Raw genomic sequence first — 109,981 nt, 5'->3', positions numbered from 1 at the left:
GCCGCAGCGCCTTGACCTCTTCGTAGGACAGGCCCAGCCGCTTCAGGCCCTCATAGCGGATCGAGGTGGCGAACACGTCGCAGCTCTTGATCAGCGCCTCCAGGCTGCGGCGTGACTTCGGGTCGGCCAGGTTGAACACCACCGAGCGCTTGTTGCGGTTGATGGTCAGGAAGATGGGCCCCAGGTCCCGCGGCCAGCCCTCCGGCGTATGACCCGGCCAGCGCATGATGTCCCCGCCGGCGCCGCGGCCCGAGCCCGGGTCCTCCAGCTTGATCACCTCGGCGCCCTGGTCGCCCAGCATCTGGGTCGCATAGGCGCCGAACACTACGCTGGTCAGGTCGAGAATCCGGATCCCCTTCAGCGGGCCGGTGGCTTCGCTGGCCAGCTGCTTCTTGTCCGACACCCTGGGCTCCCTTGTTCTGTCGCGATTGCAGCGAGCTAAGCGGCGCGCGTCAACGCTGGCAATGGCGCCCCCGCGTCAGCTACATTTTCACATATGCGGAAAACTGGAAGGCGGCTCGACAGGTGACCTCCCCTGCAGTGAAATCGGCTCAACGCGTCTTCGAAATCCTCGAATACTTCGACCGGGCCCGCCGGCCCCTTTCGCTGAAGGACATTTGCCACCAGCTATCCTATCCGACCTCCAGCGGCGCCATGGTGCTGAAGAGCTTGGTCGTGCTCGGCTACCTTCAGTACGACCGCGCCAGCCGCACCTACCTGCCGACCATGCGCATCGCCGTGCTGGGGGACTGGGTTCCCAACACCCTGTTCGGCGGGATGAACATCCTGCCGCTCATGAAGGCGATGCGGGACGAGACCGGCGAGACCGTCGTGCTGGGGGCCCAGAGCGACCTCTATGCGCACTACGTCCACGTCGAGCACTCGCATGAGCCGCTGCACTATGCGCCCTCGCCGGGGACCATCCGGCCGCTGGCGCGCAGCGGGATCGGCCAGTTGCTGCTCAGCGGCCTGCCGCGGCGCGACGTCGAGCTGCTGGTCCGCCGGATCAACATCGCCGATCCCGACCATCGGATCGACGTGGACGCTCTGGCCGAAGACCTGACGACCATCCGCCGTCAGGGCTTCGTCTTCTCGCGCAGCCTGTTCGCGCAGGGGGTCGGGATGGTGGCGGTGCTGTTGCCCCAGGCGCCGTTCGGTCGCCGGTTCGCGCTCGGCCTCGCCGGGCCGGTCGAGCAGCTGGACCGCGACCTGGACGACCATCTTCGGCGCTTGCGCGCCGCCACGGAAACCATGGCCTGAAGAACAGGCCCGAGGGGGAAACGAACCATGGACTTCGCGCTCTCCGACGAACACAGGATGCTCAAGGAACTGGTCGCGCGGTTCGTCCAGGACGAGCTGATGCCGCTGGAAGCCGGCGTCCTGGCCCGTGAGGCCGACGGCCAGGGCCTGGGCATCGGCGCGGCCGAGAACGCCCGGCTCGACGACGTCTCCAGGTCGCTCGGCCTCTGGGGCCTGGACGCCCCAGAGGACGTCGGCGGCGTCGACCTGCCGGCCGTGGCGATGGTCGGGGTCAACGAGGAGCTGGGCAAGACCATCACGCCCTACACCCTGCCGCCCGACAGCCCGAACCTGCGCATGCTGGCCGCCACCGTGAACGAGCGCCAGCGCCAGGCCTATCTCGCCCCCTACGTCGCCGGCCAGACGATCAGCGCCATCGGCATCTCCGAGCCCGGCGCCGGGGCCGACCCGGCGGGCATGATCACGCGGGCGGTGCGCGACGGCGAGGACTGGGTGATCAACGGCCGGAAAATTTGGATCAGCCGCGCCGAGGAAGCCGATTTCACCATCCTGATGGCGGTGACCGACAAGGAGAAGGGCGCGCGCGGCGGCATGTCGGCCTTTCTGGTCGACAAGGGGACGCCCGGCTTCAACGTGCTGCGCAAGATCCCGATGATCGGCGGCCAGGCGACCTACGAGGTGGCGCTGGAAGATTGCCGGGTCGAGGGCTGGAAGCTGCTCGGCGAGGAGGGGCACGGCTTCGCCCCCATGCAGCTGCGGCTGGGCACCCGCCGCATCGAGATGGCCTCCTGGTCGATCGGCATGGCCCAGCGGGCGCTGGACATGATCTGCGAGTACGCGCCGCAGCGGAAGACCTTCGGCCTGCCGCTGTCGGAACGCCAGGCGATCCAGTGGTGGGTGGCCGACGCCGCCACCCGCATCCACGCCGCCCGGCTGATGACCTACGACTGCGCCTGGAAGCTGGACCAGGGCCGCGACGTGCGGGTGGAAATCTCGATGATCAAGGCCTACGCCACCGAGATGGCCTGGGAGATCGTCGACCGCGCGATGCAGACCTTCGGCGCCATGGGCATGACCAAGGAGCTGCCGCTGCAGCTGATGGCCAGCCGCCTGCGCACCATGCGAATCTACGACGGCCCCACCGAAGTCCACAAATGGGTGGTGGCCCGCAACCTGATGGGATCGAGACGATGAAGACCGCTTACGGCGACCACCTGACCCTCACCACCGACGGCCACGTGGCGACAATCGTCATCGACCGGCCGGCCAACAACCACGTCTCGGTCGACCTGATGCGCGATCTCGCCGACGCGCTGGAGGCGATGGACCGCGACAACAACATCCGCGCCGTGGTGCTGGCCGCCGCCGGCCGGGCGTTCTGCGCCGGCGCCGACCTGGTCTCGCCGACCGGCATCGGCGGCACCGGGATGAGCGGCATCGACAGCCTCTACGAGCAGGCGGTGCGGCTGTTTGCGGTCGAAACCCCGATTGTCGCCGCCGTCCAGGGCGCGGCGGTCGGCGCGGGCCTTGGCCTGGCGCTGGTCGCCGACTTCCGGGTGGTCGCGCCCGAGGCGCGGTTCTCGGCCAACTTCGTCAAGCTCGGCTTCCATCCGGGCTTCGGCCTGACCCACACCCTGCCCCGCCTGATCGGCGTGCAGCGCGCCAACCTGATGTTCCTGACCGGCCGCCGCATCAAGGGCGAGGAAGCCGTGGCCTGGGGCCTGGCCGACGAGATGGTCCCGCTGCACGAGCTGCTGCCCGCCGCCCAGGCCCTGGCCGCCGAGATCGCCGAGAACGCGCCGCTCGCCGTGATCGCCACCCGCAAGACCCTGCGCGGCGACCTCGCCGCCCAGGTCCGCGCCCAGACCACCCACGAGCACGCCGAGCAGACCATCCTGCGCGCCACCGACGACTTCGCCGAAGGCGTCCGCGCGGTCCAGGAGCGCCGGCCGGGGGTGTTCAAGGGGCGCTAGGGGAACCCTGAGCGTCGTCCCGGTTTCGGCGCAGCCGAAGACCGGGACCCATTCGCGCGGCGTTGGCGGGATGGGGCGGGGCGCGTGCGTTGCGGCGCAGCGCCTACGACTTCCCCAGCGCCGAGGCCGCGCGGGCCAGTTCGGTGATCCTGCCCCAGTCGCCGGCGCGGACGGCGTCCGCCGGCGCCACCCAGCTGCCGCCGACGCAGATCACATTGGGCAGGGCCAGATAGTCGGGGGCGTTCTTGGCGTCGATCCCGCCGGTCGGGCAGAAGCTCGCCTGCGGGAAGGGACTGGCGAAGGCTTTCAGCGCAGCGGTCCCGCCGACCACATTGGCCGGGAACAGCTTGAAGTGGGTGAAGCCGGCGCGCAGACCGCGCATCAGCTCGCTGGCGGTGGCGATCCCGGGCAGCAGCGGCAAGGCCCCGTCGACGCCCTCGCCGTCGATCAGGCCGGGGCTGACGCCGAACCGTGCTCCGGCGTCGGCCGCCGACTGCCGCGCCTGGGCGGTGGTGATGGTGCCCGCCCCCACCACCGCGCCCTCGACCTCGCCGGCGATGCGGCGGATGCAGTCCAGCGCCACCGGCGTGCGCAGGGTGACCTCCAGCGCGTAGAGCCCGCCCGCCACCAGCGCCTTGGCCAGCGGCACGGCCTGGGCCGCGTCCTCGATGATCAGGACCGGCACCACCGGGGCGAGCTTGAGGGTCTCGGCGAGGGTCACAGCGGGTTTCCTTCCAGTTGCTCGAGCACGCGGGCGGCGCCGACCAGCGCCGCGTAGGGGTGGACGATCAGATAGGTGGGGATGTCGCGGGTGTAGTCGGACAGCCGGCCCTTGTCCTCGAACCGCCGGCGGAAGCCGCCGCTCGCCAGCCGGTCGGCCAGCCGCGGGGCGATGCCGCCCGAGACATAGACCCCGCCGCGCGCGCCGCAGGTCAGGGCGATGTCGCCGGCCACCGAACCCAGGATCTCGCAGAAGCGGTCGAGGGTCTCCTCGGCCAGCAGGTCGCCGCCCTTCTGGCCGGCGGCCAGCACTTCCTTCTCGTCCCGCAGCTCCGCGGGCACGCCGCGCACGTCGGCCAAGCCGCGGTAGAGCGCGTAGAGCCCCGGCCCCGAGAGAATCCGTTCGATCGAGACCCGGCCGTAGGTCCGGCGCAGCGAAGCCCAAATCGCCGCCTCGACCCCGTCATAGGGCGCAAAGCCCGCATGGCCGCCTTCGCAAGGCACGGCGATGTCGCCGCGGTCGGTGCGCACCACCATCGAGACGCCGAAGCCGGTGCCGGCCCCCAGCACCAGGATCGGCGCGCCCTCGGCCCCGCGTATCGCCGGGCCGATGGTCTTCAGGTCGTCGGGGTCGAGCACCGGCGCGGCCAGGGCCTGGGCCGCGAAATCGTTGATCAGCCGGGCCGAGTGGAATTCGAAGGTGCCGATCAGCTCGCCCTCCGACACCCGCCAGTCGAGATTGGTGAACTCGATCTCGCCGTCGACCACCGGGCCGGCCACGGCGATCGCCGCGGTGTGCACCTTCTGCCGGCCGACCGTGGTCTCCAGATACTCGCTGATCACCTCGGTCAGCGACCCGTATTCGGCTGCCGGATAGGTCTTCGGGTTGCGGATCCGGCCGGTTGTATCGACCACGGCCAGCCGCGCGTTGGTGCCGCCGATGTCCCCGACCAGGCCGGTATAGATGGTCTTCACGCAACGTCTCCGAATAGCGCGCCGCCGCCCTGTTCGGCTGGCGCGGCCGCCCGGCGCATCCAGCCGAACAGCTCACGGCCATAGCCGAAACCGGGCTGGGCGACGCTGACCTTCTCCCGCGCGGCGAACTGCGCGGAATCGAGCTTGATCTCCAATGTTCCGGCGTGCGCGTCCAGTCGGATCACGTCGCCGTCGCGCACCTGCGACAGCGGACCGCCATGAGCGGCCTCTGGGCTCACGTGTATCGCGGCCGGCACCTTGCCCGAGGCGCCGCTCATCCGCCCATCGGTGACCAGCGCCACCTTGAAGCCCTTGTCCTGCAGCACGCCGAGCACCGGCGTCAGGCTATGCAGCTCGGGCATGCCGTTGGCGGTCGGCCCCTGGAAGCGGACCACGGCGATGAAATCGCGGTTCAGCTCGCCGCGCTTGTGCGCCTCCAGCAGGTCGTCCTGGTCCTCGAAGACGATGGCCGGGGCCTCGACCACCAGGTTCTCGTCCTTGACCGCCGAGGTCTTGATCACCGCCCGGCCGAGCGGGCCGGTCAGCAACCGGATGCCGCCCTCGGGCTGGAACGGATCGGAGGCCGGCCGCAGGATGTCGCGGTTCAGGCTTTCCTTGGCTCCCTCGCGCCAGACCAGCTTGCCGTCCTCCAGGAACGGCTCGGTCTGATAGTGGCGCAAGCCCTGGCCGGCGACGGTGACGACGTCCTCATGCGCCAGGCCCGCGTCGAGCAGTTCGCGCACCACGAAGGCCATGCCGCCGGCCGCGTGGAACGCGTTCACGTCCTCGCTGCCGTTCGGATAGACCCGCGCCAGCAGCGGCGTGACCTTGGAAAGTTCATCGAAGTCCGACCAGTCGATCAGCACGCCCGCCGCCCGCGCCATGGCGATCAGGTGCAGGGTGTGGTTGGTCGAGCCGCCGGTCGCCAGCAGCCCGGCCAGCGCGTTGACGATGGCCTTTTCGTCCACCACCGCCGACATCGGGGTGTAGGCGTTGGTCCCCTGGGCGATCTCGATGGCCCGTTTGGGCGCGGCGGCGACCAGGGCGTCGCGCAGCGGGGTGTTCGGGTGCACGAAGGCCGAGCCCGGCAGATGCAGCCCCATCATCTCCATCATCATCTGGTTGGAGTTGGCGGTGCCGTAGAAGGTGCAGGTGCCCGGACCGTGATAGGACTTCATCTCGCTGTCGAGCAGCTCGTCGCGGGTCGCCTTGCCCTCGGCGAACAGGCCGCGCACGCGGGCCTTCTCGGCGTTGGACAGGCCCGAACTCATCGGCCCGCCGGGCACGAAGATCACCGGCAGGTGGCCGAAGGCCAGCGCCCCGATCGTCAGGCCTGGGACGATCTTGTCGCAGATTCCCAGCATCAGGGCGCCGTCGAAGGCGTCGTGAGTCAGGGCGACCGCCGTCGACATGGCGATGACGTCGCGCGAGAAAAGCGACAGCTCCATGCCCGGGCGACCCTGGGTGACGCCGTCGCACATGGCTGGCACGCCGCCGGCGTACTGGGCCGCAGCCCCGACCTCCTGCGCGGCGGCCTTGATGATCGCCGGAAAGCGCTCCAGCGGCTGGTGGGCGCTGAGCATGTCGTTGTAGGCCGAGACGATGGCGATGTTCGGCGCGGTCGGGTTGCGCATCTTCTGCTTCACGCCGTCCGACTCGGCGGCGAAGGCGTGGGCCCAGTTGGCGCAGGACAGCTTGGCCCGCCCCGGACCGTCGTGCTGCGCCGCCTCCATCCGTTTCAGGTAGTCCGCGCGGGACTGACGACTGCGCTCGACGATGCGGGCGGTGACGGCGGCGGTGACGGGATGCAACGCGACAGGCATGACTGGCTCCGACTCTTTCAGGGGGTCCAGAGAACGCGCACAGGCGCTTTAGCCTGTTCGAGCAGCGCGTGCACGGGCAGACCGTTCCCCTTCTCCACGATGTCACGCTTCTTGGCCCCGGAGATGAGCACCAGGATCAGCCGAGCCTGCAGGAGAGCCGGCATGGTCATGGTGACCCGCGCCAGCGGCGGCGAACCGACCCCGGCGGGTATTCCCAGGCAGAAGCGTGTTCCGCGTGGATCCATGCCCAGATCCAGCGCAGGCGAACCGGGTATGAGCGAAGCGACGTGGCCGTCCTCCCCCATGCCCAGCAGCATGACGTCATAGGGCGCCATGGCGCGCACGTCAGCCTCCACCTTGTCGGCGGCGGCCTCGACGCTGTCGGCGGCGACGCTGATCGGCACGAACCGCGCCGCGGCGGCCGGCCCGGTCAGCAGCCGCTCGCGCACCAGCCGCTCGTTGGAGTCCGGCGAGGCGATCGGCACGAAGCGGTCGTCGGACAGCGTGACCGCGATGCGGCTCCAGTCCAGCTCGGCCTGGGCGAGCAGGTCGTAGACCGGCGCGGGCGAGCGCCCGCCGGTGCCGACCAGGCTGGCGGCCCCGCGCTGCGCCAAGGCTCCGGCCAGCGCCTGCGTCGTGGCGGCGGCGGCGGCGGCGGCCAGCTCGGCCGCAGTTGCATAGCTCTCGATCATGGTTCGCCCATAACGCAGCACGGCGACGAACGCGCCACCGATTCACGCCGCGAGGGCGGAAAAGCGCCGGCTGATTCGGAACCAGACCGGGCGGTCACGAACTACCCCTGCGGTCGCTTGGCGCGTCCAGACGCCCGCCGCCCGTCCACAGCCAGGAGCCCGCGTGATGAGGATCGCTCAAGTTCCACCGCTTTATGAGGCCGTGCCGCCCCGCTTCTACGGTGGAACCGAACGGGTGGTCGCCCATCTCACCGACGCCCTCGTTCACCTCGGCCATCAGGTGACGCTGTTCGCCAGCGCCGAGGCGCAGACGACCGCCCAGCTGGTCAAGGTCCGCGACCAGGCGATCCGCCTCGATCCGGCGCAGCTGAAGTCCGACCTGGCCGCGCACATGTCGATGCTCTGGGACGTGCGCCGCCGCGCCGACGAGTTCGACATCATCCACCTGCACACCGACATGATCCACTTCCCGTTCTTCGAGGACGTGGCCGGCAAGACCCTGACCACCCTGCACGGACGTCTCGACCTGAAGGACCTGCCGGGGGTCTACTGGCGCTGGCAGCAGTTCCCGTTGGTCTCGATCTCGGACGCCCAGCGCCAGCCGCTGGCCTTCGCCAACTGGGCCGGCACAGTGCACCACGGCATGCAGGCCGACCTCTACGCGCCCCGATACGGCCCGGGCGACTACCTCGCCTTCCTCGGTCGGATCTCGCCGGAAAAGCGCCCGGACCGGGCGATCGCCCTGGCCAAGCGCGCCGGCCTGCCGCTGAAGATCGCCGCCAAGGTCGACGCCGCCGACCTGCGCTACTTCCAGGAGAAGATCGAGCCGCTGCTGATCGGCCAGAAGCTGGTCGAGTTCGTCGGCGAGATCGGCGACGACGAGAAATCGGACTTCCTCGGCGGCGCCCGGGCGCTGCTGTTCCCGATCGACTGGCCCGAGCCGTTCGGCTTGGTGATGATCGAGGCCATGGCCTGCGGCACCCCGGTGATCGCCTATGGCTGCGGTTCGGTGCCCGAGGTGATCGACGACGGGGTGACCGGCTTCATCGTCGCCAACGACGACGAGGCGATCGACGCCATCAGCAGGATCCCGAGCTTGAACCGCCGCGGGGTGCGGCGCAGATTCGACGAGCGCTTCTCGAGCGTGGCCATGGCCCGGCGCTATCTCGACCTCTACGCCCGGCTGGTCGGCGCTCGCCCCGAACGCGGCGTCGCCCTGGCGGCGAGCGCCTGAGGTAGGGCCGATGGACGATCTCGCGCCGGCGCCGGACGCGCCGGTCGAAACGGGTGAGACGGGCGAACCTCGGGTTCCGCACCGGCTGTTCGCCCTCAAGGACAAGGACACCTTCGTGGTGGCCGACGCCTTCGGCGACATCATCGGCGCGGGCGACGGGCTGTTCCACAACGACACCCGCATCCTGTCGACCTTCCGGCTGCTGCTGGGCGGCCGCCCCGCCTCGCTGCTGTCGGCGGCCATCGCCCAGGACAACGTCTTCTTTACCTCGCACGGCGCCAACCAGGCCCTGCCCTATCCCGGCGGACCGGTGGGGCCGCCCGGCGTGCTGCACGTCGAGCGCAAGCGCTTCCTGTGGGAGGAGCGGCTCTACGAGCGGATCTGCTGCGTCAACTACAGCCGCGACGTGGTGCTGATCCCGCTGTCGGTGGAGTTCGGCGCCGACTTCCGCGACATGTTCGAGGTCCGCGGGCTGCACCGCGACAAGCGCGGCCGCCTGCACCCGCCGACGGTCGACGGCCGCAGCGTGCGGTTCCGCTACGACGGCCTGGACGGGGTCGAGCGCACCAGCCTGATCACCTTCTCCGACCCGCCGGCGCGGATCAGCGGCCAACGCGCCGACTACATGTATTCGCTGCAGCCCGAGGGTCGGCTGGAGCTCTACCTCGAGATCGGCGCCAGCAGCGCCCCGACCCCGGGCCGCGAGCGCTTCCGCTACGCCGCCGCCCGCGCCCGCTGGGACATGCGCGCGCGCCGCCGCCACGGGGCCCGCATCAAGAGCTCCGGACGGCTGTTCAACGAGTGGCTGGAGAAATCGCGCGCCGACCTGGCGCTGTTGACCACGCGGATGGAGACCGGCCCCTATCCGTATGCCGGCATTCCCTGGTTCTCGACCGCCTTCGGCCGCGACGCGATCATCACCGCCTGGCAGATCCTGTGGTTCGAACCGTCGCTGGCGCGCGGGGTGCTGACCTACCTGGCCGCACACCAGGCCGAGGAGGTGTCGGCCTTCCGTGACTCAGCCCCCGGCAAGATCATGCACGAGACCCGCAAGGGCGAGATGCCGGCCATGGGCGAGGTGCCGTTCGCCCGCTACTACGGCGGGGTCGACACCACGCCGCTGTTCGTGGCCCTGGCCGGGGCCTATGCCGAGCGCACCCGCGACCTGGTGCTGATCGACGACCTCTGGCCGGCGCTGACCGCGGCGATCCGCTGGATCGAGCAGTTCGGCGATTCCGACGGCGATGGCCTGATCGACTACAAGCGCGGCAAGGAATCCGGTCTCGCCAACCAGGGCTGGAAGGACTCCGAGGACAGCGTCTTCCACGCCGACGGACGGTTCCCGGACGGTCCGATCGCCCTGGTCGAGGTGCAGGGCTACGCCTTCGCCGCCTACCGCGCCATGGCCCGGCTGGCGCACCACCGGGGCGACCAGGACAACGCCGCCCGCTGGGCCGCGCGCGCCGAACAGATCCGCGACGCGGTCGAGCGCCGTTTCTGGATGGAGGAGCACCAGTTCTACGGCATCGCCATCGACGGCAAGGGCGAGCTCTGCCGCGTGCTGAGCAGCAATCCCGGCCACCTGCTGTTCTCGGGCCTGCCCAGCCCCGAGCGCGGCCGCAAGGTGGTCGAGCGGCTGATGTCGGCCGACTTCGACTCCGGCTGGGGCGTGCGGACCCTGGCCAACGGCGAGCCGCGCTACAATCCGATGAGCTATCACAACGGGTCGGTCTGGCCGCACGACACCGCCGTCTGCGCCATGGGCCTGGCCAACTACGGCGAGCGCGAAGGGGTGGTGAACCTGACCTCGGGCCTGTTCGAGACCGCCAACACCTTCGAGATGCGGCTGCCCGAGCTGTTCTGCGGTTTCCCGCGCATGGCCGGCGAGCCGCCGGTCGCCTATCCGGTCGCCTGCCTGCCCCAGGCCTGGGCCGCCGGCTCGATCTTCATGATGTTGCAGGCGGTGCTCGGCCTCTCGGTCGACGGCTGGAACCGCGAGATCCGGGTCAGCGAACCGCGCCTGCCGATCGGCATCGACCGGCTGGAGGTCGACGGCCTGCGGATCGGCGAGGAACGGGTCGACCTGCTGTTCGAACGCACCGGCCGGCGCATCGACGTCCAGGGCCGCAGCCGCACCGGCGTCCAGGTCCGGGTGCGTTAGGCCGCTGGAACGGCGATGGCGCCTCCATTGGCGAGGCCCGCATCGACGGCGTCCGTCGGGCCCCTGCGGTGAAGCGCGGCTTGCGTTCGCCGTCGCAATCTAGGATCAGAACCGCCCGAGCTTAGTTCGATCGAGCAAACCGCCTTGCGCACCGCCATTGTCCACCCTGGGGCCGACAACCTCCGCTACGAAATCCGCCAGATCGTGGAGGTCGCCAAGGCCATCGCCGCCGCAGGCCAGCCGATCCGCTGGGAGAACATCGGCGACCCGGTGGCCAAGGGCGAGAACCCGCCGGCCTGGATCAAGGAGATTGTCGGCGAGGTGGCCGCCGACGACCTGAGCTTCGCCTATTCGCCGACCCGCGGCCTGGACGACACCCGCGCCTACATCGCCAATGAGCGGAACCTGGAGGGCGGCATCCAGATCACCGCCGAGGACATCCTGTTCTTCAATGGCCTGGGCGACGCGATCTCGACCATCTACGGCGCGCTGCACCCGGCCGCGCGGGTGATCGGACCGAACCCGGCCTATCCGACCCATTCCTCGGCCGAGGCCGCCCACGCCGGCGCCCCGCACATCACCTATCGCCTGGATCCGCAGAACGGCTGGAAGCCGGACCTGGCCGACCTGGAATCCAAGGTCGCGGCCAATCCGCAGATCGCCGCCATCCTGATCATCAATCCCGACAACCCGACCGGCTTCGTCTATCCGCAGGAAACCCTGGCGGCGATCGTCGACATCGCCCGCCGCTATGGCCTGTTCCTGATCTCCGACGAGATCTATTCGAACCTCGCCTATCCCGGCTCGGACATGCGCAAGCTGGCCTCGGTGATCGGCGAGGTGCCGGCCATCGCCATGCGCGGGATCTCCAAGGAGTTCCCCTGGCCAGGCGCCCGCTGCGGCTGGATCGAGGTCTACAACCGTGACCGCGACGCCGATTTCGACCGCTTCGCCCGCTCGCTGCTCGAGACCAAGATGCTCGAGGTCTGCGCCACCACCCTGCCCCAGCGGGTGCTGCCGCGGGTGATGGGCGACGCGCGGTACTATCCGTACCTGGAGCAGCGCGTCTCGGCCTACGACCGCCGCGCCAAGCGCGCCGTCGAGGTGCTGTCGGCGATCCCGGAACTGACCATCCACCCGGCCCGCGGCGCCTTCTACATGACCGCTGTGTTCCGGCACGGGGCCCTGGACCTGGCGCAGTCGCTGCCGGCCTCCGAGGTCGCCTCGACGATCATCGCCCCGCACCTGAGCGCGGCGCTGGACCAGCGTTTCGTGCTGCACCTGCTGGCCAGCACCGGCATCTGCGTGGTGCCGCTCTCCACCGGCTTCAACTCCGACCTGCAGGGCTTCCGCTTCACCCTGCTGGAGGCCGACGAGGGCAAATTCGAGACCTTGCTCTTCGACTTGGCCGCCGCCCTGCGCGCCTATCTCGCCAGCGCCAAGGCCCAGGCCAAGAGCGCTATCCCGGCCAGCGTCTCGGCGGCGTAGGGCCTAACCCGGGCCTTACGAGAGCGCTCCCTGTTCGAGCAGGTCGGCCGCGTAGTTGGCGGTGCGGGCCGAGAGCGCCATGTAGGTGAGCGAGGGGTTCATCGACGCGCTGGAGGTCATCACCGCGCCGTCGGAGCAGAATAGGTTCGGCGCCTCATGCGCCTGGCCCCAGCCGTTGAACACCGACGTCGCGGGATCGCGGCCCATGCGGGCCGTGCCCATCTCGTGGATGCGGTCGCCTGGCGGCGTGAGCTGGGCGCCTGCCTCCTCCCAGGGGGTGATGTCAGTGCAGCCGGCGGCGGCCAGCATGGCGGCGGCGTCGCGGGCCGCCTCGCGCATCATCGCCTGCTCGTTGGCCCCGTGCGCGGCCTCGATGCGCGGCAGCGGGATCCCCCAGCTGTCGACCCGCGAGGCCGACAGCGTCACCCGGTTCTCCGGATCGGGCAGCACCTCGCCGAACGGCCCCAGCGACAGCACCCAGACGCGCCCCTCGCCGTCGCGGCGGCGGATCTTGCGCGCCCCGCCCTGCATGCCGAAGCCGCGCAGGTAGGGCTTGTCGGTCTCAGTGATCCCCGAATAGCGCGGGATGTAGATGCCGGTCGGCCGGTCGGCCTGCCAGGGCTGGTCCTCGAAACCGGCCGGATAGGTCCCGACGATCTGGCCGCAGCCGACATGGTCCATCAGGTTGCGCCCGACCTGGTCGCTGCCGTTGGCCAGCCCGCGCGGGAACGCCTCCGAGCGCGAGTTCAGCAGCAGCGCCGCCGAGTTGATCGCCGAGGCGTTGAGGAACACCATCCTGGCCTCGTAGGTCGTGGCGACCTTGCTCAGCCGGTCGATCGCCCGCACGCCCGTGACCCGTCCGGCCGCGGCGTCATAGACCACGCTCTCGACGATGGCGTCGGTGATCACGGTCAGGTTGCCGGTCGCCCGCGCCGCCGGCAGCGTCGCGGCCTGGGTCGAGAACGCCGCCCCCAGCGGACAGCCGTGGTGGCAGCGCACATAGCCCTCGCAGCGCTTGCGCCCCAGGTCCATCTGCGGCTTGGCCACCCGGCTCAGGTTCGCGCAGCGACCCATCAGGAAGCGCCGCGTCGGGAACGCCGCTTCGATGCGGCCCTGGGCGTCCTCCTCGACGCAGTTGAACGGGAACGGCGGCAGGAAATCACCGTCCGGCAGCTGCGGGACCTCGTCGTAATTGCCGCTGACCCCGACGAACGCCTCGACGTGATCGTACCAGGGCTCAAGATCTTCGTAGCGGATGGGCCAGTCGACGCCGTGCCCGTCCCGCAGGTTGGATTCGAAATCGTCCGGCGCCCAGCGATAGGACTGCCGCGCCCAGGTCAGCGAGCGCCCGCCCAGGTGATAGCCGCGGATCCAGCGGTACGGCTTTCCCTCGGCCTGCTCGTACGGATAGTCGTGGTCGCTGGCCCAGAACTTCTTGTTCGAGTTGAACATCGCATAGCTGACGCCGACATAGTACGGGTAGTGCAGCGCCTTCTCATCGTCGGGAATCTGGTCATCGCGCCATCGCAGCCGCCCGGCTTCCTCGTGGCTGTAATCCGTCCCGTGCTCGATATGCGGCCCGCGCTCCAGCATCAGCACCTTGAGGCCGCGTTCGCACAGCTCCTTGGCGACCCAGCCGCCGCTGATGCCTGAGCCCACCACGATCGCGTCGAACTGCATCGTCAAACCTTACGCCTCGCGTCCGGGCGCATCGAACAGCGCCACGGCCTCTTTGAGCGCGGCGATCGGCTCGCCGCGCGGAATGAACTCATGGCCGACCCACTGGTCATAGCCGAGATGGCGGAGCAGGCCGGCGACGCCGCGCCAGTTGATCTCCTGCCTGTCGTCCAGGTCCCGTCGCCCGGGCGCGCCGGCCGTGTGCACATGTCCGATCAGATCGAAGTTCGCCTTGATGGTGCGGCTGAGGTCGCCCTCCATCAACTGCATATGATAGCCGTCATAGAGCAGCTTCAGGGCCGGCGAGCCGACCCCGCGCACGACCTGCGCCCCGAACGCGGTCCGATCGCACTGCTGCCCTGGATGATCGACCTTGCTGTTGAGCAGCTCGATCAGCAGCCGCACCCCCGCGCCGTGCGCATGCGCCGCTAAGGGCGCGAGGCCCTCCACGCAGGCGGCGATGGCGCGATCGTCGTCGCCATCGCCGAACCGATTTCCCGCGAACACGATCACCGCCAGGGCCCCGCCCTCCGCCGCCGTGTCGATCATCCGCCGCACGTCGCCCTGCAGCCCCGCATGGCGGGCCGGGTCGTTGAAGCCTTCCTCCAGCTTGTGGCCGGTGACCGTCACCAGTTCGAGCCCGAGGTCGCGCGCGATCGGCCAATGGGCCTGCGGCAGCATCTCGACGCCTTGCACGCCCGCCCGCGCCGCTTCGCGCAGAAAGGCTTCCGGCTCGACGTCTCGGCCCATGGTGAACGACCACCAGGTAAAGCTCTGCCGCATCACGATGCGCCCTCGTCCTCCGCTCTGTGGCCGCCAGTCCGCCCGGCGCAGCCATCGCTCGTTGGACCTCAGTGTCCAGACAATCGATTACACTACAAGCCTCGTTCGGCGCGTCGCCGCTGGCCAGCCGCTCCTGGGACGAACGAGCGACGCCCCTAGCCCGCCCTCCGCACGCTGCTGGGCCGCAGGCCGCCGTCGCGCTGCATGATCCTCCGCAGGGCCGATGGATCGGCGTAGCCGACCCGGCGGGCGATCTCTTCGACCGGCAGCCTGGTGGTCTCGATCAGGTCGGTGGCGGCCTCGATCCGCAGCCGCTGGAGGAAGCGGATCGGCGACATGCCGCAAGCCTTCTCCACCCGCCGCGCAAAGGTGCGCGGGGCCAGCCCGGCCGCTGCGGCAAGGTCGGCGATCTTCAGATCCTGGTCCAGCCGTACGCGGGCCCAGGCCTCGGCCCGCGCCACCCCCTCGTCGGCCGCCGCCAGGAAGCTCAGCGCCATGTAGCGCGATTGCGAGCGGCGCTCCTCAAGCAGCAGGTAGCGGGCGCAGCGATCCGCAAGCGACGGCCCGGCGAACCGGGCCGTCAGGCTCAGCATCAGGTCCATCTGGGCCAGCGAGGCGCCCGCCGTGGTCACCGCGCCGTCACGCACGATCAGCTGGTCCGCGGTGATGTCGACTTCAGGGTGCAGCCGCGCCAGCAGCGGCGCCAGCCACCAGGAGGTGGTCGCCCGCCGCCCCGCCAGCAGGCCGGCCCGGGCGACCAGGAAGGCGCCCGAGCAGGAGGTCGCGACCTCCGCCCCTTCCGCGGCGGCGCGGACCAGTCGGGCCTGGGCTTCTCGCATGTCCGCGTCCCCCAGCCGCCGCTCGACCGCCTCGGCGTCGGTCAGCCCCAGGCCCGGCACGATCAGCAGCTGCGGACGCCATCCGGCCCGCGGAGCGGGCAGACCCAGCACCTGCGACCAGGCGGCCGCCCCCGAGCCGCTGGCCGCGACCTCGAACGGTGCGCCGCGCCGCGCCCCCAGCAGGTTGGCGGTCGCCAAGACGTCAAAGGTCAGGGCGACGCTTGAGGGCATCGCGCCTGCCAGGATCAGCACCTCGACGTGCGTCATGTCCAAAATTGCCCGAAAAATGTCGTTTACGACACTAGCGGCGACTCCGCTCCCCGGCCAGCCTACGGCCGATCAAAAGGGAGAGCGCGGCATGAGCTTCATCGGTGGATGCTATTGCGGCAAGGTCCGCTATGCAGCGCAAGGCGCGCCGTTCCTCAAGGCCCAGTGCCACTGTCGCGCCTGCCAGCACATCAGCGGCGGCGCGCCGCACCTGTTCATGCTGATGCCGACCGCAGGCTTTAGCTGGACGCAGGGCGCTCCGGCCAGCTTCACTCGCCCCGACCTGAAAGACGCCGTCACCCGCGAGTTCTGCGCCGACTGCGGCACGCCGCTGGTCACCCGCCGGCCCGGCCTGGAAGCGGTGATCGTGCGGGTCGGGACCCTGGACGACCCCGCCCAGTTCGGCGGGCCGCGCATGGCCATCTTCACGGCCCAGAAGCAGCCCTTCCACGTCATCCCGGACGACCTGCCCGCCTTCGCGGAAACGCCACCGGGCGGCTAGCCGCGTGTCTTGCGCCCGGTTCCGACTGAAGGGACTTGGCGAACGGCCCGCGGTCGCCGATGGAAGGGACATGGTCGAGGAAGCAGTCCCGTTCGAAGGCGCATACGACTACATCGTGGTCGGCGCGGGCTCGGCCGGCTGCGTGCTGGCCAATCGGCTGTCGCAGGATCCGCGCAACCGCGTGCTGCTGCTTGAGGCCGGCGGTCGCGACGACTGGATGTGGTTCCACATCCCGGTCGGCTACCTGTTCGCCATCGGCAATCCCCGCTCGGACTGGATGTTCGAGACCGAGGCCGAACCGGGCCTCAACGGACGGTCGCTCAAGTATCCGCGCGGCAAGGTGATCGGCGGCAGCTCGGCGATCAACGCCATGATCTCCATGCGCGGCCAGACCGCCGACTACGATCACTGGCGGCAGCTCGGCCTGACGGGCTGGGGCTGGGACGACGTGCAGCCGATCTTCCGCCGCCTGGACGACCACTTCCTGGGCGAGGGCGAACATCACGGCGTCGGCGGCGAATGGCGGGTCGAGGCGCCGCGGGTGCGCTGGGACGTGCTGGACGCCATCGCGCAGGCCGCGACGCAGATGGGAGTCCCAGCAACGCCCGACTTCAACACCGGCGACAACACCGGCGTCGGCCTGTTCCACGTCAACCAGAAGCGGGGCCTGCGCTGGTCGGCGGCGCGGGGCTTCCTGAAGCCGGCGCTGGCGCGTCCGAACCTGCGCCTGGAGACCGGCGTCCTGGTCGAGCGGGTGCTGTTCGAGGATCGCCGTGCGGTCGGCGTCCGCTTCCGGCGTGGCGGCCGAACGTTCGAGGCCCGCGCGCAGGGCGAAGTGATCCTGGCCGCCGGCGCGATCGGCTCGCCGCAGATCCTGCAGCTCTCGGGGGTCGGCCCCGCCGACTGGCTGGGCGAACTGGGCGTGCCGGTGGTCGCCGACCGCCCGGGGGTCGGCCGCAACCTGCAGGACCATCTGCAGCAGCGGGCCATCTATCGGGTCCATGGCGTAAAGACCCTGAACGAAACCTACCACTCGCTGCTGGGCCGCGGGCTGATGGGGGCCGAGTACGCGCTGTTCCGGCGCGGGCCGCTGACCATGGCCCCGTCGCAGCTCGGCATCTTCACGACCTCGTCGCCCGAGCACGAGCGCGCGAACATCCAGTTCCACGTCCAGCCGCTGTCCCTGGACCGGTTCGGCGAGCCGCTGCACCGGTTCCCGGCGGTGACGGTCTCGGCCTGCAACCTGCGCCCCACCTCGCGCGGGACGGTGCGCCTGCGCTCGCTCGATCCGTCGGCTGCGCCGCGCATCGCGCCGAACTATCTGGCGACGCCCGAGGACCAGCGCGTGGCCGCCGATGCGATCCGCGTGACCCGCCGGCTGATGGCCCAGTCCGCGCTGGCGCGCTTCACGCCGCAGGAGCACCTGCCGGGCCCGTCCGTGGGCGACGACGAGGCCTCCCTGGCCCGGGCGGCCGGCGACATCGGCACGACGATCTTCCACCCGGTCGGGACCGCCAGGATGGGCCTGCCGTCCGATCCGGCGGCGGTGGTCGACGAGCGCCTAAGGGCGATCGGCCTGGAGCGCCTGCGGGTGATCGACGCCTCGGTGATGCCGACCATCACATCCGGCAACACCAACACCCCGACCATCATGATCGCCGAGCGCGGCGCGCGCCTGGCGCTCGAGGACGCGCGTTAGGCCCGCTCAGCGCCGCGGCGCGTGGGCGATGCGCAGGATGTTGGCCGCCCCGGGCGAGCCCATCGGCAGGCCGGCCAGGATGATCACCCGCTGGTTGGGCTGGGCCAGGTCCGCGGCCATCGCCTGGTCGACCGCCAGCTTGGCCAGTTCCTCGGCGTCGCCGACCTGCGGCACCACCCGCGGCTCCACCCCCCAGACCAGGGCCAGCTTGCGCGCGGCGTGCAGGTTCGGGGTCAGGGCCAGGGTCGGCTGCAGCGGCCGCTCGCGCGCCAGCCGCAAGGCCGTGCGCCCGGTGGTCGTGAACGCCGCGATGCAGGCGGTCGAGGCGGTCTCGGCCGCGCGGCTGGCGGCGGCCACCAGGGCGTCGGCGTCGGCGTCCTCGACCGGGTACTCGGCGCGCATCAGCTCGGGCCAGCGCGGGTCCTGCTCCACCCTCGTCAGAATGCGGTTCATGATCGTCACCGCCTCGACCGGAAATTCGCCGGCCGCGGTCTCTGCTGACAGCATCACCGCGTCGGCGCCCTCATAGACCGCGCCGGCCACGTCGGAGGCCTCGGCCCGCGTCGGGGTCGGGGCGTGGATCATCGACTCGAGCATCTGGGTGGCGATGATCACCGGGATGCCGCGCGTGCGCGCGGCGCGGACCAGCGACTTCTGCACTACCGGAACGTCCTCGGGGTTCAATTCCACCCCCAGGTCGCCGCGGGCCACCATCACCCCGTCGCAGAGGTCGAGGATCTCGTCGAGCGCCTCGATCGCCGCCGGCTTCTCGATCTTGGCGAGCACCGCGGCGCGGCCCTGCACGATCTGGCGCAGCTCGGCCATGTCCGAGGCGCGCTGCACGAAGCTGAGCGCCACCCAGTCGACGTTCTGCTGAAGCGCGAAGGCCAGGTCCTCACGGTCCTTGGCGGTCAGGGCCGGCACCGGAATGGCGTGGCCCGGCAGGTTCAGGCCCTTGTGGTTCGACAGGGTCTCGCCGGACAGCACCTCGGTCTCGGCGAAGCCGGGGCCGTTGCGGCGCACCCGCAGCCGCACCTTGCCGTCGTCGAGCAGAATGTCCGAGCCCGGCCGCAGCACGCTGAACACCTCGGCCAGCGGCACCCCGACGCGGCTGGCGTCGCCCGGCTCCTCCGAGACGTCGAGCCGGAAGTCCTGGCCGACCTTCAACCGCACGCTGCGGTCGGCGAACTCGCCCAGCCGGATCTTCGGGCCCTGCAGGTCGGCCAGCACCGCCAGCGGCCGGCCGACGGCCGCCTCGGCGGCGCGCACATTGGCGATGGTCCGCGCATGCTCCTCGTGGACGCCGTGGCTGAAGTTCACGCGGAACACGTCGGCGCCGGCCATGGCGAGTTGCACGACCTTGCCGGCCTCGCGGCTGGCCGGGCCAAGGGTCGCGACAATGCGGGCGCGGCGGGCGCGGATCATCTGGCCTCCATCTGCCGGTTCGGGGTCGGTCGCACTATGGCCCAACCCGCGGGGGAAGGGAGTCTTTCCCCGATCGGGGTCGATTCGAGAACGGCCGGACGGCACAATCGGCAAGAACCTGGAGGCGCTTCGCGAATTCCTGACGAATGACCCAGACTCTCGACCTCTTCCCGATCGGCAACTGCGCGGCCAGCGGCCTCATCGACCGCGCCGGACGACTGGCCTGGGCCTGCGCGCCCCGCGTCGACGGCGACCCCATGTTCTGCGCCCTGCTCGGCGACGACCCCGACGCAAACCCCGACGCTCATGGGTTCTGGGACGTCCAGGTCGAGAACCAGGCGCACGTCGCCCAGAGCTATCTGCGCAACACCCCGGTGCTCTGCACCGAGATCACCGACGCCGACGGGGCGGTGGTCCAGATCATCGACTTCTGCCCCCGCTATCGGCAGTTCGGCAGGATTTATCGCCCCCTCGCCATTATCCGCCTGGTGCGCCCGCTGGTCGGCACGCCCAAGATCCGCATCCGCGCGCGGCCGATGGTCAACTGGGGCGAACGCCCGGCCGAGCGCACCACCGGCTCCAACCACATCCGCTTCGTCGGCGGCGAGACCACCCTGCGGCTGACCACCGACGCGCCGGTTTCGCACATCACCGCCGAGCGCCTGTTCCGACTGGAGCAGCCGGTGGCGATGTTTCTCGGCCCCGACGAGGGCTTCGACGCCGACCTCGCCGCCACCTGCGAGCGGATGCTGGGCGAGACCACCGCCTACTGGCGCGGCTGGGTGCGGAACCTGGCCGTGCCGCTGGAGTGGCAGGAGGCGGTGATCCGCGCGGCCATCACCCTCAAGCTCTGCGCCCACGAGGAGACCGGGGCCATCGTCGCGGCCCTCACCACCTCGATCCCCGAGCACGCCGAGAGCGGCCGCAACTGGGACTACCGCTATTGCTGGCTGCGCGACGCCTATTACGTGGTCCAGGCCCTGAACCGGCTGGGCGCGGCCGACATGCTGGAGAACTATCTCGGCTATCTGCGCAACCTGATCGACCGCACCCGCGGCGGCCACGTTCAGCCGCTCTACGGCGTCGGCATGGAGCCGGCCCTGACCGAACACTTCGCCGAGCACCTGCCCGGCTATCGCGGCATGGGGCCGGTGCGGATCGGCAACCAGGCCCACGAGCACCTGCAACACGACGTGTACGGACAAATCATCCTGTCGACCGTGCAGGCCTTCTTCGACGAGCGCCTGCTGCGCCCCGCGACCGTCGAGGACTTCCGGGCCCTGGAACGGGTCGGCGAGCGCGCCTTCGAGATGCACGACAAGCCGGACGCCAGCCTCTGGGAGTTCCGGGGCCGCGAGAGCATCCATACCTATTCGGCGGTGATGTGCTGGGCCGCCTGCGACCGGCTCGGCAACGCCGCCGCCAAGCTCGGCCTGACCGACCGCGCCGACTACTGGAACGCCCGCGCCGCCCAGGTCCGAACCGCGATCGAGACCCGCGCCTGGAACCCCAAGCTCGGCCGCTTCGCCGCCACCTTCGAGGGCGAGGAGCTCGACGCCAGCCTGCTGCAGCTGGTCGACGTGCGCTTCGTCAGCCCCGACGACCCACGCATGGCCGCGACCATCGCGGCGGTCGAAAAGGGCCTGCGCCGCGGCCCCTACATGCTGCGCTACGCCATCCCCGACGATTTCGGCGAGCCCAAGACCGCGTTCAATTTCTGCACGTTCTGGCTCATCGAGGCGCTGCACCTGTCGGGCCGCTCCGACGAGGCCCGACAGCTGTTCGAGGAGATGCTGGAACGCCGCACCGCCGCCGGCCTGCTGTCGGAGGATATCGCCTTCGACGGCGCCGAGCTTTGGGGCAACTACCCGCAGACCTACTCGCTCGTCGGGCTGATCAACTGTGCGACGATGTTGTCGCGGCCGTGGTCGTCGGTGCGCTAGCCGAATCGGCGGATGCTCGTGGGGTCACGCTGAAAGGCCGGCCCCATGTTCCACTCGACAGAGACCCTGCACCGCTTCGAGGCGCGCGCCGCCAGCGGCGCCACCCGCGAGATTCTTGGCGCGAGCTTCGAGGATGCGGCGCTGGAGTTCGTCGACCTCGTTCATGAGGGCGAGGTCGAGCTGACCGACTGCGAGAGCGGCGAACGCCGCCGCTTCCACATCGACCTCGACTAATCGTACCAGGCCCGGCCCGAGCGCTCGATCAGGGCGAAGGCGCCGGCCGGTCCCCAGCTGCCCGCGGCGTAGGGCTTGGGCGCCATCGAGGACTCGCGCCAGGCGTCGGCCACGCCGTCGATCCATTCCCAGGCGCGCTCGACCTCGTCGCGGCGGACGAACAGCGTGCTGTTGTTCTGGATGACGTCGAGGATCAGCCGCTCATAGGCGATGCGGCGGCGCGAATTGGGGCCCGAATAGGCCTTGGCCAGCGACAGCGACAGCGGCAGCGACTGCAGGCGCATGCCGCGCTCCGACAGCCCCGGGGCCTTGTTCATCAGCAGCAGCTCGATGTCCTCGTCGGGCTGCAGGTCGATGACCAGGCGGTTGGCGGCCAGGTCGGCCTTGGCCGCGCCTTCGAAGATCGAGTGCGGCACCGGCTTGAACTGGATGGCGATCTGGGTGCGCCGCTCGGGCAGCCGCTTGCCGGTGCGCAGGAAGAACGGCACGCCGGCCCAACGCCAATTGTCGATGTCGGCGCGCAAGGCGACGAAGGTCTCGGTCCCGGTCGGCTGGCCGCGCTCGGCCTCGTAGCCGGAGACCGCCGCGCCGGAGGTGACTCCCGGCGTGTACTGGCCGCGCACGCTGACGGTCTGGACGTCGGCGCGGGTCACCGGGCGCAGCGAACGCAGCACCTTGACCTTCTCGTTGCGGACGCTGTCCGGCTCCATGTCCGAGGGCGGCTCCATCGCCACCAGGCAGAGCAGCTGCAGCATATGGTTCTGCACCATGTCGCGCAGCGCGCCGTACTCGTCGTAATAGGGCCAGCGGTCGCCGACCCCCTCGGTCTCGGCCACGGTGATCTGCACGTGGTCGATGGTCAGGTTGTTCCACAGCGGCTCGAACAGGGTGTTGGCGAAGCGCAGCGCCAGCAGGTTCTGCACCGTCTCCTTGCCGAGGTAGTGGTCGATCCGGAAGATGCTCTCTTCGGGGAAGACCGCGGCCACCGCGCCGTTGATCACCTTCGAGCTCTCGAGGTCGCGGCCGATCGGCTTTTCCAGCACGATGCGGGTGCCGGGCCCGGCCATGCCGGCGTCGGCCAGGGCCGCGCAGACGCGGCCGTAGATGCTGGGCGACAGGGCCAGGTAGTAGATCGGGGTCTTGGCCCCGCCGAGCGCGGCCTTCAGTTCGGCCGCCCCGGCCGGGGTGGTGGCGTCGGCGCCGACATACTGCAGGCGCTCTTCGAACCGCGCCCAGATCTTCGGATCCAGCCCGCCGCCGCCGACCCGGGCCGACACCGCGTCCTTGATCTGGGCGACGAACGCCTCGCGGGTCATCTCCGCGCGGGCGGTGGCGATGATGCCGAAGCCCTCGGCCAGGAAACCGTCCGCATCCAGATTATAGAGCGACGGGAAGAGCATTTTCTGGGCGAGATCGCCTGTACCGCCGAAGAGCACGATCACGTCGGCGAGGGGCTGCTCGGCCATCTGATGTCACCTTTTCGCGAGAAAACGTCTTCGTGTGCGCATAGCGGCGTTCGCACGTGCGACGTCAAGCCCTTCTGACCAACCCATTTCCCACCAGCGGTGGATTTAGGCCCCGACCCCCACCGGATCGATCCGGCCGGTCGGACGTTTGTCGTTCGGCTGCGGGGCAAAGGTGCATATGAGTATCGACGAACTGAGCATCGGCCTGGAACGACCCCCGTCCCGGCTCGCCCTGGAGGGCGCGGCCCTGTTTCTGGACCTCGACGGAACGCTGGCCCCGATCGCCGAGCGGCCCGAGGACGTCGGGCCCGATCGGCGCCGCAACGACCTGCTGAGCCGGCTGGCGATCCGGCTGAACGGCCGGCTGGCCGTGGTCAGCGGCCGCTCGCTGGACGACATCGACCGTATCCTGGAGGGCCGCGTCGCCTGCGCCGCGGCGATCCACGGGCTGGTGCGCCGAGACGCGCGCGGAGTGGTCGGCGAAGCGCCGCCGCACCCGGGCCTGGCCTCCGCCCGCGCCACCCTCAAGGACTTCGCCGCCGGCGATCCGCGGCTGCTGGTCGAGGACAAGTCGCTGAGCCTGACCCTGCATTATCGGCTGGCGCCCGATCGCGCCCAGGACGCGCTCGACCTGGCCGAGCGGCTGGCGACGGTCACCGGCCTGACCCTGCAGCCGGGCGACATGGTGGTCGAGCTGCGCACCCCCGGCGCCAGCAAGGGCGACGCCATCCGCGCCTTCATGACCGAGGCCCCGTTCAAGGGCGCCCAGCCGATCTTCCTCGGCGACGACCTCACCGACGAGCACGGCTTCTTCGCCGTCCGCCAGATGGGCGGATACGGCGTGCTGATCGGGCCGCAGCGCCGCACCACCGCGATCTACCGCATGGACGGAGTCGAGGAGGCCCTGTCCTGGCTGGAGGGCGCGACGTGAGCCGCCTGATCGTCGTCTCCAACCGCGTCACCCCGCCGGCCGGCAAGGGCGAGGAGACGGTCGGCGGCCTGGCGATGGCCCTGGCTGCGGCGCTGCGCGAATATTCGGGCCTGTGGTTCGGCTGGAGCGGCAAGACCGCGCCCGAGTTCACCGGCCAGCTCAACCTCCAGCGCGTCGAGGGGGTGACCGTCGCCACCGTCGACCTCGAGGAGGCCGACCTCAACGAGTACTACAACGGCTACGCCAACAAGACCCTCTGGCCGCTGTTCCACTACCGCCAGGACCTGACCGCGTACGACCGCTCGTTCGACGAGGGTTACCAACGGGTCAACCGCCGCTTCGCCGAGACCCTCGCCCCATTGATCGAGGAAGACGACCTGATCTGGGTGCACGACTACCACCTGATCCCGCTGGCCCGCGAACTGCGCGAGCTGGGGATCAAGAACCGGATCGGCTTCTTCCTGCACATCCCCTGGCCGGCGCACCAGCTGCTGATCACCCTGCCGCGGCACCGCCAGCTGGTCGAGGCGCTGTTCGCCTACGACCTCGTCGGCTTCCAGACCCCGGAGTATCGGCAGGCGTTCGAGGAGTACGTGCTGAACGAGGCGCGCGGCGTCGCCGCCGGCGAGGACCAGCTGCGCGCCTTCGGCCGCACCCTGCGGACCGGGGCCTTCCCGATCGGAATCGACGCCCAGGACTTCGCCGAGCTGAGCCAGAGCGCCACCGCGCGGCGCACCCACGACGTCATGGCCGCCCACACCGCCTTCCGGAAGATGGTCATCGGCGTCGACCGGCTCGACTACTCCAAGGGGGTCGAGGAGCGGTTCCTCGGCTTTGAGCGGTTGCTGGCCGCGCATCCGGAGCTGCGCCGCGAAGTGCTGTTCCTGCAGATCGCCCCGATCAGTCGCGAGGGCGTGGAGGCCTATCGCGAAATCCGCGCCCGGCTGGACGCGCTGTCGGGCCGGATCAACGGCGAGTACGCGGACATCGACTGGAACCCGGTTCGCTACGTCAACCGCAACTATCGCCGCGACGAGCTGGCCGGGATCTATCGCGCCGCCAAGGTCGCGTTGGTGACGCCGCTGCGCGACGGCATGAACCTGGTGGCCAAGGAGTTCGTCGCCGCCCAGGATCCGGCCGACCCCGGCGTGCTGGTGCTCTCGCGCTTCGCCGGCGCCGCCAACCAGCTGAAGAGCGCCCTGATCGTCAATCCCAACAGCCCCGAGGAGATCGCCGAGGCCCTGTACCGGGCGCTGTCCATGGACCTGATGGAGCGAATTGAGCGCTGGCGCGCTCTCTTCGACAACGTCCAGCGCGAAGACGTCACCGCCTGGCGCGACGCGTTCGTGCGCGCGCTCGCCGCCACCCGAGAGGCCGACCGCGTGCGGACCGCCGAGGGACCCTTCTATGGCGAACAAGCTCGCCCGCTATCAGTCCATGCGGGACTTCAGTCGGACGGCCGAACCGAGCGGCCGGGCGAAGGTCAAACCGGCGGCGCACCTGCGCTACGTGATCCAGAAGCACGCCGCGACCCGGCTGCATTACGACTTCCGACTGGAACTGGACGGGGTCTTCAAGTCCTGGGCGGTGACCAAGGGCCCCTCCCTCGACCCCCACGAGCGTAGGCTGGCCGTCGAGGTCGAGGACCACCCGCTCGACTATGGCGATTTCGAGGGCACGATCCCCAAGGACCAGTACGGCGGCGGCAGCGTCATGCTGTGGGACCGCGGCTACTGGGCGCCAGAGCCGGGAACCGACCCGCACCAGGGCCTCGAGAAGGGTGACCTGAAGATCGTGCTGGAGGGCGATCGCCTGCACGGCGGGTTCGTCCTGGTCCGCATGAAGGCCGACCGCAACGGCGGCGACAAGACCAACTGGCTGCTGATCAAGCACCGCGACCAGTTCGCCCGCGAAGGCGACGACGACGCCTTGCTCAAGGACAACGATACGTCCGTGGCCTCCGGCCGCTCCATGGCCGAGATCGCCGCGGGCGCCGGCAAGGCGCCCAAGCCGTTCATCACCACCGCCAAGGGCAAGGCCGACGGTGTCTGGCAGTCCAAGCCGCGCGGCGCGCCGGCGTCCGCCCCCCCGCCCAAACCGGCCAAGCGCAAGACCGCGGCGATGCCGGACTTCATCGAACCGCAGCTCTGCCGCACGCAGGACCGGCCGCCGAACGGCTCGGGCTGGGCGCATGAAGTGAAGTTCGACGGCTACCGCATGCAGCTGCGCGTCGCGGGCGGCGCGGCCCGGCTGCGCACGCGCAAGGGATTGGACTGGACTGAGCGCTTTCAGGCCCTCGCCGACGCCGCCGCCGGCTTGCCCGACTGCCTCATCGACGGCGAGGCCGTGGCCTTGGACGGCGACGGGTCGCCCAGCTTCTCGGCCTTGCAGAGCGCGCTGAGCGACAGCCGCAGCGACCAGCTGGTCTATTTCGCGTTCGACCTGTTGTTCGAGGCCGGCGAGGACTTGCGCGACCTGCCGCTGAGCGAACGTAAGGCGAGGCTCAAGGCGCTGCTCGGGGGCGATCCGCGCATTCGCTATGTCGAGCACTTCGAGACCTCCGGCGAGGCGTTCTGGCGTTCAGCCGAGCGCCTGGGACTGGAGGGCGTCGTCTCCAAGCGGCTGGCAGCGCCCTATCGCTCCGGACGCGGCGAAACCTGGATCAAGGCCAAGCTAAGGCCCGGCGAAGAAGTGGTGATCGGCGGCTGGACGGGCGTGAAGGGCCGCCTGCGCTCGCTGCTGGTGGGCGTCTACCGCGATGGAGCGCTGACCTATGCCGGCCGGGTCGGCACGGGCCTCGGCAGCGACGTGGTCCAGGTTCTGCTGCCCCGCCTGGAAGCCCTGGCCACAGACAGCAGCCCGTTCGCCGGTCCGGGTGCGCCGCGCAGGGAAGGCGACATCAACTGGGCCCGCCCCGAACTGGTGGCCGAGATCGAGTTCGCCGGCTTTACCGACACCGGAAACGTGCGTCAGGGCGCCTTCAAGGGCTTGCGCGAGGACAAGCCCGCGGCCGAGGTGGCGGGCGAGGAGCAGGTCGCCGCCAGGACCGACAAACCAGCGCAGCTAAGGAAACGCATGGGCGATCCGACCGTGATGGGCGTGACCATCTCCAGTCCCGACAAGGCGCTATGGCCGAACTCGGCCGACAGCGACGCGCCGGTGACCAAGCTTGAGCTCGCACGCTACCTCGAGGCGGTCGGCCCGTGGATGATGCCGCACATCGAAGGCCGACCCTGTTCGATCATCCGCATTCCCGACGGGCTGGGCGGCGAGCAGTTTTTCCAGCGCCACGCCGGCAAGGGCGCCTCGCCGCTGCTCTCGCAGGTCGAGGTGTTCGGCGATCACGCCGCCTATCTGCAGGTCGACCGCGTCGAGGCCCTGGCCGCCCTGGCCCAGATGGGCGCGGCCGAGTACCACCCCTGGAACTGCCGCCCGCACGCGCCGGAGACCCCCGGTCGGCTGATCTTCGACCTCGATCCCGGCCCCGACGTCGACTTCGACGCCGTGGTCATGGCGGCCCGCGACGTGCGCGACCGGCTGGAGGACCTGGGGCTCATCGCTTTCTGCAAGACCACCGGCGGCAAGGGCCTGCACGTGGTGACGCCGCTGTCACCGCCGAGGGGCGAGCTGGACTGGCCGACGGCCAAGGCCTTCGCCAAGCAGCTCTGCGAGCAGATGGCGGCCGACGAGCCGAAGCTCTATGTGGCGAACATGGCCAAGAAGCTGCGCGAGGGGCGGATCTTCCTGGACTACCTGCGCAACGACCGGCTTTCGACGGCGGTCGCGCCGCTTTCCCCCCGCGCCCGCGACGGCGCCACGGTGTCGTTCCCGCTGACCTGGAGCCAGGTCCGCGCCGGCCTCGATCCGCGTCGCTATACGATCCGCACCGCGCCGGCGCTGCTGGCCAAGACCAACGCCTGGGCCGATTACGCCGACGGCGAACGGTCGCTGGAAACCGCAATCAAGCGTCTGGCCTGACACATTGGCCGCAGCTTCGCCGCGAAGATGAACCGCAGCCGAACAGCATGGTTCAGCTAAGGCTCAAGCTCGCTCCTTCATGATGGCTCTCAGTTCGATAGGAGAGAGCTTATGAGGAAGTTTCTGACCGCCGCCGTCGCCCTGTCGGTCCTGGCCAGCGCCGGCGTCGCCTCCGCTCAGCCGTACCGCGGCGACGATCGTCGCGACCACGCCGAGCGCCACTATGATCGCGATGTCCGCAAGGCCGAACGCAAGTACGACCGCGACGTGCGCAAGGCCGAGCGCAAGTACCGCGCCGCCGCCTATCGTCACCCGCCCGGCTACCAGTACCGACACTGGAACCGCGGCGACCGCCTGCCGCCGGCCTATCGCGCCGACCGCTACCGGATCAACAACTACCATTCCTACCGCCTGCCCCCGCCGCCGCGCGGCTACTACTACACCCGCGTCGACAACGACGTGGTGCTGACCGCCGCAGCGACCGGCGTCATCGCCTCGGTCATCGTGGGGATGTTCCAGTAGGCCTTCAGGACGCCCGCTTGCGGGCGGGCGTCTTGCGCGGCGCGGCTTTCTTGCCGCCGCCGCGGGGCTCGCTCTTGCGCCGTGGCCCGCCCTCCCCGAGGCTGCGGCGCAGGGCCTCCATCAGGTCGATGACCTCGGCCTCCTTCGGCTCCTCGACCTTCGAGACGACGCCGTGGTGGGCCTCCTTCTCGGCGATCAGCTTGCGTAGGGCGTCCTCGTAGCGGTCGTTGAACTCGCTGGGGTCGAACGGGCCCTCCAGCTGTTCGATGATCTTCTCGGCGATGGCGACCATCTTCGGGTCGGCCTTGACGTCAGGAATGCGGTCGAAGAACTCGGCCGGGTCCTTCACCTCCTTGTTGTTGCGCAGGCTGTAGGCGAGGATTCCCTGGTCGCGCGGCTCCAGCGCCATCAGCCGCTCGCGCTGGTGCATGACCACCCGGGCCAAGGCCAGCTTGCCGGCCCCCTCCATCGCCTCGCGGATCACCCCGAAGGCCTCGGCCGCCATGTCCCCGTCGGGGGCGAGGAAGTAGGGGTCGTTCCAGTAGAGCCGGTCGATCTCGGCCGCATCGACGAACCGTTCGATGTCGATGGTGCGGGTCGTCTCCAGCCGGACGTTCTTGATCTCATCATCGGTGACGACGACGTAGCGGCCCTTCTCGACCTCGTAGCCCTTGACGATGTCGGCCCGGTCGACCGGTCCGGTTTCAGGATCGGTCGGGATCATGCGGATGCGGTTGTGGGTCTCCTTATGCAGCATGTTGAAGGAGACGTCGGCGCTGCGCGAGGTCGCGGTGTAGAGCGCCACCGGGCAGCTCACCAGCGACAGGCGCAGATAGCCCTGCCAAGTCGGACGCGCGGCCATGTTCCAAGACTCCCCTGCGGCCAGAGTCCCAGAACGCCGAGCTTGGCGATTCAGTTCTCGGGCAAGGCCAGGCTGGGCAGGACGTCCAATTGCTGGGCGTCGAGCTGGCGCTTGCGAAAGCGGGTGCGGAGGCCGCTCTGCGCCCCGAACTCAACCAGCTCGTCGCCGGCGCGGTCATAGGCCGGCCAGGCGATATCGCAGGCCGGGGCGCCGGTCTTGGCGAGGGCGACCCAGCAGCCGTGCATCAACGTGGCCATGGCCCGGTCGTCGGCCGCCACCATGCTGAGCGGCGTGCGCCGGCCCCAGTATTCGAACACGTACTGGATCTCGGCGGCGTGAGCGGCGCTGGTCACGCCCATCGGCCGGAAGCGCGAGCCGACATAGCTGAAATGATAGAGCCAGGCCGACTTGCCGCCGGCCGCCTGGCCCGCCAGCCAGCGGGCCGGGCCGACCATGTAGCGGTCGCCGAAGGCGGCGCGGACCAGGGCCTCGTCGCCCTTGGCGGCTTCATCGGGATAGGCGGCTTTCACAGCCTCTGGGATCGAGGCCGCCATCGCCGCGGCGTTCGGCAAGCGGCGTCCCAGCAGCGAGTCCTCGCCGGAATTGGCCCCGATGATCAGCGGGACGTCGATCGCCTTGCCCGCGGCGAAGGCCTGGGCCGGGGTTTGCTTCAGCACCCGCCCGTCGACGAACGGGCCGTAGTCGGCGCCCGCGCCCTCGTCGGCCAGGATCTGAGCCGGCAGGGCGCGCAGCAGGGTCAGGTCGCTCGCGCCGAGCTTGGCGGCCAGGGCGGCGCCTTCGGCCTGCTCCTGCGCCAGGGTCCTGGGTGCGCTCCAGCCGCCGCCCGACTGCACCGCGGCCTTGTGGAACAGGCCCTTGGCGCCCGGCGCGGCGAGCAGGGCGAGCGTGCTGGCCCCGCCGGCGCTTTCGCCGAAGACCGTGACATTGCCCGGATCGCCCCCGAAGGCGGCGATGTTGCGCCGGACCCACTGCAGGGCTGCGACCTGGTCCATCAGGCCGTAGTTTCCGGCCTGGTCCTTGCCCAGCGCCGGATGGGCGAAGTAGCCCAGCGGACCGAGCCGGTAGTTGATCGCCACCAGCACCACCCCGTCGCGGGCGAAGTTCTGGCCGTCATAGATCCAGCCGGCCCCGGTCTTATGGCCGCCGCCATGCAGCCAGACCATGACCGGCGCCTTCTGGGCCTCCAGCGGCGCGAAGACGTTGAGCTGCAGGCAGTCCTCGCTGACCGGTCCGTTGGCGCTGCCCTCGTTGGGCGTGCCGTCGGGGTTCATCTTCTGCGGACACGAGGGGCCGTTGGCGGTCGCGTCCCGCTCGCCGCTCCAGGCGAGCGGCTTCCTCGGCGGCGCCCAGCGCAGCGCGCCGACCGGCGGGGCGGCATAGGGCACGTTGCGGAAGATCCTGGCCCGGTCGGTCTGGACGCCGGCCAGCACCCCGCTCTCGACCTTGACCTTTGGCCCGTCGGCGGCCTGGGCGGCCCCCGCCAGAACCAGACATCCAATGACGATCGCACCCCAACGCAGCATGGCGTTCCCCCTTGAGCGGCGGGGGAGGATTCGGCGCAAACCCTCGCGGGTCAAGGTTCAGTGGAAGTCGCGGCTGCGGATCAGACCGCCGGTCACCCGGTTGCGGATACGCGGCGCTGGCCCGTCTTCGTCCTTCATCTCGGCCAGACGGTGCGAGAGATCGGTGAACCGGCGAGCGACCACGTGGATGACGTTGCTCTCGCTCTGGACCTGGCCGTGCACCACCAGGAAGGACGATGTCATCACCAGCCGGCGATTGGCGGCGAAGGCGTCCTGCCAGATCACGATGTTGGCCACGCCGGTCTCGTCCTCCAGAGTCATGAAGGTCACGCCCTTGGCCGTGCCCGGCCGCTGGCGCACCAGCACCAGGCCGCCGACCGTGACCAGTCTCCGGTCGCGCATCTTCGTCAGGTCGCGGGCCTTCACCGCGCCCAGGCTGTCCAGGCTGCTGCGGAAGAAACTGATCGGATGGGCGCGCAGCGACAGGCTGGTGGTGCGATAGTCCTCTTCCACCTCCTGCGGCAGGCTCATCAGCGGCAGCTCGACCTGATGCTCCTTGACCCCCATGGCGGCGAGCAGCGGCGCGTCCTTCAGACTGCTGGTCTCGTCGGCCAGCCCCTTCACCGCCCACAACGCCTGGCGGCGGGACAGGCCCAGCGAGGCGAAAGCGTCGGCCTCGGCCAGCAGCTCCAGCGAGCGCCGCGACAGCCCGGCGCGGACCGCAAAGCCCTCGACGCTGCGCACGCCGGCGTTTCGCGCCGCCACCAGACGTTCGGCCTCCTTGTCGCTGAAACCTTTGACCTGGCGCAGCCCCAGCCGCACCGCGCGCAGACGGCCCTCCCGGATCGCCGGCTCCAGGGTGCAATCCCAGTCGCTGGCCAGCACGTCGGGGCCGCGCACTTCCACCCCATGCTCGCGCGCGTCGCGCACCAGCTGCGCCGGCTGGTAGAAGCCCATCGGCTGGCTGTTCAGGAGCGAGGCCAGGAAAGCGTCGGGCCAACGCCATTTCACCCAGGCCGAGGCGTAGACCAGCAGCGCGAAGCTGATCGCGTGGCTTTCCGGGAAGCCATAGGAACCGAAGCCTTCGATCTGCTTGAAGCAACGCTCGACGAAGGCCGGGTCGTAGCCGCGGCCCTTCATGCCCTCCAGGAACTTGGTCTCGTATTCGCCGACGCTGCCGAGGTGGCGGAAAGTGGCCATCGAACGGCGCAGGCCGTCGGCGTCGTTCTCGGAGAACTTCGCCGCCTCGATGGCGATGCGCATCGCCTGTTCCTGGAACAGCGGCACGCCCAGGGTCTTGCCGAGAATGGCCTGCAGCTCGTCCTGCGGATGCTCCGGGCCTGGCCGCGGATAGTCGACCGGCTCGATCCCGTCGCGGCGCTTCAGGTAGGGATGGACCATGTCGCCCTGGATCGGGCCGGGGCGGACGATCGCCACTTCGATGACCAGGTCATAGAACTTCCTCGGCTTCAGCCGCGGCAGCATCGACATCTGCGCCCGGCTCTCGACCTGGAAGACGCCGATCGAGTCGGCCCGGCTCAGCATCTCGTAGACCTCGGGGACCTCCTGCGGGATGTGGGCGATGTCGGTGATCTTCCGGCCGACGTCCTCCTCCGGGATCATGTCGAAGCTCTTTTTCAGGGCGGTCAGCATGCCCAGCGCCAGAACGTCGACCTTCATCAGGCCGAGCGCGTCGATGTCGTCCTTGTCCCACTCGATGAAGGTGCGGTCCTTCATCGCCGCGTTGCCGATCGGCACGGTCTCGTCCAGCCGCCGCTGAGTCAGCACATAGCCGCCGACGTGCTGCGACAGGTGGCGCGGGAACTTCAGCAGCTCGGTCGCCAACCGTACCGCGCGGCGGATTTCGCGGTTCGAGGGATCGAGCCCAGCCTGGACGATGTAGCTGTCGGGCACCTCCTCGCCCCAGCTGCCCCAGATAGTGCCGGCCAGGGCGGCGGTGACGTCCTCGGTCAGGCCCAGCGCCTTGCCGACCTGACGGATGGCCATGCGCGGGCGATAGTGGATGACGGTGGCGACGATGGCGGCGCGGTCGCGGCCGTAGCGGCGATAGACGTACTGCATCACCTCCTCGCGGCGGGCGTGCTCGAAATCGACGTCGATGTCCGGCGGCTCGCCGCGCTTTTCCGAGATGAAGCGCGAAAACAGCAGGTCCTGGTCGTCCTTGGTCGGGTCGACCGCAGTGACCCCCAGGCAGAAGCAGACGCAGGAATTGGCCGCCGAGCCGCGGCCCTGGCAGAGGATGTCCTGGCTGCGCGCCCAGGCGACGATGTCGTGGACGGTCAGGAAATAGTTGGCGAAGCCGAGCTTCTCGATCAGGGCGAGTTCGTGCTCGAGGGTGCGGCGCTCCTTTTCGCCCATGCCCTTTTCGAACCGCCAGGACGCGCCCTCCCAGGTCAGGTCGCGCAGGTGCTGGATCGCGCTCTTGCCCGGCGGCACCGGTTCGTCCGGATATTCATAGCTAAGCTGGGAGAGGTCGAAGTCGATCCGCTCGACGATCTCCAGGCTGCGTTCGACCGCGCCGGGAAAGCGGGCGAAGAGCCGGCTCATTTCGGCCGGCGTCTTCAGGTGCCGTTCGGCGTTGGCCTCCAGCCGCAGGCCGGCGTCCTGGATGGTGCAGGTTTCGCGGATGCAGGTCAGCACGTCCTGCAGATTCCGCCGATCAGGCGCGTGGTAGAGGACGTCGTTGGTGGCGACCATCGGGGCGCCGGCGGCGTTCGCGAGGGCCGCCAGCCGCGAGAGCCGATGCAGATCGCGGGGGCCATAGGGCCGCGACGCCGCCAGCCAGACGTCGCCGCGCAGGTCGCCGGCGATCTGTTCCAGTCGGCGTTCGAACGCCTGGTCGAGCCGCAACGGTGGAACCACCAGGACGAGCTGGCCCTCGCAATGATCGGCGAAATCCGTCCAATGCAGCTCGCATTCGCCCTTCTCCGACCGAAGCTGGCCGACCGTCAGCAGGCGGGTCAGCCGACCATAGGCTTCCCGGTCCGAGGGGTAGCAGAGCAGCGAAGGCGTTCCGTCGGCGAAGTCGAGCCGGCAGCCGGTCAGGGCTTTGATCTCGAACCCGGATGTCCGCATCGTCTTCATGTGCGACCAGGCCCGCACCACTCCGGCCAGCGAATTGCGATCGCAGATTCCGATCGCCTCCATGCCCAACACGCCGGCGGTTTCGACCAGCTCCCAGGGATGCGAGGCGCCGCGCAGGAACGAGAAATTGGTGGCGGCCTGGAGCTCGGCGTAGCGGGTCATCCGAACACCCCGTGCAGCCACCAGCGGGCCGGGACGCCGTCTTCGTAAAGCCCCTCGCGATAGACCCAGAACCGCGCCCCGTCCTGGTCCTCCACCCGGTAGTAGTCGCGCACGTGGCTGACGCTGACGGCGTCGATATCGCCGCGCCACCATTCCTCGCCGATGCGTTCGGGGCCCTCGGCCCGGGCCACGCGATGCAGGCGCTTGCGCCATCGGAACTGTCGCGGCGGGTCGTCGGGGGTCAAGGCCGTGACCAGGTCCAGCGGCTCCGGCTGGCGGAACAGCCGCAGCGGCCGCGGCGCCTCCGGGTTCCAGGCCTGCGGCGGGACCGCGGCCAGCGGCGCCGCCGGACGGGCCGACAGCTCCGGTACATGACTCTGCACCGGCGCTGTCTTCCAGACCCGCTCGCCGCCCAGGCGATTGCTCAGCCGGTCGACCAGCGGGCCGAGCCCCTCCTCGATCGCCGGCTCGGCGCGCGCGTCGAGGCGGACCTGGCGGCCGGACACCGCCTCCACCGCCTCGGCCTCGAGGGTGACCACGTCGATCCCGAAGCCGGGGTCGAGGGTCTCCAGCTTGGGGGCCAGTAGCTTGGCGATCCGGGCCGGGTCGCGGGCGGCGAGCGCCAGACCGACCTCCAGCGGCAGGGCCCGGCCGTCGAGGCGGTGAAAGACCAGGCGGAAGCGGCGCGCGCCCCGCCCCTCCTGCTCCAGACGCGCGCACAGCTTGGCGGCGACGTCGTGCGTCACCCGCTGCAGGTCCTCCAGGGCGCTGATCGGCTCGAAGAAGGCCAGCCGCGCGAACCAGGGATGCGGCGGACGGCGAAAGCTCAGCGCCTCTTCCGCGCGGCCCATGGCCTGGTCGATCCGCACCAGGGCTTGCTGGCCGAACCGGCGCGCCAGCGGCGCGCGCGGCATGCCCAGGACCTGCAGCAGCAGCCGCAGGCCCAGCCGCTCCATCTGGGCCGCCGCCGCCGGGTCCAGCCGCAGGGCGGCCGGCGGCAGATAGGCCAGCAGGTCAGCCTGGCCGTTTGGCGGGACGATGATTTCCGCGCCCTTGCCGTAGTGGGCCAGCGCCCAGGCCGCGCCGGGCGTGTCGGCGACCGCGCCGCGTACGAAGATCCCGTTGGCCGCCAGTCGGGCGCGATAGTCGGCGAGGAGTTGCGCCTCGCCGCCCCACAGGTGCGCGACGCCGCTGATGTCGAGGAAGAGACCGTCGGGCGCAGCCTCGGCCACGGCCGGCGAGAACCGCACCGACCAGTCGGCCAGGGCGGTCAGCGCCACGGCGTCGGCTTCCGGCTCGCTGTCGGCGACGACCAGATCGGGGACCAGGGCCATGGCGTCGGTCGCCTTCTGGCCGGCGAACAGGCCAAGCGCGCGGGCCGCCTTGTCCGCCGCCGCCAGCCGCCGCGCGCCCCTGACGGTCTCGACCAGGGCGAAGGGACGGGGCCGTTCTTCCTCTCCTGCAGAGCGGGGGAGGGGGACCGCCCGAAGGGGGGTGGTGGGGGCAAGCCCCAAGCTCGACGTCGGCTGCTCGCCCCCTCCACCGCTTCGCGGTCCCCCTCCCCCATGAATGGGGGAGGAAAATTCAGCTTGCGAGGCGTTGCGCCGGCGCCAGTTGGCGATCGCCCAGTTCGGCGACCAGACGCAGAGGATGCGGGCCATTCTCGGCCTCCCAGGTGTATGCGGCCTCGGCTTCCATCAGCCATGCGCCGGTCCGCCCGCCCCGGCAGCGCTCCAGTTCGACCCGCCAGCGCGGCGGCCCGAGGCCGAATTCCCCCGGCCCAGGGTCGCTGGGCGCAGGCGTAATCTTCCAACGGGTGGCCGCGGCCGAGCCCGTCGTCTCCTTGCGCGCCGCCCCGCCATAGGGCCGGCGGCGGATCATGAAGCCGGTGGCGCCGTGCTTCTCGCAGGCCAGTTGCAGCCGCCGCCCGGCGGTCAGGTCCACCCCCTCCACCTCGGCGAAGACGGCCGCCACGCCGAGGGTCGACAGCGCGTCCTCGGCCACCGCCAGGGCCTCGTCCTCGTCGCGGGCGCAGACCTGGATCAGCCGGTCGGCCGGAAAGCCCAGCCCGACCAGGCCGGGGGCGAAAAGGTCGTCCCGCCGCAGGATCCACACCGCCTGTCCGCGGCGGGCCAGCGGCGCGGCGGCCAGGGCGGCGAAGGCGGCCGGACAGGCGCCGAGTTCGGTCTCCATCCCGGCGCCCAGCAGTTCGTGCCATTGGCCCAGCGGCAGCCCGCCGCCTGGCAGGCAGGCGTCGATCGTCCCGTCCCCGAACGGCAGGGACTCGGAGTCCGCCCTCCCGCCCGCCTCAAGGGCGGCGATCTTCGCCTTGAGAGCCGCCAGTCGGCTGTCGCGAAAACCGGACATGGATTTTTCGTTCTCCGAAGTTCTACTTTTGTTCTAGTTTCGACGACGAGAGAGTCAAGCACCTCGCGGTGGTGCTATGCTCGGTGAAAAGAGACGAACGGGAGGTCCTATGTCCGCCGCAGTTCAGCTTCTCGTCGGCACCCGCAAGGGCGCCTGGATCTATCGCAGCGACGCCGCGCGACAGGCCTGGTCGGTGCAGGGCCCGATCTTCCTCGGCCATATCGTCAATCACCTGGTGCTCGATCCGCGCGACGGAAAGACCCTGCTGATGGCCGCCTCGACCGGCCATCTCGGGCCGACGATCTTCCGCTCCACCGACGAGGGCCGGACCTGGGCCGAAGCCGAGCGCCCGCCCGCCTTTCCCAAGGTCGAGGGCGACGGACCGGCCCGCGCGGTCGATCACAGTTTCTGGCTGGAGCCCGGCCACGTCGGCGAACCTGGGGTCTGGTGGGCCGGAACCTCGCCGCCCGGCCTGTTCCGCAGCGCCGACGGCGGGGCGACCTGGGACAGCGTCGCCGGCTTCAACGACCATCCGAACTACTGGGACTGGTGCCCGGCCGACGGCGGCACGCCCGACGGGGCGCTGCTCAACCAAATCCAGATCGACCCGCGCGACGCCCGTCACATGTACATCGCCACCTCGACCGGCGGCGTGTTCGAAAGCCTCGACCAGGCGGCGACCTGGAAGCCGCTGAACCAGGGGGTGGAGGCCAACTTCTTCCCCGACCCCTATCCGGAATACGGCCAGGACGCGCACTACATCGCGCTGGCCCCCACCATGCCCGACCGCATCTGGCAGCAGAACCACTGCGGCATCTATCGCCTCGACCGCCCGGCCGAACGCTGGGACCGGATCGGCAAGGCTATGCCGGAAGAGATCGGCGACATCGGCTTCACCATCGTCCCGCACCCGCGCGACGCCGACAGCGCCTGGGTGTTTCCGATGGACGGCACCGAGGTCTGGCCGCGGACCAGCCCGGGCGGACGGCCGGCAGTCTACCGCACCCACGACGCCGGCAGGAGCTGGCGGCGCCATGACGCCGGCTTTCCGGCCGAGCAGGGCTGGTTCACGGTCAAGCGCCAGGCCTTCTGCGCCGACGCCAATGACCCGGTCGGGCTCTATCTGGGCGCCACCAACGGCGAGGTCTGGATGAGCGACGACGAGGGCGCGGGCTGGCGGCCGATCGCCCGGCACCTGCCGGAGATCTATTCGGTGGTGGCCGCGCCGCTCTGATGGTCCAGGTGTTCATCCCCTCGCAGCTGACCTCCTACACCGACGGGGTCAGCCGGCTGGCGGCGGCGGGCGGCAGCATCGAACAGGTGCTCGACGACCTGGACCGCCGCTTCCCGGGCCTGAAGTTCCGCGTGGTCGACGAGCAGGACCGCATCCGCCGCCACATGCGCATCTTCAGGAACGGCGACCGCGCCAAGGACATCGGCCAAGCGGTGGGCGAGACCGACGAGGTGCTGATCTTCGGGGCGCTGTCCGGCGGCTAGAGGATCTCGTCGGGTTCCGGCGTGACCGCAAAGCGGACGGCGGCGATCTCCTCGCGCCCCTCCATCCAGGCCTTGGCCAGCCGGTGGCCGCCGTCCATCAGCCGGCCCTCGGCGCAGAGGATTACCGGATAGGCGAGATCGGCGTCGAAGATCCGCCGCGCATGCTCGGCCACCTTGCGGACGGTGGGGACGTGGCGCTCCTGGAACCAGCAGTCGACGTCGAACTCGGCGATGTCGGCGAGCTTCACCCGCTCAATGGGCAGATCGGCGGCGAGCGCCCACAGCCGGTCGGTCCACCAGAGGCCACGGCCGCCCGGCACAGGTCGCGTGTACTTCTCGCGGCTCAGTGGCTGCGGCGTCTGGGACATATGGCCTCCCTGCGGAGGCCGAGGTTGCGCGAGGCCGCGCCGCCCGGCAAGGCCGGCGCGGCCTCTGGCGGATCAGAAGCGCAGGGTGCGCGCTTCCTTGACGTGCGGAAGGGCGCGGATCTTCTCGATCAGCGCGTCGCCCGGATCCTGGTCGACACCAACCAGGGCGATGGCGTCTTCCCCGGCCGAGACGCGACCGAGGTTGAAGGTCGCGATGTTGACCTGGGCCTCGGCCAGCAGCGCGCCGAGCGCGCCGATGAAGCCCGGCTTGTCGAGGTTGTTGACGTACAGCATCGTCGTGGCGAACGGGGCGTCCAGGTCCATGCCCTTGACCTCGACCACGCGCGGCGCGCCGGCGATCACGGTGCCGGCGAACGAGCGCTTGCCGAGCGCCGTGGTGACGGTGATCCGCACCAGGCTGTCGAAGATCGGCGAGTCGTCCTGCTTGCTCTCCGAGACCGTGATGCCGCGGTCCTTGGCCACGGCCGGCGCCGAGACCATGTTCACCTCGGCCAGCATCGGACGCAGGGCGCCGGCCAGCGCCGCAGCGGTCAGCGGACGGGTGTTGAGGTTGGCGACTTCGCCCTCATAGGCGATGTCCACGGCCTTGACCTCGACGTCGACCATCTGGCCGGCGAAGGCGCCCAGGCGCTCGGCCAGGGCCACGAACGGCTTCAGCTTCGGGGCTTCGTCGGCGGTGACCGACGGGCTGTTGAGGGCGTTCGAGACCGCGCCGGTGAGCAGGTAGTCGCTCATTTGCTCGGCCACCTGCAGGGCCACGTTCTCCTGGGCTTCCATGGTCGAAGCGCCCAGGTGCGGGGTGGCGATGAAGTTCTCGGCGCCGAACAGCACGTTGTCCTTGGCCGGCTCCTCGACGAACACGTCGAACGCAGCGCCGCCGATGTGGCCGTCGTCCAGGCCCTTGCGCAGGGCCGCTTCGTCGACCAGGCCGCCGCGGGCGCAGTTGATGATCAGCACGCCCTTCTTGGTCTTGGCCAGGTTCTCGGCCGACAGGATGTTGCGGGTCTTGTCGGTCAGCGGAGTGTGGAGGGTGATGACGTCGGCGCGCGCCAGCAGGTCTTCCAGCTCGACCTTCTCGACGCCCATCTCGACGGCGCGTTCAGCCGACAGGAAGGGGTCGTAGGCGACGACCTTCATCTTCAGGCCGTTGGCGCGGTCGGCGACGATGCCGCCGATGTTGCCGGCCCCGATCAGGCCGAGCGTCTTGGCGTAGAGCTCCACGCCCATGAAGCGGTTCTTTTCCCACTTGCCGGCCTGGGTCGAGACGTCGGCGGCCGGCAGCTGGCGGGCCAGGGCGAACATCATGGCGATGGCGTGTTCGGCGGTGGTGATCGAGTTGCCGAACGGGGTGTTCATCACCACGATCCCCTTGGAGGTCGCGGCGGGGATGTCGACATTGTCCACGCCGATGCCGGCGCGGCCGATGACCTTCAGGTTGCCGGCGGCGGCGATGACGTCCTTGTCGGCCTTGGTGGCCGAGCGGACGGCCAGGCCGTCATAGTCGTTGATGATCTTGAGCAGTTCTTCTTTCGACAGGCCGGTCTTCACGTCGGCGTCGACGCCGCGCTGCTTGAAGATGTCGATGGCGGCCGGGCTCAGCTTGTCGGCGATAAGGACGCGGGGCATGGAGGTTTCCTTGCAGGAATGAGGATAGGCGTCCTCGGCTCCACGCGGTTTCCGGGCGTGAAGTCGCGAGGACGCGAGTAGGACTTAGGCGGCTTGCAGCTGCTCGAGGGTCGTGGCGAACGCCCAGTCGAGCCACGGGGTCAGGGCCTCGAGGTCCGAGGTCTCGACCGTGGCGCCGCACCAGATGCGCAGGCCGGCCGGGGCGTCGCGGTAGCCGCCGATGTCGAGGGCCGCGCCCTCCTTTTCGAGCACCGAGGCCAGCTTCTTGGCGAAGTCGGCCTGGACGTCGTCGGCCAGGGCCGCGACGCGGGCGTCGACCACCTTCAGGCAGACCGAGGTGTTCGAGCGGGTCGCCGGGTCGGCGGCCAGGAAGTCCACCCAGTCGGTCTTTTCGACCCAGGCGGCCAGGGCCGCCAGGTTGGCGTCGGCGCGGCGCTGCATCTCGGCCAGGCCGCCGATCTGGGCGCCCCACTTCAGGGCGTCGATGGCGTCTTCCACGCAGAGCATCGAGGGCGTGTTGATCGTCGCGCCTTCGAAGATGTCCTTGGCCAGCTTGCCAGCCTTGGTCATGCGGAACAGCTTCGGCATCGGCCAGGCCGGGGTGTAGCTCTCCAGCCGGGCGACCGCGCGCGGCGACAGGATCAGGACCCCGTGCGCGCCCTCGCCGCCCAGCGCCTTCTGCCAGGAGAAGGTCACGACATCGAGCTTGGCCCAGTCGAGATCCTGGGCGAAGGCGGCGCTGGTGGCGTCGCAGATGGTGATGCCTTCACGGTCGGCGGCGATGAAGTCGGCGTTCGGGACGCGGACGCCCGAGGTGGTGCCGTTCCAGGTGAAGACCAGGTCGGCGTCCTTGCGCACCTTGGTCAGGTCCGGCAGCTCGCCGTACGGCGCATCCAGGACTTCGGCCGGCAGCTTCAGCTGCTTGGTCACGTCGGTGACCCAGTCCTTGCCGAAGCTCTCGAAGGCCAGCAGCTGGACCGGCTTGGGGCCCAGCATCGACCACATCGCCATTTCCACGGCGCCGGTGTCCGATCCGGGCACGATGCCGATCAGGAAGTCGTCCGGAACCTCCAGCACCTGACGGGTGCGGTCGATCGCTTCCTGCAGGCGGGTCTTGCCCAGCTTCGAGCGGTGCGAGCGGCCGAGGACGGCGTTCTGGAGATTTTCGGGGGTCCAGCCGGGGCGCTTGGCGCACGGGCCGGAAGAAAACTCGGGGCGAGCCGGGCGCATGGCCGGCTTGGCGAGGGTCGTCATAGCGATGTCTCCCATCCTTACAGATGAGCAGCACCCCGTTGGGGGGGTGTGGCCCGCGGCGGAGAAACTCCGGATCGCGGCGCAGCGCAAGCGAAAATTTTCAGACGTTCGTCGCCGGCCGGCGCGGCGCCGCTAGGCCGCCCGTCGTCGGCGCTGGAGCAGGCCGACCACCGCGCCGCCCAGCAGGCAGGCGCTGATTCCCAGGAAATTCAGGTTGTTGATCCAGATGTACAGCATGTCGACGGGGCGCGACGTGACGATGTAGAACGCGTGCAGACTGAACTGCACCGCATAGAGCAGCATGACGCCGCCGAGCCAGAAACTGGCGAAGCTGACGGTGATGATCAGCAGGCCGATGGCGGTGAGGCCGTCCAGGGTGAGCCGGGCGAGCGCCTGTGCCGACTCCGGCAGCAGCAGTCCGCTCAGGATCGACAGCACGACGTTGGCGCCGACAATGGCGCCGCCGACCCGCTCGGCGAATGTGCCCTTCCAGAGGGCCAGCAGCGAGATCCCCAAGGTGAGGGCGATCAGGCCAAGAACGATCGGTGATGTCGGCATAGCACTGCGCCCCTAACTCGCATTAGGGGCGCAGCACCAGTTAATCTATTGCAACCAAATCGGCTCAGCCGACTTCGCGCATCGCCGTCACGGTTTCGCGCTTCCGCATGGCCGGCTTGTCCATGTAGCCGAGCTTGGTGCGGATGCCGAGGCGCAGCTGGGCTTCCGCCAGCTCGTTGTGCACGCCGACCATGGAGCTCCGGGCTTCTCCCAGGGCCTTGATGGCTTCCACCATCTTCACCTGCACTTCGTCAGCGAAGACGAGCGAGGCGTTAACTTCCGAGCGGGCCTTCAGCAGATCCGCCAGCAGTTCAGTGGCTTCGACCATGGCCTGGTCAACCGCCGCTTCCGTCGAGAACAACTTGGTCGCGACACGCTGCGCGACAAACGCCTTTTCCATGGGGAACCCCTCCGAGGAAATTAACCAACTCCGTCAAGGTAAACCGGAGGTTAAATTCTACCTAGGAGATTCATGTTCCATTAACCACGATTTTATCGCTCGACGGTTGTGATCGTGGCTTTGGCGCCACAGTTCGCGCCTCAAGCGAGCCGTCTGGAAGCGAACCGTTAGGAGAATTCGCCTAAATCGAGAGCTCGGATGAAGCCTCGGCGCCATGACTGACCAGCCTCGCACCACCGTCTCGCGGCCCCAGATGACCTTCCACGCGCGCGTGGCGGGGGTGGCCCTGATCACGACCGTGGTCGTACTGGTGGCCGCCTGCCTGACGTTCATGCTGCAGCAGTGGGCCGTCGCCCGCGAACAGAACCACCAAGCCCACCGGGCGCTCTCCGAGGTGGTGGCCAGAGCCGCCGCTCCCGCCCTCGCCGCCCAGGATCGCGCCAGCGCAAAGCACTCCATTGCTACGCTCGGCAGCGACGGCAGCGTCACCCTGGCGGTGTTGAAAGACGCCTCGGGCGCGACCGTCGCCCGCTTCCAGCGCCCCGAACCGCTGATGTCGGAGTCATTCGAGGTGATCACCACCCCGGTGATGGCGGCCGACCGCAAGGTCGGCGAACTGAGTCTGACCTTCGAGACCCCCGCGCTCACCGCGCTGCTGCCGCAGTTCGTCGCCCTGACCCTGGCCCTGCTGTTCGGGGGCGTCGGCGTAGCGCTGTTCCTGGCCCGCGGACTCGCCTCTCGGGTGATCGCGCCCGTGCTCAAGCTGTCGGAAGCGATGCACGACGTCGCCGCCAGCGGCCGCTTTGCGCCCGTCGAGGTTGAAGCTGACGACGCCCTGTTCCGCAGTCTGACCGACAGCTTCAACCACCTATTGGCGAAGCTCGACGAGCGTGAGCAGGCGCTGCAGCGGACCCTGCGCGAACTGGTCGAGGCGCGGGACGCCGCCAACGCCGCCAACGTGCTGAAGTCGCAGTTCCTGGCGAACATGAGCCACGAGATCCGCACTCCGCTCAACGGCGTGCTGGCCATGGCCGAGGTCATGTCGATGGGCGACCTGACCCAGGTGCAGCGCGAGCGCCTGGACGTCATCCGCCAATCCGGCGGCCTGCTGCTGGCCGTGCTCAACGACGTGCTCGACCTCTCCAAGATCGAGGCCGGCAAGCTCACCCTGCTGGTCGACGACTTCGACCTCGACACCGCCGTCGCCCCGACCCGCGACTCGTTCTCGGTGATCGCCCAGGGCAAGGGCCTGGATTTCAAGGTCGAGGTCGCCGAGGAGGCGCGCGGCGCCTGGCGCGGCGACGCCGACCGCATCCGCCAGATCGTCGGCAACCTGCTGTCCAACGCCGTCAAATTCACCCTGCAGGGCGAGGTCAGCGCGTGCTTCGACATCGCCCCCTCGGGCGTGCTGCGCCTGGTGGTCCGTGACAGCGGCGTCGGCATCGCCACCGAAAAGCAGGCCGGGCTGTTCGAGAAGTTCACCCAGGCCGACAATTCCGCCACCCGTCGCTTCGGCGGCACCGGCCTCGGCCTGGCCATCTGCCGCGAGCTGACCCAGATGATGGGCGGCGTGATCAGCGTCGAGAGCCGCGAGGGCCAGGGCTCGGTGTTCACCGTCGAGCTGCCGCTGGAACGCGGCGAGCTGGCCATCGAGGCGCCGGTTGCGCCGCAGGCCGCCGAGGAGGCCGACGAAGGCGCCCTGCGCCTGCTGGCCGCCGAGGACAACCCGACCAACCAGCAGGTCCTGGCCGCGGTCATGGGCTCGCTGGGCATCGACATCGACATCGTCGCCAACGGCCGTCTGGCCTTCGAGGCCTGGCGCGACGGGGCCTATGACCTGATCCTGATGGACATCCAGATGCCGGTTATGGACGGCATCGATTCCGCCCGCGCCATCCGCGCAGCCGAGCGCGAGGCCGCCCGCCCGCGCACCCCGATCATCGCCCTGACGGCCAACGCCCTGTCGCACCAGGTCGAAGAGTACCTGGCGGCCGGCATGGACGGCCACGTGGCCAAGCCGATCGAGATCGCCAAGCTCTACGAGGCGATCAGCCGGGCCCTGACCGAGGCCGCCGCGGCCGGCGCCGCCGCCAGCGGAGCCGTGGCCGCGGCCTGACCGCGCCCGCGGCCAAGCTGAACGACAGACAACAGCGGCCTCAGACGCGTTTCAGGTCGCCCATGGTCTTCTGCCATCAACGTCGCTGCCCCGCGACGCCGATGTCCAAGGAGGACCGTCATGAAAAAGCTCGTTCTGGCCCTGACCGCGGCCTCCGCCCTGGCCGCCGCCGCCGCGCCCGCTGTGGCCCAGCCGTACGGCGGAGGCTACGAACGCCACCAGCGCTACGATAACGATCGCGCCGACCGCCTCATGTGGCGCATCGAGCGCGCCGAGCGCCGGGGGACCCTGAACTCGGGCGCGGCCGCGTGGCTGCGTCGCGAGGTGAGCAACACCGAACGCCTGGCCTGGCGCTACAGCCGCGACGGCTTCAGCCAGTGGGAGCGCCAGGAGATCGACCGGCGCTATGACCAGCTGGCGCGCCGCGTGGACCGCGACAGCCCCCGCTACGGCTACGGCTACGGCCCCGACTACCGCCGCTGAGGCGCGGCGTTGAGACTTCAGGAAGGGGCGGCCTTGCGGCCGCCCCTTTTCGCAGGCGCCCAGCCGCGCCAGACTGGCGATGGGGAGGACGCCATGGCCTACGAGATCGCCCACGACGACGGGATCTGCATCAGCGACGATGCACAGCGCTTCGACATCGACCGCGCGCACGGCTGGATCGGCGGGCGGAGCTATTGGGGCCAGGGCATTCCAGAGGCGACCTTCCGGGCCGCGATCGCCAACAGCCTGGCCGTCGGCGCCTACGGCCCGGACGGCGCCATGGTCGCCATGGCCCGCGTGGTGACCGACCGGGCGACCTTCGGCTGGATCTGCGACGTGTTCGTCGACGAGGCCGCCCGAGGGCAAGGCCTCGGCAAGCGGCTGATGGCCTATCTGAAGGCGCACCCCGACCTGCAGGGCTTTCGGCGCCTGCACCTGGCGACCCGCGACGCCCACGGCCTCTACAGCCAGTTCGGCTTCGTGCCGCTGACCGGCGTCGACCGCTGGATGGAGATCCGCGGCCCCGGCTATCTCTAGACCCTGTCCCGGTTGGCTTGAATCAAGCCAACCGGGATGAACAGGGTCGATTCTTTGATTTAGAGCCCGTCTTATCCACTCACGATGGTCCATCGTGAGTGGGAAGGGCTCTAGGCCTCGATGATCGCCAGTTCCGGCCAACGGCGCTGCGCCGCCTGGGCGGTGCGCAGGAAGCCGCCGGTCGCACGGCTGGGGTTCGGCCGCAGGCGCATGGCGAACAGGTCCTCCAGGCCGAATGGCGCATGGACGGTCAGTCGGTCGTCGTCTTCCAGACGCACGCCGACCGCGAAGACGGTCGAGGTGAAGCGCGACAACGCCTGGGCGCTGTAGGTCAGCGGCTCGTAAGGTTCGCCGAACTTCTGCTCGAACCAGAGGTGCACGCGCGCCTGGTTGCGGACCTCGACCATCTCCTGGAACGGCGGCTCGAAGACCGCGGCGACCTTGCGGATCACCACGTCCTCGGCCTCATAAGAGGTGTCGGACGCATCGAAGTAGCCGAGGTCGTAGTCCTTGATCCCGTAGTCGGGATCACGGCCGGTCAGGTGGTTCAGCACCGGCTGGTAGACGGCGCCCGAAAACACCAGCCAGTCCGGCAGGGCCAGGCCGCGCACCGTGGTCAGCACATGCATCAGGCTGGGGGTCGCGCGGACGACGGCCTCCAGACGCGCGGAAAGCTCGCCGCTCATTTGCCGCCCCGCAGCGCCCAGGCGTGGTCCAGCGGACCATGGCCGCCGCCGAGCCCCGGCGCGGCGCGCATCGCCTCATGCACATAGGCCCAGGCGCGGGCCACCGCCTCGGTCAGCGGCAGCCCCTGCGACAGGCCGGCGGCGCAGGCCGAGGCCAAGGTGCAGCCGGTGCCGTGGGTGTGGCGGGTGTGGATGCGTTCGCCTTCGTAGGTGGTCTCGCCCTGCGGCGTCAGCAGCACGTCAGTGACCGTCTCGCCGGGCACGTGGCCGCCCTTCATCAGCACCGCGCGGGCGCCGAGCTTCAGCAGCGCCTCGCCGACCCGGCGCTGATCGTCCAGGCTCTCGACCGCCAGACCGGTCAGGGCCTGGGCCTCCGGGGCGTTGGGGGTCAGCAGCGCCGCGCGCGGGATCATCATGTTGCGCACCGCGTCCACCGCCTCCGGCGCCAGCAGGTTCGATCCGCCCTTGGCGACCATCACCGGATCGATCACCGCCGGCGCGGACGTGCTGTCGAGGATGTCCGCCACCACCCGCACCATGGCCACGTCGCCCAGCATGCCGGTCTTGATGGCATCGGCGCCGATATCGTCCAGCACCGCACGGGCCTGGGCCGCGACCACCTCGACCGGGATCGGGTGGACGCCGGTGACGCCCAGGGTGTTCTGCACCGTCACCGCAGTGATCGCCGTCGCCGCATAGGCGCCCAGCATGGTCACGGTCTTGATGTCGGCCTGGATCCCGGCGCCGCCGCCGGAATCCGAACCCGCGATGATCAGCACTCGGCCCAAGGTCTCGCTCATGGCCACGAGGTAGCGCGAGCGGGCGGCGAATGCATCGGGATTTCCGCAGCTGTCCACTGTGGCGCTGGCGTCCAGGCCGCTGCTAACCTTCGCGGCATGAAAGTCGCCCTCGTCACCGGGGCCGGTTCCGGGATCGGCCGCGCCAGCGCGATCGCCCTCGGCGAAGCCGGCTACAGCCTCGTCCTCGTCGGCCGCCGGGCCGACAAGCTGGAGGAAACCGCCGCCGCCCTGCCGGGCCAGGCCCTGATCCAGGCTGCCGACATCGCCGACGAAGCCGCCGTCGAGGCCGCGTTCGAGGCGGCCCGCGCCCGGTTCGGGCGGCTGGACGTGCTGTTCAACAACGCCGGCGTCTCGGCGGGCGGGCGGCTGGAGGACCTGTCGCTGGACGCCTGGCGGCGCGTGGTCGACGCCAACCTCACCGGCGCCTTCCTCTGCACGCGGGCCGCTTTCCGGCTGATGAAGGCCCAGGACCCGCGCGGCGGGCGGATCATCAACAACGGCTCGATCTCGGCGCACGCGCCGCGGCCCTACTCGGTCGCCTACACCGCCACCAAGCACGCGGTCACTGGCCTGACCCGCTCAACCTCGCTCGAGGGCCGGGCCTATGACATCGCCTGCGGCCAGATCGACATCGGCAACGCGGCCACCGAGATGACGCTGGCCATGGCCAAGGGCGTGCCGCAGGCCGACGGCTCGTTCGCGCCCGAGCCGCTGATGGACGTAAAGGCGGTCGCCGACGCCGTGGTGTTCATGGCCGGCCTGCCGTTGGACGCCAATGTCCAGTTCATGACCGTGATGGCGACCAAGATGCCGTTCGTCGGCCGCGGCTAACGGGCGGCGGCGACCGCCTCCCAGACCTTCAGGGCCTGGACCGTCTCGGCGACGTCGTGCACGCGCAGGACCGCGGCCCCGCACTGAACGCCGGCGAGGGCCGCGGCCAGCGATCCGGCCAGACGCCCGTCCAACGCCGCGCCGCCGACCGGATCGAGGGCGGCGATGAACCGCTTGCGGCTGACGCCCAGCAGCACCGGGAAGCCGAGGGCCGCGACCTTGTCGAGCCGGGCGATGAGCGCCAGGTTGTGCTCCGGCCGCTTGCCGAAGCCGACGCCGGGGTCGAGCCAGATCTTCTCGCGCGCTACGCCGGCCGCCAGGGCCGCCTCCGCCCTTTCGGCCAGGAAGTCGCAGACCTCGGCCACGACGTCGTCGTACTGCGGGTCGGCCTGCATGGTCCGCGGCTCGCCGCGCATGTGCATCAGCACCAGGTCGCAGCCGAGCTCGGCGGCGGCCTGCGGTCCGTCCGGGGCGTAGCGCAGGGCGGCCACGTCGTTCCAGATGTTCGCGCCCGCAGCCACCGCGGCGCGGGCGACCAGCGGCTTCATCGTGTCGATCGAGATGGCGACCGGGCTCTCGGCCCGGATCGCCGCGATCAGCGGCACGGCGCGGGCGATCTCGTCCTCGGCGGACACCGGTTCGGAGCCGGGCCGGGTGGATTCCGCCCCGATGTCGAGGATGTCGGCGCCCTCGGCGATCAGCCGCCGCGCATGGGCCAGCGCCGCCTGCGGATCGAGGAACCGCCCGCCGTCCGAGAAGCTGTCGGGGGTGACGTTGACGATCCCCATGACCTTCACCGAACCGGACATGGGCGGGCCTCCTCACGGCGCAAACAGCAAGACGCCCTCCTGGCGCGGGGCCGGGAGGGCGTCAAGGTCGCTAGGTCTGGGCTGGCCCTAGGCCGGTTCGGGCCGGGGCGAGATCGGCACCGCCACCGACGGCCCCGTGGGCCGCTTGGAGTCGGCGTCGTCGCGGACGGGCGGGACGCCCTTCAGCGCGTTGATGATCTCGTCGCCGCTCAGGGTCTCGTACTCGAGCAGGGCCTTGGCCAGGGTGTGCAGGTCGTCCATCTTCTCGGTCAGGATCCGGCGTGCCTCGTCGAAGCCGCCCTGGACCAGGCGCTTCACTTCGGCGTCGATCAGGTTGGCCGTCTCTTCCGAAACAGACTGGGTGCGCGAGACCGAGTGGCCGAGGAACACCTCGTCCTGGTTCTCGCCGTAGGACACCACGCCGAGCTTGTCGGAGAAGCCCCACTTGGTGACCATGGCGCGGGCCAGCTTGGTCGCCTGATCGATGTCGGACGAGGCGCCCGAGGTGATCTTGTCCTTGCCGAAGATCAGCTCCTCGGCCATCCGGCCGCCCATCAGGATCGCCAGGCGCGAGGTCATCTGCTCGTAGGACATCGACAGCTGGTCACGCTCGGGCAGTTGCATGACCATGCCCAGGGCGCGGCCGCGCGGGATGATCGTGGCCTTGTGCACCGGGTCGGTGGCCGGGACGTTCAGGGCGATCAGGGCGTGGCCGCCCTCGTGGTAAGCGGTCAGGCGCTTTTCGTCCTCGGTCATGGCCATGGACTTGCGCTCGGCGCCCATCATGACCTTGTCCTTGGCGTCCTCGAAGTCGCGCTGGGTGACCATGCGGCGGTTCTTGCGCGCGGCCATCAGCGCCGCTTCGTTGACCAGGTTGGCCAGGTCCGCGCCGGAGAATCCCGGGGTGCCGCGGGCGATGGTCTTGACCTCGACGTCGGCGGCCAGGGGCACGTTCTTCATGTGGACGCGCAGGATACGCTCGCGACCGCCGATGTCCGGGTTCGGCACCACGACCTGACGGTCGAAGCGGCCGGGACGCAGCAGGGCCGGGTCCAGGACGTCCGGGCGGTTGGTCGAGGCGATGACGATGATCGCTTCCGACGGGTCGAAGCCGTCCATCTCGACCAGCAGCTGGTTGAGGGTCTGCTCACGCTCGTCGTTGCCGCCGCCCAGGCCGGCGCCGCGGTGACGGCCGACGGCGTCGATTTCGTCGATGAAGATGATGCAGGGGCTGTTCTTCTTGGCCTGCTCGAACATGTCGCGCACGCGGCTGGCGCCGACGCCGACGAACATTTCGACGAAGTCGGAACCGGAGATGTAGAAGAACGGCACGCCGGCCTCGCCCGCGACGGCGCGGCCCAGCAGGGTCTTACCGGTGCCGGGAGGGCCGACCATCAGGGCGCCCTTCGGGATCTTGCCGCCCAGGCGCTGGAACTTCTGCGGGTCCTTCAGGAAGTCGACGATCTCGGTCAGCTCTTCCTTGGCCTCGTCCACGCCGGCGACGTCGTCGAAGGTCACGCGGTTCTTGTTCTCGGTCAGCATCTTGGCCTTGGACTTGCCGAAGCCCATGGCGCCGCGGGCGCCGCCCTGCATCTGACGCATGAAGAAGATCCAGACGCCGATCAGCAGCAGGATCGGCAGGCTGTTCAGGAACAGGCCCAGCAGTCCGCCGCCGGCCGACTTCACATTGATGTCGGCGCCGCCGGACTCCAGCCGCTTGATCAGGTCGTCCTGATTGTTCGGGGTCAGCGCGGTGTACGACTTGCCGCCCGCGTCCTTGATCTCGATGGCCGTGCCGCGGAACGTCGCGGACTTGACCTCGCCGGCGTTCACCTTGCTCAGCAGCTGCGAGTAGGAGATCTGGCCCGAAGCCCCGGCCGCCTGACTGCCGCCGGTCATCATGCTGTAGAGGCCGATCAGGACGACGACGATGACGCCCCAGATGGCGAGATTACGCAGGTTCATGACGCGCCTTCGTGAAAAGTGTCTCTCAAAGCCCACTGTAGGTGGGAGTGGCCATGGGCACTAGCAAGCCTCGTGCCGCGCGACCGAATATCGCGGTTCGCTGAACGAGCTTGACCAAGCCCGATTCCAGACATGCAAAGGGCCGCGCAGTCTCCCACGCGGCCCCCCACAACTAGGCATAAAGCCTTAATTTCTTACCGGCTCGGCTTCTTCGGCGCGGCGATCAGGCCTTCGCGTTGAGCGCGCTTGCGGGCCAGCTTGCGCGCGCGGCGCACGGCTTCGGCCTTCTGGCGAGCGCGCTTTTCGCTCGGCTTTTCATAGTGCACGTGCCGCTTCATTTCGCGGAACGAGCCCTCGCGCTGCATCTTCTTCTTCAGCGCCTTGAGGGCCTGATCGACGTTGTTGTCGCGGACGAAAATCTGAACCAGAGGTCTCTCTCCTATCACCCGTTCCCGCTCGGCCTTCCTGACATCAGGCGGCGGCGAACGGATAAAAGCCTTGCGACCCGTCGAGCGAAGGCCCTCCGGGTTGAGCGCGGCGAGATATCAGAACCCGAGCGCGATGTCCACGGCGGACAGGCGGAAAATCGCCCGCTAATATGGGTCCCATGGCCAATGTAGACGATTGGGCGCAGGACGCCGAACGGCAGGTTCTCGACGCCGCCTTGCAGATTGCCGCCGATCGCGGCTGGACCTGGCCGACGGTGAAGGCCGCCGGCGCGGCCGCCGGACTGTCCGGCGCCGACGTCGAGCTGTTGCTGCCGCACGGTCCTCGCGACCTCGCCGCCTTGCTGGCCAAGCGACACGACGCCCTGACCCTGGCCGCCCTTCCCGCCCCTGAGGGCCTGAAGATCCGCGAGCGCATTCGCACCGCGGCCATGACCCGGATCGACATCGCCGCCCAGGACGAGGCCGCCGTCCGGCGGTGGGCAGGTTTCCTCGCCCTGCCGATACACCTGCCGCTGGCGCTGCGGCTCTTGTGGGACAGCGCCGACCAGCTGTGGCGCTGGGCGGGCGACACGGCCACCGACGAGAACCACTATTCCAAGCGCGCGATCCTCTCGGGCATCCTGGCCAGCGCGCTCGCCATCCGCCTGTCGTCCGGCCGCGACGCGGCGGCCGCCTTCGTCGACGCCCGCATCGAGAATGTCATGGCCTTCGAGAAGTGGAAGGGCGGCCTGAAGCCCTCGCAGCTGCTGACCGACGTCGCCGGCGCGCTCGGCAAGATGCGCTACGGCTGACTTCTCGCTCCCCCGTGTGGCGAAGGGAAAGACTCCCTTTCCCCGGCGTCGCGCGCGGTATGATGGCGCGACAAACGCCAGGGAGCAGCCGATGACCGACGCCTTTTCGACCGAGTGGACCTGTTTCGACGTCAGCCTCGACGGCCACGTCGCCCACATCCAGCTCAAGCGCCCCGAGGCGATGAACTCGATGATCCGCGAGTTCTGGAACGAGCTGCCGGTCATCGTGAAGGACATCGACCACAACGCCCGCGCCCGCGCGATCGTGATCTCCTCGACCGGCAAGCATTTCAGCGCCGGCATGGACCTGGCGGTGTTCGGCGGCGGCGGCTCGTCCTCGGCCAACCAGAACCAGGACCGGCACATCAACGCCGAGCAGCAGCGTCATCATATCCTGTGGCTGCAGGACTGCTTCGGCTGCCTGGACGCCGCGCGCATCCCCGTGATCGCCGCCATCCAGGGCGGCTGCATCGGCGGGGCGGTCGACATGACCAGCGCCTGCGACATCCGCTACGCCAGCGCCGACGCCTTCTTCTGCATCCAGGAGATCAACATCGGCATGACCGCCGACGTCGGGACCTTCCCGCGGCTGTGCAAGCTGATCCCCGAGGGCTGGGTGCGCGAGATGGCCTACACCGGCCGCCGCATGCCGGCCGCCAAGGCCAAGGAGATCGGCTGGGTCAACGAGGTGCTGCCCACCCACGAGGACTGCGTCGCCCACGCCCTGGCCACCGCCCACGAGATCGCCAGCAAGGCTCCGCTGGCGGTGACCGGATCGAAGGTGATGATCAACTACGCCCGCGACCACACCATCCAGGACGGCCTGGACTACATCGCCGTCTGGCAGACCGGCATGTTCTCGGGCCCGCACATGGGCGAGGCGTTCAAGGCCAAGTCCGAGAAGCGCGAGCCGGTGTGGCAGGGGCTGCAGCCGCTGAAGCACGGGATGTAGCGGCGCTTTTCCTCCCTCATCACGATGGGGGAGGAAAGAGAGCGCTTCAGCCGTCCAGCTCGGCGTCGGTGAGAATGCAGCCGTCGAGCTTGGCGTCGGATAGGTCGGCTTCCAGGAAGCGGGCGCGCAGGGCGAAGGCGCGGCGCAGGTCGGCCTGGCGGAGATTGGCGCGCGAGAGGTCGGCGCGGACGAACCGGCCCTGGCCGATCTCCAGTGGACCGAGCATCGCCCCGCGCAGGTCGGCGCGGGTCAGTTGGGCGTCGATCAGGCGCGCGCCGCGCAGATCGGCCATTCGCAGGTTGGCCCCGCGCAGGTCGCAGCGCGACAGGTCCGCGCCCTGCAGCTCGACGCCCTCGAGGTTCATCCCGAACAGCACCGAGCCCGGCGCGATCAGGCCGCTGAGCTTGCGGCGCTTGAGCGTGACCACCGGGCGGAAGTCGATCTCGGCCAGTCGGGCGGCCGCGCCGGCCCGCCCGCCGCTGTCGCAGAAGGCCTCGTGGGCGGCCAGCACCTGGCCGAGCGGGCGCTCGTCGACATAGACCACCGCCGGCGGCGCGCGCAGCACGTCGGAGAGATCGGCGCCCTCGACGGTCGCGAAACTGAAATCCACGCGGATGAGAATGGCGCGCCGCAGCGAGGCGCCGGAGAGGTCGGCGCCGGCCACCTGGGCCCCGGTCAGGTTGGCTCCATCGAGCTTGGCCTTGATCAGGCGCGCCCCGCCCAGTTGAGCGTCGGTCAAGTTGGCGTCGGTGAAATCGGTGGCCAGGGCCGAGGCCCCGGTCATCTGGGCGCCGGTCAGGTCCGCGCCGGTCAGCACCGCGAAGTTCAGCTCTCCCGGCCCGCCGGCGTGATCGAGATAACGGAAGCCCTCGGTGCGGTCCTGCAGGGCGATGCGGCCTTCGCGCAGGTCGCAGCCGGCGAGGTTGGCGCCCGTTAGGTTGGCCCCGCGCAGCGAGGCGCCGCGCAGGTCGGCCTTGGAGAGGCTCGCCTTGCGCAGGTCGGCGTCGCGCAGGTCGGCGCCGAACAGGATCGCGCGATCCAGCTTCACCCCGGCCAGCATCGCGCCGGACAGCCGTGCGCCGGTGAGGTCGGCGTCGCTGAGATCGAAGCCCTCGAGCTTCAGGCCCGACAGGTCGGCATAGGCCAGGTTCGCCCGACGCCCGCCGGTGCGATGGGCGAGGTAGCGGCGATGGGCCTCCAGGGTGCGCCTAAGCGCCTGGGGATCCAGCGGCCGATGAAGGTTGGCGACTGCGGACATGCGAACCGGAGAGAGGAACGAGGCTCTCAGGATCAGACATCGCGCTTAAGGAACGGTTGCACAATTGTGACGTCATCAGGGCGACTTCTAACGCCGGTCTGCGATCTACAGCCAACCCTTCTTCTTGAACCAGATGAACGGGGTAACTCCCGTGATAACCATAAGCAGAAGAGCCAATGGATACCCAAACATCCAGTGCAATTCCGGCATCACGTCGAAGTTCATCCCATATATAGACGCGACCAGCGTCGGCGGCAGGAAGACGACTGCGACAACAGAGAAGAACTTGATGATGCTGTTCTGCTCGATATTGATCAGGCCGAGAGCCGCGTCGAGCAGGAAGGAGATGTGGCCGGACGTGAAGCTGGAATGCTCGGTCAGGGCCTGGACGTCATGCTGGATCGAGATCAGGTGGCTGCGCCGGCTCTCCTGTTTCTGGAACTCGGGCGCCAGGGCCGCGAAGCTGGCCAGGCGGCTGAGCGAGACCAGGCTCTTGCGGGCCATCGAGGTGATCGACTGGGCGCGCGCCAGATCGGTGAGCAGCGGCCCGAAGGCGGTGCTGGGCGGACGGTTGAAGATCGCCACCGAGGTTTCATGAACCAGGGCCGACTGCTGTTCGAGCACTTCGGCGCAGCGCTCGACGATGGCGTCGAGCAGTTCCAGCGCCGCCTCGCCGCCGTCGCCAAGCGGGAGCTTGGCGCAGCGTTGGGCGAAGATCGAGAACGCCTTCAGCGGCTCGTAACGGACGGTGATCAGCACGTCGGCCAGCAGCACGAAGGTCACCGGCGTGGCGACCGGATGCGGCTCGTCGGCGCGGGCCAGCAGGGTCGCGGTCAGGAAGGTCGCGCCATCTTCCTGATAGAGGCGCGAGGACGGCTCGACGTGGGCGATCTCCTCGCGGGTCGGCAGGTCGATCCCATAGGCCTGCTCGACGGCGCGCTCCTCCTCGGGCGTCGGCGAGACCATATCGATCCAGATGATGTCTTCGCCGGGCCGCCAGCCATCGGCGACGACTTCAGGCGCAAGCCCCCGACCGGTGCGGCGAAGCAGGTTCAGCATGAGGCTCTCCGCGAGGGATGGAGCCCCATCTGGAACGTCGAGGGGTGGGCGTCAACGCCCGGCCGATCAGTTCGACTCGGCCGGCGGGTTCATCTGGGTCGCGGCCTGGATGAGGGCGGCGATCCGGTCGGTGGAGTCGGCGGCTTGGCTCAGCATCTGCAGCGGGCCGGCGCCCGGACGGACGACCGAGGCGACCTGGTTGGCCGCGCCCTGGGCCACGGCGAGAGCGGTGTTCTGCGCGCCGTTGAGCTTGTTGCTCGCCATGCGGAGCGCGTTGGCGTCCTGGTAGATGAAGCCGTGGGTCGGATAGGTCGACGAGCCCAGGTCACGCACCGGATCGTACCAGACCTTGACCTGCGACCAGTCGCCGGCCGGCGAGACGTCGATGACGGTGACGTCCTTCTCGATCTGGCCGCGGGTCCCGCCGATGCGCGACCAGTTGGCGTGGGTGATCTGAATGACGCGGTCGGTCAGCACCTGGCTGACGACGGCCACGTGGCCGAGACGCATCTTGCCGGTGGGCTTGAAGCAGAGGACGGCGCCCGCCTTGGGGCTGAAGCCGGTTTCGTACTTGCCGACCGCCTGGCGCCACCAGGTCCACGCATCGCCGTAGATCTGGACGCCGGAAATCAGCCGCGCGAACGGGACGCACTGCCAATAGGTATCGGCCATCGCACCCGAGATCGGAGCAAAGAACATAACCGCCGCGGCGGCCAGGGAGCCGATCACGGCCCTCGGTCGTTTAAGCATGCTACGGGTACTCCCCCACGCGAACAGCGTAAGGGGTAACCATCTCACGCCTCGATGAAAAGAGTCTTTACGCGCCTGCGGTAGAAGGTCGCCGGGGCTGCAGCGCATCCGCCGACAGCTTCATGCGCGCCGGGACCAGGCGTTCACCAAGATGATTTGACGCCCTGGCCAGTGAAATGACACCGCATCGGCAAACTAACCACAGCCCCAGGCCCGGGGGCCGGTCATTGAGCTCAAATAGTTTCGAAACCAAACTCACGAATACTATCGGACGCGGAAGCCAGACCATGTAGACGGCGCAGCTTGTCTCGCGCGTATAAACGAGCTGTGCGTTACCAAATGTTTCAGAGACCGCTGGCGTCGCCTGGGCCAAGAAGAAGATCGATCCGCCGGCGCGGTCACAATTACGGCATCAGGTGCGGCGATCGCCGTCGAAACGAGCACCCTGGAGGCCGCAGATCGGGCTTGGAGGCGCCTCAGGGTGATTCCGCAGCCGCACCCGGACGCGCCGAAGCCGCAATGACGCCCAGCGCTCAGGCCGCCGCAGTCATGTAGCGGTCCCAGAAGCCTTCGGCCGGCTCGACCTGCTCGACCACGTCGACCCAGAGGCCGGACGGATCGAAGAAGCCGAAGCGCAGCTGGCCGAACGGCTCCTGGGCCAGGGCGTAGTCGACCCGCAGGCCGCGGCCGCGGAATTCCTCGTAGGCCAGGGTGGCGTCCTCGACCTGCAGCTCGAAGCACATTCCCTTGCCTGAGAACGCCTCCGGTCCCGGCGGGCTCGAGGGATGGTTCGGGTGCATGAAGGCCAGAGTCGCACCCTCGGCGGCCAGCAGGATGAACCAGTCGGCCTCGAAGACGACGTCGAACCCCAGGTGGGCGGTCCAGAAGTCGCGGCAGTCCGCGAGCCTGGGCGTGACGATGATCGGATAGCGGTCGACGAATTTCATGGGCCTGTCCCTTAATCAGCCTCTGTCCCTTGATCAGCCTCGGAGGCGAGTTAAGATACAGACTGTCTGTATGTCAAATGGGAAATCGGCGATGGGCGTGAAGGCCGAGCGGGCGGCGGCGACGCGGACGCGGCTGGTGGCGGCGGCGCGCAGGCTGTTCGCCGCCGAGGGTTATGCGGCGACCGGGACGGAGGCGATCCTGGCGGCGGCCGGCGTGACGCGGGGCGCGCTCTATCATCACTTCGCCGACAAGCAGGCGCTGTTCGCCGCGGTCTGCGAGCAACTGCACGAGGAGGCCGAGCGGGCGATCGAGACCGACGCGGACGCGCAAGGCTCGGCCTTCGACGGGCTGACGGCCGGCTGCCTCGCCTTTCTCGACTTCATGGCCGCCCCGCAGGTGCGCCGGATCCTGATCCTCGACGCCCCCAGCGTGCTGGGTTGGGAGGCCTGGAACGAGATGGATCGCCGGCACGGCTTCGGACTGCTGATTGCGGGCGTGCAGGCTGCGATCGACGAGGGCAGCCTGGGCGGCGACCCAGAAACCCTGGCGGTGATGATCAACGGGGCGCTGAACTACGGCGTGGTCTGGGCCGGCCACGGCGAGGGGCCCGAGGCGCTAATGCGGCTAAAATCGAGTTTTGTTGAGACCATGACCCGCTTGCGGCGATGAAACTCCACCTTATCTGACGCGGTTGGCTCGATAGAATTTCCACATAACAGGAAGGACCCCGATGGACACCCTTATGACCCTAGCTGCTGATCCGGCCGTGTGGGCGGCTTTGATCACGCTCATCGTCATGGAGGTGGTCCTTGGCATCGACAACCTCATCTTCATCTCAATTCTCTCGAACAAACTGCCCCCCGAACACCGCACCAAGGCCCGCCGGATCGGCATCGGCCTGGCGCTGATCATGCGCCTGGTGCTGCTGTCGACCCTGGCCTTCATCGTCGGCCTGACCGCGCCGGTGTTCGAGCTGCCCTGGCACGGGGCGCTGGACGAACACGGCAAGCCGGCCTGGGAGCTGGCCTTCTCGTGGCGCGACCTGATCCTGATCGCCGGCGGCCTGTTCCTGGTCTGGAAGGCGACCACCGAGATCCACCACACGGTCGATCCGACCCCGAACGACGACGTGTTCGACTCCAAGAAGGCGGTCGCCAAGAACTTCGGCGCCGCCATCTTCCAGATCATCATGCTGGACCTGGTGTTCTCGATCGACTCGATCCTGACCGCCGTGGGCATGACCGAACACCTGCCGGTCATGGTGATCGCGGTGATCGTGGCCGTGACGGTGATGCTGGTGGCCGCCGACCCGCTGGCCAACTTCATCAACAACAACCCGACCGTGGTGATGCTGGCCCTGGGCTTCCTGCTGATGATCGGCACCGTGCTGATCGCCGACGGCTTCGGGGTGCACGTGCCGAAGGGCTACATCTACGCGGCGATGGCGTTCTCGGCCGGGGTCGAGGGGCTGAACATGTTGAGCCGCAACGCCGCCAAGAAACGCGAAGCCTTGGGCCAGGACGCGACCAAGCACTGACCGCCACGACCCAAAGTGTCATCCCGGAAGCCGCACAGCGGCTGTCCGGGATCCACGGCCGCCGCGTCGCATCTGAACCATCAGGTGTTCATGGATCCCGGTCTTCGGCTGCGCCGAAACCGGGATGACACGCAGCGGCGGCGCCTTGGCGCCGCCTCGCTCTACAGAAAACTGTACGGATCGACGTCGATGGCCACCCGGATCGCGCCGGGCGGCCGCACGCGGGCGCGCCAGGTGGCGAGATAGGCCGAGAGGTCGACATTGCGGTCGGCGCGGACCAGGAAGCGCTTGCGCCGACGGCCGCGCACGAGGGCGAGCGGCGCGTCGGCCGGACCGTAGACCTCGACCCCCTCGGCGTTGGGCGCGACCTTGGCCATCTCGCGGGCGAAGGCCTCCAGCGCCGCCGCATCGGGGCCCGACACCACGATCGCCCCCAGCCGCCCGAACGGCGGCAATTTCATGATCTCGCGCTCGGCCATCTCGGCCTCGACGAAGGCGTCGCGGTCCTGGGCCTTCAGCGCCTGCATCACCGAATGCTCGGGGGCGTAGGTCTGCAGCAGCGCGCGGCCCGGGCGGTCGCGGCGCCCAGCCCGGCCGGTGGCCTGGGCCAGCAGCTGGTAGGTCCGCTCGGCCGCGCGCAGGTCGCCGCCGCGCAGGCCGAGGTCGGCGTCGACCACGCCGACCAGGGTCAGCTTCGGGAAGTTGTGGCCCTTGGCGGCGGCCTGGGTGGCGACCAGGATGTCGATCTCGCCGTCGGCCATGGCGTCGACCAGGCGGCGCGCCTCCTTGGCGTCCCAGACGGTGTCGGACGAGAACACCGCCACGCGGGCGTCCGGGAACAGGTGGCGGGCCTCCTCCTCCACCCGCTCCACGCCGGGACCGATCGAGGTCAGGCTGTCCTTGGCCCCGCAGTGCGGGCACTTGTCGGGCTTGGGCATGGAAAAGCCGGTCAGGTGGCAGACCAGGCGGCCGCTGTAGCGGTGCTCGACCAGCCATGAGTCGGTGTCGGGCGAGGTCAGCTTCTCGCCGCAGGCCTTGCACAGCACCAGCGGGGCATAGCCGCGACGATTGAGAAACAGCAAGGTCTGCTCGCCGGCGGCCAAGGTTTCGCCCATCGCGTCGACCAAGGGCGGCGAGAGCCAGCGCCCGGACGGCGGCGGGGTCGCCTTCAGGTCGATCAAGGTGATGTCGGGCAGCCGCGCGGTCCCGTGGCGGCTGGTCAGCTTGAGCCAGCGGTAGCGGCCGGTCTCGGCATTGCGCAGGGTCTCCAGCGACGGGGTGGCCGAGGCCAGGATCACGCCGGCGCCCTCGATCTTGCCGCGCATCACCGAGAGGTCGCGGGCCTGGTAGATGAAGCCCTCGTCCTGCTTGTAGGAGCCGTCGTGCTCCTCATCGACGACGATCAGCGACAGCTGCGTGAACGGCAGGAACAGGGCCGAGCGGGCGCCGATGACGATCCGGGCGGCGCCGGTGGCGACCGCGTCCCAGGTGCGGCGGCGCATCGGCGGGGCGACGTCGGAGTGCCACTCGGCCGGTTCGACCCCGAAGCGTTCCACGAACCGGGCGATCACCGCCTGGGTCAGGGCGATCTCGGGCAGCATGACCAGGACCTGGGCGGCCGGGTCCTTGGCCAGGGCGGCGGCGACCGCCTCCAGATAGACCTCGGTCTTGCCCGAACCGGTGACCCCGTCGAGCAGGGCGACGTTGAAGCCGCCCTCGGCGACCATGGCCTTCAGCGCCTGCGCGGCCGCGGCCTGGCTGGCGTTCAGCGCATGGCCGGCGCGGGCGAGGTCGGGCTCGGGAAAGGCCGCCGGCTCCTCGACGAGGCGCAGGGCCAGAGCCCCCTCCTCGACCAGCCCCTTGACGACGCCGGCCGAAACCCCGGCGGCGCGGGCGAGATCGGCGGGGGCCAGCGGGCCGCCGGCGGCGGCCTCCAGCACCTTCTGGCGGGCCGGCGTCGCGCGGGCGGGCGGCACGCCGGTGGCCTCCAGCAGCTTCTGCGGCTTGGCCTTGGGGGCGCGGGCGCCGCGGATGGCGATGGCCAGCGGCTGGCCCGGCGCGTCGACCGAATAGCGCGCCGCCCACTGCACGAACTCGATGGCCCCGGGCGGCAGCGGCGGAGAATCCAGCTTGCTGTCGAGGACCTTCAGCGGCCGGTTGCCGCCCGCCCCCTCGCGCAGGGCGACGACCACGCCACGCAGCAGACGCGGGCCGAGCGGGGCGGCCACCTGGTCGCCGACGACGAGCTCCATCCCTTCCGGCTCGGCGTAGTCGAACGCCTCGGGCAAGGGCATGGGAAGCAGGACGGAGGCGATGCGGCTCATGGCCCTTCCACATAGGCTGGCCGTGAGGCGGCGCAAACGCTAAACAGCGGCCGAAATCTTGCGCCAGAAGGTCACCCCATGCAGCTCTTCCTCGACACCACCGACATCGGCCTGCTCAAGGAGCTCACCGCCACCGGCCTGGTGGACGGGGTGACCACCAACCCGACCCTGATCGCCAAGTCCGGCCGTCCCATGCTGGAGGTGATCGCCGAGATTTGCGAGCTCGTCGAGGGCCCGGTCAGCGCCGAAGTCGCCGCCACCGAGGTCGAGGGCATGCTGGCCGAAGGCGCCAAGCTCGCCGCGATCGCCCCGAACGTGGTGGTCAAGCTGCCGCTGACCCGCAACGGCCTGATCGCCACCGCCGAGTTCGCGGTGCAGGGCATCCAGACCAACGTCACCCTGTGCTTCACCGCCGCCCAGGCGCTGCTCGCCGCCAAGGCCGGGGCCAGCTACATCTCGCCGTTCATCGGCCGCCTGGACGACTACGGCGCCGAAGGCATGACCCTGATCGAAGAGATCCGCGCGATCTACGACAACTACGGCTTCGACACCGAGATCCTGGCCGCCTCGATCCGCACCCCCGCCCACGTCACCGCTGCGGCCCTGGCCGGCGCCGACTGCGCGACCATTCCGCCCACGACCTTCGCCGACCTCTTCAAGCACCCGTTAACCGAAAAGGGTCTTGAACAGTTCCTCAGCGACTGGGCCAAGACGGGCCAGTCCATCCTGTAGAACGCTGGGGGCGGGCATATGAGCGGGGCGAAGGCGAAGGAACACAGTCTCGAGCCCCGTGAGGTCCGCGCCTTCCTGTCGGACAATCCGGACTTCCTGCGCGGCGACGCGGCGCTGCTGGCCGAGCTCGGCCTGCGCGCCGACGCGGCCAATGTGATCGACTTCGGCCCCGCGGCCCTGGCCCGCGTGCACGAAGCCCACAAGCGCGAAAGCAGCGCCCGCAAGCACCTGGAAGCCACCGCCCGCGCCAACTTCGCCGCCCAGGCCCAGACCCACGGCGCGGTCGTCGACATGCTGGAATCGCGCAACCACGCCGACCTGGCCCGCCGGGTCGACGAGCTGGCGCAGCTGCGCTTCGGCCTGATCGGCGGCGTGGTCGCCCTGGAAGGGCCCGAGCGCACCCCGGCCGGCTGGCGGATGCTGATCGAGGGCCAGATCGACATGATCATCGGCCACGACCGCGTGGCGCTGATGGGCTTCGAACCCGTCGCGCTCGGCCTGTTCGGCGATCGCGCGCCGCAGGTCCGCTCGATGGCCATGGTCCGCATGGCGATCTGGGAGCCGTCGCGCGAGGGCCTGCTGGCCTTCGGCTCGGCCGACGAGCACGGCTTCACCGAGGACATGGGCGCCGAGCTGGTCGCCTTCCTGGCCCGGGTCGTCGAACGCACGGCGGAGCGGTGGCCGGTCCTGTGACCAGCGCCCGCCAGGCGCTCGCCTCCTGGCTGGAGCATCTGGCCAAGGAGCGCCGCGCCTCGCCGCGCACGGTCGAGGCCTACGCCTTCGCCGGCGGCCGCTACATCAGCTTTCTCGAGCGTCATCGCGGCGAGGCGCTGAGCCTCGCCGATATGGGGACCCTGGCCCCCAGCGAGATCCGCGCCTGGCTGGCGCACCTGCGCCAGGGCGACCACCCGCTGTCGGCGCGCTCGCTGTCGCAATCGCTGTCGGTGATCCGCACCTTCCACAAGTATCTCGACCGCCGGCTGGACACCCCCAACGCCGCCATCGCCCTGGTGCGCGGCCCGCGCGTCGTCCCCTCGGCCCCGCGGCCGGTCAGCGAGGATCAGGCCGCCGGCCTGATCGCCGAACCGGCCTTCGACCCTGAGCGCGACGACTGGGAGGTCAGCCGCGACCAGGCGGTGCTGACCCTGCTCTATGGCTGCGGCCTGCGGATCTCCGAGGCGCTGTCGCTGAAACGCTCGGACGCGCCGGTCCCCGACACGCTGCGCATCCTGGGCAAGGGCGGCAAGATCCGGATGGTCCCGGTGCTGCCGGCGGTGCAGGCGGCGATTGCGGCCTATGTCGCCGACCTGCCGTTCGTACTGGCGCCGGGCGATGCGCTGTTCCGCGCCAAGCGCGGCGGCCCCTTGAGCCCGCGCCACGTGCAGGCGACGGTGCAGGGCCTGCGCGGGCGGCTCGGCCTGCCTGACAGCGCCACGCCGCACGCCCTGCGCCACTCGTTCGCCACCCACCTGCTCGGGGCCGGGGCGGACCTGCGCTCGATCCAGGAGCTGCTGGGCCACGCCTCGCTGTCGACGACCCAGCGCTACACCGAGGTCGATGCGGCCTCGCTGCTCAGCGCCTATGCCAAGGCCCATCCGCACGCCTGAGCTCGACGGCCTCGGTGTGATGGGACACATGGTTCCGGAGTGCCGGGATAGGGCGGGATAGACCGGGACGGCGTGGGACGAAACGCTTGTGCCACAACGCATTCCGGCTCCTCTGAGGCCCGCGGCGGGGCGCTGGGCGTTGTCCCGCGGAAAAGCCGCCAAACGGCCTCCTGGGCGGTTTTAGACTGTCTACGCCGCCCCGGTCATTAGACATTCGAGACTCGTTCGAGGCGAGTTCGAGGGGCCTGCGAGGGCGCCTCGCTCAAACCATTGCGCCACAAGGGATGAACGGCCTCAAACGGCCTTGAAAGGGGTGTTTGGGTGCCATGCGCGAAGGCGGCCCAACCGGCCGATACGGCCAGGAAACGCAGCCGCCGAACCGTCAACTACGGTTTACGGTTCGGGCTGCGGTTTACGGTTCGGGAAAAGGTGTAAGAATTCCGCGACTTAAGGCCATTCGGCCACGAAAAAGGCGGGCTCGAAGGCCCGCCTGAACCGTAAACTCGCTTAGTGCTGCGCTATGCGCCGCAAAGCTGCTGGATCAATTCGTCTGAGTGACGTTCGCCGCCGTAGATCACGCCTATCGCCCCATTGGGCTTGAGCGTGAACAGATACGGTCGCCAGCCGACATAACCGCCGTAGCTGTTCTTAGCGTTCACTCGGGTGCAGACGACCTGGCCCTCGCTCTCGAAGCCCATGTACACGTACTTGCGCTGCGTTGGACCACTCAAGATCTCCAGCTGGGCGGAGTGGGCATCCTTGAGGACAGCCTCCAGCTGCCCGCGGAGGCGGGTCTCTAGGTCAATTGCATCGGCGGCGGCGCTTGAAGCGACCGACAGCGCAGCGGCAACCACAACGGATAGATAGGCTGTACGCACTGACATTCTAAATCCTCTGCATGACGCCGAGCACCTGGCCGATGATCTGCAGCCGCTTCATTTCGGCCCCGCTGATCGTCTCGGACGGGTAATCGGCATTGTCGGACATCAGGGTGACGCCGTCAGTTAGGACGCGAAAACGCTTCACCCGCGCCTCGCCGGCTAGGACGAAGGCAAACACGTCGTCGAACAGCTCGGTGACGTTCTGATCGATCAGAACCAGGCCGCGATCTGTGATCGTCGGCTCCATAGAATCGCCACGCGCCGTGACGAACGCCAGACCGCTGGCGCTTCGCCGCCCGAACTGCTGTTCGAGGAACCGAACGGTGAGCGGGATATCTTCAACGGCTTGTCGTCCCTCGTTCCAAGCGCCAGCCCCGGCGGCGAGTTGGACATCGTACCGCGGAATGCGGACGACTTCGTCCCCCTGCGGGCCATCGCCGGTCCCGCTGACCAACCAGTCGATACTCACGCCAAGGCCGGAGGCGACACGCGCGACGATGTCTATCCGCGGGCCCGCGACGCTGCCGCCAGACATGAGCTTTGAGACGGTCGCCTGAGGGAGGCCGATCCGTTGCGCAAACGCGGTGATCTTCTCTGGAAACATTGCCTCACGTGCCCGCTGAGCAAACCCGTGAAGATCAAAATTCGGATCATGGGCACCGTCCATCGTGTTCTCCCATCGCGAGAACTATTGACGACCATCCCTATTTCGATCCATCATCACGAAAGTGATGGGGAGAACGATATAGCGATGGCGCGGAAGTGGCACGCCGAGGACATAAAGAGCGCCGTGCGTAAAAAAGGCACGACGCTCAAGGCATTGGCCCTAATGAACAATCTTAGCGAAAGCGCTTGCCGCGCTTCGCTTCGACGCCCCCAGCCGACCTCGGACAAGGTCATTTCCGAATTTCTCGGGGTTCCGCTCCATACGCTGTGGCCAAAACGATATGACGCGAGCGGAAATCGCCTCCCCTCCCGTCACGTTCGTGATGAGACTAATCGGAATCGTACGCGCACGCACCGTCTAAACGCCGAGGCGTTTTAGACATGGATAGCGCCGCCTCGACGCTGCCCATGCGCAGCACGGAAATCGAACTCCCCCTCGCGCTAATCGACGCCACCGACCGCTTGCGCGGCCTGGACCAAGCCGCGGTTGACGAACTGGCGGTCTCCATCGCCGAGACTGGGCTGGTTCACGCCATCACGGTCCGCGCTGTCACCCGCCAGGAGGGCTCGACCCGCTATCGACTGGTCGTGGGAGGCCACCGCCTCGCCGCCCATCACAAGCTGCGCCGCGCGACCATTCGTTGCCGGGTCGCGGTGCTGTCGGACCTCGACGCGCGGCAGATGGAGGTCGACGAGAACCTGATCCGCGCGGGCCTCGCGCCCTTGGATTTTGGGCGATTCCTCGCTGAGCGCCTTGAGATCTATGCAGAGCGTCACCCCGACCAGGTTGTCCGCGATGCGGACATGCCATCGCGCAAACGCGGCCGCCCGCCGAAGAATTTTCTTACGCTAAGAAAAATCCCCGGCGCCTACGTCAAGGCGATGATGGGCTTCGCCGAGGAGACCGCGCGCGACGTCAAGCTGTCGCGTCAGCACATCTATCGTACCGTTCAGACCTGGGGCGGCTTGTCCCCCGAGGTGCGCGACCGCCTGCAGGGCACCGCCATCGCCCGCAACGAGGGCCTGCTGCGCCAGCTGGCGGCGCTGGGCGACAAGGCCGAGCAGGCCAAGGTCGCTGAGCTGCTGATCAGCGGCGAGGCCAAGACCGTGCCCGAGGGCCAGGCCCGCGCGGCCGGCAATCAGCCTATGAAGGCGGTTGAAACGCCGGTCGATGTGACCGTGAAGGCGTTTAGCAAGCTGTGGGGCGCGGCCTCGCCCAGCGCGCGCGCCGCGATCCTGCACGACCTGGCCGGCCGCTCGCTGCCGAAGGGCTACGCGATCCAGTGCCCCGCCGAGGCCGACCATGGCTAGGGTCCGGGGCGACGATCAGACCGGCGACCTCTTCGGCGACGGCTCGATCTTCCCAGTGCGGAAGGTCGCGCCGATGCGCTCGGCGTCGGAGATGAAGCTCGATCTGGCCACCGCCATGGGAATGGCGCTGCGGACCTGCGGCGACACCGGCCACGTCATCGCGGCCAAGATGAGCGAGCTGCTGGGCGACGAGAAGGTCACCACGGCGCAGCTCTACGCCTACACCGCCCCCTCACGCTCGACCCACACGATCAGCGTGGTGCGGTTCATGGCCTTTGTCCGGGCGACCGGCTGTCACTGGCTGCTCGACCACCTGATCCGCGACGAGGGGGCGATCATCCTGCACGGCGAGGAAGCCCTGCTGGCCGAGTCCGCGATCAAGGCCAAGCAGGCCCGCGAGCTAATGGCGCAGTCCAAGGCCGCCCTGGCTCTAGCTCCCAGCACTCCAGAGTTTCGGAAGCAGCGATGATCGACGTCGGGGGGGATTGGTTCTCTGCAGGCGAGTTGGCGGCCAAGGCCCTTCCGGGCCTGCCATCGACCAAGCAGGGCGTGCTCAAGGCGGCGAAGGCCCAGGGCTGGGATGGCCGCGAGGGGCCGGACGGTCCGCTGGCCCGCAAGCGCCAGGGGCGCGGCGGCGGGGTTGAGTATCACGTCAGCCTGCTGCCCGAGGCGGCGCGGCTGAAGCTGGCCGCGGCTGCGGCCCCGGCCACGGCCGAGGTCGCCGACCGCGAGACCGCGTGGGCGCGCTGGGAGCTGCTGCCGGACAGCGTCCGGGGCGAAGCCATGCGCCGCCTGGCCATCCTCGACCAGGTCGAGGCGCTTATCCGCCAGGGCCTGGGCAAGACGGCGGCGGTCAACCACCTCGTCAGCCAGTCGGTGCGCGAGGCCCAGCTGGGCGGCGAGCCGGCCCTGAGCTGCAGCACGGTCCACAGCTGGTTCGCGCGGGTGGCCGGCATCGCCGTCAGTGACCGCGCGGCCTATCTGGCGCCCGAGTACGGCGGCCGGGCCAGCAAGTCCGACCTGAGCGACGACGCCTGGGAGTTCTACAAGGGCGCGTACCTGCAGCAGTCGAAGCCCAGCCACGCGGCCTGCTACCGCCGCCTGGGGCGGATCGCGCCCGAGCACGGCTGGGCCGTGCCCTCGGCCAAGACGCTGCAGCGCCGGATGGACCAGGAGGTCCCGCCGCCTGTCCAGACGCTGTTCCGCTATGGCCGCGAGGCGCTGGACCATGCGTTCCCGCACCTGACCCGCGACCGCTCGGGCATCGCGCCGATGCAGATCCTCAATCTCGACGGCCACACGTGGGACGTCATGGTCGAGTGGCCGGACGGGACCATCGCCCGGCCGATCTCGTTGGCGGTGCAGGACATCGCCAGCGGCAAGATGCTGGCGGTGCGGCACGATCTGTCGCTGAACCACCATCTGGTCCGTCTGGCGCTGGGCGACACCTTCCGCACCTATGGCCTCTGCCAGACCATCTTCATGGACAACGGCCGGGAGAACTCCGCAGCGGCTATCGCGGGCGGTCAGCGCCGCCTGCGCTGGGGCAAGACGCCCGAGGAAGAACCGGCCGGCCTGCTGACCACGCTGGGCGTCAAGGCGATCTTCGTCACGCCATATTGGGGTCAGGCCAAGCCTATCGAGCGGGCGTTCCGCAATTTCGCGCACGACATCGCCAAGGGGCCGGAGTTCGTCGGGGCCTACACCGGCCACAACCCGGTTTCGAAGCCCGAGAACTATGGCTCGCGGGCGGTCCCGTATGCTGAGTTCGCGGCCATCGTCGAGCGCGAGCTGGCCTTCTACAACGCCCAGGAAGGCCGCCGCGGCCAGGGCATGAACGGCCGGTCCTTCGATCAGGTGTTCACGGCCGGGATGGCCAAGGCCGAGCGCCGCACGGTCACCGAGGCGCAGCTGCGCCTCTGCATGCTGGCCTCGAAGCCGGTCGGCATGGACCACAAGACCGGCGAGGTCCGCGTCGAAGGCCACCGCTACTGGTCGCCCCAGCTCGGCGACCTGCCGCGGCAGAAGGTGATCGTGCGCTTCGACCCGGAGCGGATGGACCAGGACGCCTTCGTCTACAGCGAGCGCGGCCAGTTCCTGGCCCAGGCCAGCCGTGTCGGCGCCGGCAGCTTCGACAACCTCAGCGACGGCCGGGAACACCGCAAGGCGCTCCGCGACTACGCCCGCGCGGTCAAGGCCCAGGCCAAGGCGGCCCGCAAGCTGTCGGCCCGCGAAGTCGCAGCCCAGCTGGCCGGCCCTGCCGCGCCCGAGCCCGTCATCACCACGCCAGACACCAACGTCGTGCGCCCGGCCTTCAAGGCCCCGCGCAAGGCCGAGGCGGCGATCTCGACCACCGATCATCTCGACGCCTGGGGCCGCGGCTTCCGCCAAGCCCTGGGCGGCGAATGAGAAGGCCCGCCCGGAGCGGCAACTCCGGACGGGCCCAGTAGCAAACGTAAACGCGCAAAGGACTATCCATGAACCTGAACCCCGGCAAGCTTGAGTTCGACGAGGCCGAGCACCTGGACCTGATCAAGGCCGTGCAGGAAGCCATGCGCCTGGAGCGCGCCTCGCAGGCCGATGTCGCCCGCGCCGCCGAGATCCCCGGCTCGACGCTCAGCCAGTACCTGAACGGCAAATATCCCAACGAAACCGGCAAGGCTGAGACGGCTCAGAAGCTGCACCGCTGGCTGAAGTCGGTCCGCGAGGCCCGCCAATTGCGCCGCCGGGTGCCGGTTCCGCCTGCCTTCATGCCCCTGCGCGGTTCGGAGGTCATCGCCACGGCCCTGGCCTACGCTCGCGAGGTCGGCCGCATGGTCCTGCTCACCGGCATGCCCGGCGTCTCCAAGACCGCGACGGCCCGCCAGTACGCCATCGACACGCCGCGGACCTGGTACTGCCCGATGGACACCACGACCACCGGCGTGCCGACCATGCTGCTGGAGATCCTGCGGGCCATGGGCGTGACCGACGCCAAGGGTACGCCGCTGCAGCTGATCCGCCGGATCACGGACGGCGCCACCACCGCCAAAAGCCTGATCATCGTGGACGAGGGCCAGCACCTCTCGCCCAAGGCGCTGGAGGCCCTGCGCTCGATCAACGACCGCAGCCGCCACGTCGGTTCGCCGGTCGGCGTCGCCATCCTCGGCAACGAGCTGGCCTACACCTCGGTCGGCCCGACCGGCGGCAAGGCCGACTTCGCCCAGGTGTCCAGCCGCATCGCCCACCGCCAATTCATCGCCACGCCGAACGCCGACGACGCGGCCGACCTGGCGCGCGCCTGGGCCGAGGGCAACGGCGAGGCCATCACCAAGGTCGAGATCGCCTTCTGCCAGCAGATCGCGGCCCAGGCCGGCGGCCTGCGCAACATCGAGATGACCATGGAGAACGCGATCCTCGCGGCTCGCGGCTCCGATGCCCCCCTGAACATCGACCACCTGAAAGCCGCGTTCGCGCAGCTCGCCGGTCATCGCTGAGGAACCATCCCATGAGCACGTCCCTGAACCCGATCCGGAACGGCAAGAGCGCCTATCACCAGATCCTTTCGCTGCAGCGGGCCAACTGCCTGACCGAAGACGAGTTCCAACGCCTGTTCTCCATGATGGGCCGCGGCCTGGAACTTGCCGTCGACCTGATGGAGGAGCCGGCTGCACCGGCCATCGTGCTGACCGCGCATCAAACGCGCCCCGGCGGCCCGTTCGAGGTGATCGAAGGGGGACGGGCATGAGCCGGTTTCACCAGATCGTCCAAACCCTCGGGTTGGATGGCGATGACTTCCCCTGGCTTCCACAAGACGACGGGACGGTGATCGACCAGCGCGGCCGACCGGTCTGCGTCTTGGGCGATCCCTTCGCGGCTCTGGAGCCGAAAGACCTGGAAAACTTTGCGCTCATCCTCACGGCGCCTTTCCTCCGGGGTCTAGTTGTGGGGCTCGCCACCCGCCTCGTGCTCGAACGCGGCATGGAAATCCCGGACTGGTTGGCCGGGCTCGATGAAAACCAGGACGAGTTCACCACGGTCCTAGGGCAGGCAGAGCGCGCCTTCGCCCTGCTGGATCAGCACGCATGAGCCCCCTGGCCGCCCTCGGCCGGCTGGCTGCCTTCCGCCGGGTGCTGCGGGAGCCGCCGCAGCCCTTCGTCCATCGCCACGGCCAGCAGGAGGTCCAGGCGCGGCAGCGCCGGGCCGCCCGCGAAGCCTTCCTCTCAGACCTTCCCCCCGGCCAGCGCCTGCTGGCGGCTCGATCCTTCGGAGACCTGCATTGAACACCGCCCCCCAACATCCCGTCCCCGCCATGGTCCAGGCCGTGTCGCGCGAAGCGGCCCTGGCCCAGGCCATGAAGGCCGCCGTCATCCCGGTCGACGGCGAAGACCACATGCGCGACGCCAAGGGCCGCCTGGTCCCGGTCGCGACCATGAAGGCCGAGGTGCTTCTGGAAGACGAGACCACCCGGAAGACCATGTTCTTCGCCAACGAACTGAGCGCGCAGATCAGCCGGTTCAAAGAGCACACCCTGGCGAACATCGCCGACTTCATGGCGCTGCTGGAACAGCACTACGGCGCCACCAAGGGCGGGGCGAAGGGCAACCTGACCCTGACTAGTTTCGACGGCCTGTCGAAGGTGCAGCTGGCGGTCGCCGATCAGATCGCCTTCGGACCCCAGCTGCAGATCGCCAAGGCCCTGATCGACGAGTGTCTGACCGAGTGGTCGGCGGCCAGCCACGCGGCCCTGCGGACCATCGTTCAAGGGGCGTTCGACACCGAGAAGGAAGGCCACGTCTCGCCGGCCAAGCTGTTCCCGCTGCTGCGCTACGAGATCGAGGACGAACGCTGGAACCGGGCCATGGATGCAGTGCGCGACGCCATCCAGATCCGCGGCTCCAAGGAGTACGTGCGCTTCTATCGCCGCGAACGGCCGACCGATCGCTGGCGGCTGGTCACCATCGACCTGGCGGCGGCGTGATGCTGACCAGCAAGCAATCCATCCTGCTGATGTCGGCCGGCGTCCTGCTCGGCCGGGCCTCGGACGTCCTCTCGGACTTCGAGGTCGAGCTGGTGGCCGACGTCTGCACCCGGTACGCGGCCGACAAGGCCGACACCGTCGTCACCGACCACGAATGGCCGGTGATCGAGGCGGCGGTCGGGGCGATGCGTCCCGTCGTCCACGCCCGCGCCTTGGCCTGCGTCGCCGAGGTGTTCGCCTGATGGCCGGCCAGGTCACCTTCGCTCAGATCCTCAAGGCGACGGCTCAGGCCGAGCGCCTGACGGTCGCTGAGCTGAAGGGATCTGGCCGCCGCTTCTACGTTTGCCGGCCCCGTCAGCGGGCGATGTATCTGGCGCTGGAACTGCGGCCGGACTTCTCGCTCCCCTTCGTCGGCGCCCGCCTGAACAAGCATCACACGACCGTCCTCCACGCCCAGCGCCAGGTGCGCCGCCGGCTTGTCGAGGACGTCGGCGAAATCCGCTCGCTGGCCCGTATCGTCGCCCAGCTCGCAGCGATCAATCCCACCGTCCTGGAGCATCTGTGATGGCGTTTCCCCGCCGCTTCCAACCGACCGTCTCCGACCACGCCATCGTCCGCTGGATCTCGCTGGTGCATGGCGGCGAGCATCTGATCGAGGCGATCCGCGCCGAGATCTTGTGCGAGGGCCGCGAGGCGTGGGTCGCCAAGGGCGTGGCCTCGGTCACCTGTCCGGCCTTGCGCGTGACCATCGTCGCCAAGGACGGGACCGTCGTCACAATCCATGCCGGCAACGACGGGGCGCGGGTCTGATGACGAAGCGCCCCACCAAGCGCCGGGCGGCGACCACCTATCGCGAGGTGGCCTACAAGCCCGAGAGCTTTGACCAGGTGTTCCGGCTCGCGGCGTCGGACTGGACCCGACCGCGTCGAGTTCGCGTCTCGGATCAGGCCCGCGGCTGGACGCTCGACGCCAAGTTCACCGATGCTGACGGCCGGGTCTACGCCCTGCGGACCCGCGTCCGGCGCTACGCCGATGGCACCATGGCCATCGCCGAGGAAACCCTCACCGTCCGGTTTCACATTCGCTGCGAAGGGCCGGCGGCATGAGCGCTGCCGTGGAACGTCTGACCCGGTTCGCCGAGGGCGCGACCGCCGCCGAGATCTATGGCGGCAAGGCCGGCGGCGAGCAGATGCGCCGCGACGTCGGCGCGGTGCTGGCCGAGCTGGACCTGCTGCCGCCCGCTGACCAGGCCGCCGGCCTGGCCTGGTCGTCCGAGTGGGAGGAGCTGCAGCTGGACGAGGAGGTCCTGCTGTTCGTCGAGGTGCATTCGCGCCGCCAGAAGACCCAGCTGCTCGCCCGCCTGCACCGCTTCAACGGCCCGACCCCGCGCGACGTGAACACCCATCGAGCCGGCGGCCCCGGCTGGGTCGCCTGGCAGTCGACCTGGGACGGCGCGCTGCTGCCGAAGGACTGGCAACCGCTCGCGTTCGCGCGGGTGACCACGCCCATCGAGGGGCAATTGAAATGAACGACTTTGCTCCGAAGGCAGGGCGCACCCCCTGCGCCGTCCCATTCTGCCGCCGCAGCGTGAAGGGGGTTTGGGCGCATTGGATGTGCCCGGATCACTGGCGGCTGGTCGACCGCGACCTGAAGCGGCTTCGAACGAAGCTGCGCCAACGATTTGAGCGTCGCGGCGAGGTGCTGAAGGTCGAAGGCGGGCGTCTCTGGAACAGCGAACGGTCGTGGCGCGTGTGCTGCGCTCTCAACCGCCGCATGACCCATCAGGCGACTGAGCGAGCCGGAGGGATTGGCCGATGAGCGCCGCCCGCAAGTTCGCCCCGGCCGGCAGGAACCCGATGCTCGCCAAGGTCCACCTGGGCGCCAAGGAGCTGGGCCTGGACGACGAGGTCCGCCGCGATCTGATCGCGCGCGTCACCGGCGGGCTGCGCTCAGCCGGCGACTGCAGCCCGGCCCAGCTGGACGCCATCCTGGCCGAGTATCGCCGGCTCGGCTGGAAGCCCTCGACCGGAAAATCGGAAAAGAGTTCCGCATTTCGCCGCGCTCCCGCTCAGAGCCCGTTCGCCGCCAAGGCCCGCGCACTGTGGATCTCGCTGCACCAGCTCGGCGTCGTTCGCGATCCGTCCGAGCGCGCCCTGGAAGCCTTCGCCGCACGGCAGCTGAAGGTCGACCGCCTGCAATGGGCCGATGAGGGCATGGGCTATCGGCTGATCGAGGCGCTGAAGGCGATGGCCGAGCGGGCCGGATGGGAACAGCACCTGGACGGCATCAGGCCGGCCCGCCACGTCTGGACCCTGAAGGCCCGCCTGGTGAACGCCCAACGCGAGAAGCTGGGCCTGGGCTACCTGCCCGGCGTCAACCGCTGCACCGAGGCCGAGCTGGACGCCATGGCTCGCGAGCAAGGCCAGACGATCAACGACAGGCCCGCCAACTGATGGCCGGCGCGGACCTCTTTGCGTGGCGTGAAGAGGCCGATGCAGCTGCGGCGGTCGCCGCGGCCGAGGAGGCGCGCGCCCTGGCCGAGCGCCGCGCCCACTACGCCCCCAAGGGCACCAAGGCCCAGCGCGAGGCGGCTCTGCGGGCGGCGACCCTGGCGTCGCTGCAGGCGTGCATCGCCCTGTCGCGCGCGGGTCGGAGCGAGGGCGCATGATCCCGCTGCCCGGCATCCTGGGAGAGATCGCGGCCATCGCCGGTGATCGCGCAGCGACCCGGCTGGCCATGCGTCATGGCGGCCAGGAAATGAAGCTGTCGGCGCATCCGGAGAGCGCCCTGGCCCAGGTGGTCGGGGCCGAGGCTGCAGCGGCCATCGTCGCGGCCTTCGGGCCGGTGAAGGTGACGATCCCGATGGCCCATCTGCGCGGCACCCGCGGCCGGCGGGCGGCCATCGCCAAGCTGCTGAGCGACCCGACCGTCTCGGCGGCCAAGGCCGCGCGGATCTGCGACGTCCATGAGCGCACCGCCCGGCGCGTGCGCGAGCAGATGGGAAGCCATAACGCGGCGCCGCTGCTCGATTGGGGTTCTGAGGAGCCCGAGTAATCCGGACAATTGTCCGGGGCTACCGCCGCCGGGCTGTCCGCCATCCTGCACACCTCAAGTCGCCCGGCGCAAGGCTGGGTTTTCGGGGCAGGATCAGTGACCACAACCGACGCCGCCAGCGTAGCGATCACGGCCGAACGGCTGCTGTTCGTCGAGCCGCGCCTGAGCCGCGAGGCCGCCGCGCCCCACGCCGCCGCTCTCGAAGCGGCCCGCCCGCTGGGCGATCTGACGACCCCGGCGCGGGTCCGGCATTTCATCGCCCAGGCCGCCCACGAAACGCAGGGGTTCACCCGGCTACGCGAGAACATGCGCTATCGCGACCCGGCGACGCTGGACAAGCTGTTCAAGAAGGTTCGCGACCTCGCTCACGCTCGCCAGCTGATCGCCGCTGGCCCGGAAGCCATCGCCAACTGCGTCTACGCCGACCGATACGGCAACGGCGGGCCTGAGACCGGCGATGGCCACGATTTCCGGGGCGGCGGCTACCTGCACATCACTTTCCGCGACAACTATCGCGCCGTAGGCCGCGCCACCGGCATGGACCTCGAAGGCTCGCCCCAGCTCCTCGAAAACCCGACAACCGCAGCGCAGGCCGCCGCCCGCTTCTGGAAGTGGAAGAAGATCAACGCCGCCGCCGACCGCGACGACGTGCGGGCCGTGACCGCCCTGATCAACCCGGCCCTGGTCGGCTTGGATGATCGCCGCGCCTATCTAGGCCGCGCCCGCCTGGTGTGGCCGTGAAGGACCTCGCCGAAGACTTCGTCGATGCGGCCGAGACCGTCGCCGCGCGCCTGGACGAGGGCCAGTGGAAGACGCTGGGCCGGTTCTGGCGGGGCGGGTGGCGTTCCACCGCCGCCTGGGTCTGCGTCGCGGTCCTGGCGATCAACGGTGCGATCCTGCCGCTGGCGCGCCTGTTCAACTTCGAAGGCGAGCCGATGGATTGGCCCGGCCTCGGGGCCTTTCTCGGCGGCCTGGTCGTCCTCGCCCACTACCGCTCCAAAGACCTCAACGCCCAGGTGACCACGTGACCCTGTTCTTCCTGCTGCTCGACTGGCTGCTGTTCGCCGTGCTGGTCGTGATCGCCATCGCGCTCACTCGCGACGTCGCCAAAGACGCCGAGGCCCGCCGCCCCATCGATAAGGTCGAGGTCGCCGCCGCCGCACTGCTGCTGCTGGCCGCCTGCCGCCTGGTCGCGCCGTGAGCATCCGCGCCTACGCCCTGGCCGGCGCGGTCGCCGTTGTCGGCGGCATGGCCCTGGTGCTGGCCGTCACCCGCGCCGACCTGACCGACGCCAAGCGCGAGCTGGGCGATCACCGCGCCTGCGCCGCGGCGGTGAAGGGGCACGCCCCGAAGGGCGGCGAGCTGGTCGACGCCGACAAGGTCTGCACGCCCGAGATCGCCGCCGCCGACCGCAAGGCCCGCCAGCTCGACGCCTGCGAGCTAGCCCTGAAGGCCAACAAGACCGAGCTGCAGGCCGACCAGGTCGTCGCCTCGAACGGGGCCGCCGTCGCCGCGCGTTGCCCGGCGCAAGTCGTCTCGCTGTTCGGTCAGACCCTGGCTGACGGAGCCACCATCCTCGGCCTGCGTGGCGTCATCGACGACGCCGAGGCCGACCGTAACCAGGCCGTCGCTCGCGCCGAGCAGCGCGGCCGTCAACTCGCCGAGAGAGATCACCGTGCCCAAGCCGTTCGGGAGAGCGCGCCTCGCGATAGCGATGGCCTGCGCGTCTATGATGCTGACCGCCTGCGCGAGCGTTGGGAGGTCGCCCCCTGACGCCCCGCCGCCGAAGGCCGCGCTTCAGCTGCAGGTGGACCGCGTGAGCGTCTGCCCGGCCGAGCTGGCGCAGGACTTGCCGGCCCGCGCCCTGCCGCCGGCCGGCGCAATCCTGCGCGCCAACCCGGCCGCCGACGACTACCTGGACGCCAAGGATCGCCGCGAGGATCTGCTGGAGAAGCGCCTGGCCGGGGCGAAAGCCGAGTGCGAGCGCCAGGCGGCCCGGCCGTGAGCGACGACGCCGACCGCGCCCAGCTGCTGGAGATAGCCGACCGCGACCGATCCATCGCCCAGGCACGCGCCCCGACCGATCCGAATTTCCGGTGGGCCGGCGACTGCGTCGAGTGCGCCGACCCCATCGAGGCCGACCGCGTCGCCGCGTCCCCCAGCAGCCGCCGTTGCATCGTCTGTCAGGAGGCGTTCGAGCGCCGCCAGAAGCTGTTTTCCCGGAGCGTCCCTTGAGCGAGCTGCTGAAGTATTGGCCGGTCGCGCTGTTCGTGTTGAACGGCCTGACGCTGTGGTTCTGCTGGTCGCTGCGCCAGCTCGCCAAGACCGAGGTTCAGACCCTGGTCTCACAGGCGACCGCGCCGATCACCGCCAGCGTGGACAAGCTCGCGGACAAGGTCTCGGGCCAGCACGACCAGATCCAACGCCACGAAGGGCGGCTGGACGGCTTGGACGACGACATCGCCCAGCTGCCGACCAAGGCCGACCTGGCGCGGGTCGAGGGCGAGATCGGCAAGGTCGGCGACAAGGTCGGCCAGGCGTTGGGCGGCATCGGCCGCCTTGAGGGCTACTTCCTGAAAGAGGGCGTTGAGGCGCTGCGATGAGCCGGATTCGAGAACACATGACGGCGGACCGCCGCCTGGCCATCCTGCGGCTGCTGGTCGAGGCCGGCGGCGAGTGCGGTGAAAGCTCAATCGAGAAGTCGCTGCGCTCGCTGGGCTTCGGCTCGCTGCTGGACCGCGAGGTCGTGCAGCAGGACTTCCGCTTCCTCGCGGGCGTGCACTGCATCGACATCGAGTATTACGACGCCCGGATCATGGTGGCGGCGATCACCAAGCAAGGCCAGCGCTGCGCCGGCGGCCTGGTCGAGATCGAAGGCATCTCGAAGCCCTCTCAACGGGGGCGGGACTAGCCATGGCCCGGCAGACGCCTTCGTCCATCGACCGCCTGCCTGACGAGATCCGCGACATGATCGCGGATCTTCGCCGTCAGGGCCGCACCATCGACGAGATCCTGGAGGCGTTGCGTCCCCTCGATGTCGAGGTATCGCGCTCGGCGCTGGGCCGCCACGTGAAGAGTTTGGCCCAGGTCGGCGACCAGCTGCGGCGCGCCGAGACCATGGCGAAGTTCGTGGTCGAGAAGTTCGGCGACGAACCGGACGAACGCATCGGCCGGGCCAACATGCGCATCCTGCAGGGCGCGCTGCTGGAGCTACTGACCGAGGAGCGCCTGGACGATGACGGCCAGCCGGTCACGCTGTCGGCCGAGGAGGCCAAGTCGATTTCGCTGTCGCTGCAGCGCCTGGTCAGCGCCCAGCGCACCGACGCCGACCGCGCCATGAAAATGCGCGCCGAAGCCCGCGCGGAGGCCGCACGGGAAGCGGCGACCGCGGTCGAGAAAGTGGCCAAGCGCGAGGGCGGGCTGTCGAAAGAAACCGTCGACGCCATTAAGGCCGAGATCCTGGGTATCCGCTGATGGCGTTCGACGGCGAAGCGATCACCGAGGAGGAATGGGCGAAGCTCAGGCGAGACGCTGTCACCAGCCTGCCGGCCGCGCTGGTCGGCAAGTCGTTGCCCGACATCCTCATGCCTTCCCAAAAGGCACTGTTGATGGCGACGGCCTCCGAAGAGGTCGTTGTTTGCGACAAGAGCCGCCGCGTCGGTTTCACCTGGGCCGCCGCCGCCGATTCTGTCCTCACCGCCGGGGCTGCGAAGAGCGCTGGCGGCATGGACGTGCTCTACATCGGCACCTCCTTCGACATGGCGCGGGAATTCATCGACGCGTGCGCCATGTGGGCGCGAGCGTTCATGCCGGCCTGCACCGATGTCGGCGAGTTTCTGTTCACCGATCAGGAGAAGGGCCAGGAGGATCGCCAGATCCAGGCGTTCCGCATCCGGTTCGCTTCGGGCTTCGAAATCGTGGCGCTGTCCAGCCGGCCGCGGTCGCTCCGTGGTCGCCAGGGCTATGTCATCCTGGACGAGTACGCCTTCCACGACGACGCCCCCGCGCTGCTGAAGGCCGCCATGGCCCTGCTCATCCGAGGCGGCAAGGTGCTGGTGATCTCGACACACAACGGCGCCGACAACCCCTTCAACGAGCTGATCACCGACATCCGGGCCAAGAAGCGTCCCGGTGCCGTGGTGCGTTGCACATTCGACGAGGCCATCGAGGAGGGGCTTTATCAGCGCATCTGCTTGATGCAGGGCAAGGAGTGGTCGCCCGAGATCGAGGCCGCCTGGCGCAAGAAGATATACGCCTACCATGGCGCCGACGCCGATGAGGAATTGCGCTGCATCCCCTCGCAGGGTTCGGGGATCTATCTGACCCGCGCCCTGATCGAGAGCTGTATGACGTCGGGCGGCGTCGACCAGGTTCTGCGCTTGAAGTGCCCCGCCGGTTTCGAGCTGAAGAGCAAGACGGACCGTCAGTCCTACGTCCAGGCTTGGCTAGAGCAGGTCGTTCAGCCTGAGCTAGACAAACTCGATCCGAACCTGCGCCACGCCTTTGGTCAGGACTTCGCGTTGACGGGCGACGTCTCGGCATATGTGCCGCTCGCCATCGACCGCGATCTAACTCGGCGTGTGCCGTTCGTGATCGAGATGCGGAATGTGCCCTACGATCAGCAGAAGCAGATCGTGTTCTGGGTGACCAAACGCCTACCGCGGTTCACAGCGGGCAAGCTTGACGCGACGGGCAACGGCGCGTCGCTGGCTCAGGAGACGATGCAGGAGTTCGGCCCGGAACGGATCGAAGAGGTCCACCTTTCGCAGTCCTGGTACTTGAACAACATGCCGCCCCTGAAAGCGGCGTTCGAAGACCGCACGATCGCCACGGTCAAACACTCCGACCACGTCGACGATTTGCGTCAGATCCGGCTGATCAGGGGCGTGCCGATGGTTCCGCGGGACATCCGCACGACCGGCACCGATGGCCTTCAGCGTCACGGGGACGTCGGCATCGCGCTTGCGCTCGGCTTTGCTGCAACCTGGGTGGATGTCGGCGAGTACGCCTACCACCGCGTCGAGGGCCGAGACCTCGGAAACGAGAGCGCGCTGGCCCGTCGCCGTCGCGAGAACGAAGGCGGCGGCTTCAGCCGCTTCCGCAACTGGACCCCCTGACCATGACCAAGCTCGTCGATCACCTCGGCCGCCCGCTGACCGTGACCAAGAAGGCCCTGCAGCAGGAGGTCGCGCGCCCTGGCCTGACCGGCGTGCGCCAGGCGTGGTCGGCCGAGACCGCCACGGCCGGCCTGACGCCCGACAAGCTGGCCGCGATCCTGCGCCAGGCCGACCAGGGCGACATGGACGCCTTCCTGACCCTGGCCGAGGAGATGGAGGAGCGCGACCCTCACTACGGCGCGGTGCTGCAGACCCGCAAGCTGGCGGTCATCGGCCTGGACCGGAAGCTGACCTGGTCGAAGAAGGACGAGGGCCACGCCCAGGCCGACGCCATCCTGGAGGCGTGCGAGGATCTGATCAGCGAGCCGGCGTTCGAGGATCTGCTGTTCCACCAGCTCGACGCCCTGGCCAAGGGCTATGCGGTGTCGGAGATCGCCTGGAACACCGCGGGCGTCTGGCGGCCGAGCAGCTATCTGGAGCGCGACCCGCGCTGGTTCAAATGGGACCGCGAGACCGGCCGCGAGCTGCGCCTCAAGGAACCGGCCGCGCCGGATGGGGAGCCGCTGGCGCCGGCGAAGTTCGTCGTGCACCGCGCGACCCGCAAGTCCGGCCTGCCGGCCCGCGCGGGCCTGGCCCGCCTCGTCGCCTTCAGCTTCGTCTGCAAGCTCTACGGGATGAAGGACTGGATGGCCTATGCCGAGATCTTCGGCATTCCGCTGCGGCTCGGCCGCTACGACGGTTCGGCGAGCGCCGATGACGTCAATGTCCTGAAGCGGGCCGTCTTCGGCCTGGGGTCGGATGCGGCGGCGGTCATTCCGAAGTCCATGGATATCGAGTTCCCGGACCTCGGCGCGGCGACCGGCGGGGCCGAGCTGTTCGCGAGCCTGATCCATTTCCTCGACAACCAGGTGTCCAAGGCGGTGCTCGGCCAATCGGGCACGACCGACATGCAGTCCGGCGGCGGCTACGCCCAGGCGACCGTCCTGGACGAGGTGCGCGGCGACCTGACCAAGGCGGATGGCAAGTCCCTGGCCGCCACCGTCACCCGCGACGTGCTCGCCCCGTTCATCGCCTTCAACTACGGCGCCACCGCTCCGGTCCCGTTCGTCGAGCTGGTGGTCGACGAGCCCGAGGACATGGACGCCCTGTCTTCGACGCTGGAGCGGCTGGTGCCCCTCGGCCTGCGTGTCGGCCAGAGCGAGATCCGCAAGAAGTTGAAGCTGTCGGAGCCGTCCGACGACGAGGAGGTGCTGACGCCGCCCGGCGCGTCGAGCGAGGGCGAGGCCGAGGACAAGCCTGCGAAGCTGCGGGGCAGGAAGGGCACGGTGATCATCGACGATCCGGCCGGCCCCGGCCCCGGCCCCGGCCCCGGCCGCGAGGGCGAGGACGATGACAGGGGCGATCCGCCCCCGGCCGAGCGCCGCGCCCTGGCCCGTGCCGGCGGCCTGGCCGACGCCCGCGCCCGGCGCGAGGCCATCGACGCCGATCTCGACGCCCTGACCCTGGCCTCGCTCGACGGCTGGGAGCGGACCTTCGGCGCAGAGGCCCAAGCCGTGGTCGACGTGATCCGCGCGGCCGGCGGCTTCGACCAGGCGCTCGGCCAGCTCGACGCACTGGCGAAGGATCTCTCCGCGCCGGGCCCCGCGCGTAGCCTGGCCCGCGCCATGTTCCTGGCCGCCGCCACCGGCGAGGAAGCGACGCGGGACGCCTGACCATGGCCGAACGCTTCGACTTCGATCCCGGCCCCGATCCGCGCGCCGTCGCCTATCTTGAAGCCAAGGGCCTGGTTCGATCCTGGCGCTGGCCGTCGATCTGGCGCGAGCAGCACGCCTTCGGCTTTACCCTGGCCGGCGTCCATCGCCTGGACGTCATCGCCGCGGCCAAACAGCTTACCACCCAGGCGGTCGCTCGCGGCGAGACCTACGAGACCTTTCGAGAGCAGTTCGAAGACCGCTTGAAGAAGCTGGGTTTCGCCGGGCCCCAGGTCGTGACCGAGTTCGCCGAGGGCGAGCGGAAGGTGAACCTGTCGGCGCCCTGGCGCACGCGGGTGATCTACGACACCAACATCCGCGGGGCCTACGCAGCCGCCGAGTGGCAGGCCATCGAGGACACCCAGGCCGATTTCCCGGCCCTGGAGTATCTGGGCGTCTCGGACGAGAAGACCCGCGCCTCGCATCGTCAGTGGTTCGGCCTGGTGCTTCCGGTCGGCCATGTGTTCTGGCGCACCTGGTATCCGCCCAACGATTGGTTCTGCCGCTGCTACGTCATCCAGGTCTCGCTGAACGAGATCGCGTCCGGGGCGGCGAAGGTGGTCAGCGACGACCAGCTCGAAGCCATGGGCGTGGAGCTGGACCCGAACCGTTGGCCGACCTGGTCGCATGGCCCGACCGGCCGCATAGCCCGCGCCCCCGAGGACGTCGGCCCCGGCTTCGCCTACAACGCCGGCATGGCCCGCCGCGCCAACCTCGGCGAGCTGCTGACGCGCAAGGTCGAGGATCTGGACCCGGACCTGGCGCGCGCCGCCGCCGCCGACCTGGTCAACCTGCCGACCTTCCAGGATCTCGTCGCCGACTCCCTGCGGATCGGCCTGGCGCGAGCCGAGGCCCGCGCCGCCGTGGCCGACCAGGCCCGCCGCCTGGCGCATCCGGCCGGCGAGCAGCTGGCCGCCCAGGCCGCCGACCGGGCCGGAACCTTCCCGCCTGACGCCTGGCCGGTGGGCGTCATGCCGCCGCTGGCCGGCGTCCCGCAGTCGGTCGTCGTCGCCAACGCCTCGGGCATCGGTCATTCGGCGCACATCCATCCGGTGCCGGCGGCCGACTGGCGGCGCGTGCAGCTGCTGCTCGAACACGCGGAGATCTGGCGCGGCCCGGCCGGCGACCTGAACGTAATCGGAGCCTTCCGGATCGGCGGGGCGGATCAGCTCTGGAACCTGGCGCTCAAGCCGGTGGCCGGAGCCTACCGCGTGCGGACCCTGCACCCGACCTCGCCCAGCCGACGCGCGCGCCTGGTGCGCGGCCGCGAGCTGGTGCGAGCCGGCGGCGGCGTCATCGATCTGGAGGGGTGAAATGGCGACCGGGGGTGCGTGACCTTCCCCATCGACCCGAAGGCCGGCTGCACGTCTGACTAGGTCGCCGACCCGGAAATTAGCACTTCGCGCGCCGGACGCAAACCTCGGCTGAAAAGCGCCGCCGCTGGGCCGCCTCTCAGCCCCGACCCCTCCGGACGTCGCCAAGCTGAGCCAAAGGGCCTCCTGACCCGTTCGAGGGCGTTCGAGGGGCCATCCGGTTTGGGGGCGTCGGGGTGATTTCCCGCTCCGGAGGCCGTCAGGCGATCCGGACAGTTGTCCGGGGCTACAGCCTCGCCGGACACCCCGAAGATGGCGCCATGGTTCAGCGCCTGTCCACACCGAACGTTCTGGCCCTCTGCAGCGAGGCCGATGACCAAGCCGTCGCCTACGGGGCCGGCCTTGAGATCGCGCTCGCCCGCGTCGGCGACCAGGACGCGCCGCCCGAGTGGGTCATGGTCCTGCCGATTGGCCCCGAGATCGTGGCGCGGGACGGCCGGCGGTTCACCCTGAGCAATCCCGAGGCGCTGCTCGCCAACCTGCGGGCCAAGACCGCCGATCTCCCGTTCGACATCGAGCACGCCAGCGAGATCCGCGCCCCGAAGGGCGAGGACGCGCCGGCCCAGGGCTGGGCCAAAGCCTACGAGCTGCGCGCCGATGGGATCTGGGCCAAGCCCGAATGGACGCCTGCCGGCGGCCGGAAGGTGGCCGACAAAGAGTATCGCTACCTCTCGCCCGCGATCCGGCACACGCCGACCGGCGAGATCGTCACCCTGTCTTCCTTCGCCCTGACCACCCAGCCCGCCCTGGATATGCCGGCGCTCGCCAGCATCGAGGGGCGCGGCAAAACCTCCAACCAGGACCAAAACTCTATGTCCCTGCTCCAACGCTTGCGGGACGCCTTCGGGCTGCCCGCCACCGCCACCGAGGACGAGGTGGTCACCGCCGCGTCCACCCAGGTCAGCCTGGCCCGCGAAGCCCGCGACCCGGCCAAGTTCGTGCCGACCGCCGATCTGCAGACCGCCCTGGCTCGCGCCACTACCGCCGAGACCGAGCTGCAGACCCTGAAGGACGGCGAGGCCCAGAAGGCGGCCGAGGCCACGGTCGACGCCGCCATCACCGCCGGCAAGATCGCGCCGGCCTCGCGCGATCACTGGGTCTCGCTGTGCCGCGAGAAGCCGGAACAGACCGGCCAGATCCTCGCCGACCATCCCGCGCTGCTCACACCGCCGGCCGCCGACAAGAAGGTCGAAGGCGCGGGCAAGGACGCCAACGGCCTGACCGCCCAGCAGGTCTCGCTCTGCCGTGACAACGGCTGGGACCCGGTCGCCTACGCCGAAACCCTGAAGGAGACCGCCTAGATGGCGCAGACCCAAGACAGCCGCCGCGACGAGGTCGTCGGCGTTCTCCGCTCGCTGCCGGTCAAGGCCGCCGCCGAGTGCTTCCAGGGCGCCATCGCCGTGATGGACGGCGCCGTGGTGAAGCCGGGCGTCTCGGCCGCGGCCCTGCGCACGGTCGGCATCTTCGCGGCCTACGCCAAGAACGCCGGGGCTGACGGCGCGATCTCGGTCGAGGTCCGCCGCGGCACCTTCAAGTTCAAGAACCATGGCGTGAACGCCGTCACCGCCGCCCACATCGGGTCCGACTGCTACGTCGAGGACGACGAGACCGTGGGCTCCCTCGTCACCAACAAGTCGGTCGCCGGCAAGGTCTTCCAGGTGGAAGCCGACGGCGTCTGGGTCACTCTCTAAGGAACGCCCGCACATGGCTCCGCGCCCCATCACCCGCCAGCTGCTGGCGGACGCCTTCACCGGCTTCAAGACCACCTTCCGGTCCGGCTTCGCGGGCGTCACGCCCACCTGGAGCCAGATCGCCACCCTGGTGCCCTCGACCGCGGCCGAGGAGAAGTACACCTGGCTCGGCAGCTGGCCGGGCATCCGCGAGTGGATCGGCGACCGCCAGATCAAGGAACTGGCGGCCCACAGCTACTCGGTCGTGAACAAGGACTACGAGAGCACCGTCAAGGTGCCCCGCAATAACTTCGAGGACGATCAGCTCGGGATCTTCACCCCGATGTTCCAGGAGATGGGCCAGGCGGTCGCGTCGTTCCCGGACAAGCTGGTCTATGGCCTGCTGGCCAGCGGCTTCGCGGCCAAGTGCTACGACGGCCAGCCGTTCTTCGACGACGAGCACCCGGTCGGCGCGAACCTGGCGACCAACATGCAGGCCGGGGCCGGTACGCCTTGGTTCCTGCTGGACACCTCGCGGGCCCTGAAGCCGCTGATCTATCAGCGGCGCCGGGACTTCGACATGGTCGCCCTGGACGACGCGACCGACGCCAATGTGTTCCACCGCAAGGAGTACATCTACGGCGTCGACGGCCGCGCCAACGCGGGCTTCGGCTTCTGGCAGATGGCCTACGCCTCGCGGGGCGACCTGGACGCGGCCAACTACGAGCTGGCCCGCAAAACCATGGCCTCGCACAAGGATGACGAGGGCAATCCGCTCGGCATCCGCGGGCGGCTGCTGGTCGTGCCCGGCTCGCTTGAAGGCCCGGCCCGCCGGCTGCTGGAGCGCCAGCAGGTCGCCGGTTCGGACAACGAGTGGGCGGGCACCGCCCAGCTGCTCGTCGCCGACTGGCTGTAGGCGCGACCATGGCCCGGAAACCTCAAACCCAGGCGGCCGACCAGGCCGCCGATCCGGCCGCCGCGGCGGCCCAGGATCAGCCCGCCGCCCGCGCGACCGCGCCGGTCGCGGAGACTTCCACCGATGGGCGGGCCGGGGCGACCTCGGCCGCGGAAGGGTCCGGCGAGGCGGACGCCGCGCCCCAGTCCATCGGCTCGACCGACAGCGTGAGTACGTCGGTCGGCGGCGAGGCTGCGTCTTCGGGCGCGGCCTCGGACGATACCCCGAGCGAGCACCAGCAGCCCGATCCGGCCGCCCCTGCGGTGGAGGCTGCGGCCTCTGCCGAGGCGGCGGCCGGCGGCGACGCGGCTTTGCTCCTCGACCTGGTGGGCGACGGCTCGGGCGAGCGGCTTGCCGTTCTACCCGCCGCGACCGAGCTGCTGTTCGTCGGGGCGGACAACGAGCCCGAGCTGCTGCTGGGCCTGCCGCTCATGGTCGAGATCCATCAGGGTCACGTTCCGCGCTCCATCGTCATCGCGAGCGTCCGGGAAATCCTCGGCCTGCCCGACGCCTCGGACGACGACGCCTGGAACGCCTTGCCCGAGGGCAAGCGGACCGCGGCCCTGGCGATGGCCGTCAACATGATGCGCGCCGCCGCTATCGGCGCGCTGCACATCACCGACCTGTTCGCGCCGCTGCCCGAGGGCCTGGTCGAGATCACGGCCAAGTCGTCGGACGGCCAGCCGTTCACCCGCTGCGGCATCAGCTGGGGCGACCGTTTCCAGACCGAGACGGTGACGCAGGAGGTCCATGACCGCCTGGTCGCCGATCCGCACCTGACGGTGAAGGACTGACCCATGACCTTCGCGTCGGTCGATGACCTGAGACTGCGTTACGGCGACCAGGAGCTGCTGCTGCTGGCCGACCGCGACCGCGACGGCGTCATCGACGCCGACGTCGTCGAGGCGCACCTGGAGGACGCCGACGCGGAGATCATTTCCGAGCTGGCCGGGACGGTGACCATCGACCCGGCCAGTCCGCCGCTCAACCTCAAGCGCCTAGCCTGCCAGATCGCCCGCTATCGCCTCTACGGCGCCAACCCGCCCGAGGCTCCGCGCAAGGACTACGAGGACACCCTCAAGTTCCTGCGCCGGGTGCGGGCCGGCGAGGCGAACCTGGACGGCGGCGCCGCCGCCCCCATCGAGATCCCGCCGTCGCCGCGCGCCGCCGCCGTGACGCCCGGATCTCGCATCTTCAACCGGGGTCTCTGATGTCTGCGAAGTTCGGCCTTTCCTGGGACGATCTTGGCGTGCGCAAGGCGTTCGCCGCGGCGCGCGCCCGCGGCCTCGACCTGCGTCCGGCCTTTCGGTCGATGGCTCGGGCCGGCGTCGCTCAGGCGCGCCGGCGATTCCTGAATGGTCGCGCCCCGGATGGCACGCCCTGGAAGCCGAGCCGCAAAGCCAGCGGGCAGACGCTGATCGGCAAGGGCCTGCTGCTGCGCTCGATCTCGGACCGCCCCCCGACCCATGCCGGGGTGGAATGGGGTTCGAACCGCATCTATGCCGGCGTCCACAACGACGGCGCGATCATCCGCGCCAAGACCGCCAAGGGCCTTCGCTTCCGGGTCGGCTCGAACGGCGGCTGGGTCGTGCGCCGCCAGGTCGAAATCCCCAAACGCACCTTTCTGGGCGCCAACGACCAGGACAAGGCCGAGTTCGGCGACATCGGTCTGCGCTACGTCGCCGACCCGCTGCTGCGAGGCGCGCTGTGAGCCTGTTCGCCCTTCCGCCGATCCAGGCCCGCCTGAAGGCCAAGGCCCCGATCCTGCGCGACGTCGGGTTCGCCGCGGATCTCGCCGCCGCCACCGCGCCGGGCGCGGTGCTCGCCGGCCCGCAAGCCTTCGTCATGGTCATGGGCATGGACGCCTACGAGGCCAAGGAGTTCTCCGGCCCGCTGCGCCAGGGCCTGGCCGTCAACTTCGCCGTGCTGATCGGCGTGACCCTGGCCGGCCAGCGCGGCGAGGCGGGGCTGCGCGCCCTGGACGAGCCGGTCACCCAGGCCCGCGCCGCGATCTTCGGCTGGCATCACCCGGACGGCGAGATCGCCTGCCGCCTGACCGCCGAGGGCGTCGAGGACTTCGACAGCAAGACCGGCGTCCTCCTCTACCGCCTCGATTTCACGACCGACGTCGTCATCCAGGAGACCTTCGATTGAAGCCCGCCAAGACCACGCCGCCCGCGCCGATCCCGGCCGGCCTCGGCCGACCGCACCGGATGGACCTCGCCTCGGCGCAGCGCACCGCCGCCGCCAGCCAGGCGGCCGGCTTCCCGGTGCCGGCGCACATCGCCGAGCTGCTGGAGGCGGTGAAGGCCACTCCCGCCGCGCCCGCCAAAGCCGCCGCCCCCTCGGCCGGCGCTGACACCGACACCAAGGACCCGACCTGATGGACCGCCAGCTCCTCCTCGCCAAAGTCGAAGCCGCCTATCCCGCTGCGGGCGATGCGCCCCAGGCGCTGGTCGCGGCGAACGCGATCTGGGCCGAAGACGTCCAGTACAAGGGCAGCGGTCAGCGCGAGCGTTCGAACCCGGCCAAGCCCGGCGCCGGCATCGTCGCCGAACAGACCTATGGCGAACACTCGACCCTGACGTTCAAGGTCCCGCTGGCCGGTTCCGGCACGCCGGGCGAAGCCCCGGCCTGGGGTGAACTGATGGCCGCCTGCGCCTGGGCCGAGACCATTGACGCGACGGTCGGCCTGGAGTCCGTGACCTACAAGCCGATGCCCAACCAGGCGCTGGCCAAGTCCGTGACCTTCAAATGGCGCGACGCCGAACGGGCCCACGTGATCATCGGCGCCCGCGGCAAGGTCGGCCTGGAGCTGTCGCCCGGCCAGCGCCCGATGCTGGTGTTCTCGTTCAAGGGCATGCACCTGGACCCGACCGCCAGCGCCGAGCTGGTTCACGCCGACGCGGTCTGGGCCGCCTGGCTCGACGCCAAGACGGTGGCGAACGGCACCAGCACCATGTCGTTCGCCGGCATCGCCAACCTGCGCCTGCGCGAGTTCTCGTTCGACCAGGACGACAATGTCAGGTTCATCGACGCGCCCGGCGTCGAGCTGGTGACCATTGCGGGCGACCGCGTCCTAACCGGCCAGATGAAGGTCGGCACCCCGCCGCTCGGCACGCTGAACCTGGAAGGCAAGTGGAAGTCCGGCGACGTCTCGGTGTTCTCGGTCACCCACGGCACGGTCCCCGGCAACATCGTCACCATCAACGGCCGGGTCCAGGTCTCCGACGCTCCGACCTATGGGCGCGAGGACGGCATGGACACCGCTTCGAACCCGATCCTGGCCGTCAACTCGGGCCTCGATAAGGACGACGACCTGGCCATCGTCATCACCTGACCGCCGGCCGCCACCGAACCTCAATCGGGGCGCGCCGGCCATGAGCCTGGCGCGCCCTTTCTTCCGCCCTCCGACCACCCGAAGTGAGCATGAACCATGAGCAAACAATTCGACTTCAAGGCGGCCAAGGGGCCGTTCGAAGCCACCTGGCCGGTCAAGGTCAACGTCCCGCAGGACGACGGGAAGATCGAGGTGCAGGAGTTCGTCGCCCGGTTCCGGCTGATCCGGGACGAGGATTTCGAGGAGCTGAAGAAGAACCCGGACCTCGATCAAAAGGGCCTGCAGCGCGTCTACTTCGTGGGCCTGGCTGGCGGCCGGGACGCGGAGTGGAACGAGGAGCTGCGCGAGGATCTGCTCGGAACGCCCTGGGTCCGAGCCGCGCTGACCACCGCCTATACGGAGTTCTCGCAGGGGATCGCCGCAAAAAACTGACCGAGGCCGCGCGGCTGGTGGCGCTCGGGCGGACCGACGACACCGAGGTGCTGCCGGCCGAAGCCGAACGGATGCTGGCCGACATGAAGTGGGGCGGCGCACCGGCCGAGCGGATCGAACAGATGCGCGCCCAGCTGGTCGGCCAGGTCCGCGACGAGGACTTCCTGGTCCATCCCGCCAACATCCCCGCCGTGAAGGTGTTCCTAGGCATGCAGACGCAATGGCGCTGGCTCGGGACCATGACCCGCGCCGTGCGCGTCGGCCTCGACTACTCGGTCCTTCCGGTCGTCGCCCAGGCCGAGGGCTATGCGCCGTTCGAGGGGCACGACTTCACCCGTCTTCGCGTCCTTGAGGCCGAGGCCCTGAGCGCCTGGACGGAGCGCAAATGAGCGACCTTCGCGCCCATCTGCGGATTACCGCCGACGCCAAGGACGTCGCGCGCGAGGCCGCCAATGTCGAGCGCAGCATGGGCAAGGTCGGCCAGTCCGGTCGCCAGGCCAAGGCCGGGCTCGACCAGGCCGCCGCCGGCGCCGATCACTTCGAGCGGGCGGCGAGCGGTGCGGGCCTGCAGGCCAAGCTGCTGGGTACGGCCCTGGCTGGCTTTGGCTTGCGGGAGTTCGTCGGGGGGATCAGCGATGCGGCCCTGAAGGTCCAGGGCTTCAATACCGGCCTGGGCGCGGTGGCCGGCGGCGCGCGCGGCGCGGCGGCCGAGCAAGGGTTCCTGCGGGCCGAGGCCGAACGCCTGGGCCTGGTCGTGCAGGATCAGGTCGACGGTTTCATGGGCCTGGCCGGCGCGACCAACGGCACGCGCCTCGCCGGTGCGCAGACCCGCGAGATCTGGCTGGGCCTGGTCGAGGCCGGCACGGCGCTGAACCGCTCGGCCGAGCAGCAGAAGCGGGCGATGGAGGCGGTCAGCCAGATCGCCTCGAAGGGCGTCGTCAGTATGGAGGAGCTGCGGGGCCAGCTCTCCGAAGCGATCCCCGGCGCCATGCAGATCGCCGCCCGCGCCATGGGCATGACCACGGCCGAGCTGAACAAGCTGGTGGGCGACGGCAAGGTCGCGTCCGAAGACTTCCTGCCGAAATTCGCCGCCCAGCTGCGCCGCGAGTTCGGTCCCGCCCTGGACGAGGCGATGACCACGCCGCTCGGCCGCGCCCGGCGCGAACTGGCGCAGACGAAGACGGCGATGTTCGACCTGCAGGGCGCGGTCGGGGGCGAGTTCCTGGCCGCCGCCACGGCCGGGCTGGAAGCCTTCAACGACGAACTGTCCTCACCGGAGACCCTGGCCGCCGCCCGCCAGTTGGGCGCGGCCATGGGCGAAGCCGCCGCTCTCGCCGGCCAGGGCGCGGCGTTCCTCGTCGAGCATGTCGACGCGGTCGTGTTCGCGCTGCAGGCCATGACTGGCGTCGCCGCGGCCCGCTGGCTCAGCGGCTTCACGGTCGAGATCCGCAAGGCCGCCCTGGCCGCCCAGGAGAAGGCGGCCGCCCAGCTCGCCGCCGCCCAGGCTGGCAACGCCGAGGCGCAGGCCAATCTCAAGTCGGCGACGACCGGCGTCGCCTACGCCCAAAGAGCCGAGGTCGCCGCCGCCGCCGCCCGGAAGCTCGAACAAGCGCAGCGCAGCGGCGCAGCGGCCATGATCGGCGTGCGCGGCGCGGCCGGAAGCCTCATCGGGTTTCTTGGCGGCCCATGGGGCATCGCGTTCACCGCCGCGACGCTCGGCGTGGCCTTCCTGTCCGGGAAGATGCTCCAGGCCGAGCAGGACGCGGCCACCTTGCAGCGCGGCCTGGACATCCTGGACCAACGCAGCCGCGCCGCCGACGACGCCAGCCGGACCCTGGCCAGCGGCCTGGACATCGCAACGGCGGCGTCGCGCACCGCGGCGGCTGCGGCCCGCGATCACGCTAACGCCCTGTCCGAGGTAGAGCGCGCCAGCATCAACGCCGCTCTGGCCGTCGCGCGTCAGAACGTCGAGGCCGCCCGCGCCCGGACGACGGATTCGACCCCCGAGCTTTGGAAGATCAACCCGGAGAGCCCGACCGCGGGCGCTGACCTCCTGGCGCTCCAGGATCAGGCCCGCAAGGACCTGGCCCGCGCGGAGATGATCTACGAGAAGGCCCTGGAGGAATCAAACCGGGCCAACCAGACGGGTTCCCGCGTCAGCCGCGGCGTCGGCGGCGAGCGCGACCGGCTGCGCCGCGACGCGGCGACCGACGTCGACCAGGGCGCCGCCGCCACCGTCGCGGCCGACACCGCCGTCGCCGACAGCAAGGACAAGCGGGCCAAGAAGACCGACGAGGTCCGCGAGGCCGAGCAGCGCCTGGCCCGCGCGGGCGAGCTGAACGCCAAGCTGCAGATCGACACCGACCTGCAGCGCCAGCGCGCCGAGGCTGCCTTGCAGGGCGAGGAGGCGCTGGAACGCCTGCGGGTCAAGGAAGCCGGCGTCCAGGCGATGCAGCAGCTGGGCGTCACCAGCCTGGAGAAGCTGACCGGCGCGCAGCGCAAGGCCGTGGAAGAGGCCATGGCCTCGGCCGAGGCTTACGAGCGCCAGTCCATCGCCACCGAGAAGGCCAATCGGGTGGCCAACACCGTGCGCGACCTGGACCGGCGATTGGTGGTCGAAAAGGAGCGCACCAAGGCCATCGCGGGCGGGACGCAGGCCATGGTCAAGTTCGCCCAGGCCGAGGCGGTGCGCCAGGAGGTCGAGCGAACCGGCGCCACCCTGACCGCCGAGCAGATCAAGCAGATCGAGACCAAGGTCGCGCTGCTGTTGGAAGCTCAGTCGGCGAACGACAACGCGGAAGCGGTGCGGAACCAGCGCGAAGAACTGGAGCTGCTGGTACTGACCAACCGCGAGCGCGAGATCGAAATCCGCGCGCGCGAACTAGCCCGTAGGCTTCAGCAGGCGAACCTCGACCTAACCGACGAGGAGGCTAAGGCCCGCGCCCGCATCGTCGCGATGCAGGATTACGACGCCGAGGAACGCGCCCGCGAGATTGGCAATCTGCGCGAGGATCTGCGCCGCGCCTTCATCGAAAGCGGCGAGCTGGGTTTCGATCAGATCGCCGACTACGCCACGCGCCAGCTGCGCAAGGCGGTCTATGACGCGTTGCTGGCCGAGCCGATCGACATCCTGATCAATGCGACGATTGGCGGCCTCAATGGCCTGACCGGCGTGCCTGGCCAAGGCGGCGGCCTGCTCGGCTCGCTCCTCGGAACAGCCGTGCCGGGCGTGGGGACGCTGGGCAGCCTGTTCAGCGGCGCGGCGATGGGCATGGCCGCCGGCCAGTCCATGGGTCTGGGGACCGGCAAGGTCGGGACCGATACGCTGCTCTCGCTCGGCGGGGCCGGCCTGGGCGGCGCGCTGGCCGGGTCCATGGCCGGCGGCTACATCGGCGCGGGCGTGGCGAACGCCGCCCTCGGCCTGGGCGCCAGCACCGCGATGGCGGGTTCGCTGGGCGTGATGCTGTCCAGCGCCGCCGTCCTCGGCCCCATCGCGGCCATCGCCGCCCTGGCCATCGGCACCATGTTCAAGGACGAGAAGCGGCCTTACGCGCGGTCGGACATCGGCGTCGTTAACGGGCAGTTCTCGGTCACCGGCGGCGACCAGCTCGACCAGGGGCCGCTGGACAAGACCAACCAGGCCGCCCAGCAGATCGTCCAGAGCCTCAACGCGGCGGCCGACCTCTTCAAGCTCGACATGACCAAGCTGTCGGGCAACGTCGGCTCGTTCGGCTATGTCGAGGGCAAGAACACCGGCGCGCTCGGCCAGGGCTGGTTCGGCGGCGGCGGCGGCGGGTTCTCGGGCGCCGAGTTCAGCGGCTCGAAAGACCCGGAGAAGCTGGCGGCCGACATCGTCAAGGCGACGATCCTGCGCGCCATCGAGGCCGGCGCTTCGGACCTGTCGGAAGCCGAGAAGAATGTCGTGCGCCAGGCCGCCAGCCTGGAAGAGGCTGCCAACAAGATCGCCGCCGGCCGTTCGATCTCGCAGAGCATCGAAGACGCGCTGCTGCAGCTGATGAACCCGGCCGAGTTCGAGCGCAAACAGGCCCTGGCCGCCATCGAGGCCAACTACAAGGCCATGAAGGCCCAGGCGGACGAACTGATCGCCGCCGGCCTGGTTTCGGGCGACATCCTGACCAAGCTCGACCAGGTGAAGGACCTGCAGGTCGCCGAGGCCATGCGCCGGCTCGGCGCGGCGGCCGACGACGCGGCCAACCGCCTGAAGCAGGGCAATGACTTCAAGACCGAGGTCAATGAGGCGATCCTCAAGATCGTCGATCCGACCGCCTACCAGCTCTCCAAGGGCACGCGCGAGATCAACGCGGCCATCGAGGAGATGCGCACTCGAGCGCAAGGTCTGATCGCCAGCGGCGCGGTCGGCCCCGAGGTGCTGGGCCAGATCGAGGCGCTGCGCCAGCTGCAGCTGGGCGAGCTGGTCAAGGAGGTCGACCAGACCGCCGCGGCGTTCGAGCAGAACCGCAAGGCGCTGCGCGCCTGGCTCGACGGGCTGTCGTCCTCGCCCTCGGCCGAGCTGTCGGCGCAGGGTCAGAAGGAACAGGCCCAGGCTGACTACGACCGCATCCTGCGCCAGGCGCGCGGCGGCGACACCGACGCCCGCAACGCGATCACCGGCTATGCCGACCGGCTGTTCGCCGCCGACCGCATGGCGACCGACGACGCCCAGGCGCGCCTGGCGCTGTTCAACCAGGTCCGGGCCGACATCGAGGGCCTGACCCGTGCGTCGGCGCCCGGCGTGAGCGGCGTCATGGCCGAGCAGCTGAAGGCGCTGGGCCTGCCCCTGGACAAGCTGGTCGAGCTGACCGGCCTCGGCCAGACCGCGAACGACGACATCCTGGGCGCCCTGACCTCCACCCTGGCGGTGGACATGATCAACGTGCCGGCGCTGCGGGAGGTCTATGCCGAGGTCAGCAAGGCCGAGACCGACCGGATCGTCGCGGCCATCGATCTGCTGCGGGCCGACCTGGCCGCGGCGATGGCGGCGAACGATACGAACGCCCTTCACACCGCGCTCGACGGCCTTTCGAACCGCCTTGCCGGCCTGGAAGGTGCGACCTGGAAGCAGACCGACGTCCTGGGCGAGATGGGCCGCGACTGGCGCAGCGTCGGGGCGATGGCGAGGGCGCGGGCATGAGCACCGCCATCCTCGTCGAGATCGACACGATCAGCCCGGCCGGGGCGGCCGAGACGCTACGGTTCTGCGACCGCGCGGTGCGCCCCTTCCTGCCGTCCGACGCCGACCGCCCGAACACCCTTTGGGACGACCGCCTCGCCGAGCCGCCGACATTTCGCCGGGCGCTGTTCGAGGACATCACGGCCCTGACGCCTTCGCTGGGCGCGGGCGGTCTGACCCTGCTCAACGCCGATGGCGGCCTCAACGTCTATGAGGGCCACGCCTGGAACGAAATCCGGGTCTATCGCTGGCCCGAGGGCGAACCCTTCGCCGCCGCGACCCTGGAGCTGCGCGGCCTCTGCGCCCGGCCGCAGTTCGATCACCGCACCGACAGCCCGCGCAAGGTCCGTGTGGACCTCTACGACTTCCGGCGCGAGCTGGAGAAGCCGTTGCTGTCGGCGCTCTATTCCGGCGGCAACAACGGCACGACTGTGCTTTACGAGGGGTCCAGCGGCGGCCTGAAGAACCGACCCAAGCCGTTCGCGGCCGGCGACCTGCGCACCGCCCATCTGCCGCCGATCCAGGTCAACGCCGGGGCCAACGTGTTCCAGCTGCACAACGGGGCGGTGGACGGCTCGGAGGCGATCTTCGACGGCGGCGCGCCGGCCGGCTATGCCGACCAGGGCGACAAGACCAGCGCGGTGTTCGACGCGACACTGCCGGCGGCGGCCAGCTACATCACCAACCATGCCCGCGGCCTGATCAAGATCAACGGCTCGCCGGTGCTGGGCCTGAGCTTCGGCATCAAGGGCGCGAGCGACGGCGGCTATGTCGAGACGGTCGGCGCCATCGCCCATCGCCTGCTGCAGCTGGCCGGCGTGCCGCCCGAGCGGATCGGGGCCAGCGTCGCGGCGGTGGCCGCTCCTGCGCCCATCGGCGTCTTCGCCGCCGACCAGATCGAGACGACTGACCTGCTGGCCTGGGTCGGCCGTTCGGCGCTGGTGGCGATCCTGCCGGACAAGGCCGGGGTCTATCAGGCGGTGAAGTTCGGTCCGCCGGCAGCGGTGGCAGACGTCGAGATCGCCTTCGACCAGGTGGTGAACCTGGCGGCGGACGAGGCCGAGCCCGAGCCGGTCGCCGAGATCCGCGTCGCCTGGGGCCGCATCTGGACCACCTTCAGCAGCGGCGAGCTGAAGCCGAGCGTGCGCGGGACCGACGAGGCTGAGCGCCTGGCCCAGGAATATCGCCACGCCGTCCTGGCCGACGCGGCGGTCAAGGCCCGATATCCGCGCGGCTGGTCGACCGCCACGGTCGAGACCGCGTTGCGGGGCGAGGACGACGCCGAGGCGTTGGGGGCCCAGCTGCAGGCGATGTTCGGCTTGCGGACGGACGGCACGCCGCGCCGGGCCAGGCGCATGACGGTCGCGGCCGGCGACGGCCTGGCCGCCGAGCTGGGGCAGACGGTGCGCCTCCGCTACCCGCCGCAGGGCATCAACGACAACTTCGTGCTGATCGCCGAGGAGCCGATGCGCCCCCGCCGCGACCTGGCCGTCTGGACCCTGTGGGGCTGACCATGCAACTCGGCCGGCTCTCCGATAAGAACCTGGCGCGCACCGCCGCCTTCGGGGGCGGCGAGTGGATGCTGCCGCTCGCCAACCTGGTCAAGGAGGAGCGCTACATCGGCGCGCCGGCCCGGTGCGATGCGACCGCGCCCGCCAAGAGCCAGTTCACGGTGACCTTGAGCGCGCCGCGGATGCTGAACCTGATCGCGTTGCTGTTCCACACGCTCAGCGCCGCAGCGCAGTTCCGCATGACCTTCGCCGGGCCGGATCTCGACTTCGAGGCGCCGGTGTTCACGACCGACTGGCGGCGCGTCTATCAGCGCATGTTCCCCTCGTCGTTCCTGCCTTGGGAAACCAACAACTGGTGGCTGGGCACCATCGACGAGGAGGAAATCGACCTCTTCCGCCGGCATCTGTGGATCGCGCCGCCGCCGGTGATTGTCGGGGCGATCCGGTTCGAGTTCGACGACCAGCAGAACCCGGACGAGGTGATCGACATCGGCGGTCTGTGGCTGGCGCAGACCTTTTCACCGGAGCTGAACTTCGACCGGGGCCGCGAGCTGTCCATCCTGCCGCGCGACCTGCAGGACGAGGCTCCGTCCGGCCGGATCTTCATCGAACGCCGGACCCCGCGCCGCCAGCTGAGCGTCCCCTGGTCGAACCTATCCGACGAGGAAGCCTATCGGTTCTTCGACCTGGGCATGCGGGTCACCACAGCCCGGCCGGTGATCTTCGTGCCGAACCTGGACGATCCGGTGTCGGTCGTCCGCGAGGCGTTCCCCGCCCTGATGCATCTGCCGCCCGGCCCGCGCTTCGTTCGCGACCGCATGAACACCGTGGCCGCCACCTTCAAGGAGATCCTGGCTTGACCCCCTACGAGGAAGCCGCCCAGCGCCTCTATTCGGGCTACTACAACAACGGCATCCGCTCGGAGGCCAATCCCGGCGGCTTTGCCGGCGACGGCCATGAGGTCAACTTCAAGGCCGCCCTGGCCGACGTCGGCCTGGTGGTGAGCGCGGTCGCCCTCGCCGTGACCCTGCTGCCGGCCGGCGCGCCTAACGCCGCCGCCGCCTTGCGCGCGGCCGAGGACGCGCAGGAGTGGTACCTGGCCACCAAGGCCCAGGCCGAGTTCTTCCGGCCGGTCTCGGTCGCTGAGCTGTGGGAAGGGCTCGACAACACCAAGTTCCTGAGCGCGCTGGGCCTGTTCAGCTCGGCCGAGAGCCGGCCCCTGGCCTGGTCGCCGACCCTGCTGCTAAGCCGGCGTGACGGCCTATCGCGCGACGTCACCCTGCTCGGCCACACCACGCTGCCGAGCCCGACCGACTTCATCAAGGGCCAGGCCGGCCGCATTCGCCTGGGGATCGGCGGCGTCGGCGGCTGGACGCTCTCGACCGGCCTGGCCTGGAAGTTCCCGCTCGGCCAGCACGAGCTTTCCGGGGCGCCGGGCCAGGTCGACAGCCTGACCTATTACGTCCACGCGCCGAACGACATCGAGGCGGTGCTGATCCGGGGCTTTAGCGCCTGATGCTGCCGTTCCTGCATGTGAACCACTGCCGCGGCGCTCGCACCCTGGCCATAAGGCTCGGGGCCTACCAGCACGGCAGCACGTCAACGTCGGCTGCGCCGGTCGTGCTTCCAGCCGGCGCCGGTCCCGGCGACATGATGATCTCAAGCTTCTACGCCGGCTCCATTGGGGGCGGCCCCGCGTGGACGGGTCTCGGCTTGCTTCGTTACCGCCGCTTGGTCGCCTCGGACCTGGTCCCTGGCGCGCTGACCTGGAGCGGCGGGACCGGTGGCTGGTGCCTCTATCGGGGCGTCTCGGCCATCGCCGCGCGCGGCGGCTCCAGCAATGTCGGCCACGTCACCATGCCCGGCTTCACCAAGGCGTCGAACTGCGCCGGTCTGCTGGTCGTCGGCGCGACCAACGAGCCCACCGGCTCGCCGCCGGGCGTCCAGGGGGCGTTCGCCAACCCGGTCCGGTCCCACAACGGGGGGGTCGGAGCCGGGGTCTGCATCGGCGATCTGCTCGACCCGAGCCTCTACGCAAACGGCGCGGCGGTCGTGATGGGCGCCTCAAGCGGCTTCGGCTCCAACTCCACCGCCCACCTCTTCGAGATGTTCTACTGATGACCCGCAAAGCCCTACTGACCGAGCTTGGTCCGGTTGAGATCGAGACCGCCGAGCCGCACACCACCTTCATAGCCAATGGCATCCGCCACCCGCTGAGCGTCCTGCAACGCTGGACGGCGGCCGAGCTGGCCGAGATCGGCGTCTTCGACATCCATGAGCAGTCGGCGCCGACCGACCACCGGGTCGTCGGCCGCTCGCTCGAAATGGTCGAGAACCTGGTCGTCGAGACCCTGGAGCTGGAGCCCATCCCGCTGGCCGAGCTGAAGGCCGAGAAGCTGGCCGCGCTGCGCAACCGCCGCTGGGTCGCCGAGGCCGGCGGTGTCACGGTCGGCGGGGTGACGGTCGCCAGCGACGAAAAGGGCCAGGGCAAGATCGCCGGGGCCATCCAGCTGTTCGAGAAGGACCCGACGCTGGAGGCCATCGACTGGGAGGCCCAGCCCGGCGCCTGGATCACCATCAACGCGGCCACCGCCATCGCCACCGGCATCGCGGTCGGCCGCCACGTCCAGGCGTGCTTCACCCAGGCCCGCGCGCTGAACGCCGAGATCGACGCGGCCGAGAACGCCGAACAGCTGGCCTCAATCAACATCGAGGAGGGGTGGCCGACCACGGCCGCCTGAGATCGCCCATGGCACGCATCAGAATTGAGTATGTCCGTCCCCGGCATGGCGGCGACGCCTATGGGATCAGCCCCGACGTGGTCCAGGAGGTCGCGCTAACCACTGGCGGCATCGTCGTGCCGGCGGAAATCCTGACCATCGGAGCCGCCCAGGAGCTGAGCGCCGCCGTCCCGCCCTTTGTCGCTCCGGGCGGTTTCGGCGGCGGCGTCTTCGCCCGCCTGACCTGCCTGGACGGGGCGGTCGTCGTCTCGTCGGCCGCCGCGGCCCCGGCGGTGACGGACGCCACCGGGGTGCGCCTGGAAGCCGGCCAGCCGCCGGTCATGCTCGCCATCCAGGCCGGCTATCGGTTCGCGTTTCGCGAGGCCGCGATCCCCGGCCGGCTCGGGGCGCGGTTCACGCTGCTCAGCAACGCGAGCGCCAGCAGCCCGGCCGTCCATAACGTGCCCGGCGGGACCTACATCTGGTCCGTCCAGGGCACGCTGAACGGGGCGACGCTGAGCCTGCAGGAGCTGGGCCCGGACGGCGCGAGCTGGATCGAGCTGGAGACCATGACGGCGCCCGGCCGCAAGGGCGTGGTGGTCGGCGACCGCAAGTCCGTTCGGGTGCTGGTCACCGGCGGCGCCGGGCCGGTCGGGCTCAACTCGGACATCGCCTGACCATGCCGCTGCCCAAGAGCTATGGCGTCGAGCGCGGCTGGTCGGTCCAGAACAAGCCGCTGTTCGAGGACACGACGCCCGATCCCTTCGCCATCCCGGCGGTGACCGAGGCGGGCCTGAACCAGCCGGTCACCAGCGCCGCCGTCGTGGTGACGGGCACCAACGTTCCGGCCCCGCTGAAGGTCACCAACGCCCTGGTCAGCATCGACGGCGGCCCGTTCGGCGCGGGGCCGCCGGTCGTCCAGCCGGGTGCGCAGATCCGGCTGCAGCGCCAGTCCTCGCCCGCGCCCTCGACCCCGGTCACCGCCGTCCTGGAAGTCGGGCCGGTGGCGGCGATCTGGACGATCACCACGGCGGCCGAGGCCGCCTACACGCCGTCGCTCGACTTCAGCGATCCCCGCAACAGCCAGTTCGCGCCCGTCTTCAACAGGAACCCCTGACATGGCCAAGCAAACAGCCAGAAACGCCATCGGCGAATCCTACGAGTTCGAGCTGCCGCAGGAGCCCGGCCGCAAGGACGCCGCCGCCTCGCTCTCTTCGGCCTTCTCGGTGGAAGACCGTCAGCTGATGCTCGACGTGAAGGACCAGCTGGTCGCGACCCACACCCTGCTGAGCACGCCGGCCGGGGCGCTGCCGGCGGAATCGCGCCAGGCCACCGCCGATCTGGACCGTCACGTGTTCAGCGTCGCTGCGGCCGGATCGGTCGACCTGGTCGCGGCGGTAGTCGCGCAGATCCATCGGGTCTACCGCCTGAAGTTCACGGTCGGCGCCGCTTGTGTAGTCGAGCTGCGTTCCGGCGCGACGGTGCTGGAGCGTTGGCGGTTCCCGGCGGCAGGCGGGGTCATCGTGCTCTCGTTCTCGTCGTTCCCCTGGTACGAAACCGCGGCCGGCGAAGCGCTGGTCCTCGGCACCTCCACCGCCGCCCAGGTGGACGGCAGCGTCGAAACGCTGACGGGGCCGTAAGCGATGACCTATGGCGCATTCTTCGGCGGCGGCGAGGGCGGCGGCGGCGAGCCCGCCCTGCCGGTCAATCTCGACACCACCTATCGGCTGCTCGGCTTCGACGCCGGGAACGGGACGCTCGTCACGGGCGCGAACAACAACCTCAAGGGCGCCTGGACGACTATCGAGGCGGAGACCGACGCGGCCTTGGCGGGCTTCTGGCTCTCGCCGGCCTATGCCAGCGGCATCAATCTGCGGGCGCTGGTCGACATCTCGTTCGACGGCGGCGCGACCATCGCCATCCCGAACCTGTTCATTTGGCCAGGTTCGGTCACGAGCGGGATGACCGGCCCGTTCTGGTTCCCGGTGAACATCCCCGCCGGGGCCCACGTCGCCATCCGCATGCAGGGCGCGCAGGCGTGGGGCACGATGCGGTTCGCGGTGATCGGCGAGGTCCGCACCGCCAACTCCCGGCCGCTGTTCAACCATTGCGAACATCTGGTGGCCCCCGCCACCGCCACGACCCAGCCCAGCGACGTCGGCCTCCCGCTCTCGGGCGAGTGGGCGGAAATCAACGCCGCGACGGCGCGGGAATATGGGGCGCTGTGGGCGGCGTATGGCGTCCAGGGCACGCCCACCGGGCAGCCGGTCGGCCTGTTCATCGGCAAGGGCGCGGAGGGCGCGGAGGCGGCGCTGGCCGGCGTCATCTCCGCCGTCAATTCCTCCAGCCCGACGCTGCGAGGCGGGGCAAGCATTCCGATCAACCAGGTCATCGCGGCCGGGACGCGGGTGGTCGCCCGCGCCTACGGGGCGACCGTGGGCGGCAGCGACGGCGTGTGCGCGCAGGTTCTGGGGTTCTACAACTGATGGCCGACATCGAGCTTCAGCACGGCGGCCGCACCCTGCGCCGCAAGGGCGGCAAGCCCGTTCCGGGGGAATGGGCAGGCACGCCCGTCCTCTCGGGGCCGGCGGCCATGGCCGGTCTGCACGTCGAGCTGATCGTCGATGAATGGGGCGTGCCGCGCTGGATGCTGACGCCCGCGGGCGCCGCCCTGGCCGCGCCGCCGACCTCGCTCTCGTCGTTGGCGGACGGGGCGACGCTGGACGGGACGATCAGCGACGGCGCTGTCACCAAGTCGATCCGCATCACCATCGAGGCGAACGCCTACGACTTCCGGCCGACCTGGGCCGACACGACCCTCGAAGCCCAGCAGACCCTGGTCAACACGGCCCTGCCGGTGCGGCTCGGCGACAAGCTGCGCCCGCAGCCGGGCACCTATGGCCGGGTCGAGGGCGAGGTGGTCTATGGGCGCAGCATCCAGTTCCTGACCCCCAAGGGCGAGTTCAACGGCGCCAACCACGTCGTCCTGGAGCCGCGTCAGCCTGGCAGCGTGGACTGGGAGTTCCTGAAGCTGGACGGCTGGCTGGAGCGCGACACCGGCCGCAAAGCCTATCTGCACATCAAGGGCGTCCGCTTCCCGCTGGCCCTGAAGCCTGACGGCCTGCGCGAGGCCAATGCGGTGCGGGCCGATACGGCGGTGAACTACGTCAAGGTGACCCATTGCGAGATCCAGGGGACGCCCTCGGCGAAGGCCCCGCTCGCGGGCATCGGCCGCGACCTCTGTTCGGGCTTCCGGTTCTCCGGCGACTTCTGGGAGATCACCGACAACGTCGTCCGCGAGGTGTTCGGCTTCGTGGCCTGCGCGGGCCTGAACCGCGGCCTTATCATCGCGCGCAACACCGTCAGCAGCGTCTGGAACGACGCGATCAAGACCAACCACTATCAGGTGGTGATCGAGGACAACTACATCTTCGACATGCGCGTCGCCGACCCCGAGGTCTTCGCGGCCGGCCAGGGTGTTCACCCCGATTGGGTCCAGCACCTCGGCTACTCGGACGGGCTCTCGCGGTCGGGCTTCCATGTGCGCCGCAACGTCTTCGTCCGCGCCGTGGGGCGACCGGGCTGGCCCGATGGCCAGCTCATCTTCCTGGCCGGCAGCAAGAACGGATCCCAGCTGCTGGACGTCGTCGTCGAGGACAACCTCGGCATCCAGACGATGCAGAACGGGGTCCTCGTGACCAGCGGCCAGGGGGCCGTGGTTCGCAACAACCTGATCATTCAAGACCCGACCGCCAGCCCCGTCGTCGACACCAATTTTGGCAACAACCCGCGCACCTACAGGTCTGTGATCGGCTTCTTCGGCGACAGCGAGGGCGGGATCATCCGCGGCAACGTCTCGAACCGCGCGGCCGACTACGCCTCGACGATCTCGCCGCCGGTGGACGAGAACAACGTCGTCCTGGACGCGACCCTTTCCAGCGGGCCGAACAGCTACGCCGCCAACTTCGCAGATCCGCAGTTCGGCGAGGCGCTGCGCGGCGGCATGGCGGCGGTGCGCCGGTTCTTCCGCCCCAAGCCCGGCAGCTTGATCGACCTGGCCGGGGCCGGGCCGGTGGACACCGAGGGCAACCTGCGCTCGTCCAGCCCCGCGACCGCGATCACCCTGTCCGGCCCGGCCGGCGGGGAGCAGGGCCAGCAGTCCGGCGACTTCGTGGTCAGCGCCAACGGGACGCTGGCGGCCAGCGTCACCGTCACGCCCAGCGATGGCGGCGCGGGCGGGACCTTCGCCCCGACCTCGGTCACGATCAGCCCCAGCAGCCCGACCCGGCAGTTCCGCTATACGTCGGCCGCCGGCACCGCGACGCGGACGATCAGCGTCACGAACAATGGCGGCCTGATCGACCCGGCGCCGCTGCCCTACAAGGTCAACCGCCCGGCGATCTCCGAGGTGGTGCTGACCGCCCCGCCGGTCATGACCCTGGGCGCTTCGGGCCTCATCCAGGCCACGGTCAATGGCGCGGCCCCGGCCGACGTCACCGTGACCCTGGCGCCGGTCGCCGGGCTGACCTTCGGCGGGCCCATCGTCATCGAGGCCGGGGCCAGCTCGGGCGAGACAACGGTCGTGGCGACGGCGATCGGCAGCAAGGTGGTCAGCGCGGTCAACGACGCCGGGCTGAGCGGCCCGCAGCCGCTGGACCTGGTCGTGATCAAGACCTCTCGGCCGCCGGCCGTGGTCGGCGGCCTGGTCCGCTGCGGGTTCATCGTCGGCAGGGGTTAGCGCCGCGCCGTCGCAAGGATGTGCTCCCGCCGGCAGATAAGGCGGGGGCCTGGGCGTTGGCGCGCCCAGAGCCGCGGGATTGAGGCCCGCACGTCCAGGGGTGCACGCCCCTTTCGCCCCGCCACCGGTCCGACCGGCGGGGCCCTTCGAGCAGCGTTTCAGTATGGTGTCGAGTCCCCCCTTCGCGCCTGTCCGGCCAGTCAAGCCGGCGGCGCCCTATATCGGCGGCAAGCGCAACCTTGCCCGCGTCCTGGTCGACCTGATCGAGACGGTTCCCCATCGCACCTACGCCGAGCCCTTCGTGGGCATGGGCGGGGTCTTCCTTCGCCGTCGACAGCGGCCCGCGGCCGAGGTCATCAACGACCTGAGCCGCGACGTCTGGACCTTCTATCGGGTGCTGCAGGAGCACTATCCCTACTTCATGGACATGCTGCGCTGGCGGCTGACCAGCCGGGCCGAGTTTGAGCGCCTGGTCGCGGTCGATCCGGCCACGCTGACCGATCTGCAGCGGGCCGCGCGATTCCTCTACCTTCAGCGGACGGCCTTCGGCGGCAAGGTCAGCGGGCGCAATTTCGGGGTCAGCCACCACCGCTCGGGGCGCTTCGACGTCACCCGCCTGGAGACCGTCCTGGCCGATCTGCAGGAGCGCCTGGCCGGGGTGATCATCGAGCGGCTGGATTGGGCGGCCTTTCTCGCCCGCTACGACAGCGCCGAAACCCTGTTCTACCTCGACCCGCCGTACTTCGACTGCGAGGGCGACTACGGGCCCGACATGTTCGAGGCGCCTGACTTCGAGCGCATGGCTGACCAGCTGGCCGGGCTGCAGGGGCGGTTCATCCTGTCGCTGAACGACCGGCCCGAGGTGCGGGCCATTTTCGCCCGGTTCCAGATCACCGGCGTGGACACCCACTACGGCGTCGCCGGCAAGGGTGCGGCAAAGGCGCAGGAGGTGATCATCACCCGCTAGAGGCGGTTGCGCGGCGGGGGGCGGGGCGTCTACATGGCCGCTCGGGTTGATCCACCACCAAGCGCCAGGAGCGCGCCATGGACCGCACCCGCCTTCCGCCCGTCCGCCAGTTCATCGCCGAGGGGCCGCACTACGACCTCTACTGCTATGGCGAGGGCTGCCCCCGGCCGCACATGATGATCAACGCGGCCCAGGCCGAGCGATTGTTTGGGGCTGGCTGGACGCTGGCCCGCATCCGCCCTCGGCTGAAGTGCAGCGCCTGCGGGGCGAGGGCCAGGGACAAGAAGGTGGAGATCAAGCCCGACACCCTGCTTGACGCCATCAGCCGGCACCGAGAACACCTGGTCAAAGAGATCGCGCAATACGGCCGGCCCCAGACCCAGCCGCTGGTGCTCCCCGGCCTCGGGGAGATCACCCCGGCCGACCTGGGCCTCAAGGTGCCTTCGAACGATGCTTGAGGGTGGTTCGAGCGGGCCTCGACCTCAGGCCGGGCGGGCCGCTATTTTCTGGAGCACTCCGAAACCATGTGTCCCACGCTCCGAAACCAAGTGGCCCGCTACACTCGGACGCCCCGTCGCGTCCCCCCTTGAGGGAGAGGTCGGGCGAGGGGTCTGCAGCGATTGCGCCGCGCGCTTTCCGCGGACTAGCCTGCGCATATGCTCAAGCCTCTCATCCGTCCGGCGACGGCCGATGATCTATCGGGCGTGCTGGCGCTCTATCGGCAGCTCAATCCGGGCGATCCGGTGCTCGATATTGCGAGCGCCGCGCCGGTCTGGGCCGCGGTGCTCGGTTCGGGACTGACGACGCTGTTCGTCGCCGAGATCAAAGGGCGGCTGGTGTCGTCCTGCACGCTGGCCATCGTGCCCAACCTGTCGCGCGGCGCCCGTCCCTATGGCGTGATCGAGAACGTGGTGACCGATGAGGGCCATCGCCGCGCAGGGCTGGGCCGCGCGGTGCTTGAGGCCGCGCTCGACAAGGCGTGGGCGGCCGACTGCTACAAGGTGCTGTTGGCGACCGGGTCGCGGCGCGAGTCCACCTTGCGCTTCTACGAAGGCGTGGGGTTCACGCGGGACGCCAAGACCTACTTCGAAATCCGCCGCTCCTAGGACTGCGGCCCGCCCTTCCGGTGCTCGACGAACTCGGCGACGCGACGCGCGCGTTCCTCGGCCCAGGCCTCGCTCGCCTGGCCGCGCATCTCCGGCCAGTCGACCAGGACCTCGCATTTCGGGCAGCGGCCGTTGAGCTCCAGCTCAGCGCCGCAGGTCTTGTGGAACATCCGGGTCGCCGGGCCGCCGGGCGCCGGCTTGCACCATTGTTCGCCCCAGGTCCGCAGCGCCAGGATCACCGGCATCAGCCCGCGGCCCTTGGTGGTCAGAAGGTACTCGTACCGCGGCGGCCGCTGCGAATAGGCCTGGCGCTCGACCACGCCGTTGGCCTCGAGGCGCTTGAGCCGGGCGGCGAGCATCTGGCTGGAGGCGCCGGTCTGGGCCTGGAGGTCCTGGAAGCGGCTCTGGCCCATCAGCAGTTCGCGCACGATCAGGATCGACCAGCGGTCGCCGACCAGGCCCGTGGAGTGGGCGACCGGACACAAGGTGTCGTCGCCGTAGTCGAACTCCGAAGCGCTCATGCCTGCCGCCTCCCTGGGCGCCGCAAAGGATACCTGCGCCAGATACCATGATTTTCAAAGCGACAGGACCTCCCGCGACGAACGAACGTGACGCTGGCGTCATTTTTGAGTCGCTTTGATTTTCAAAGCCGCTATCGTCGCCGCCAACCCCCAGACAGCGGGATTGGAGGAACGGCCATGGCAGACGGCGCTCACGACCCGAAGGCGCTACGCGCAGCGATCGGAATTTCGCACGCCGACGAACGACGGATCGCACAGGAGCTTTCGCCGGGGATCGCCTGGCCGACGCTGATCCTGGCCCTCGCCCTGCCCGTGGCGCTGATCGGAGTGATCGCGCTGGGCTTTTCCGGCGCTTGGCCGCTCTGGGCCTGCACCCCGGTCGTGGCCGTGATCTCCTATGCGCACTACACGCTGGTTCACGAGTCCATCCACGGCAACGTGGTCGCCGCGCCTAAGAGCCTGCACTGGATCAATACGGTGGTCGGCTGGATCGGCGCGCTGGGGCTGGGAATGGGCTGGCCCGCCCTGCAGCGAACCCACGTGCTGCACCACTCGCACACCAACACCGAGCGCGACCCCGACATCTCGGTGAAGGGCACCTTCGTCGAGCTGCTGCGCAAGTGGGCGATCATGGTCCCGATGTCGCTGATCCCGATCGGCGCGATGCGCTTCATCAACGCCGAGCGATACAAGCGGCTGGGCACGATCCTGAGCCCCGGAGAAATCGCCCAGGTCAGCGCCGTCACCCTGTTCACCTGGACGCTGCTGATCGCGGCGATCGTGACCGGCCACGTCGCCGAGTGGCTGATGCTGTGGTTCATCCCCACCCGCCTGGCCGGGCTGATCCTGAACATCTTCTTCCAGTGGTTGCCGCACCATCCGTTCGATCAGACCGAGCGCTATCTGAATACGCGCGTCAGCCTCTGGCCGGGCGGGACCTTCCTGCTGCTGCAGCAGAACTTCCACCTGATGCACCACCTGTGGCCCAGCGTGCCGTTCTACAACTACGCGCGCCTCTTCCATCGCCTGCGGCCGGTGCTGAAGGCCGAGGGCTCTCGGATCGAGGGGCTGATGGTCGGGCCGGGACGGCGGGCGATCAGGGACTGAGGGGGCCACTCTGTCATCCCGGAAAGCGCGGAGCGCTTGTCCGGGACCCATGAACACCGGATGAGGCCGGATGTGGCGAGGCGCCGCCTTCTCCTGAAAATCGGGCGCGAATAGGTCCCGGTCTTGCTTCGCAAACCGGGATAACAGTTAGGGTCAGCGCGGCTTGGCGAAGCGGCCGTCGCCCTGGACGTTCTGGCGGACCAGGGTCGACACCGCACAGCCGCCCACCGAGCGCATGACCGTCAGGTGCATGCCGGCCGGCGGCAGGCTGGCCAGGGTCTGGGCGCCGGAGGGGCCGCGGCGGTCCTGCGGACGCAGCAGGGCGGCTGGCCGGGCGGGGTCGGCGACCTGGAGCGTCGCCTCTTTGGGGCAGGCGGGCGGCGCGGAGAGCGCGGTCGCCGCCAGGGCGGTCAAGAGCAGGGAAGCGGCCATGACGATCCTCCTGTTTGGGAGAATCTACGCCCCGACCGTGACGCCTCGAAGTTAAATCGCGGTCAGCGGCTCATGCGCAGCCAGGTGAATTCCGCGCCGGGGTCGCGGCCGACATCGACGATACGGAAGCCCTCGCGCAGATAGAAGTCCTGGGCCCGCAGGTTGGGCGACAGGCATTTCAGCGATAGCGGCCCGTCGGCGACCGCAGCGACATGGTCGAGCAGCGCCTTGCCGACGCCGGCGCCACGCGCCTCGACGTACAGCGAATGCAGGAAGTTTCCCGGCCGGTGAAAACCGGCGATCCCCAGCAGGCGATCGTCGCGCTTGGCCAGATAGACTTCTTCCTCACGCGCATGGGCGAGGAAGTCGGCGGCCTGATGCCGCTGTGGCGGGACCCAGGTGAAGGTCTCGCGCAGGACGCGCTCGTAAAGCGCCGCGCAGGCCGCGATCTCGTCAGCCTGCGCGCGCCTTACCTCGAGCATCAGGCCTGCATGGTCCAGCCTTCGACGCCCATGGCGGCCTGTCGGCCGGCTTCCGAGCGGGTCGGGTGCGGATGGCAGACGCGGGCGATATCCTCGCTGGCCGCCTTGAAGGCCATGGCCACGCAGTACTCGCCGATCATCTCGCCGGCCTGCGGGCCGACGATGTGGACGCCGAGGATCTCATCGGTCTTGGCGTCGGCGATGACCTTGGCGAAGCCTTCGGTCTCGTGGTTGATCTTGGCGCGGCTGTTGGCGCTGAACGGGAACTTGCCGACCTTGTAGGCGACGCCGGCGTCCTTGAGCTGCTCCTCGGTCTTACCGACCCAGGCCACCTCCGGGTAGGTGTAGACCACGCTGGGGACCAGGTCGTAGTCCACGTGACCGTACTTGCCGGCGATCATCTCGATGCAGGCGACCGAGTCTTCCTCGGCCTTGTGGGCCAGCATCGGGCCGTGGATCGCGTCGCCGATCGCCCAGACGCCCGGGGCCGAGGTCTTGAAGTGGTCGGTTTCGATGAAGCCGCGCTTGTCCGGGGTGATCCCGACATTCTCCAGGCCCAGGCCCTCGGTGTAGGGACGCCGACCGATGGCGACCAGCACGTACTCGGCTTCCAGGGTCTCGGCGGCGCCGCCGGCGACCGGCTCTACGGTCAGCGAGACGCCCTTCTTGGAGGCGGTCGCGGCGGTGACCTTGGCGCCCAGCTTGAATTCGACGCCCTGCTTGGTCAGCGAGCGCTGGAAGGTCTTGGCGGTCTCGGCGTCCATGCCGGGCGTGATGCGGTCGAGGAACTCGACGACGGTCACCTTGGAGCCCAGGCGGCGCCACACCGAACCCAGCTCCAGGCCGATGATGCCGGCGCCGATGACGATCAGGCTGGCCGGGACTTCCGGCAGCGACAGGGCGCCGGTGGAGTCGACGATGCGCTGGTTGTCGATGGTCACGCCGGGCAGCGGGGTCGGCTCCGAGCCGGTGGCGATGACGATGTTCTTGGCTTCCAGGCTGGTCACCGAGCCGTCCTCGGCGGTGACGTCGACCTTGCCCGGACCGGTGATCTTGCCGGCGCCCTTGATCCACTCGACCTTGTTCTTCTTGAACAGGAACTCGATGCCCTTGGTCAGGGCGGTGACCGAGTCGGCCTTCTGCTTCATCATCTGCACGAGGTTCAGCTTGGGCTTCACCTCGATGCCGAGGGTGGCGAACTCGCCGCCGGCGGCCTCGTACAGTTCCGAGGCGTGCAGCAACGCCTTGGAAGGCATGCAGCCGACATTGAGGCAGGTGCCGCCGAGCGTCGTGCGCTTCTCCACCACGGCGACCTTCAGGCCGAGCTGGCCCGCGCGGATGCCGGCGTTGTAGCCGCCGGGGCCGCCGCCGATGATGATGACGTCGTATTGAGCCATGATGTTCAGTGCCTGATCGGAGGAGTTACGGGGAGGATATAGGAACGCGGCCCTCGTCCCGGTGCTCGCGCTGGATGGGCAGCGGGGTCGGGACGCCGAAGAGCCAGGTGATGAAGAGCGAGAAGGCCAGGCGCGGCACACTCTGCGCCGGCGGCGGCGGAGCCAAGGACGACGGCGCAGCGCGGATATGCGAGAGCATCGCCCGCACGTCGGCTGCCTCCTCCTCCATCACGTGGAGCGGAAAGCCGCCGAGCGCGAACTGCACCCCGAAGTTCATCTCTCCGTGGTGCTGGTTCTGGAGGAAGACGAAGATCCCAGAGGCGCGCAGAGCCGACGCTGCGACCTGGGCCTCCGTGAGATCGGCGAATCTTGCGACTTCCACCAGCGCCATGACGCAGCTCCAACCAGGTGTCGGAGCTTGGCCACATCGATCTTAGACGTCCAGCAGCAGGCGCTGCGGGTCTTCGATGGCTTCCTTGACCTTCACCAGGAAGGTCACCGCGCCCTGGCCGTCGACGATGCGGTGATCGTAGCTGAGCGCCAGGTACATCATCGGGCGGATCACCACCTGGCCGTTCACAGCCATCGGGCGTTCCTGGATCTTGTGCATGCCCAGGATGCCCGACTGCGGGGCGTTGAGGATCGGGGTCGACATCAGCGAACCGTAGACGCCGCCGTTCGAGATCGTGAACGTGCCGCCCTGCAGGTCTTCCAGGGCCAGCTGGCCGTCGCGGGCCTTCTTGCCGAGGGCGCCGATGCCCTTTTCGATGCCCGACAGCGACAGCGCGTCAGCGTCGCGCAGCACCGGAACCACCAGGCCCTTATCGGTGCCGACGGCGACGCCGATGTCATAGTGGTTCTTGTAGATGACGTCGGTGCCGTCGATCTCGGCGTTGACGTCCGGCACGTGCTTCAGGCCGTGGATCACCGCCTTCACGAAGAAGCTCATGAAGCCGAGCTTCACGCCGTGGCTCTTTTCGAAGCCGTCCTTGTACTGGTTGCGCAGGGCCATGACCGCGCTCATGTCGACCTCGTTGAAGGTCGTCAGCATGGCCGCGGCGTTCTGGGCTTCCTTCAGGCGGCGGGCGATGGTCTGGCGCAGGCGGGTCATGCGGACCCGCTCCTCGCGCGCGTGGATCTCGCGCGGCGCGGCCGGAGCGGCCGGGGCCGCCGGGGCGTTGGCGCGGGCTTCCAGCGCAGCCAGGGCGTCGCCCTTGGTCACGCGGCCGGCCTTGCCCGAACCGGCGATCGAACCGGCGTCGAGGTTGTTTTCGGCGACGATGCGCTGGGCCGAGGGGGCCAGCGGCGC

The 109,981-nt window shown here is 69.6% G+C and carries 119 protein-coding genes and 1 pseudogene (1 of these 120 cut by a window edge); 82 read left to right on the top strand and 38 right to left on the bottom strand.

Features of this window, described 5'->3' with window-relative positions:
- A protein-coding gene (locus OUA97_RS09570) for a CaiB/BaiF CoA transferase family protein (RefSeq protein ID WP_267231667.1) crosses the window boundary here: on the bottom strand, window positions 1-403 show its start. Its footprint begins 809 nt before the window's first position; only the first 403 of its 1,212 coding nucleotides appear in the window; it begins with the start codon at window positions 401-403; its stop codon lies beyond the left edge, outside the window.
- 122 nt (window positions 404-525) lie between these two features.
- Between OUA97_RS09570 and OUA97_RS09565 the strand changes: the two genes are divergently transcribed.
- Genes OUA97_RS09565 through OUA97_RS09555 form a run of 3 tightly spaced genes read left to right on the top strand, consistent with a single transcriptional unit; the run spans window position 526 to window position 3,233 of the window.
- Window positions 526-1,260, top strand: a complete 735-nt coding sequence (locus OUA97_RS09565; RefSeq protein WP_267231666.1) for an IclR family transcriptional regulator — start codon at window positions 526-528, stop codon at window positions 1,258-1,260.
- A 27-nt stretch (window positions 1,261-1,287) separates the two neighbouring features.
- On the top strand, window positions 1,288-2,454 hold the full coding sequence (locus OUA97_RS09560; protein ID WP_267231665.1) for an acyl-CoA dehydrogenase family protein: 1,167 nt from the start codon (window positions 1,288-1,290) through the stop codon (window positions 2,452-2,454).
- Entirely contained in the window at window positions 2,451-3,233 is a 783-nt protein-coding gene (locus OUA97_RS09555; RefSeq protein ID WP_267231664.1) for an enoyl-CoA hydratase/isomerase family protein, read from the top strand. Before OUA97_RS09560 ends, OUA97_RS09555 begins: the two co-directional genes overlap by 4 nt.
- A 103-nt stretch (window positions 3,234-3,336) precedes the next feature.
- Here the strand turns inward: OUA97_RS09555 and eda are convergent, their stop codons facing one another.
- From eda to pgl, 4 genes are read right to left on the bottom strand one after another with little or no spacing between them, the layout of a single operon-like run.
- Window positions 3,337-3,954, bottom strand: coding sequence for a bifunctional 4-hydroxy-2-oxoglutarate aldolase/2-dehydro-3-deoxy-phosphogluconate aldolase (gene eda / locus OUA97_RS09550; RefSeq protein WP_267231663.1), 618 nt, complete (start codon window positions 3,952-3,954; stop codon window positions 3,337-3,339).
- The gene (gene glk / locus OUA97_RS09545) at window positions 3,951-4,928 is read right to left on the bottom strand and encodes a glucokinase (protein ID WP_267231662.1); all 978 of its coding nucleotides are present in this window, start codon (window positions 4,926-4,928) and stop codon (window positions 3,951-3,953) included. Before glk ends, eda begins: the two co-directional genes overlap by 4 nt.
- Window positions 4,925-6,739, bottom strand: a complete 1,815-nt coding sequence (edd, locus tag OUA97_RS09540) for a phosphogluconate dehydratase (RefSeq protein WP_416362422.1) — start codon at window positions 6,737-6,739, stop codon at window positions 4,925-4,927. Before edd ends, glk begins: the two co-directional genes overlap by 4 nt.
- A 29-nt stretch (window positions 6,740-6,768) precedes the next feature.
- Window positions 6,769-7,443, bottom strand: a complete 675-nt coding sequence (gene pgl, locus OUA97_RS09535) for a 6-phosphogluconolactonase (protein WP_267231660.1) — start codon at window positions 7,441-7,443, stop codon at window positions 6,769-6,771.
- A 166-nt stretch (window positions 7,444-7,609) separates the two neighbouring features.
- On the opposite strand from pgl, the gene OUA97_RS09530 reads away from it, so the two are divergent.
- The 3 genes from OUA97_RS09530 (at window position 7,610) to OUA97_RS09520 (ending at window position 12,326) form a co-directional block, all read left to right on the top strand.
- The gene (locus tag OUA97_RS09530) at window positions 7,610-8,677 is read left to right on the top strand and encodes a glycosyltransferase family 4 protein (RefSeq protein WP_267231659.1); all 1,068 of its coding nucleotides are present in this window, start codon (window positions 7,610-7,612) and stop codon (window positions 8,675-8,677) included.
- Between the two features lie 10 nt (window positions 8,678-8,687).
- A complete protein-coding gene (locus OUA97_RS09525; protein ID WP_267231658.1) occupies window positions 8,688-10,838 on the top strand; it encodes an amylo-alpha-1,6-glucosidase in 2,151 nt (716 codons plus the stop codon).
- Window positions 10,839-10,982: 144 nt separating this feature from the next.
- Window positions 10,983-12,326 carry a pyridoxal phosphate-dependent aminotransferase gene (locus tag OUA97_RS09520; protein WP_267231657.1) on the top strand — a complete coding sequence of 448 codons (1,344 nt, stop codon included), beginning with the start codon at window positions 10,983-10,985 and terminating at the stop codon, window positions 12,324-12,326.
- Between the two features lie 15 nt (window positions 12,327-12,341).
- Here OUA97_RS09520 and OUA97_RS09515 read toward each other — a convergent pair whose 3' ends face one another.
- From OUA97_RS09515 to OUA97_RS09505, 3 genes are all read right to left on the bottom strand, one after another.
- Entirely contained in the window at window positions 12,342-14,006 is a 1,665-nt protein-coding gene (locus OUA97_RS09515) for a GMC oxidoreductase (protein WP_267231656.1), read from the bottom strand.
- A gap of 9 nt (window positions 14,007-14,015) precedes the next feature.
- Window positions 14,016-14,786 carry a hydroxypyruvate isomerase family protein gene (locus OUA97_RS09510; protein ID WP_267231655.1) on the bottom strand — a complete coding sequence of 257 codons (771 nt, stop codon included), beginning with the start codon at window positions 14,784-14,786 and terminating at the stop codon, window positions 14,016-14,018.
- A gap of 155 nt (window positions 14,787-14,941) precedes the next feature.
- The gene (locus OUA97_RS09505) at window positions 14,942-15,892 is read right to left on the bottom strand and encodes a GlxA family transcriptional regulator (RefSeq protein WP_267231654.1); all 951 of its coding nucleotides are present in this window, start codon (window positions 15,890-15,892) and stop codon (window positions 14,942-14,944) included.
- A 91-nt stretch (window positions 15,893-15,983) separates the two neighbouring features.
- Between OUA97_RS09505 and OUA97_RS09500 the strand changes: the two genes are divergently transcribed.
- Together OUA97_RS09500 and OUA97_RS09495 are read left to right on the top strand one after the other, a co-directional pair.
- The gene (locus OUA97_RS09500; RefSeq protein ID WP_267231653.1) at window positions 15,984-16,394 is read left to right on the top strand and encodes a GFA family protein; all 411 of its coding nucleotides are present in this window, start codon (window positions 15,984-15,986) and stop codon (window positions 16,392-16,394) included.
- 70 nt (window positions 16,395-16,464) lie between these two features.
- Entirely contained in the window at window positions 16,465-18,093 is a 1,629-nt protein-coding gene (locus tag OUA97_RS09495) for a GMC family oxidoreductase (protein ID WP_267231652.1), read from the top strand.
- A 6-nt stretch (window positions 18,094-18,099) separates the two neighbouring features.
- Here the strand turns inward: OUA97_RS09495 and pyk are convergent, their stop codons facing one another.
- The gene (pyk, locus tag OUA97_RS09490) at window positions 18,100-19,518 is read right to left on the bottom strand and encodes a pyruvate kinase (RefSeq protein ID WP_267231651.1); all 1,419 of its coding nucleotides are present in this window, start codon (window positions 19,516-19,518) and stop codon (window positions 18,100-18,102) included.
- A 146-nt stretch (window positions 19,519-19,664) separates the two neighbouring features.
- Here pyk and OUA97_RS09485 point away from each other — a divergent pair, with 146 nt between their 5' ends.
- Together OUA97_RS09485 and OUA97_RS09480 are read left to right on the top strand one after the other, a co-directional pair.
- A complete protein-coding gene (locus tag OUA97_RS09485) occupies window positions 19,665-21,461 on the top strand; it encodes a glycoside hydrolase family 15 protein (protein WP_267231650.1) in 1,797 nt (598 codons plus the stop codon).
- 45 nt (window positions 21,462-21,506) lie between these two features.
- The gene (locus OUA97_RS09480) at window positions 21,507-21,695 is read left to right on the top strand and encodes a DUF5961 family protein (protein ID WP_267231649.1); all 189 of its coding nucleotides are present in this window, start codon (window positions 21,507-21,509) and stop codon (window positions 21,693-21,695) included.
- Here OUA97_RS09480 and zwf read toward each other — a convergent pair.
- Entirely contained in the window at window positions 21,692-23,161 is a 1,470-nt protein-coding gene (gene zwf / locus OUA97_RS09475; RefSeq protein WP_267231648.1) for a glucose-6-phosphate dehydrogenase, read from the bottom strand. The genes OUA97_RS09480 and zwf overlap by 4 nt on opposite strands.
- Before the next feature lie 178 nt (window positions 23,162-23,339).
- On the opposite strand from zwf, the gene otsB reads away from it, so the two are divergent.
- From otsB to OUA97_RS09455, 4 genes and pseudogenes are all read left to right on the top strand, one after another.
- Window positions 23,340-24,092, top strand: coding sequence for a trehalose-phosphatase (otsB, locus tag OUA97_RS09470; RefSeq protein WP_267231647.1), 753 nt, complete (start codon window positions 23,340-23,342; stop codon window positions 24,090-24,092).
- A pseudogene (gene otsA, locus OUA97_RS09465) lies at window positions 24,089-25,450 on the top strand (alpha,alpha-trehalose-phosphate synthase (UDP-forming)); the annotation flags it as partial. The gene otsB and the pseudogene otsA, both read left to right, overlap by 4 nt.
- A gap of 49 nt (window positions 25,451-25,499) precedes the next feature.
- Window positions 25,500-28,070, top strand: a complete 2,571-nt coding sequence (ligD, locus tag OUA97_RS09460) for a DNA ligase D (protein WP_267231646.1) — start codon at window positions 25,500-25,502, stop codon at window positions 28,068-28,070.
- 111 nt (window positions 28,071-28,181) lie between these two features.
- On the top strand, window positions 28,182-28,592 hold the full coding sequence (locus OUA97_RS09455; protein ID WP_267231645.1) for an RcnB family protein: 411 nt from the start codon (window positions 28,182-28,184) through the stop codon (window positions 28,590-28,592).
- Window positions 28,593-28,596: 4 nt separating this feature from the next.
- On the opposite strand, the gene OUA97_RS09450 is transcribed toward OUA97_RS09455, so the two are convergent.
- The 5 genes from OUA97_RS09450 to OUA97_RS09430 are packed head-to-tail and all read right to left on the bottom strand — an operon-like array spanning window position 28,597 to window position 36,632.
- On the bottom strand, window positions 28,597-29,454 hold the full coding sequence (locus OUA97_RS09450) for a Ku protein (RefSeq protein WP_267231644.1): 858 nt from the start codon (window positions 29,452-29,454) through the stop codon (window positions 28,597-28,599).
- A gap of 50 nt (window positions 29,455-29,504) precedes the next feature.
- Entirely contained in the window at window positions 29,505-30,998 is a 1,494-nt protein-coding gene (locus OUA97_RS09445; RefSeq protein WP_267231643.1) for a carboxylesterase/lipase family protein, read from the bottom strand.
- 57 nt (window positions 30,999-31,055) lie between these two features.
- Window positions 31,056-34,265 (bottom strand): error-prone DNA polymerase, encoded by a 3,210-nt coding sequence (locus OUA97_RS09440; RefSeq protein WP_267231642.1) that lies wholly within the window; start codon window positions 34,263-34,265, stop codon window positions 31,056-31,058.
- Window positions 34,262-35,926 carry a DUF6504 family protein gene (locus tag OUA97_RS09435; RefSeq protein ID WP_416362421.1) on the bottom strand — a complete coding sequence of 555 codons (1,665 nt, stop codon included), beginning with the start codon at window positions 35,924-35,926 and terminating at the stop codon, window positions 34,262-34,264. The genes OUA97_RS09440 and OUA97_RS09435 overlap by 4 nt, the downstream gene beginning before the upstream one ends.
- Window positions 35,850-36,632: an ImuA family protein gene (locus tag OUA97_RS09430; RefSeq protein WP_267231641.1), complete on the bottom strand. Its 783-nt coding sequence runs from the start codon at window positions 36,630-36,632 to the stop codon at window positions 35,850-35,852. The genes OUA97_RS09435 and OUA97_RS09430 overlap by 77 nt, the downstream gene beginning before the upstream one ends.
- A gap of 109 nt (window positions 36,633-36,741) precedes the next feature.
- Between OUA97_RS09430 and OUA97_RS09425 the strand changes: the two genes are divergently transcribed.
- Window positions 36,742-37,866 carry a WD40/YVTN/BNR-like repeat-containing protein gene (locus tag OUA97_RS09425; RefSeq protein ID WP_267231640.1) on the top strand — a complete coding sequence of 375 codons (1,125 nt, stop codon included), beginning with the start codon at window positions 36,742-36,744 and terminating at the stop codon, window positions 37,864-37,866.
- A complete protein-coding gene (locus OUA97_RS09420) occupies window positions 37,866-38,129 on the top strand; it encodes a MoaD/ThiS family protein (RefSeq protein WP_267231639.1) in 264 nt (87 codons plus the stop codon). Before OUA97_RS09425 ends, OUA97_RS09420 begins: the two co-directional genes overlap by 1 nt.
- Here the strand turns inward: OUA97_RS09420 and OUA97_RS09415 are convergent.
- The 5 genes from OUA97_RS09415 to OUA97_RS09395 form a co-directional block, all read right to left on the bottom strand.
- The gene (locus OUA97_RS09415) at window positions 38,126-38,497 is read right to left on the bottom strand and encodes a hypothetical protein (protein ID WP_267231638.1); all 372 of its coding nucleotides are present in this window, start codon (window positions 38,495-38,497) and stop codon (window positions 38,126-38,128) included. The genes OUA97_RS09420 and OUA97_RS09415 overlap by 4 nt on opposite strands.
- Window positions 38,498-38,569: 72 nt before the next feature.
- Window positions 38,570-40,144 (bottom strand): phosphoglycerate dehydrogenase, encoded by a 1,575-nt coding sequence (serA, locus tag OUA97_RS09410; protein WP_267231637.1) that lies wholly within the window; start codon window positions 40,142-40,144, stop codon window positions 38,570-38,572.
- Window positions 40,145-40,228: 84 nt separating this feature from the next.
- Window positions 40,229-41,398: a phosphoserine transaminase gene (locus OUA97_RS09405; RefSeq protein WP_267231636.1), complete on the bottom strand. Its 1,170-nt coding sequence runs from the start codon at window positions 41,396-41,398 to the stop codon at window positions 40,229-40,231.
- A gap of 132 nt (window positions 41,399-41,530) precedes the next feature.
- On the bottom strand, window positions 41,531-41,956 hold the full coding sequence (locus tag OUA97_RS09400) for a hypothetical protein (protein WP_267231635.1): 426 nt from the start codon (window positions 41,954-41,956) through the stop codon (window positions 41,531-41,533).
- Window positions 41,957-42,020: 64 nt separating this feature from the next.
- The gene (locus tag OUA97_RS09395) at window positions 42,021-42,356 is read right to left on the bottom strand and encodes a hypothetical protein (protein ID WP_267231634.1); all 336 of its coding nucleotides are present in this window, start codon (window positions 42,354-42,356) and stop codon (window positions 42,021-42,023) included.
- Between the two features lie 214 nt (window positions 42,357-42,570).
- Between OUA97_RS09395 and OUA97_RS09390 the strand changes: the two genes are divergently transcribed.
- From OUA97_RS09390 to OUA97_RS09380, 3 genes are all read left to right on the top strand, one after another.
- Complete coding sequence (locus OUA97_RS09390; protein ID WP_267231633.1) at window positions 42,571-44,472, top strand: ATP-binding protein; 1,902 nt, start codon at window positions 42,571-42,573, stop codon at window positions 44,470-44,472.
- Window positions 44,473-44,592: 120 nt separating this feature from the next.
- Entirely contained in the window at window positions 44,593-44,955 is a 363-nt protein-coding gene (locus tag OUA97_RS09385) for a hypothetical protein (protein ID WP_267231632.1), read from the top strand.
- A gap of 93 nt (window positions 44,956-45,048) precedes the next feature.
- Complete coding sequence (locus tag OUA97_RS09380) at window positions 45,049-45,492, top strand: GNAT family N-acetyltransferase (RefSeq protein WP_267231631.1); 444 nt, start codon at window positions 45,049-45,051, stop codon at window positions 45,490-45,492.
- A 110-nt stretch (window positions 45,493-45,602) separates the two neighbouring features.
- Here the strand turns inward: OUA97_RS09380 and OUA97_RS09375 are convergent, their stop codons facing one another.
- Both OUA97_RS09375 and thiD read right to left on the bottom strand, forming a co-directional pair.
- The gene (locus OUA97_RS09375; protein ID WP_267231630.1) at window positions 45,603-46,178 is read right to left on the bottom strand and encodes a nucleotidyltransferase family protein; all 576 of its coding nucleotides are present in this window, start codon (window positions 46,176-46,178) and stop codon (window positions 45,603-45,605) included.
- On the bottom strand, window positions 46,175-46,978 hold the full coding sequence (thiD, locus tag OUA97_RS09370; RefSeq protein ID WP_267231681.1) for a bifunctional hydroxymethylpyrimidine kinase/phosphomethylpyrimidine kinase: 804 nt from the start codon (window positions 46,976-46,978) through the stop codon (window positions 46,175-46,177). Before thiD ends, OUA97_RS09375 begins: the two co-directional genes overlap by 4 nt.
- Before the next feature lie 96 nt (window positions 46,979-47,074).
- Here thiD and OUA97_RS09365 point away from each other — a divergent pair, with 96 nt between their 5' ends.
- Window positions 47,075-47,809 (top strand): SDR family oxidoreductase, encoded by a 735-nt coding sequence (locus tag OUA97_RS09365; RefSeq protein ID WP_267231629.1) that lies wholly within the window; start codon window positions 47,075-47,077, stop codon window positions 47,807-47,809.
- Here the strand turns inward: OUA97_RS09365 and folP are convergent.
- The 3 genes from folP to rpsU all read right to left on the bottom strand — a co-directional run bounded on the left by folP (window position 47,806) and on the right by rpsU (window position 51,011).
- A complete protein-coding gene (gene folP, locus OUA97_RS09360) occupies window positions 47,806-48,618 on the bottom strand; it encodes a dihydropteroate synthase (RefSeq protein WP_267231628.1) in 813 nt (270 codons plus the stop codon). The genes OUA97_RS09365 and folP overlap by 4 nt on opposite strands.
- Before the next feature lie 87 nt (window positions 48,619-48,705).
- Window positions 48,706-50,583, bottom strand: a complete 1,878-nt coding sequence (gene ftsH, locus OUA97_RS09355; protein ID WP_267231627.1) for an ATP-dependent zinc metalloprotease FtsH — start codon at window positions 50,581-50,583, stop codon at window positions 48,706-48,708.
- 194 nt (window positions 50,584-50,777) lie between these two features.
- Window positions 50,778-51,011 carry a 30S ribosomal protein S21 gene (gene rpsU / locus OUA97_RS09350; RefSeq protein WP_111275467.1) on the bottom strand — a complete coding sequence of 78 codons (234 nt, stop codon included), beginning with the start codon at window positions 51,009-51,011 and terminating at the stop codon, window positions 50,778-50,780.
- 179 nt (window positions 51,012-51,190) lie between these two features.
- On the opposite strand from rpsU, the gene OUA97_RS09345 reads away from it, so the two are divergent.
- Window positions 51,191-51,823, top strand: coding sequence for a COQ9 family protein (locus tag OUA97_RS09345; RefSeq protein ID WP_267231626.1), 633 nt, complete (start codon window positions 51,191-51,193; stop codon window positions 51,821-51,823).
- A gap of 91 nt (window positions 51,824-51,914) precedes the next feature.
- Complete coding sequence (locus tag OUA97_RS09340; protein WP_267231625.1) at window positions 51,915-52,775, top strand: crotonase/enoyl-CoA hydratase family protein; 861 nt, start codon at window positions 51,915-51,917, stop codon at window positions 52,773-52,775.
- Window positions 52,776-52,821: 46 nt separating this feature from the next.
- Here the strand turns inward: OUA97_RS09340 and OUA97_RS09335 are convergent, their stop codons facing one another.
- The 4 genes from OUA97_RS09335 to OUA97_RS09320 all read right to left on the bottom strand — a co-directional run bounded on the left by OUA97_RS09335 (window position 52,822) and on the right by OUA97_RS09320 (window position 56,789).
- Window positions 52,822-54,033 carry a pentapeptide repeat-containing protein gene (locus tag OUA97_RS09335; RefSeq protein WP_267231624.1) on the bottom strand — a complete coding sequence of 404 codons (1,212 nt, stop codon included), beginning with the start codon at window positions 54,031-54,033 and terminating at the stop codon, window positions 52,822-52,824.
- Between the two features lie 105 nt (window positions 54,034-54,138).
- A complete protein-coding gene (locus OUA97_RS09330) occupies window positions 54,139-55,092 on the bottom strand; it encodes a magnesium transporter CorA family protein (RefSeq protein ID WP_267231623.1) in 954 nt (317 codons plus the stop codon).
- A 66-nt stretch (window positions 55,093-55,158) separates the two neighbouring features.
- Complete coding sequence (locus OUA97_RS09325) at window positions 55,159-55,842, bottom strand: CHAP domain-containing protein (protein WP_267231622.1); 684 nt, start codon at window positions 55,840-55,842, stop codon at window positions 55,159-55,161.
- Window positions 55,843-56,375: 533 nt separating this feature from the next.
- The gene (locus tag OUA97_RS09320; RefSeq protein ID WP_267231621.1) at window positions 56,376-56,789 is read right to left on the bottom strand and encodes a VOC family protein; all 414 of its coding nucleotides are present in this window, start codon (window positions 56,787-56,789) and stop codon (window positions 56,376-56,378) included.
- A gap of 91 nt (window positions 56,790-56,880) precedes the next feature.
- On the opposite strand from OUA97_RS09320, the gene OUA97_RS09315 reads away from it, so the two are divergent.
- Both OUA97_RS09315 and OUA97_RS09310 read left to right on the top strand, forming a co-directional pair.
- Window positions 56,881-57,459 (top strand): TetR/AcrR family transcriptional regulator, encoded by a 579-nt coding sequence (locus OUA97_RS09315; RefSeq protein ID WP_267231620.1) that lies wholly within the window; start codon window positions 56,881-56,883, stop codon window positions 57,457-57,459.
- A gap of 61 nt (window positions 57,460-57,520) precedes the next feature.
- The gene (locus OUA97_RS09310) at window positions 57,521-58,327 is read left to right on the top strand and encodes a TerC family protein (RefSeq protein WP_267231618.1); all 807 of its coding nucleotides are present in this window, start codon (window positions 57,521-57,523) and stop codon (window positions 58,325-58,327) included.
- Between the two features lie 161 nt (window positions 58,328-58,488).
- On the opposite strand, the gene OUA97_RS09305 is transcribed toward OUA97_RS09310, so the two are convergent.
- Window positions 58,489-60,651, bottom strand: coding sequence for a primosomal protein N' (locus tag OUA97_RS09305; protein WP_267231617.1), 2,163 nt, complete (start codon window positions 60,649-60,651; stop codon window positions 58,489-58,491).
- A gap of 78 nt (window positions 60,652-60,729) precedes the next feature.
- Here OUA97_RS09305 and fsa point away from each other — a divergent pair, with 78 nt between their 5' ends.
- From fsa to OUA97_RS09290, 3 genes are read left to right on the top strand one after another with little or no spacing between them, the layout of a single operon-like run.
- Window positions 60,730-61,383 (top strand): fructose-6-phosphate aldolase, encoded by a 654-nt coding sequence (fsa, locus tag OUA97_RS09300; protein WP_267231616.1) that lies wholly within the window; start codon window positions 60,730-60,732, stop codon window positions 61,381-61,383.
- 18 nt (window positions 61,384-61,401) lie between these two features.
- A complete protein-coding gene (locus tag OUA97_RS09295) occupies window positions 61,402-62,076 on the top strand; it encodes a DUF484 family protein (protein ID WP_267231615.1) in 675 nt (224 codons plus the stop codon).
- Window positions 62,061-62,990: a tyrosine recombinase XerC gene (locus OUA97_RS09290; RefSeq protein ID WP_267231614.1), complete on the top strand. Its 930-nt coding sequence runs from the start codon at window positions 62,061-62,063 to the stop codon at window positions 62,988-62,990. The genes OUA97_RS09295 and OUA97_RS09290 overlap by 16 nt, the downstream gene beginning before the upstream one ends.
- Window positions 62,991-63,508: 518 nt before the next feature.
- On the opposite strand, the gene OUA97_RS09285 is transcribed toward OUA97_RS09290, so the two are convergent.
- Both OUA97_RS09285 and OUA97_RS09280 read right to left on the bottom strand, forming a co-directional pair.
- Window positions 63,509-63,874: a hypothetical protein gene (locus tag OUA97_RS09285; RefSeq protein ID WP_267231613.1), complete on the bottom strand. Its 366-nt coding sequence runs from the start codon at window positions 63,872-63,874 to the stop codon at window positions 63,509-63,511.
- 1 nt (window position 63,875) lies between these two features.
- Entirely contained in the window at window positions 63,876-64,538 is a 663-nt protein-coding gene (locus tag OUA97_RS09280; protein ID WP_267231612.1) for an XRE family transcriptional regulator, read from the bottom strand.
- On the opposite strand from OUA97_RS09280, the gene OUA97_RS23435 reads away from it, so the two are divergent.
- From OUA97_RS23435 to OUA97_RS09015, 54 genes are all read left to right on the top strand, one after another.
- Complete coding sequence (locus OUA97_RS23435) at window positions 64,524-64,916, top strand: helix-turn-helix domain-containing protein (protein WP_416362420.1); 393 nt, start codon at window positions 64,524-64,526, stop codon at window positions 64,914-64,916. The genes OUA97_RS09280 and OUA97_RS23435 overlap by 15 nt on opposite strands.
- Before the next feature lie 2 nt (window positions 64,917-64,918).
- Window positions 64,919-65,848 (top strand): ParB/RepB/Spo0J family partition protein, encoded by a 930-nt coding sequence (locus OUA97_RS09275; protein WP_267231611.1) that lies wholly within the window; start codon window positions 64,919-64,921, stop codon window positions 65,846-65,848.
- Complete coding sequence (locus OUA97_RS09270; RefSeq protein ID WP_267231610.1) at window positions 65,841-66,317, top strand: hypothetical protein; 477 nt, start codon at window positions 65,841-65,843, stop codon at window positions 66,315-66,317. The genes OUA97_RS09275 and OUA97_RS09270 overlap by 8 nt, the downstream gene beginning before the upstream one ends.
- Complete coding sequence (locus tag OUA97_RS09265; protein WP_267231608.1) at window positions 66,314-68,257, top strand: transposase domain-containing protein; 1,944 nt, start codon at window positions 66,314-66,316, stop codon at window positions 68,255-68,257. The genes OUA97_RS09270 and OUA97_RS09265 overlap by 4 nt, the downstream gene beginning before the upstream one ends.
- 68 nt (window positions 68,258-68,325) lie before the next feature.
- A complete protein-coding gene (locus OUA97_RS09260) occupies window positions 68,326-69,324 on the top strand; it encodes an AAA family ATPase (RefSeq protein ID WP_267231607.1) in 999 nt (332 codons plus the stop codon).
- Window positions 69,325-69,335: 11 nt separating this feature from the next.
- The gene (locus tag OUA97_RS09255; protein WP_267231606.1) at window positions 69,336-69,575 is read left to right on the top strand and encodes a hypothetical protein; all 240 of its coding nucleotides are present in this window, start codon (window positions 69,336-69,338) and stop codon (window positions 69,573-69,575) included.
- Complete coding sequence (locus OUA97_RS09250; protein ID WP_267231605.1) at window positions 69,572-69,916, top strand: hypothetical protein; 345 nt, start codon at window positions 69,572-69,574, stop codon at window positions 69,914-69,916. The genes OUA97_RS09255 and OUA97_RS09250 overlap by 4 nt, the downstream gene beginning before the upstream one ends.
- A complete protein-coding gene (locus OUA97_RS09245) occupies window positions 69,913-70,110 on the top strand; it encodes a hypothetical protein (protein WP_267231604.1) in 198 nt (65 codons plus the stop codon). The genes OUA97_RS09250 and OUA97_RS09245 overlap by 4 nt, the downstream gene beginning before the upstream one ends.
- Window positions 70,107-70,808: a DUF3164 family protein gene (locus OUA97_RS09240; RefSeq protein WP_267231601.1), complete on the top strand. Its 702-nt coding sequence runs from the start codon at window positions 70,107-70,109 to the stop codon at window positions 70,806-70,808. The genes OUA97_RS09245 and OUA97_RS09240 overlap by 4 nt, the downstream gene beginning before the upstream one ends.
- Complete coding sequence (locus tag OUA97_RS09235) at window positions 70,808-71,050, top strand: hypothetical protein (RefSeq protein ID WP_267231600.1); 243 nt, start codon at window positions 70,808-70,810, stop codon at window positions 71,048-71,050. Before OUA97_RS09240 ends, OUA97_RS09235 begins: the two co-directional genes overlap by 1 nt.
- The gene (locus tag OUA97_RS09230) at window positions 71,050-71,373 is read left to right on the top strand and encodes a helix-turn-helix domain-containing protein (protein WP_267231599.1); all 324 of its coding nucleotides are present in this window, start codon (window positions 71,050-71,052) and stop codon (window positions 71,371-71,373) included. The genes OUA97_RS09235 and OUA97_RS09230 overlap by 1 nt, the downstream gene beginning before the upstream one ends.
- Complete coding sequence (locus tag OUA97_RS09225) at window positions 71,373-71,618, top strand: hypothetical protein (RefSeq protein WP_267231597.1); 246 nt, start codon at window positions 71,373-71,375, stop codon at window positions 71,616-71,618. Before OUA97_RS09230 ends, OUA97_RS09225 begins: the two co-directional genes overlap by 1 nt.
- Window positions 71,618-71,914, top strand: coding sequence for a hypothetical protein (locus OUA97_RS09220; RefSeq protein ID WP_267231596.1), 297 nt, complete (start codon window positions 71,618-71,620; stop codon window positions 71,912-71,914). Before OUA97_RS09225 ends, OUA97_RS09220 begins: the two co-directional genes overlap by 1 nt.
- An 8-nt stretch (window positions 71,915-71,922) precedes the next feature.
- Complete coding sequence (locus tag OUA97_RS09215; protein ID WP_267231594.1) at window positions 71,923-72,336, top strand: hypothetical protein; 414 nt, start codon at window positions 71,923-71,925, stop codon at window positions 72,334-72,336.
- 286 nt (window positions 72,337-72,622) lie between these two features.
- Window positions 72,623-73,261 carry a gp16 family protein gene (locus OUA97_RS09210; protein ID WP_267231593.1) on the top strand — a complete coding sequence of 213 codons (639 nt, stop codon included), beginning with the start codon at window positions 72,623-72,625 and terminating at the stop codon, window positions 73,259-73,261.
- Window positions 73,261-73,476, top strand: coding sequence for a hypothetical protein (locus OUA97_RS09205; protein WP_267231591.1), 216 nt, complete (start codon window positions 73,261-73,263; stop codon window positions 73,474-73,476). Before OUA97_RS09210 ends, OUA97_RS09205 begins: the two co-directional genes overlap by 1 nt.
- Window positions 73,473-73,862 carry a hypothetical protein gene (locus tag OUA97_RS09200; RefSeq protein ID WP_267231589.1) on the top strand — a complete coding sequence of 130 codons (390 nt, stop codon included), beginning with the start codon at window positions 73,473-73,475 and terminating at the stop codon, window positions 73,860-73,862. The genes OUA97_RS09205 and OUA97_RS09200 overlap by 4 nt, the downstream gene beginning before the upstream one ends.
- A gap of 96 nt (window positions 73,863-73,958) precedes the next feature.
- Window positions 73,959-74,603: a glycoside hydrolase family 19 protein gene (locus tag OUA97_RS09195; RefSeq protein WP_267231587.1), complete on the top strand. Its 645-nt coding sequence runs from the start codon at window positions 73,959-73,961 to the stop codon at window positions 74,601-74,603.
- A complete protein-coding gene (locus OUA97_RS09190; protein ID WP_267231585.1) occupies window positions 74,600-74,890 on the top strand; it encodes a hypothetical protein in 291 nt (96 codons plus the stop codon). The genes OUA97_RS09195 and OUA97_RS09190 overlap by 4 nt, the downstream gene beginning before the upstream one ends.
- Window positions 74,887-75,063: a hypothetical protein gene (locus OUA97_RS09185; protein ID WP_267231583.1), complete on the top strand. Its 177-nt coding sequence runs from the start codon at window positions 74,887-74,889 to the stop codon at window positions 75,061-75,063. Before OUA97_RS09190 ends, OUA97_RS09185 begins: the two co-directional genes overlap by 4 nt.
- Window positions 75,060-75,635 (top strand): hypothetical protein, encoded by a 576-nt coding sequence (locus tag OUA97_RS09180; protein WP_267231581.1) that lies wholly within the window; start codon window positions 75,060-75,062, stop codon window positions 75,633-75,635. Before OUA97_RS09185 ends, OUA97_RS09180 begins: the two co-directional genes overlap by 4 nt.
- Window positions 75,636-75,678: 43 nt before the next feature.
- The gene (locus tag OUA97_RS09175; RefSeq protein ID WP_267231580.1) at window positions 75,679-75,867 is read left to right on the top strand and encodes a hypothetical protein; all 189 of its coding nucleotides are present in this window, start codon (window positions 75,679-75,681) and stop codon (window positions 75,865-75,867) included.
- Window positions 75,864-76,097: a TraR/DksA C4-type zinc finger protein gene (locus OUA97_RS09170; protein WP_267231579.1), complete on the top strand. Its 234-nt coding sequence runs from the start codon at window positions 75,864-75,866 to the stop codon at window positions 76,095-76,097. Before OUA97_RS09175 ends, OUA97_RS09170 begins: the two co-directional genes overlap by 4 nt.
- Window positions 76,094-76,465, top strand: coding sequence for a hypothetical protein (locus tag OUA97_RS09165; RefSeq protein ID WP_267231578.1), 372 nt, complete (start codon window positions 76,094-76,096; stop codon window positions 76,463-76,465). The genes OUA97_RS09170 and OUA97_RS09165 overlap by 4 nt, the downstream gene beginning before the upstream one ends.
- Window positions 76,462-76,773, top strand: a complete 312-nt coding sequence (locus OUA97_RS09160) for a hypothetical protein (protein WP_267231576.1) — start codon at window positions 76,462-76,464, stop codon at window positions 76,771-76,773. Before OUA97_RS09165 ends, OUA97_RS09160 begins: the two co-directional genes overlap by 4 nt.
- A 2-nt stretch (window positions 76,774-76,775) precedes the next feature.
- Window positions 76,776-77,336, top strand: coding sequence for a phage protein Gp27 family protein (locus OUA97_RS09155; protein ID WP_267231575.1), 561 nt, complete (start codon window positions 76,776-76,778; stop codon window positions 77,334-77,336).
- Window positions 77,336-78,979, top strand: a complete 1,644-nt coding sequence (locus tag OUA97_RS09150) for a hypothetical protein (RefSeq protein ID WP_267231574.1) — start codon at window positions 77,336-77,338, stop codon at window positions 78,977-78,979. The genes OUA97_RS09155 and OUA97_RS09150 overlap by 1 nt, the downstream gene beginning before the upstream one ends.
- A 2-nt stretch (window positions 78,980-78,981) precedes the next feature.
- Complete coding sequence (locus OUA97_RS09145) at window positions 78,982-80,691, top strand: DUF935 domain-containing protein (RefSeq protein WP_267231573.1); 1,710 nt, start codon at window positions 78,982-78,984, stop codon at window positions 80,689-80,691.
- Between the two features lie 2 nt (window positions 80,692-80,693).
- Window positions 80,694-82,043, top strand: a complete 1,350-nt coding sequence (locus OUA97_RS09140) for a phage minor head protein (RefSeq protein WP_267231572.1) — start codon at window positions 80,694-80,696, stop codon at window positions 82,041-82,043.
- A gap of 320 nt (window positions 82,044-82,363) precedes the next feature.
- Window positions 82,364-83,404, top strand: coding sequence for a phage protease (locus tag OUA97_RS09135; protein ID WP_267231571.1), 1,041 nt, complete (start codon window positions 82,364-82,366; stop codon window positions 83,402-83,404).
- Window positions 83,405-83,794, top strand: a complete 390-nt coding sequence (locus OUA97_RS09130; protein WP_267231570.1) for a hypothetical protein — start codon at window positions 83,405-83,407, stop codon at window positions 83,792-83,794.
- A 13-nt stretch (window positions 83,795-83,807) separates the two neighbouring features.
- The gene (locus OUA97_RS09125; protein WP_267231569.1) at window positions 83,808-84,689 is read left to right on the top strand and encodes a Mu-like prophage major head subunit gpT family protein; all 882 of its coding nucleotides are present in this window, start codon (window positions 83,808-83,810) and stop codon (window positions 84,687-84,689) included.
- Window positions 84,690-84,697: 8 nt separating this feature from the next.
- Window positions 84,698-85,522: a hypothetical protein gene (locus OUA97_RS09120; RefSeq protein ID WP_267231567.1), complete on the top strand. Its 825-nt coding sequence runs from the start codon at window positions 84,698-84,700 to the stop codon at window positions 85,520-85,522.
- Window positions 85,523-85,525: 3 nt separating this feature from the next.
- Window positions 85,526-85,939: a gp436 family protein gene (locus OUA97_RS09115; protein WP_267231566.1), complete on the top strand. Its 414-nt coding sequence runs from the start codon at window positions 85,526-85,528 to the stop codon at window positions 85,937-85,939.
- The gene (locus tag OUA97_RS09110; protein WP_267231565.1) at window positions 85,939-86,439 is read left to right on the top strand and encodes a phage virion morphogenesis protein; all 501 of its coding nucleotides are present in this window, start codon (window positions 85,939-85,941) and stop codon (window positions 86,437-86,439) included. Before OUA97_RS09115 ends, OUA97_RS09110 begins: the two co-directional genes overlap by 1 nt.
- A complete protein-coding gene (locus OUA97_RS09105; protein ID WP_267231563.1) occupies window positions 86,436-86,882 on the top strand; it encodes a hypothetical protein in 447 nt (148 codons plus the stop codon). The genes OUA97_RS09110 and OUA97_RS09105 overlap by 4 nt, the downstream gene beginning before the upstream one ends.
- A complete protein-coding gene (locus OUA97_RS09100) occupies window positions 86,879-87,112 on the top strand; it encodes a hypothetical protein (RefSeq protein ID WP_267231561.1) in 234 nt (77 codons plus the stop codon). The genes OUA97_RS09105 and OUA97_RS09100 overlap by 4 nt, the downstream gene beginning before the upstream one ends.
- The gene (locus OUA97_RS09095) at window positions 87,112-88,068 is read left to right on the top strand and encodes a hypothetical protein (RefSeq protein ID WP_267231559.1); all 957 of its coding nucleotides are present in this window, start codon (window positions 87,112-87,114) and stop codon (window positions 88,066-88,068) included. The genes OUA97_RS09100 and OUA97_RS09095 overlap by 1 nt, the downstream gene beginning before the upstream one ends.
- A 96-nt stretch (window positions 88,069-88,164) precedes the next feature.
- Complete coding sequence (locus OUA97_RS09090) at window positions 88,165-88,500, top strand: hypothetical protein (RefSeq protein ID WP_267231558.1); 336 nt, start codon at window positions 88,165-88,167, stop codon at window positions 88,498-88,500.
- A gap of 17 nt (window positions 88,501-88,517) precedes the next feature.
- Window positions 88,518-88,889: a DUF1799 domain-containing protein gene (locus tag OUA97_RS09085; RefSeq protein ID WP_267231556.1), complete on the top strand. Its 372-nt coding sequence runs from the start codon at window positions 88,518-88,520 to the stop codon at window positions 88,887-88,889.
- Entirely contained in the window at window positions 88,886-93,652 is a 4,767-nt protein-coding gene (locus tag OUA97_RS09080) for a tape measure protein (RefSeq protein WP_267231555.1), read from the top strand. The genes OUA97_RS09085 and OUA97_RS09080 overlap by 4 nt, the downstream gene beginning before the upstream one ends.
- The gene (locus OUA97_RS09075; protein WP_267231554.1) at window positions 93,649-95,202 is read left to right on the top strand and encodes a hypothetical protein; all 1,554 of its coding nucleotides are present in this window, start codon (window positions 93,649-93,651) and stop codon (window positions 95,200-95,202) included. The genes OUA97_RS09080 and OUA97_RS09075 overlap by 4 nt, the downstream gene beginning before the upstream one ends.
- 2 nt (window positions 95,203-95,204) lie before the next feature.
- On the top strand, window positions 95,205-96,062 hold the full coding sequence (locus tag OUA97_RS09070) for a hypothetical protein (protein WP_267231553.1): 858 nt from the start codon (window positions 95,205-95,207) through the stop codon (window positions 96,060-96,062).
- A complete protein-coding gene (locus tag OUA97_RS09065) occupies window positions 96,059-96,718 on the top strand; it encodes a hypothetical protein (protein ID WP_267231552.1) in 660 nt (219 codons plus the stop codon). Before OUA97_RS09070 ends, OUA97_RS09065 begins: the two co-directional genes overlap by 4 nt.
- Entirely contained in the window at window positions 96,718-97,320 is a 603-nt protein-coding gene (locus OUA97_RS09060; protein ID WP_267231551.1) for a hypothetical protein, read from the top strand. Before OUA97_RS09065 ends, OUA97_RS09060 begins: the two co-directional genes overlap by 1 nt.
- Window positions 97,320-97,943: a DUF4376 domain-containing protein gene (locus OUA97_RS09055; RefSeq protein WP_267231550.1), complete on the top strand. Its 624-nt coding sequence runs from the start codon at window positions 97,320-97,322 to the stop codon at window positions 97,941-97,943. Before OUA97_RS09060 ends, OUA97_RS09055 begins: the two co-directional genes overlap by 1 nt.
- Window positions 97,944-97,951: 8 nt before the next feature.
- Window positions 97,952-98,599, top strand: a complete 648-nt coding sequence (locus OUA97_RS09050) for a hypothetical protein (RefSeq protein ID WP_267231549.1) — start codon at window positions 97,952-97,954, stop codon at window positions 98,597-98,599.
- A 2-nt stretch (window positions 98,600-98,601) separates the two neighbouring features.
- On the top strand, window positions 98,602-99,039 hold the full coding sequence (locus tag OUA97_RS09045) for a hypothetical protein (protein ID WP_267231548.1): 438 nt from the start codon (window positions 98,602-98,604) through the stop codon (window positions 99,037-99,039).
- A 1-nt stretch (window position 99,040) separates the two neighbouring features.
- Window positions 99,041-99,562: a hypothetical protein gene (locus OUA97_RS09040; RefSeq protein ID WP_267231547.1), complete on the top strand. Its 522-nt coding sequence runs from the start codon at window positions 99,041-99,043 to the stop codon at window positions 99,560-99,562.
- A gap of 3 nt (window positions 99,563-99,565) precedes the next feature.
- Window positions 99,566-100,408 (top strand): hypothetical protein, encoded by an 843-nt coding sequence (locus tag OUA97_RS09035; RefSeq protein ID WP_267231545.1) that lies wholly within the window; start codon window positions 99,566-99,568, stop codon window positions 100,406-100,408.
- On the top strand, window positions 100,408-102,660 hold the full coding sequence (locus tag OUA97_RS09030) for a hypothetical protein (RefSeq protein WP_267231544.1): 2,253 nt from the start codon (window positions 100,408-100,410) through the stop codon (window positions 102,658-102,660). The genes OUA97_RS09035 and OUA97_RS09030 overlap by 1 nt, the downstream gene beginning before the upstream one ends.
- A 163-nt stretch (window positions 102,661-102,823) precedes the next feature.
- On the top strand, window positions 102,824-103,627 hold the full coding sequence (locus OUA97_RS09025; RefSeq protein ID WP_267231543.1) for a DNA adenine methylase: 804 nt from the start codon (window positions 102,824-102,826) through the stop codon (window positions 103,625-103,627).
- 77 nt (window positions 103,628-103,704) lie between these two features.
- Window positions 103,705-104,085, top strand: a complete 381-nt coding sequence (locus OUA97_RS09020) for a hypothetical protein (RefSeq protein WP_267231542.1) — start codon at window positions 103,705-103,707, stop codon at window positions 104,083-104,085.
- A gap of 198 nt (window positions 104,086-104,283) precedes the next feature.
- Window positions 104,284-104,733: a GNAT family N-acetyltransferase gene (locus tag OUA97_RS09015; protein WP_267231541.1), complete on the top strand. Its 450-nt coding sequence runs from the start codon at window positions 104,284-104,286 to the stop codon at window positions 104,731-104,733.
- Here the strand turns inward: OUA97_RS09015 and OUA97_RS09010 are convergent.
- Complete coding sequence (locus tag OUA97_RS09010; RefSeq protein ID WP_267231540.1) at window positions 104,730-105,254, bottom strand: winged helix-turn-helix transcriptional regulator; 525 nt, start codon at window positions 105,252-105,254, stop codon at window positions 104,730-104,732. The genes OUA97_RS09015 and OUA97_RS09010 overlap by 4 nt on opposite strands.
- A gap of 177 nt (window positions 105,255-105,431) precedes the next feature.
- Here OUA97_RS09010 and OUA97_RS09005 point away from each other — a divergent pair, with 177 nt between their 5' ends.
- Entirely contained in the window at window positions 105,432-106,361 is a 930-nt protein-coding gene (locus OUA97_RS09005; RefSeq protein ID WP_267231539.1) for a fatty acid desaturase, read from the top strand.
- 153 nt (window positions 106,362-106,514) lie between these two features.
- Here the strand turns inward: OUA97_RS09005 and OUA97_RS09000 are convergent, their stop codons facing one another.
- From OUA97_RS09000 to odhB, 5 genes are all read right to left on the bottom strand, one after another.
- Window positions 106,515-106,793: a hypothetical protein gene (locus OUA97_RS09000; protein ID WP_267231538.1), complete on the bottom strand. Its 279-nt coding sequence runs from the start codon at window positions 106,791-106,793 to the stop codon at window positions 106,515-106,517.
- A 62-nt stretch (window positions 106,794-106,855) separates the two neighbouring features.
- The gene (locus OUA97_RS08995) at window positions 106,856-107,275 is read right to left on the bottom strand and encodes a GNAT family N-acetyltransferase (RefSeq protein ID WP_267231537.1); all 420 of its coding nucleotides are present in this window, start codon (window positions 107,273-107,275) and stop codon (window positions 106,856-106,858) included.
- Window positions 107,275-108,672: a dihydrolipoyl dehydrogenase gene (gene lpdA, locus OUA97_RS08990; RefSeq protein ID WP_267231536.1), complete on the bottom strand. Its 1,398-nt coding sequence runs from the start codon at window positions 108,670-108,672 to the stop codon at window positions 107,275-107,277. Before lpdA ends, OUA97_RS08995 begins: the two co-directional genes overlap by 1 nt.
- 25 nt (window positions 108,673-108,697) lie before the next feature.
- Window positions 108,698-109,063, bottom strand: a complete 366-nt coding sequence (locus tag OUA97_RS08985; protein ID WP_267231535.1) for a hypothetical protein — start codon at window positions 109,061-109,063, stop codon at window positions 108,698-108,700.
- A 42-nt stretch (window positions 109,064-109,105) separates the two neighbouring features.
- On the bottom strand, window positions 109,106-109,981 hold an 876-nt coding region (gene odhB, locus OUA97_RS08980; protein WP_267231533.1), incomplete at its 5' end, for a 2-oxoglutarate dehydrogenase complex dihydrolipoyllysine-residue succinyltransferase.

The organism is Phenylobacterium sp. 58.2.17, from assembly GCF_026411515.1.
Classification (GTDB): domain Bacteria; phylum Pseudomonadota; class Alphaproteobacteria; order Caulobacterales; family Caulobacteraceae; genus Phenylobacterium.
The sequence above is the reverse complement of the archived record's forward strand: the minus strand, read 5'-3'. Positions and strand labels throughout refer to the sequence as shown.

Bases quoted from the DNA above. Each gene is read 5' to 3' on its own strand.
- OUA97_RS09510 (WP_267231655.1), bottom strand. From the start codon at position 14,786: ATGCGGCAGAGCTTTACCTGGTGGTCGTTCACCATGGGCCGAGACGTC.
- OUA97_RS09005 (WP_267231539.1), top strand. From the start codon at position 105,432: ATGGCAGACGGCGCTCACGACCCGAAGGCGCTACGCGCAGCGATCGGA.
- otsB (WP_267231647.1), top strand. From the start codon at position 23,340: ATGAGTATCGACGAACTGAGCATCGGCCTGGAACGACCCCCGTCCCGG.
- OUA97_RS09405 (WP_267231636.1), bottom strand. From the start codon at position 41,398: ATGACGACCCTCGCCAAGCCGGCCATGCGCCCGGCTCGCCCCGAGTTT.
- OUA97_RS09345 (WP_267231626.1), top strand. From the start codon at position 51,191: ATGGCCAATGTAGACGATTGGGCGCAGGACGCCGAACGGCAGGTTCTC.
- OUA97_RS09400 (WP_267231635.1), bottom strand. From the start codon at position 41,956: ATGCCGACATCACCGATCGTTCTTGGCCTGATCGCCCTCACCTTGGGG.
- folP (WP_267231628.1), bottom strand. From the start codon at position 48,618: ATGTCCGGTTCGGTGAAGGTCATGGGGATCGTCAACGTCACCCCCGAC.
- OUA97_RS09220 (WP_267231596.1), top strand. From the start codon at position 71,618: ATGACGAAGCGCCCCACCAAGCGCCGGGCGGCGACCACCTATCGCGAG.
- OUA97_RS09095 (WP_267231559.1), top strand. From the start codon at position 87,112: ATGGACCGCCAGCTCCTCCTCGCCAAAGTCGAAGCCGCCTATCCCGCT.
- OUA97_RS09415 (WP_267231638.1), bottom strand. From the start codon at position 38,497: ATGTCCCAGACGCCGCAGCCACTGAGCCGCGAGAAGTACACGCGACCT.
- fsa (WP_267231616.1), top strand. From the start codon at position 60,730: ATGCAGCTCTTCCTCGACACCACCGACATCGGCCTGCTCAAGGAGCTC.
- OUA97_RS09040 (WP_267231547.1), top strand. From the start codon at position 99,041: ATGGCCAAGCAAACAGCCAGAAACGCCATCGGCGAATCCTACGAGTTC.
- ftsH (WP_267231627.1), bottom strand. From the start codon at position 50,583: ATGAACCTGCGTAATCTCGCCATCTGGGGCGTCATCGTCGTCGTCCTG.
- lpdA (WP_267231536.1), bottom strand. From the start codon at position 108,672: ATGGCTCAATACGACGTCATCATCATCGGCGGCGGCCCCGGCGGCTAC.
- OUA97_RS09045 (WP_267231548.1), top strand. From the start codon at position 98,602: ATGCCGCTGCCCAAGAGCTATGGCGTCGAGCGCGGCTGGTCGGTCCAG.
- OUA97_RS09055 (WP_267231550.1), top strand. From the start codon at position 97,320: ATGACCCGCAAAGCCCTACTGACCGAGCTTGGTCCGGTTGAGATCGAG.
- OUA97_RS09120 (WP_267231567.1), top strand. From the start codon at position 84,698: ATGGCCCGGAAACCTCAAACCCAGGCGGCCGACCAGGCCGCCGATCCG.
- OUA97_RS09515 (WP_267231656.1), bottom strand. From the start codon at position 14,006: ATGCAGTTCGACGCGATCGTGGTGGGCTCAGGCATCAGCGGCGGCTGG.
- OUA97_RS09030 (WP_267231544.1), top strand. From the start codon at position 100,408: ATGGCCGACATCGAGCTTCAGCACGGCGGCCGCACCCTGCGCCGCAAG.
- OUA97_RS09110 (WP_267231565.1), top strand. From the start codon at position 85,939: ATGTCTGCGAAGTTCGGCCTTTCCTGGGACGATCTTGGCGTGCGCAAG.
- OUA97_RS09270 (WP_267231610.1), top strand. From the start codon at position 65,841: ATGGCTAGGGTCCGGGGCGACGATCAGACCGGCGACCTCTTCGGCGAC.
- serA (WP_267231637.1), bottom strand. From the start codon at position 40,144: ATGCCCCGCGTCCTTATCGCCGACAAGCTGAGCCCGGCCGCCATCGAC.
- OUA97_RS09075 (WP_267231554.1), top strand. From the start codon at position 93,649: ATGAGCACCGCCATCCTCGTCGAGATCGACACGATCAGCCCGGCCGGG.
- OUA97_RS09090 (WP_267231558.1), top strand. From the start codon at position 88,165: ATGAGCAAACAATTCGACTTCAAGGCGGCCAAGGGGCCGTTCGAAGCC.
- OUA97_RS09310 (WP_267231618.1), top strand. From the start codon at position 57,521: ATGGACACCCTTATGACCCTAGCTGCTGATCCGGCCGTGTGGGCGGCT.
- OUA97_RS09210 (WP_267231593.1), top strand. From the start codon at position 72,623: ATGAGCGCCGCCCGCAAGTTCGCCCCGGCCGGCAGGAACCCGATGCTC.
- OUA97_RS09250 (WP_267231605.1), top strand. From the start codon at position 69,572: ATGAGCCGGTTTCACCAGATCGTCCAAACCCTCGGGTTGGATGGCGAT.
- OUA97_RS09115 (WP_267231566.1), top strand. From the start codon at position 85,526: ATGACCTTCGCGTCGGTCGATGACCTGAGACTGCGTTACGGCGACCAG.
- OUA97_RS09020 (WP_267231542.1), top strand. From the start codon at position 103,705: ATGGACCGCACCCGCCTTCCGCCCGTCCGCCAGTTCATCGCCGAGGGG.
- OUA97_RS09325 (WP_267231622.1), bottom strand. From the start codon at position 55,842: ATGCTTAAACGACCGAGGGCCGTGATCGGCTCCCTGGCCGCCGCGGCG.
- pyk (WP_267231651.1), bottom strand. From the start codon at position 19,518: ATGATCCGCGCCCGCCGCGCCCGCATTGTCGCGACCCTTGGCCCGGCC.
- OUA97_RS09480 (WP_267231649.1), top strand. From the start codon at position 21,507: ATGTTCCACTCGACAGAGACCCTGCACCGCTTCGAGGCGCGCGCCGCC.
- OUA97_RS09425 (WP_267231640.1), top strand. From the start codon at position 36,742: ATGTCCGCCGCAGTTCAGCTTCTCGTCGGCACCCGCAAGGGCGCCTGG.
- OUA97_RS09135 (WP_267231571.1), top strand. From the start codon at position 82,364: ATGGTTCAGCGCCTGTCCACACCGAACGTTCTGGCCCTCTGCAGCGAG.
- OUA97_RS09000 (WP_267231538.1), bottom strand. From the start codon at position 106,793: ATGGCCGCTTCCCTGCTCTTGACCGCCCTGGCGGCGACCGCGCTCTCC.
- OUA97_RS09560 (WP_267231665.1), top strand. From the start codon at position 1,288: ATGGACTTCGCGCTCTCCGACGAACACAGGATGCTCAAGGAACTGGTC.
- OUA97_RS09015 (WP_267231541.1), top strand. From the start codon at position 104,284: ATGCTCAAGCCTCTCATCCGTCCGGCGACGGCCGATGATCTATCGGGC.
- OUA97_RS09440 (WP_267231642.1), bottom strand. From the start codon at position 34,265: ATGACCCGCTACGCCGAGCTCCAGGCCGCCACCAATTTCTCGTTCCTG.
- OUA97_RS09385 (WP_267231632.1), top strand. From the start codon at position 44,593: ATGAAAAAGCTCGTTCTGGCCCTGACCGCGGCCTCCGCCCTGGCCGCC.
- OUA97_RS09235 (WP_267231600.1), top strand. From the start codon at position 70,808: ATGCTGACCAGCAAGCAATCCATCCTGCTGATGTCGGCCGGCGTCCTG.
- OUA97_RS09060 (WP_267231551.1), top strand. From the start codon at position 96,718: ATGCTGCCGTTCCTGCATGTGAACCACTGCCGCGGCGCTCGCACCCTG.
- OUA97_RS09050 (WP_267231549.1), top strand. From the start codon at position 97,952: ATGGCACGCATCAGAATTGAGTATGTCCGTCCCCGGCATGGCGGCGAC.
- OUA97_RS09420 (WP_267231639.1), top strand. From the start codon at position 37,866: ATGGTCCAGGTGTTCATCCCCTCGCAGCTGACCTCCTACACCGACGGG.
- OUA97_RS09130 (WP_267231570.1), top strand. From the start codon at position 83,405: ATGGCGCAGACCCAAGACAGCCGCCGCGACGAGGTCGTCGGCGTTCTC.
- OUA97_RS09200 (WP_267231589.1), top strand. From the start codon at position 73,473: ATGATCCCGCTGCCCGGCATCCTGGGAGAGATCGCGGCCATCGCCGGT.
- OUA97_RS09495 (WP_267231652.1), top strand. From the start codon at position 16,465: ATGGTCGAGGAAGCAGTCCCGTTCGAAGGCGCATACGACTACATCGTG.
- OUA97_RS09335 (WP_267231624.1), bottom strand. From the start codon at position 54,033: ATGTCCGCAGTCGCCAACCTTCATCGGCCGCTGGATCCCCAGGCGCTT.
- OUA97_RS09010 (WP_267231540.1), bottom strand. From the start codon at position 105,254: ATGAGCGCTTCGGAGTTCGACTACGGCGACGACACCTTGTGTCCGGTC.
- OUA97_RS09260 (WP_267231607.1), top strand. From the start codon at position 68,326: ATGAACCTGAACCCCGGCAAGCTTGAGTTCGACGAGGCCGAGCACCTG.
- OUA97_RS09035 (WP_267231545.1), top strand. From the start codon at position 99,566: ATGACCTATGGCGCATTCTTCGGCGGCGGCGAGGGCGGCGGCGGCGAG.
- OUA97_RS09485 (WP_267231650.1), top strand. From the start codon at position 19,665: ATGACCCAGACTCTCGACCTCTTCCCGATCGGCAACTGCGCGGCCAGC.
- OUA97_RS09375 (WP_267231630.1), bottom strand. From the start codon at position 46,178: ATGAGCGGCGAGCTTTCCGCGCGTCTGGAGGCCGTCGTCCGCGCGACC.
- OUA97_RS09205 (WP_267231591.1), top strand. From the start codon at position 73,261: ATGGCCGGCGCGGACCTCTTTGCGTGGCGTGAAGAGGCCGATGCAGCT.
- OUA97_RS09320 (WP_267231621.1), bottom strand. From the start codon at position 56,789: ATGAAATTCGTCGACCGCTATCCGATCATCGTCACGCCCAGGCTCGCG.
- OUA97_RS09245 (WP_267231604.1), top strand. From the start codon at position 69,913: ATGAGCCCCCTGGCCGCCCTCGGCCGGCTGGCTGCCTTCCGCCGGGTG.
- OUA97_RS09445 (WP_267231643.1), bottom strand. From the start codon at position 30,998: ATGCTGCGTTGGGGTGCGATCGTCATTGGATGTCTGGTTCTGGCGGGG.
- OUA97_RS09230 (WP_267231599.1), top strand. From the start codon at position 71,050: ATGGCCGGCCAGGTCACCTTCGCTCAGATCCTCAAGGCGACGGCTCAG.
- OUA97_RS09295 (WP_267231615.1), top strand. From the start codon at position 61,402: ATGAGCGGGGCGAAGGCGAAGGAACACAGTCTCGAGCCCCGTGAGGTC.
- OUA97_RS09080 (WP_267231555.1), top strand. From the start codon at position 88,886: ATGAGCGACCTTCGCGCCCATCTGCGGATTACCGCCGACGCCAAGGAC.
- OUA97_RS09450 (WP_267231644.1), bottom strand. From the start codon at position 29,454: ATGGCCGCGCGTCCGACTTGGCAGGGCTATCTGCGCCTGTCGCTGGTG.
- OUA97_RS09395 (WP_267231634.1), bottom strand. From the start codon at position 42,356: ATGGAAAAGGCGTTTGTCGCGCAGCGTGTCGCGACCAAGTTGTTCTCG.
- OUA97_RS09225 (WP_267231597.1), top strand. From the start codon at position 71,373: ATGGCGTTTCCCCGCCGCTTCCAACCGACCGTCTCCGACCACGCCATC.
- OUA97_RS09275 (WP_267231611.1), top strand. From the start codon at position 64,919: ATGGATAGCGCCGCCTCGACGCTGCCCATGCGCAGCACGGAAATCGAA.
- OUA97_RS09140 (WP_267231572.1), top strand. From the start codon at position 80,694: ATGGCCGAACGCTTCGACTTCGATCCCGGCCCCGATCCGCGCGCCGTC.
- OUA97_RS09435 (WP_416362421.1), bottom strand. From the start codon at position 35,926: ATGGCCCGCATCCTCTGCGTCTGGTCGCCGAACTGGGCGATCGCCAAC.
- OUA97_RS09280 (WP_267231612.1), bottom strand. From the start codon at position 64,538: ATGGACGGTGCCCATGATCCGAATTTTGATCTTCACGGGTTTGCTCAG.
- OUA97_RS09330 (WP_267231623.1), bottom strand. From the start codon at position 55,092: ATGCTGAACCTGCTTCGCCGCACCGGTCGGGGGCTTGCGCCTGAAGTC.
- OUA97_RS09025 (WP_267231543.1), top strand. From the start codon at position 102,824: ATGGTGTCGAGTCCCCCCTTCGCGCCTGTCCGGCCAGTCAAGCCGGCG.
- OUA97_RS09155 (WP_267231575.1), top strand. From the start codon at position 76,776: ATGGCCCGGCAGACGCCTTCGTCCATCGACCGCCTGCCTGACGAGATC.
- OUA97_RS09285 (WP_267231613.1), bottom strand. From the start codon at position 63,874: ATGTCAGTGCGTACAGCCTATCTATCCGTTGTGGTTGCCGCTGCGCTG.
- OUA97_RS09125 (WP_267231569.1), top strand. From the start codon at position 83,808: ATGGCTCCGCGCCCCATCACCCGCCAGCTGCTGGCGGACGCCTTCACC.
- ligD (WP_267231646.1), top strand. From the start codon at position 25,500: ATGGCGAACAAGCTCGCCCGCTATCAGTCCATGCGGGACTTCAGTCGG.
- OUA97_RS09315 (WP_267231620.1), top strand. From the start codon at position 56,881: ATGGGCGTGAAGGCCGAGCGGGCGGCGGCGACGCGGACGCGGCTGGTG.
- OUA97_RS09455 (WP_267231645.1), top strand. From the start codon at position 28,182: ATGAGGAAGTTTCTGACCGCCGCCGTCGCCCTGTCGGTCCTGGCCAGC.
- OUA97_RS09365 (WP_267231629.1), top strand. From the start codon at position 47,075: ATGAAAGTCGCCCTCGTCACCGGGGCCGGTTCCGGGATCGGCCGCGCC.
- OUA97_RS08995 (WP_267231537.1), bottom strand. From the start codon at position 107,275: ATGCTCGAGGTAAGGCGCGCGCAGGCTGACGAGATCGCGGCCTGCGCG.
- OUA97_RS09500 (WP_267231653.1), top strand. From the start codon at position 15,984: ATGAGCTTCATCGGTGGATGCTATTGCGGCAAGGTCCGCTATGCAGCG.
- OUA97_RS09530 (WP_267231659.1), top strand. From the start codon at position 7,610: ATGAGGATCGCTCAAGTTCCACCGCTTTATGAGGCCGTGCCGCCCCGC.
- OUA97_RS09505 (WP_267231654.1), bottom strand. From the start codon at position 15,892: ATGACGCACGTCGAGGTGCTGATCCTGGCAGGCGCGATGCCCTCAAGC.
- OUA97_RS09525 (WP_267231658.1), top strand. From the start codon at position 8,688: ATGGACGATCTCGCGCCGGCGCCGGACGCGCCGGTCGAAACGGGTGAG.
- OUA97_RS09390 (WP_267231633.1), top strand. From the start codon at position 42,571: ATGACTGACCAGCCTCGCACCACCGTCTCGCGGCCCCAGATGACCTTC.
- OUA97_RS09340 (WP_267231625.1), top strand. From the start codon at position 51,915: ATGACCGACGCCTTTTCGACCGAGTGGACCTGTTTCGACGTCAGCCTC.
- zwf (WP_267231648.1), bottom strand. From the start codon at position 23,161: ATGGCCGAGCAGCCCCTCGCCGACGTGATCGTGCTCTTCGGCGGTACA.
- OUA97_RS23435 (WP_416362420.1), top strand. From the start codon at position 64,524: ATGGGCACCGTCCATCGTGTTCTCCCATCGCGAGAACTATTGACGACC.
- OUA97_RS09555 (WP_267231664.1), top strand. From the start codon at position 2,451: ATGAAGACCGCTTACGGCGACCACCTGACCCTCACCACCGACGGCCAC.
- OUA97_RS09255 (WP_267231606.1), top strand. From the start codon at position 69,336: ATGAGCACGTCCCTGAACCCGATCCGGAACGGCAAGAGCGCCTATCAC.
- OUA97_RS09430 (WP_267231641.1), bottom strand. From the start codon at position 36,632: ATGTCCGGTTTTCGCGACAGCCGACTGGCGGCTCTCAAGGCGAAGATC.
- pgl (WP_267231660.1), bottom strand. From the start codon at position 7,443: ATGATCGAGAGCTATGCAACTGCGGCCGAGCTGGCCGCCGCCGCCGCC.
- OUA97_RS09070 (WP_267231553.1), top strand. From the start codon at position 95,205: ATGCAACTCGGCCGGCTCTCCGATAAGAACCTGGCGCGCACCGCCGCC.
- OUA97_RS09160 (WP_267231576.1), top strand. From the start codon at position 76,462: ATGAGCCGGATTCGAGAACACATGACGGCGGACCGCCGCCTGGCCATC.
- OUA97_RS09380 (WP_267231631.1), top strand. From the start codon at position 45,049: ATGGCCTACGAGATCGCCCACGACGACGGGATCTGCATCAGCGACGAT.
- OUA97_RS09145 (WP_267231573.1), top strand. From the start codon at position 78,982: ATGACCAAGCTCGTCGATCACCTCGGCCGCCCGCTGACCGTGACCAAG.
- OUA97_RS09265 (WP_267231608.1), top strand. From the start codon at position 66,314: ATGATCGACGTCGGGGGGGATTGGTTCTCTGCAGGCGAGTTGGCGGCC.
- OUA97_RS09305 (WP_267231617.1), bottom strand. From the start codon at position 60,651: ATGAGCCGCATCGCCTCCGTCCTGCTTCCCATGCCCTTGCCCGAGGCG.
- OUA97_RS08985 (WP_267231535.1), bottom strand. From the start codon at position 109,063: ATGGCGCTGGTGGAAGTCGCAAGATTCGCCGATCTCACGGAGGCCCAG.
- OUA97_RS09150 (WP_267231574.1), top strand. From the start codon at position 77,336: ATGGCGTTCGACGGCGAAGCGATCACCGAGGAGGAATGGGCGAAGCTC.
- thiD (WP_267231681.1), bottom strand. From the start codon at position 46,978: ATGAGCGAGACCTTGGGCCGAGTGCTGATCATCGCGGGTTCGGATTCC.